Source organism: Nocardia sp. NPDC003726 (assembly GCF_053586955.1).
Map to the genome: position 1 here is coordinate 66,024 of NZ_JBSFNF010000005.1, position 115,343 is coordinate 181,366.

Here is a 115,343-nt window from a genome sequence, read left to right on the forward strand (position 1 = left end):
CACGCCACCGCGTGCACCGCACCGGCATGCTCGCTCCAACACGCCACCTCCGACCCCGCCGCCACATCCCACACCCGCACCACCCCATCCGCGCCGCCACTGGCCAACCACGCGCCGTCGGGCGACCACGCCACCGCGTGCACCGCACCGGCATGCTCGCTCCAACACGCCACCTCCGACCCCGCCGCCACATCCCACACCCGCACCACCCCATCCGCGCCACCGCTGGCCAACCGCGCGCCATCCGCCGACCACGCGACCGCGCAGGCGCCGCTCGCACCCACCGGCCAGGACACCGTCTCCTGGCTGCCCGCGCGGTCGTACAGCATCACGGCGCCGTCGGCCAAAGCGGCGGCGATGAGCTGGCTGCCCGGCGCCCAGGCCACTTGGCGGACGGCCGCCGAGGCGAGACGGGTCACCCGATGCAACCTCGTCGCGCACAGAGCGGCGACGAGCACCTGACGGGTCTCCGGGGTCGGCGCGTAATCCCGTTCGGCGGCGAGCGCCACCATGATCGCGGTATCGGGCTCGCGCATGATCCACTCCGACGCCACCACGGCGCTGGCATCGGCGAGCCGTTCCGCGGTCACCCGGTCCGCGCGGGTCGAGCGCTGCAGGAACTCCTCGACCGTCGGCACCGCCCGCGCGTCCGCTCCCGCATCCGCCCACCACCCCAGAGCGGCTTCCAATCTCGCTCCGGCGAGCAGGAATTCGTCCGCGCGATCGGACTCCGCCCAGTCCCTTGCCCACCGTTCCAGCCGGGAAAGCTGTTCCAGGCCGGCACGTCTGGTCTCGGCCAGCTGCCGCAGGGGCGCCCAGTGCCGGATCAACGCCTCGTGGGTGACCTGGTAGAAGACCCCGTCCGATTGCGGGCCCGAGTCCGCCGAAAGCAGCCGTGCCTGCACGAAAGCCGACACGATGCGGCGATCGTCCGGCGACAGGGTGGCGTCTCGGACCTGTCGGCGGGTGAAGCTGGACCCTTCCAGGTGGAAGAAACGCAGCAGCGTGTCCAGAATGCGGTCCTCGACGGCCCCGCGGCGCACGAGGTCCTCGGTGACGCTGTTCGCGCGGGCGGACAATGCGCCGAGCACGCCGCCGGAGGCTTGGTAATCCGCCTCGGTGATCACCGTGCGGGCCCCTTTGCGTTCCCACAACTCCATCAGCGTCCAGGCCAGCAGCGGCAGCGCCTCCCCGCTGCCGGTCTCGCCGACCATCTGGCGCACCAGGTCCGGCGGATCGAAACGCACACCGGCGGCGTCCGCCGGACGCTCGATGACCTCGTGCAGCGCCGAAGTCGGCAGCACCGCGACCGGCACGGGATGCTCGAACAGCTCGGCATGCGGCCCGGACAGGAAGTGGGTCAGGAACTCCGACCGGAACACCAGGATCACGCACGCCCACGGACACGTGCGGAGCACACGCTCGATCATGGTCAGGTAGCGGCGCTCCTCGTCCTCCGAGCGCGCGGTCACCAATTCCTCGGCCTGGTCGACGATGAGCAGCAGCTGCGGCGAGCGATGCGCCGCCTTCGCGCGCAACCGCTCCAAACAGTCCCGAAGATGATCGGTGTCCAGACTCAGTCCGCGCTCGACCGCACCGACCGACCCGTCCAAACCGCATTCGATCAGCGCGCGGGCGAGCGAACGCAGGGGTTCCGGGCCGGGCACCACCCGGGGCAGCACCACCCACCTCCCCCGGCGGGCCGCCAGGCGGGGCACCAGCCCGGCCTGCACCAGCGACGATTTCCCGGAGCCGCTCGGCCCGACGATCGCGATGCAGCGCAGCTGGTCCGTCTGCTCGCCCTGGACCCGATCGAGCAGCCTGCGGATGTCGCGATCGCGGCCGAAGAACGCACCCGCCTCGCTCTCGGAGAACGCGTCGAGGCCGGGATACGGACTCTCGCCCGCCTTCAAACGCACCCGCTCCCACCGTGATTCGGAGAAATGCCGCCACACGCGGACCCCGATCAACAGCAGGGCCGAGGCGAGCAGCGCGCCGAAAGCCCAGAGCGGAGCCGCTTCATGGACGAAGGTGGGCAGGTTGTCGTCACTGGTGGCGAGGTTCGTCGCCAAACCGAGCAGCGTTCCGACGAGGATCGAGAACAGATCGGGTACCAGATCCGACCGCGGTTTCATTTATTCCACCTTATGGACACACGCGGGCTCGAGTTGTTAACTTTAAGACCTTCGCCATGCACGGAAGCATGGAAAGCTCTGTATGCCATCCGGTTCAGATTACCCAGAGCGGGGGACGGGCCATGATCGTTTCCGAAATGCGAGCAGCAGCCGCCACAGCAGCGCGATCGGCGGTGCCCGACACCGTGCCGGGCACCGCGGGCTGGCTCGCCGAGCCCGTCGCGCGATCGGCGGCGCCCGACGCGCTGCCCGGCGCCGCGAGCTGGCTCGCCGAATCCGCTGTGGAGCACTCGGTTACCGCCGGGCGAGCACAGTCCGTGATGGACGTCATCGACGACATCGTCGGCGACATGCGTCCTTGATCAGCGGCGCCGACAACGTGCCGACGGCCGAGGACGCCGATCTCTATTTGGCCGGCCTCGGATTGAAGCCGTCACATGTGACAGCGGAAACCCGAACAGTTCTGGGCCGAGTTAATCGAATTCTGTACGCCAGCTACGTTCCCGGCACGGCGGAATTTCTCCGTGCACTCTGCCCGGACATAGTCGATACTTCGGAATTCTATGTACACGGTTCCGATCGGCTGCGCACCTATAAAACGATGGCGGCGCGCGCGCTGGAGGCGGCGATCGAGATGCCTCCGGTAGCGCTGGCCTTGTACGGACATCCCTTGCTGTTGTCGCTGCCGTCGGCTATCTGCCTGCGCGCCGGTCCGCGCCTGGGTGTGCGGGTACGCACGCTGCCGGGCATCTCCGCATTGGATTGCCTGATGGCGGATCTCGGGATCGACATCGTCGGCACGGGCGTCCAGATGCACGAGGCCACCGACATCCTGCTGTATCGACGGACGCTGCAGCCGGAGCTGGCCGCGGTCATCTGGCAGGTCGGCTTGCTGGGCACGCGGCTGCACAGCGCCGACACCGGCAACACGCCCGACCGCATCCGGGAGCTGGGCGAGTATCTGTCTCGCTTCTACGCACCGGGCCACCCCGCCACGTTGGTCGTCTCGGCGATCACCGATGAGCCCTCACGCCTCTACCACTCGACGGTGGGGCAGCTCGGTGAGGTCGGTGAACTACTCACCCCCGCGACAACGCTGTATCTGCCGCCGATACCGGTGCCAGAACGAGTGGACAGCGACATCGCCGCCCGGTTGACGAACCCGGACTATCTCGACGCCGTCACCCTGCCCACAGGAAATTCGTGATCCAGTCCCGGATCGCCTCGGAATAGTCCAGCAACGCGGGGAATTCGCGCGGCACGTGGCCGATGTCGGGAAACTCCACCAGCCGAGCGGGCGCGCGACCGTCGGCCCGCAACGCGTCGTGCAACTGGCGCCCCTCTCCCGGCGGAGTGCAGCGGTCGCGCCCGCCGACGATCACCAGCGTCGGAGTGGTGATCTCGCCCGCACGGCGCAGCGGATTGCGGCGAAGCGCGGCCCCCGTGGCGAAGGTCTCGGCGAACCGCCGGATGTTCGACGTCCGCTGAAAGCTCGTCCAGTCGGTGATCGGCGAACTCACCACGGCGGCCTTGAACCGGGTGGTCTCCGTGAGCAGCCACGCGGTCAGATACCCTCCGTAACTCTCTCCGCCCACCGCGGTCGGCAGTGCGCCCAGCACCTGCGCGGACAACCAATCCAGCCCGGACAGGACGTCTTCGGTGTCGACGCCGCCGAGGTCGCCGACCAGCCGCGCCACCGATTCGCGGCCGTCACCCACGCTGCCTCGCGGATTCGGCCGGAAGATGGCGATGCCTTCGGCGAGCAGATAGCTCATCGACGCGGGCCGCCCTTTCCATTGATCCGCCGACACGCTGACCGGCCCGCCGTGCACCCACAGCAGCAATCCGCGCGGCGCACCGGAGGGCAGCGTCAGCAGGCCATGGATTTCCGTGCCGTCCGAAGACTTCCAACTCACCCAGCGCGAGGTGACCCCCCGCAGGCCGGTGTCGTCGGCTGTGCCGCCGACAGACCAGATCCGCCTGCGGCGACCCCGGGTCAGCTCGACGAGTCCGGTGGGCGTGTCGAGGTTCTCGGCGATGGCGAAGATACGCTCGCCACCGACAACCACCTTCGGGAACCGGCGGGCGCCCCCGAGAAAATCCAAACCCTCCCAGAGAGTTTCGGCGCGCTGCGTTGTAGCGTCGATGGTCGCGACGATATTGCACGGCCCCCGCAGGCCTGCCGCCACGAATCGCCCGGAGTGGTCCGACCGAGCCAGCGAGGTCGCGTCGAAACCCGCCCGGAACGACGCGCTGACACCGGAGACGAGATCGAGTACCCGTACATCGCCCGCGACCAGCCCTCGATCACTGCACACCCCCTCGATGAGGCCGACCCATCTTCCATCGAGAGATGCGGCAAGCCAACCGAGTTGCGGCTGCGAGCCGAACCCGGTCATCGGCCGATACAGCAGTTCGGTCGAACGGGATCCCAGCGCCAGCCGGACGACACGGCTGCTGTACCACGAATCCTCGGACGCGTCGTCGGACACCAGTAGCACGAGCGCGTCGGGGCCACACCAGATGGCCTCCCAGACGTTGAGCCCGGGCGAGGTGACTCGCTCCCAGTCCCCGGTGACCGGATCCAGCACGGCCAGCCACCGTGTAGTCACCGGCGCGGCGTCCGAAGCGGGAGCCGCCTTTCCGACCCGGTCGGACCCCAGCGCACCCGCTCGATCGACGCCGTCGGGTGCGACGCCGATCAAGATCCTTCGGCCGTCGGGGGACCACTCCACGTATTCGGCCCAACCGGGCAGCGGAAACTCTGTGCCATTCCGGCTCGCGTCCGGTTCGACGATCCACAGCTGATGGGCGTCGGAGGCATCCGACTCCCGAATCGCCGCCAACCGGCCGCTGTCGGGAGACCATGTCGCCGCCCCGTGGATCTGCCGATCACCGGGTAACTCGCGCAGCGACCGCCGCTCCGGATCGATCAGGTACAAGCGTCTTTCGGGTGGGCGGCCGAGTTCGCGCTGCACCACTCCCGTGCAAGCGACGTGGCGCCCATCCGGGGCCGGGCACGGGTCGGCGAGATCGCCGACCGCGCCGAGCAGGGGTGCGAGCGTTCGGGAAAACCAGTCGGCAAGGCTGTACCGATCCGGCATGGTCGCCCCCGTTCGTCAATTCCGGTCGTGACCGGTCAGCGCGGTGAGTGGCAGGGAGCCGCGGTCCAGCAGCGCCGTATGGGCCGCGGCGAGTGTCAGGCCCGAACCGACCATCTCGCGGATATGGTTCGCGATCGCCCGGGCACCGACCGCGTAGCCCAGCGCTTGGCCGGGCCAGGCCAGGTAACGGACGACTTCCTTGCGGACTTGGCCGACGTCTTGGAGAGTGTGCCGCGCCATGAACTCCACGGCCTGCTCCACGCTCCAGCCCCGCACATGCAAACCCACGTCGGTCACCAGTCGCGCGGCCCGCCAGCGCTGGTGCATCAGCAGACCCAGCCGGTCCAGCTCGCTGAGCTCGAGGCCCATCTCCGCATGGAGGGTCTCGGCGTAAACCGCCCACCCCTCGGTGAACGCGTTGACCGGAAGCAGCCGCAGCACCTCGGGCACCGCGTCGTTCTCGTCGAGGAGCGCGATCTGCAGGTGATGCCCGGGCACGCCCTCGTGCATCGCGAGCGGTAGCACTTCCGACGACCTCGTCGAGGTCGGCAGCATGGCATTGACGAACAGCGACCCGGGGCGCCCGTTGCGATACGACGACGGACCGTAGAACGCGGGCGGACCCGTCGACGCGTTCGTCTCCGGCATCGGTTCGACCTGGCAGGGTGCCATCGGCCACCGCTCGACCAGCACCCGGCTCGCCGAGGTCAACAGCTCGTGCGCGTCGGCGAAGCGCCGCATGATCTCGTCGCCGGGAAGCAGCTCTCGCGCGAAATTCCGGCCGGAGAGGGCGGTGAACTCGGCCTCGGTCGCGCGCAACAGATCCAGGCCGATGGCTTCGAGCCGCTCGGGCGACAGCGGCACGCTCGTTCCGCGAAAGATCGCCTCGCGATAGCGGTCCGGACCCGCCGGCGAGATCGCCGACGGCGCGGCGGGCACGGCCGTCGCGAGTTCCGCGACGGCCACCGAACGCAGCTCCGCCAGCGCCCGGTAGACCCGCTCGACGACCTCCTGTGGGATCTCGGCGACCGAATTCCCCTGCTCGCGAGCGGCGCTCATGCCGTGCAGCAGCGGGTCGGGGCCGCAGGCACGGGTCGCGAAAAGCGTGTCCACCTGGCTGATGAACGCGTGCAGCACCGGCGCCGAACCCCGAACGGTCTCGCTCGCGGCCGCGATCTCCCCGACCAGCTCGGACACATAAGCGGGGAAGGCCCGCAGCCGCTCGACATACGAATCGAACCGCGGATCCTCGCGCTGCGGCCAGGAACGCGACGCCCAGCTCAGCCGAGCCACCGGGCCGGTCATGTGGTTGAGCTCGGAGATGTCGCGCGATGTCGCGAGCGAGGCGGCGGACAGCAGATGGAATCGCATCGCGGCGCGCAGATCCTCGCAGGTGCGGTCACCGCCGAATTGATCGAGTTCCTTCAGCAAGAGTTCGATACGATCACGCACGGCGTCGCGCCCGCCCTGCGTCGGATCCTCCCACAGGACCGGAGGTAGCCTCCCCGCCTCGATCGCGGCGTCGGGGGTGACCGACCACACGGATTCGAGAATGTCCCTCGAGTAGGCCGCAACATCCCGCTCGCGCATCATGCCATGGTATCCCCGGTCCACGTCTCCGTCGCTGGAATCGCGTCCTACCAGGGGTTTCAGGACAAAGCGAGCGAACGTCGCAAGAAGTCGAGCTGATGGAGCAACAGGTTGGCCACCACTCGTTCGTCCGTCGGCTTGTGCGTCGCGCCGGAAAGCGGAAGCACCTCGTGCGGATGTCCCGCGGCGAGCAACGCCGCCGACAGTCGCAAGGTGTGCGCGGCGACGACATTGTCGTCCGCCAACCCGTGGATCAGCAGCAGTGGTCGGGTCGGTTCGGCGGACGGCGCGAGGCCGGACGCCGTGACCAGGGAGTTGGCGGCGTACACCTCCGGTCGCCGATCCGGGTGGCCCAGATATCGTTCGGTGTAGTGCGTGTCGTACAGGCTCCAGTCGGTGACCGGCGCACCCGCGATCGCCGCGTGGAACACATCGGGTCGCCGCAGCACCGCCAGCGCGGCGAGATAGCCGCCGAAGGACCATCCGCGGATCGCGACTCTGCTCAGGTCCAGCGGGTACCGCGCGGCGAGCGCGCCGAGCGCGTCGACCTGATCGTCGAGAGTTCCGGCCAGGTCCGCGGCCACGAGCCGCTGCCGTGCCGGATTCTGGCAGGCCATACCGCGACCGTCGACCACGATCACCGCGAATCCCTTGTCGGCCAGCCATTGCGCTTCCAGGTAGGCGCGCTGGTCGCACAGCACCCGCTGGCCGTGCGGGCCACCGTACGGGTCGAGCAGCACCGGAAGCGGATCGTCGCCGGAATACCCGGTCGGCAGCAGCACCGCGGCCGGATTGTGCTGCGCTCCGGCCAACTGCAGATGAGGCCGGGCGGTCAGCACCGGCGCTGCGGAGAAAGCCGGGATTTCACCGAGGACGTTGCCGCCGCGCAGAATCCGCGTCCGAGTGTCGGTGCTCGCGAGCGTATTGGATCGCACGACGATGACATCGCCACCGCGGGTGGCCGAGTGCACCCCTGGTTCGCTCGTCAGCCGAACCGTTCCGTCACGGCCCCAGCGGTACACGTGGATCTCCCCGATCTCGCGGTGCCGGGGGGACGCGGTTTCGCAGGCGGTGAACAAGATGTCGTCGTCGCGCACGTCCAGCACCGCCCGCACGTGCAGCTCCGGCGCGGTCGCCCGCTCGTCGTCGACGAACAGCGCGCGCGTCGTCGCGTCGTCGCGCACGCGCACGAGCCGCCCCGCCGGTGTGCGGGCCGGCACACCGGCGACCAGTTCGAGCCAGACCTCATCGGCTTCGGCGGCCACGAGATCGGTCCGGCCGGTTTCGACATCGACCGCCAGATGATGCTGCGTCCGTTGATCACGGCTCTGGACCAGCAACAGCGGCGGCCCACCGGCCGTCCAGTCCACCCGCGCCAGATACGGATAGGCGTCGCGATCCCACTCGATGTCGACCCGATTGCCGTCCAGATCCACCACGTGCGCGGTGACATCGGCATTCGCGGTCCCGGCTGCCGGATAGGCGAGTTCGGTGGGTGGCTGCTGCGGATTGCGGCTGTCGGCGATCCACCACCGGTTCACCGGCGCCTCATCGATACCGGCGATCAGCAGATGCTGCGAATCGGGCGACCACCAGAAGCCGCGATCCCGGCCCATCTCCTCGGCCGCGATGAACTCCGCCAGACCGTACTGCCTGGTGTCGTCGACACCGCCGATCACGACGTGGTCTGTGGCGCTATCGATTTCGAACACCCGCACCGTCGGCCCCGACACGTAGGCGACCAAGCGTCCGTCCGGCGAAAGCCGTGGATCGAAAATCGGTCCGTCGAGCTTGTGCTCATCGACCGCACCGGTATCGACGTCGGCCACGTAGAGCGTCTCCGCCAAGACGAAGACCACTTTCGAGACCGCGGCATCGGTGGCGTACCGGACGATTCCGGTAGCGGCCTCGCGCGCCCGCTCGCGCAGCGCGCGTTCGCGCGCCGAACTGGTCTGCGTCCGCGCGCCCAGCAGTTCGGCCGAATCCGCGATCATCCGCTCCACGCCGGTCTCGACGTCGCGTACCCACAGCGACGTCACGGAATCGGTGCCCGACCGCGAACGCAGGAAGACCACATGGCGCCCGTCCGGAGCGACCGCGCAGTTACGCGGCACGCCCAGCGTGAAGCGCTGGGTGCGCGCGGATTGGACGGGAAACTCGGTCACGTCGGTCATGAGACGATGCTAAGCGCAGCGATGCCCTCGCCCTGCCCTCTGCGTCCACGGCGGCGCTTGTTTCGGGCGGTTCACCAGCGAGACGTTCGAGGCCGCGCCCTCGCATAGGCCCCCGATCGGGTCCGCCGATGCGCGGCCATCGGCTTTCGCCGCCGGGGAACACGCACGCGGCTATGGCAGGCGCGGCCGCGATCCCGATTCGTCGAGCGCCGCCGCCATCTCCGTGCGCGGCGCCTGCTGCCCGGTGAACAGCTCGACCTGGCCGTAGGCCTGATTCAGCAGCATCTGCAGACCGCTGACCACCGTGTGCCCGGCCCGGGCCACCGCCTCGGCCAGCGGGGTCGGCCACGGGTTGTAGATCGCGTCGAGCACCACCGGCGCCTCGGCCACCGCCGGGGCGACGACCGCGGCCGCCGTGGCCGGAATGGTGCTCACCACAGCGCCCGCCGCCGCGCAGATCGCGTGCAGCGGCCCGGTGTCGAATCCGGCGAGCGACGCGATCATGCCCAGTCGCTCGGCGAGTTCCAGCGCGCCGCGCGCCCGTCCGGCGTCGCGGGCGACCACGGTCACCGACTTCGCGCCCAGCTCCGACAACGCCAGCAGAGCGGGCCGCGCGGTGCCGCCCGCTCCCAGCACCACGGCATCGGTCAGGTCGGTGACACCGCCGCCGCGCAGCGCGCCGAGCACGCCGTCCACGTCGGTGCAGTCGGCCAGCCAGCCCGCGTCGCCGCGGACCAGGGTGTTGGCCGATCCGACCAGCACGGCCCGGTCGGTGCGCTCGTCCGCGTAGGCCAGCGCCGCTTCCTTGCCGGGCATGGTCACCGACAGCCCGACCCATTCCGGCCCGAGTCCGTCGACCAGTCCGGGCAGCTGTTCTGCCGAGCATTCGATGCGCTCGTAACTCCAGTTCAGTCCGAGCGCGCGATACGCGGCCAGATGCAGCTGTGGCGATCGCGAGTGCGCGATCGGCTTGCCGAGCACCGCCGCCTTGCGATCAGCGCCCACCGCTGTCCTTGGAACTGTCGAGGATGCCGCTGCGCTGTGCCCGCGCGATCAGGCGCAGATGCTCCTGATAATCGTCGGTGAACAGGGTGGTGCCCTGCTTGTCGACGGTGACGAAGTACAGCCACGGCCCCGCCTCCGGATTCTCCATGGCACGCAACGCGTTCAACGACGGCGCGGCGATCGGAGTCTTGGGCAGGCCGCGCATCGCGTAGGTGTTCCAGGCGGTTTCCTGAGCGCGGTCGGCGTCGGTGGTCGCCACCTCGGTGCGATCCAAGGCGTAGTTCACCGTCGAGTCGAACTGCAGCATCTGATCGGCCCGCAGCCGGTTCACGATCACCCGCGCCACTTTGCCCATGTCCTGGGGTTGCGCCTCACGTTCCACCAGCGAGGCGGCCACCAGCGTCTGATACGGCGTCAGTTTCGTGTCGGCGCCGGATTGCAGCAGTCCGGTGGATTCGTAGCTCTTCGCGCTCGCGGTCACCAACTGCCGCAGGATCTCCTGCGGTGTGGCGCTGGGATCGAAATCCCAGGTACCCGCGGCGATGAGGCCTTCCAGCTGCCTCGTCCGGTCCGGGCAGTCCTTGACACCCTGCATCGCCCACGCGGGCACCCCTAGCGCGGCCAGGTCCAGGCTCGCGCCCGCGGCATCGAGCTGTTCGTAGGTCACGCACTTCTGGTTGGCGCCGGTGCCGATGCAGCTGGCTTCCGCGATCTTGCGGTAGATGCCGTCGTAGCGCCCGCCGGTGTTCATGTCGTGCTGGTCGTGCAGCAGCCGCCCCTCGGAGACGACCAGATTGCCGACCCTGGACTGTTTGCTGACCAGCGTCGCCACCGCCTCCGCGGCGGGGCTCTGGCTGGGGATCGCGTAGAAGCCGGGCTGCACCGAGTTCATGTTCGAATTACGCACGGCCGCTTGGAAGAACGCGCCCGTGCTGGCCACGACACCGCGCTCGACCATGGTCGCGGCGATCTGCTGCGAGGTGTCGCCGGGATGCACCTGCACCACCACCAGCGGTCCCCCCGGCCCGGCGAAGTCTTTCGGCGGAGCCAGACTGCCGATGAACTTCATCCCGGCGAAGACGACGGCGCCTGCGAAGAGCAGCACGAAGACGCCCGCCACGACCCAGAGGGTGCGGCGGCGCTTCTTGCGCTCGGCGGCTTTACGCGAGGCGACCCGGGAGCGCTTACCGCGCTGCGAGCGGCCGGAGCGTTCGGGCTTGGCGCGTTTCGACTCCGCGCGTTCGGAGTCAGCGCGCTTCGAGCGGCGCGGCGCTTCCGCACGCGCGGCCCTCGGGCGCTGTCCGCCACGCCGCGGGGGCGGTGGTGGCGGTGCGGGCTCCGGCTCCTCCTCGTCGTCGACGTAACGGGGGATGACGGTGGTGTCGTCGTCGTAGTCGTCGTACCGGTCACCGTCGTACTCGCCCCAGGCCCGGTCGTCTCTCCGGTAACGCCGATCAGCTTCGCGCTGTCGGAACAGTTCCTCGGCCCGCGCCCACCGATCCGTCATGCATCGTCCTCGGGCGACGCAGGACGTCCCGCTTCCACCGACCTCAACACCGCACTCCGTTCGTCCAACCATCCTTGCAGGATCGACACGGCCGCCGCCTGATCGATCACCTGCCGCTGGCCACGCGCGCGAACTCCACTGTCCCGCAATGCACGTGCAGCTGACACCGTAGTCAAACGTTCGTCGGAAAGCCGGACCGGCACCGACCCGACAGCAGCCCGCAATCGCTCAGCGAATGCGCTGGCCAGCGTAGCCGCAGTGCCCTTCTCCCCGCGTAATGTCCGCGGCAATCCGACGATTACCTCGACTGCCTCGTACTCCCGCACAATTTCGGCAATTCTTTCGATATCGGGTGCGGGAGCCGATCGCCGAGACTGTTTCGCGCGCGGCACGGTCTCCACCGGGGTGGCGAGAATCCCGTCGGGATCGCTCGCGGCGACCCCGATCCGGACACTGCCGACGTCGACGCCGATCCGCCTGCCCCGACCGGGGTCGGTGGCCGGATGCGGCCGGTCGGCGCCGCGCTGCGCCGACCGCTCCGGTTCCGTTGGATCGCCCATCACCCGGCGAGTTCGGCCACCCGTGCCCGGACCGCGGCCAGGCCGGCCGGGATGCCGGAGGGGTCCGAGCCGGCGCCCTGCGCCATCTCCGGCTTGCCGCCGCCGCGTCCCGCGATGCTCGGGCCGAAGCTGCCGACCAGATCGCCCGCCTTGATGCCGAGCTCCTGAGCGGGCTTGTTCACCGCGACCACGAACGGCACCTTGCCCTCGGCGTTGCCGAGCAGCACCACCACGGCGGGCTCGCTGCCGAAGCGGCCACGGATGTCGGTGGCCAGGGTGCGCAGATCCCCCGCGGAGACGCCCTCCGGCGCGGCCACGGCGACCAGCAGCAGCCTGCCGATCCGCTCGGCCTCGTCGACGAATCTGCCCGCCGAGGACAGCACGGCGGCCATCTTCGTGCGCTCGAGCTCTTTCTCGGCCACCTTGAGCCGCTCCACCAGCTGCTCGACGCGCGCGGGCACCTCTTCGGAGGGCACCTTCAGCGCGGAGGCGACACCGGCCAGCAGCGCGCGCTCCTTGGCCAGGTACTTGTAGGAGTCCAAGCCGACGAACGCTTCCACGCGACGCACGCCGGAGCCGACCGACGACTCGCCGAGCACCGTGATCGGGCCGATCTGGGAGGAATGTTGCACGTGCGTGCCACCGCACAGCTCCATCGAGAACGGGCCGCCGATCTCCACCACGCGCACCTCGTTGCCGTAGTTCTCGCCGAACAGGGCCAGCGCGCCCATCTGCTTGGCCTTGGGCAGATCGGTGACGAAGGTGTTCACCGGGAAATCGGCGCCCACCGCGTCGTTGGAGACGGCCTCGATGTCGGCCTTCTGCTGCTCGGACAGCTGGCCCTGCCAGTTGAAGTCGAAGCGCAGGTAGCCCGGCTTGTTCAGCGAACCGGCCTGTACGGCGTTCGGACCGAGCACCTGCCGGAGGGCGGCATGCACCATGTGCGTGCCGGAATGGCCCTGCGTGGCGCCGCGCCGCCAGGCCGGGTCGGCCTGCGCGAGCACGACGTCGCCCTCGGTGACCTGGCCGTGCTCCACCGTGGTCTTGTGCACCCACAGCTTCTTGGCGATCTTCTGCACGTCGTTGACGCGCAGCTTCAGACCCGAGGAGGCGGTGATGGAGCCGCGGTCGGCGATCTGGCCGCCGGACTCGGCGTAGAGCGGGCTGCGGTCGAGGATGACCTCGACGTCCTGGCCGGCGGTCGCGGCAGGCACCCGGACGCCGTCGGCGATCAGGGCGAGCACGGTGGCCTCGGAGGTCAGCTCGTCGAAGCCGGTGAACTCGGTGGCGCCCCGGTCGACCAGTTCCTTGTAGATCGTCAGATCGGCGTGGGCGTGCTTGCGCGCCTGGGCGTCCTCCTTGGCGCGCTGGCGCTGCTCGGCCATGAGCGAGCGGAAGCCGTCCTCGTCGACCGACAGGCCGGCCTCGGCGGCCATCTCCAGCGTCAGATCGATCGGGAAGCCGTAGGTGTCGTGCAGGGTGAACGCGTCCGATCCCGCGATCGTGCTGCCGCCCCGCGCCTTCACCGCGGCGGCGGTGTTGTCGAAGAGGGTGGAGCCGGTGTTCAACGTCTTGAGGAACGCCGTCTCCTCGCCGACCGCGACGGTCTCGATGCGGCGGAAGTCGGTGGCCAGCTCCGGGTAGGACGGGGCCATCAGGTCGCTGACCACCTTCATGAACTCGCTCATCACCGGCTTCTCGGCGCCGAGCAGGCGGGCCGAGCGCACGATGCGGCGCAGCAGGCGGCGCAGCACGTACCCGCGGCCGTCGTTGCCCGGGTTCACGCCGTCGGCGATCAGCATGGCGGCGGTGCGGGCATGGTCGGCGATCACGCGGAAGCGCACGTCGTCCTCGTGCTGGACACCGTAGGAGCGTCCGGTCAGTTCTCCGGCCTTGTCGATGATCGGGCGCAGCAGGTCGGTCTCGTAGACGTTGTCCACGCCCTGCAGCAGCAGCGCGATGCGCTCGACGCCCATACCGGTGTCGATGTTCTTCTTCGGCAGCGACCCGACCGGCGGGTGCCCGAGCTTCGGGCTCAGCTCACCGCGGACGTCCTGCATGAACACCAGGTTCCAGATCTCGAGGTAGCGGTCCTCGTCGGCGACCGGTCCGCCGTCGCGGCCGTACTCGGGGCCGCGGTCGTAGTAGATCTCCGAGCAGGGGCCGCCCGGGCCGGGCACGCCCATGTCCCAGTAGTTGTCCTTGCCGTCGCGGAACTGGATGCGCTCCTCGGGGATGCCGGCGACCCGCTTCCAGATCTCGGCGGCCTCCGGGTCGTCCTGGTACACGGTGACCCAGATCCGCTCGGGATCGAACCCGTAACCGCCGTCGTCCTGCGGCTTGGAGATCAGCTCCCAGGCGAGGGTGATCGCCCCCTCCTTGAAGTAGTCACCGAAGGAGAAGTTGCCCGCCATCTGGAAGAACGTGTTGTGCCTCGTGGTGACGCCGACCTCTTCGATGTCGCCGGTCCGCACGCATTTCTGCACGCTGGTCGCCCGCGGGTACGGCGGCGCCTCCTGACCCAGGAAGTACGGCTTGAACTGGACCATGCCCGCGTTGACGAACAGCAGGTTCGGGTCGGCCAGGATCAGCGAGGCACTCGGCACCTCGGTATGGCCGGCACGGAGGAAATGGTCCAGGAAACGCCGTCGAATCTCGTGGGTCTGCACGAATACCCAGCCTACCGGTGCCGCGCACGCGAATTTTCATCGACCGGGCTCCGCGCGCGTCCCCGCGACCGGTCAGCGAACCCAGGCGCGCAGCGGCTCGCTGTCCAGCGTCATGCCCACGGGAGCAGGCAGTTCGACAGTCTTCCCGAACGCCCGCCGCACGGTCTTGCTGTACGCACCGTCTTCCGGCTCGCTGAACACGACCACCTCGCAGCTGTCCCGGTCCACCAGCAGGTAGACCGGGATACCGGTCTCGGCGTACGCGCGCGGCGTCTCGACCCGGTCCCGACGATCGGTGTCGGTGTCGTACGAGGTCACTTCCACAATCATGAGGACTTTCGCCGGGTCGGCCCATTCGCCTCACCTGCGAAACTCCCGTCGGGGGCGAACACCCCATCCGGACGCACCCGCCCCTTCCGGTACGACTCGACCTGCAAACCGCGCTCCGGATACAGCCACATCTCCGGCCGTTGCGGAACGAAATGGCGGGTCAACCAACGGATGACCTTCACCGATACCGACACAGTACGCCTGGTACTGGGCGGATCAGCCGCGGACGATGCGGCGCAGCTTGTCGACCCTGGGGCCGATCTCGCGTTCGTGGCCGTGGTCGGTGGGGTGGTAGTAGTCGACGCCGACCAGTTCGTCGGGCGGGTATTGCTGGGCGAGCACGCCGTCTTTGTCGTCGTGGGGGTATCTGTAGCCCTGCGCGTTGCCCAGCGCCGCCGCGCCGGGGTAGTGGCCGTCGCGCAGGTGGGGCGGGACGGGGCCCGCCTTGCCCGCCGCGACGTCGGCCATGGCGGCGCCGATCGCGGCCACAACGGCGCCGGACTTCGGAGCCGTGGCCAGGTGGATCGTTGCCTGCGCGAGCGCGAGGCGGCCTTCTGGCAGGCCGACCAGCTGCACCACCTGCGCGGCGGCGGTCGCGGTCTGCAACGCCATCGGGTCGGCCATGCCGATGTCCTCGCTCGCGTGGATCATCAGCCGTCGCGCGATGAAGCGCGGGTCCTCCCCCGCGCTCAGCATGCGGGCCAGGTAGTGCAGCGCGGCATCGACGTCCGACCCGCGGATGGACTTGATGAACGCGCTGATCACGTCGTAGTGCTGGTCGCCGGCACGGTCGTAGCGGACCGCGGCCTTGTCGACGCTGGCCTCGACCAGGTCCACGTCGACGGTGCCGTCGAGCGAGGATTCCGCGGATGCTTCCAGGGCGGTCAGCGCGCGGCGGGCGTCGCCGCCCGCGATCCGGACGATGTGGTCGAGCGCGGCGTCGGTCACGGTGTACTCGCCGCCGAGGCCGCGTGGATCGCCGATCGCGCGGCCGAGCACCTCGCGGATGTCGGCTTCGGTCAGCGACCGCAGCTGCAGCACCAGCGAGCGCGACAGCAGCGGCGACACCACCGAGAACGACGGGTTCTCGGTGGTCGCGCCGACGAGCAGCACGATGCGGTTCTCCACCGCGGCGAGCAGGGCGTCCTGCTGGGTCTTGGAGAAGCGGTGCACCTCGTCGATGAACAACACGGTCTGCTCGCCCGCCGACAGCCGCCGCCGCGCCATGTCGATGACCGCGCGCACCTCTTTGACCCCGGCCGAGAGCGCCGAGAGCGCTTCGAATCTACGGCCGGTGGCCTGGGAGATGAGCGAGGCGAGGGTGGTCTTCCCGGTGCCGGGCGGCCCGTACAGCAGCACCGACGCGGCGCCCGAACCCTCGATCAACCTGCGCAGCGGCGAGCCGGGCCCGAGCAGATGCTGCTGGCCGACCACTTCCTCCAGCGTGGCCGGGCGCATGCGCACGGCCAGCGGCGCGCCCGCGTCCCGGCGCACCACAGTGTCGATCGAATGCTCCGGGGGCACCGCGGCTCCGGGCACGTCGAACAAACCATCGCTCACGGCAGGAACGTTACCCAGGCGCACCGACAGCGCGACATGCTGTGGCGCGCCTGCGCGGTCCGCACCGGGAGCGGCACACGGAGTTGCGCGTCGCCGGTACTTCGGATGGGATCGGTACCCGTGACTGAAAACGCATCCGTTTCAGATCCCTCGTCCACTTTGCGCTTCGCTCGGCGCGTGCTTTTCCAGGGCAGCGCCGCCACCGCGACCGTGGTGCTGGCCGCCGGGCGCGCCGACGCCGCGACAACGGTGTTCCGCCACGGCGTCGCCTCGGGGGACCCGCTGCCCGACGGCGTGATCATCTGGACCCGCGTCACCGTCTCCGACGACGCGGCGCCTGGCTCGGGCCTGGGTGACCCGGCGACCGTCCGGTGGGAGATCGCCGCGGACGAGCGGTTCGCCTCGACCGCCGCGTCCGGCACCGTGACGACCTCGGCGGACTCCGACCACACGGTCAAGGTCGACGTTTCCGGCCTGGCTCCCGGCGTCGAGTACTTCTATCGGTTCAGCGCACTCGGCCAGACTTCGCCGGTGGGCCGCACCAGGACCGCTCCCGCCGCGGCCGACACACCGGACCGCCTTCGGTTCGGCGTGGTGTCGTGCGCGAACTGGGAGGCAGGCTACTTCGGCGCCTACCGCCATCTGGCCGCTCGCACCGACCTGGACGCGATCGTGCACCTGGGCGACTACATCTACGAGTACGGCCGCGGCAAGTACGGCGGCCGCGACGGCGCCGTGCGCGCGCACGATCCGGCCAACGAGATCGTCAGCCTGGCGGACTACCGCATCCGCCACGCCCAGTACAAGACCGACCCCGATCTGCTCGCCCTGCACGCCGCGCTGCCGTTCATCTGCACCTGGGACGACCACGAATCCGCGGACAACTCCTGGTCCGGCGGCGCGAACAACCACGATCCCGCCACCGAGGGCAGCTGGGCGGACCGGCGCGCCGTTTCCGCGCGGGCCTACCTGGAGTGGATGCCGGTCCGCGCGTCCGGCTCCGGCGCGGATGTGCGGATCTACCGCAGGCTGCGCTTCGGCACCCTGGCCGAACTCGCCATGCTGGATCTGCGCAGCTACCGCGACCAGGAGGCGAAGCCGGGGGCGAACTGGCGCGAGGCCGACAACCCGGCGCGCACCATCACCGGTAAGGCGCAGATGGAATGGCTCACCGCCGGCTTGGCCTCCGCTCCGGTGCGGTGGAAGCTGGTGGGTAACTCGGTCATGATCGCCCCGCTGGTGTTCCCGCCGCTCGAGCCCGCCACCACGGCGGCGATCACCAGCACCATGGGCCTCCCGCAGGCCGGCCCCTCGTTGAACGGCGACCAGTGGGACGGCTACACCGCCGACCGCACCCGGCTGTTCCGCGCCATCGTCGACCAGCAGATCTCCGACGTGCTGTTCCTGACCGGGGACATCCATTCCTCATGGGCCGCCGACCTGCCTCTGGACGCGGCGGGCTACCCGGGCGGCGCGACGGCGGGCGCCGAGTTCGTGGTGCCGTCGGTGACCTCGACCAGCATCGGCGACATGCTCCGGGCGAACTCCGCTCCGATCGCCGAATCGATCAAGACGGTCAACCGCCATTTGCGGTACGTCGAGTTGGATGCCCACGGCTACGGCGTCCTGGAGATCACCGCGGACCAGGCGCAGATGGACTGGTACTACCTGCTGAACGTGGCGGACCAGAACTCCGGTGTTCGCCATGGCGCATCGTTCGCCGTCCGCTCCGGGGGCCGGATCGAGCCGAGGCAGATCCCGCTCGGCTGAGCGCTGCCGTCGACCACTGGCGTCCTCCCCGGCACGCTACCGGCATTTCGGTGCCGGGACCGCACGACGATGCGCGTCCCGGTGCTGTGCCTGCGGGCGTCGACCACCTGGAGGCCGCCTTACTCGCACGCAGGGCGGGTGTCGCCGAGAGCGGCCTGATGCACGCGAACTCGACGCAGCGGGCTTACTCGCCCCAGCGTTCTTCCAGCCGCGCCGACACGTCCTCGGCGAAATCCCCCACGATGTCGTCTCCCGTGCACCGCGCGTCCTCGGCGAGCGCGGCCCAGCGGTTGATCAGCGCCGCCGAACGCGGCACCGAAAGGCCGTGCTCCCTGGCGGCGGCGATGCGGGCGTGGTCGGCGGGCAGGAACCAGTAGGTGGACAGCCAGACCCAGATCAACCGGGCTTCCAGGATGCGTTCGGCCAGCTGGTCGTCGTCGGCCAGCGCGGGCCACACGCCGACGACCTCCGCACGCCATGCCTCCACCATCTGGCGCGCCCGCTCCCGCGAGAGCTCGAGATCGCACAGGCAGCCGGGGAAGGACACCAGCGCGTAGGCGATGTCCAGGGTGGCGTCGCGGAATCCGCCCCACTCGTAGTCGAGGAAGCGAGCGCCCTCCTCGTTCAGGATCACATTGTCCGGGCAGAGGTCCGACGGGCTGAACGCGCGGAAGCGGCCCGCGGAGTACAGGCGGTTGCCGCGCACGATGCGCTCGGCGATCTCGCCGGGCACCTCGATGCCGAGCTCGCGCTCGAGCAGACCGGGCACCTCGGCGATCGCCGACTCGGCCTGCTGGGCGATGCCGTCGACCCGGTGCACCACATCGACCCGGCGCAGCAACGCGACGAAGTCGGCTTCGCGCCCGACCGTGGCGGCATGCATCCGGCCCAGCGCCTGGGCGAACGCCATCAGGGCGTTGCGGGTGGCGGGCTCGGCGCCGGAGCGGAGCACGGCGGTCAACAGGGAGTTCTCACCGAGGTCGCTGAGGATCAGCAGACGGTCGGGAAGGCTGTGGGCGATCAGGTACGCGCCCGGCCGGTGCTCCCGGCTCAACGCGGTGGTGAACTGATACGACACCGTTTCGCGCAGGAACGCGGAGTCGATGCTGGCGACCCCGGGCGCCAAGCCGCTGGTCCGGCGTTCCTGGGCGGCGCCGCGAACCTGCTTGATGATCAGGGTTCGCGGCAGCGAGAAGGCATTTTCCGCTACACGCACACGTAGGACCGTCGTCCTACCACTACCGCTGAGTTCGATCGGATCGCTCAGCTTTACCGGAGCACCCATTCGCTTTGTGAGCAACTGTTGCGCTGCGGACACGACTTCGGCGGCGCGTTCGGCCAATAGTGCGGTCATCGCCTCTCAAAGTACTCGCTCGGGGTCACTTCTAGCGAGCGGTTACACAACCTTTCCGCGTCGCTCGGCGTGTCCGCGGCACGGCCGGACGGCGCCCGCCGGTCGCTTGACACCTCCGCACCCGTCGGGTTTTGTCATCGTCAACTGCCCTGCGCCACACCGCAAACCAGTTGAGTGGAAAGGTCTACGCATGACCGAAACCCCGCCTCCCGCACCCAAACAATCAGCTGGCGGCGCTCCCTCCCAGAACGACGACGCACGCTCCGCCGCGCGGCCGGGGCAGCACGTGAACCCTGATCCGCAGGCTGCCGGCCCCAGGACAGGGCACGCCCCCCACGAGATGGCAGGCCCGGGCGGATACCCGCAGTACGAGGGGCCCGGCGCGACGCATTACGGCAACGAACCACCGCAGCAGGCCCCACCTGCCGGCATAGGCCACCCCGGTTACGGCCCGCAAGGCACCGGGCCGGGCTGGGCGCCCTCCGGTCCGGCGCCCGCCCAGGAGCCGGTCTACGGCTACCAGCAGGTGCCCACCGGTCCGGCCACCCTGGACGTGGGCCGGGCGCTCAGTTACGGCTGGGCGCGATTCCGGTCCAATCCGGGGCCGTGGGTGGGGGTGACCGCGGCGGGCCTGGTGATCTACCTGGCATTCGTGCTCGTCGTGCAGGTCGCCGACCCTACGACGATGCTGCCGCTGCTGCTCGTCTTCCTGGCGGTCATGGCCGCGATATGGCTGCTGCAGGCGGCGATGGTGCGTGGCGCACTGTATGAGACCGACGGCACGCCACCGCCTTTCGGCGCCTACTTCCGATTCGTCAACGCGGGCAACGTGCTGCTCACCGCACTGCTGGCGTTCACGCTGACCTTCCTCGGGTCGGCGCTGTGCCTGCTTCCCGGGTTGATCGCGGGATTGCTGTGCGTGTTCTCGCTGCACTTCGTCGTCGATCAGGACCAGGGTCCCTTCGAGGCGCTGAAGTCCAGCTTCACGCTGGTGGTCGCCAACGCGTGGCAGGTGCTCCTGCTCGCGCTGGCGGTGCTGGTGATCACGTTCCTGGGGCTGCTGCTGTGCGGGTTGGGGCTGTTGGTCGCGGGCCCGGTCGCCGTGATCGCGGTGACCTACGCCTACCGAGTGCTCACCGGAGGCATCGTCGCCGCGGCGTGACGCAGGGTCACTTCTCGATCAGTGAGCGCATGCCGATCCAGCGCTTGAACCGTTCCACCGGACCGGCCTCGCTGCCCGCGCGCGGCCGGAGCTGGAGCACGATGATCCCGGCCACGATGATGCCTGCCATGTTCACCGCCAACTGCCCCGCGGACAGGAACGCCACCCGCCACTCCCCCAGGGTCGCCGCGACCACGGCGAAGCCGGCCGCGGGCACGGTGGTCACCGAGATGAACACCCCGACCAGCGCGGCCGATTTCGCGGTCACCAGCGACAGCATGCCCGCCGCGCCCGCGAGCAGCGCGACGACCAGGGAGAACGGCCCCACCTGATAGATGAAGTCGACCTGCTCGACGCTGCTCACCCCGTCCATGGTGATCCAGCCGACCTGCTCCCACACCAGCGTCGCGAGCAAGGTCACCATCATCGCCACCGGAAACCCGACGGCGAGCGCGATGGCCGAGCGACGGGCGAGCCCGAAGTCTTTGCGCGCCAGCGCCACCGCGAACGCCGCCAGCGGGCCGAACTCCGGCCCCACCACCATCGCGCCGACGATCGTCACCGGCGAATCGGTCGCGACACCTACGGCCGCGAGCAGGCACGCGATGGTCAAGAACGCCAGAAACGTCGCGTTGAGCCTCGACTCCTCGTGCGTCTGTGCGACCAGTTCCTCCCACACCACCGCGTCGCTCGGATCACCGGGCGCCTCGTGCACCGCGCGCTCGCCCGCCTCCGACAGGACCGTCTCGACCGGCGTGAGCGTCATCCCGCCGGATCGGCAGACGCCGAGAGCGGTCAGGTCCTCGAGCACGTCGTTGGCAGCCTCACGAGCCACGTCCGCTTGCACCAGATCGCCCTTCGGCTCCAGCGCGATGCCGCGGGCCAGGGTCACATGCGTGACCCCCGGATCGGCGGCGAGCACCGCGAGCACCTCGTCGGTGAGTTCGGGCGGGCTGATCAGGCGCAAGTGCAGCAACGGGTTCCTCGCGGTCGGGCAGACGGAGCTGACCAGAAGGTACCGTCCGGGTGAGCGCTCCGCTACGACGCGGCCTCGGCGTGCTCGCCCTTCTTCTGCTCCGGCTTGACGTCCAGACCCGCCTCTTTGCGCTGCAGCTCGCTGATCGGCGCGGGCGCGTCGGTCAGCGGATCGACGCCGCCGCCGGTCTTCGGGAACGCGATGACCTCACGGATCGAGTCCTCGCCCGCCAGCAGTGCGGTGACCCGGTCCCAGCCGAAGGCGATGCCGCCGTGCGGCGGCGCGCCGAAGGCGAAGGCGTCGAGCAGGAAGCCGAACTGCTCCTGGGCTTCCTCCGGCGTGATGCCCATCACGTCGAAGACACGTTCCTGCACGTCACGACGGTGGATACGAATCGAGCCGCCGCCGATCTCGTTGCCGTTGCAGACGATGTCGTAGGCGTAGGCCAGCGCCGAGCCCGGATCGGTGTCGAATGTGTCCAGCGACTCCGGCTTCGGCGAGGTGAACGCGTGATGCACGGCGGTCCAGGCGGAGTGGCCGACCGCCACGTCACCGCTCGCGGTCGCCTCGACGGTCGGCTCGAACAGCGGCGCGTCCACGATCCACACGAACGACCAGGCGTCCTCGTCGATGAGACCGACCTTGCGGGCGATCTCGACCCGCGCCGCGCCGAGCAGCGCGCGCTGCGCCTTCGCGGCGCCCGCCGCGAAGAACACGCAGTCACCCGGCACCGCGCCGACGTGCTTGGCCAAGCCGTCGCGCTCGGCCTCGCTGAGGTTCTTGGCGACCGGGCCGCCCAGAGTGCCGTCCTCGTTCACCAGCACGTACGCCAAGCCCTTGGCGCCGCGCTGCTTGGCCCATTCCTGCCACGCGTCGAGCTGCCGCCGTGGCTGGCCCGCGCCGCCCGGCATCACCACCGCGCCCACGTAGGGCGCCTGGAACACCCGGAACGGGGTGTCCTTGAAGTAATCGGTGCACTCGGTGATCTCCACACCGAAGCGCAAGTCGGGCTTGTCGCTGCCGAAACGGCGCATGGCCTCGGCGTAGGTCATGTGCGGGATCGGGGTCGGGATCTCGTAGCCGATCAGCTTCCACAACGCGACCAGGATCTCCTCGGCCAGCAGGATCACGTCCTCCTGGCGCACGAAGCTCATCTCGATGTCGAGCTGGGTGAACTCGGGCTGCCGGTCGGCACGGAAGTCCTCGTCGCGGTAGCAGCGCGCGATCTGGAAGTAGCGCTCGATGCCGCCGACCATGAGCAGCTGCTTGAACAGCTGCGGGCTCTGCGGAAGGGCGTAGAAGCTACCCGGCTGCAGGCGCGCCGGCACCACGAAGTCGCGCGCGCCCTCGGGGGTGGACCTGGTCAGCGTCGGGGTCTCCACCTCGACGAATTCGTGGCGGGCGAGCACCTCGCGGGCGGCCGCGTTGACCTTGGACCGCAGCCGGATGGCATGCGCGGGGCCTTCGCGGCGCAGATCCAGGTAGCGGTGCTTCAGGCGCGCTTCCTCGCCGGGCTGCTCGTCCAGCTGGAAGGGCAGCGGGGCGCTCTCGTTCAGCACCTCGAGTTCGGCGACGTTCACTTCGATGGCGCCGGTGGGCAGTTCCGGGTTCTCGTTGCCGCTGGGCCGCGGTTCGACGGTGCCGGTGACGCGCACGCAGTACTCCGCGCGCAGCCGGTGGGCCTGCGCGGCGGGTTCGCCCTCGCGGAACACCGCCTGGGCCACGCCGGACGCGTCACGCAGATCGATGAAGATCACCCCACCGTGGTCACGCCGCCGGGCCACCCAGCCGGTGAGAGTGACGGTCTGACCGGCATGCTCGCTTCGCAGCGAACCAGCCAAGTGGGTGCGCAGCACGGGGTTCCTTTCGACGACTCTGGCACCGGCGCGGTGTGACCAGGTGCGAGTCCATCGTAGTGAGACACATTCGGTGAGTGGAAACCGATATCGACGCGCCCGTGCCAAGCTGTATCCGAGGGAGTGTGAACCGGGGGCCCGGACCGCCGCGGGTTGGGTGACCCCGGGGGACGAGCGAGAAAGCGACGACGATGACCTTCAACGAGGGCATGCAGATCGACCCCGACCGGGTTTCGTCCGGCGGTCCCGGCATGGGCGGCAAGCTCGCGCTGGGCGGCGGCGCGGGCGGGCTCATCGTGCTGGTGCTGGCGCTGCTGCTGGGTGGCGACCCCGGATCCATCCTCGGCAGCTTCACCGGCGCGCAGGACCAGAGCCAGACGCAGCCGGGCACGGCAGGCACGCCGAGCCACTGCAAGACCGGCGCGGACGCCAACAGATACGTCGACTGCCGGGTGGCACTCACCGCGCAGAGCCTGGACGCCGTGTGGTCGGCCGAGCTGCCGAAGCAAGCGGGCAAACGCTATTCGCAGCCGAAGGTCGTGCTCTTCTCCGGAGCCACCTCGACCGGATGCGGCAACGCCACCAGCGAGGTGGGACCGTTCTACTGCCCGGCCGACCGGACCGCCTACTTCGACACCAGCTTCTTCCAGGAACTGGTGGATCGCTTCGGTTCCAGTGGCGGCCCGCTGGCGCAGGAATACGTCGTGGCGCACGAGATCGGCCATCACATCCAGAACCTGCTCGGTGACATCGGCCGCGCGCAGCGCGATCCCAGGGGCGCGAACTCCGACGCGGTGCGCACCGAATTGCAGGCCGACTGCTACGCGGGCATCTGGGCGCACTTCGCGGACAAGCAACCCGCGCCGGGCAGCGACCAGCCGTTCCTGAAACCGCTGTCGGACAAGGACGTCAACGACGCGCTGTCGGCGGCCGCCGCGGTCGGCGACGACCGCATCCAGCGCGCCGCGCAGGGCCGGGTGAATCCCGAAGCGTGGACCCACGGTTCGTCCGATCAGCGGCAGAAGTGGTTCCTCACCGGCTACAAGACCGGTCAGGTCCGCGCCTGTGACACGTATTCGGCGCCGGACCTGAACAACCCGTCCGGCCTGCGATAGCAGCGGATCCGAGCGATACAGCGCGCCGACTCCCGCCGAGGGTCGGCGCGCTGTCATGATCTACGGCAGTTCGCCTGTGCCGCAGGTGGACACGGACAGCACCGGAAGATGGGATCGATGCGAGTAACGAAAGCCGTTCTGCTGGTTGTGACGCTGATCGTCGCGGTGGGCTCGGGCGCCGCGACGGCCGACCCGGCACTGGATCGCCCCAGCGCGCTACCGCCGATCGCCGCGCCGCTGGCGCTGTTCACGCTGACCACCATTCCCGACGGTTGGCAGACGCGGACGGATCTGCGCCCGCAGCTGGAGATCTTCGCCGACGGCAGGGCGGTGAGCAGCCCCGACGCGGTGGCCGCCGAGCGTCGTCCCGAGACTCCGCCGAAGCGGATCGACGGGCATATCCCCTCCGACGTGCTCAGCGCGGCGCTGGCCGAGACCAAGGCGCTGGCCACGGCGGACCTGGGCGTGCCGAAGGCCACGGACCAGAGCAGCCGGATCATCGACCTCATGCCGCAGTCGCCGTCGGACGACGTGCACCTGGTGGTGTACTCGCCGGACACCACCGAGGGGCTCGGCGCGGAGCAGCAGGCCGCACGCAAACGCTTCGCCGACCTCTACCGGAAATTGATCGACTCGTTCGTGCAGGACAACTGAGACTCTCGTCGTCACCCGGCCCGGCGGCGGTGATCCGTTCGGGCCGGGTACGGCGCCCGGCCCGCTCGGCGTCGCGTCAGAACTGGTCCTGCTCGTAGTCGGAGCTGATGATCTCGTCCGAGTGCGTGGCACCGATGACATCCGGCGTCGACTCGCCCAGGGGGCCGGTGAGGTCGTCGTTGCCGGTGGGGCTCGAGTAGGGCTGCACCGTGCGCGAGTGTTCCTCGTCGTTGGCGCGCTGCCCCGCCGCGCCGGCCGGGCCGCCCATGAAGCTGCTCGATCCGGCGGGGGTCGTACCGGCCGGTGTGCCGGTACCGAGCGACGTGCCCGGTACACCGGAGACCGGCCGGATCGGCGGGACAGTGGTGCCGGGCAGGCCGCTGGCTTTGGGAACCGACGGCGTGCTCGGGCTGCCGGGACGGCCGGGGCTGCTGCCCAGCAGACTGCTGGGCGTGCCGTGGCTGGTGCTCGGACTGTGCGGGGTGCTGTGCACCGACGACGGCGTGGTCGTGGGCGACGTGGTTCCCGGCGTGGCGGAGTCCAGGCCCGCCGCCTTGGTCGCGGTGTCCGAAGCGGTGGACTGCGCCTGCTCCAGGATCGGTTGGCCGACGTTCTCGGCCAGAGCCTGGGCGACCTCCTGCGGCGCGGGCCCGCCTCCCGGCGCGACCAGCTGCTGCACCATCCCGCTGAGCTCGGCGGTCTTACCCGCCAGGTCACCGCGGGTGGCGTTGACCACGCCGACGGCCTGACCGAGGTGTTCGGTGGCCGACGCCATCAGCGTCGCCTGGGCGGGCGGGGTGAGGATCACCGGCGCGAGCGCGGTGGCCTGGGTGGCGAACGACGACGCGATGCCGAGCAATTGCGCGTTGCCCTGCTGCACCACCGCGGCGGCCCGCTGTGTGAGTTCGGAGATGTCGATGCCCCGCTGGCTGGTCTCCTGCCCCTGCACATTCGCCTGCTGACTCGCCGCCTGGGCGTTGCGCGCGGCCTGGCTCTGCCACAACTGCTCGACCGTGCTCATGCTGCCCTTGCCCACCTGCATGGCCATCTCGATGACCTTGGAGGACTGGCTGAGGATCGCGGTCGGGTCGAACGCGCCGATGACGCCGGTGCCGAAACTGCTCAGCAGGTCCAGGATCGGCTTCATCAACACGTCGACGCCGGGCAGCGCGGGCACCGCGACGCCCTGCAGCAGGGCGGCCACCGGATCGGCGGGCAAAGCGGGCAGCGAGCCGGCCGCGGCCGCCGCCTGATTCACCGTGCTGGCGATCGCGCTCGGCGCGGCGGCGAGCGCGCCGTTCAGCACGCCGTTCGCCTGATCGAGCGCCGTCTCGATCGCGGGTGCCGCGACCTGGTCGAACGCGGTGTTCGTGTCCCCGAGCAGCGCCGAGGCCTGATGCGCGACGCCGTGCGCGTCCTCGGCGCTCGGCGCGCCGTTCAGTCCGGGCAGACCGGCGGGCACGGTGGCCGACTGCTGATCCTCGGAGATCTTGCGCGACAGCACGAACGCGGGCGGCTCGATGGGGGGAAGGTCTTCGGGCAACTGCGGCAGCGGCAGGTCGAGCACCGCCTGGGCCGGTGTCTGCTGCAGCGCGTCGAGCACGGCCTGCTGGCCGATGGCGACGTTCTGCTCGGCCGCGTGCGCGACCGCCTCGTCCTGCGGCGCGATGAGGCCGCTGTCCAGTGGTCTCATACCGCGCCCCCGATCTGGCCCGCGATGGACCCGAGCGCACCGGCGTTGGACCAGTCCACGGCGTCGTACGCGGCGGCGGCGCTGAACGCCGAGTCGGACAGCTTGGCGTACTTGGCGGACAGATCGTTGATGTCCTTGGCCTGCAGCACTTGCGCCGCGGCGAACATCGCCAGGTAGTCCGCCCCGATCAAACCGAAGACCGGCACGAGCGCCGAAACGTTCTTCACCGCGTCGAAATTGCCCGCCCCCGCGAGATCACCGGCGATACCGGCGTTCGTGGCGGCAAACGCCCGGACCGCTTCGGTCTCTACCGAGAGATCACTCATCGAGTTGCCCCCCAAATCGTCGTACAGATCCGCGTCATGCAGTTTTCGAATCCGCCTACCCTGCCGAATCGGCAAGGGCCGCTACGGATGCGCTCAATATAGCGGACCAGACCGGCATGTTTCGAGCCCGAACGCGCCGCAGGACCGGGCGAACCGGACCGAACTGGAACGTGTTGCAAATTAGAACAAGTTCTATATTCTCTGTCCCATGAAGGTCGCAGTGACCGGCGCAGCCGGCTACCTTGGCACGAATCTGCTCCGCCTCCTCACCGAGCGCGGTCACCAGGTCACGGCCGTCGATCGGGCCGTTCCCGCCGAGCCGGCGGCGCCCGGCGTCACCTGGGTGCGCGGCGACGTGCTCGACCCGGCGTCGATGCGCGCCGCGCTGGACGGCGCCGAGGTGGTCTACCACCTGGTCGCGGTGATCACCCTGGCCGAGAAGAACGATCTCGCCTGGCGGGTGAACACCGAGGGGGTGCGCGTTGTCGCCGAAGCGGCGCTGGCGGTCGGCGCGCGCAGGATGGTGCACGCCAGCTCGATCCACGCGTTCGACCAGTACAGCTGCGGCGGCCGGATCGACGAGAACGCGCCGCGCTCGACCGACCCGGCGCTTCCCGTCTACGACCGCTCGAAATGGGCGGGCGAGGTGGCGCTGCGCAAGGTGATCGACCAGGGACTCGACGCCGTGCTGTGCAATCCCACCGGCGTCTTCGGCCCGCTGGACTACGGCAAGCCGCTGTCCCGCATCAACCGGACGCTCAGGGACGCGGCGCTCGGACGCGTGCCCGCCATGATCGGCGGCGGATTCGACCTGGTGGACGTGCGCGATGTCGCCGAGGGCCTGGCACTGGCCTGCGAGCACGGCCGCACGGGCGAGAACTACCTGCTCGGCGGCTCGATGATCTCGATGCTCGAGCTGTGCCGCGTCGCCGCGACCCACGGCGGCAAGCGCGGCCCGAGGTTCGCCATCTCCCCCAAGCTCGTGTCCGGCGTCATCCCGGTGCTCGCGCCGATCGGCAAGCTGTTCAACTCCGACATCGTCTCCAAGGCGGCGCTCGGCGCGCTGATCGCCGCCCCGGTCGTCGACCACGGCAAGGCCGAGCGCGAGCTCGGCTACCGGCCGCGCCCGCTCGACGACACGGTGCGCGACCTGGTCGCCTTCTTCGCCGACCCGGCGGCGCTCACTCCTCCCGGCGCCAAGCAGATCGCTTGACAGTCGCTAGAACACATGTTCGACTGAGGGGGTGCGGTGGCAAAGCCAGACCCTGGACGCCGAGGACGGCGCCTTGCCCGGGTTGTCCCGGGCCGGTCTGGTGCGCACCGTGCGGACACCGGAGTTCGAGGGCATCACGTTCCACGAGGTGCTGTGCAAGAGCGCGCTGAACCGGGTGCCCGAAGGCGCGAACGTGCCGTTCCAGTGGACCGTCAATCCGATGCGGGGCTGTTCGCACGCCTGCCGCTACTGTTTCGCGCGCGGCACGCACGAATACCTGGACCTGGACGCGGGCCGGGACTTCGACTCGCAGATCGTGGTGAAGACCAATGTCGCCGCGGTGCTGCGCAAGGAGCTCGGCAGGCGGTCATGGCGCCGCGAGCCGGTGGCGCTGGGCACCAACACCGATCCCTATCAGCGCGCCGAGGGGCGATATCGGTTGATGCCGGGCATCATTCGCGCGCTGACCGAATCCGGCACCCCCTTCTCCATCCTCACCAAAGGCACCTTGCTGCGCCGGGATCTGCCTTTGCTCACCGCCGCGGCGGGGCAGGTGCGGGTGAGCCTGGCGGTGTCGATCGCGATCCTAGACGAGGATCTGCACCGGAGCCTGGAGCCGGGCACGCCGTCGCCCCGGGCCCGGCTGGAGTTGGTGCGCGCGCTCACCGACGCGGGGTTCGCGGTGAACGTCCTGGTCGCACCGGTCATTCCCTGCCTCACCGACGGCCGCGCCCACTTGGACGCGATCTTCGGCGCGATCGCCGAGGCGGGGGCGGAATCGGCGGTCGCGTTCCCCATGCACCTGCGCGGCAGCACCAGGGGCTGGTTCCTGTCCTGGCTGGCCGAGCACCATCCGGCGCTGCTGCGCCGCTACCGCCAGCTGTACCGGCACGGCGCCTACGTCACCCCGGAGTACTCCGCCTGGCTGCGCTCCCGGGTCACTCCGCTGCTGGCGGAACACGGTTTGACGGCGCGCGGGCGACCCGAACCGGAGACACGAACCGAAACCGCACCCACGAGCGACGCGCAGCTGGCATTGTTCGCCTGACGCGGGCAACCGCCGAATCTCGCCGGTCCGCGCGCTTCACGGGCGCGCACCGCGTTCGACGGAGTAGTTTGGCGATGGCACCTCTCAGCGACGAGGAAGTGAAGCAGGCATATGGTTTCACACCAAAACGATGTCGGCACAGCTAAATTGGAAAAGGTTGTCATTCGGTTCGCCGGGGACTCCGGCGACGGAATGCAGCTGACCGGCGATCGCTTCACCCACGAGGCCGCCGCCTTCGGCAACGACCTGGCCACCCAGCCCAACTTCCCCGCCGAGATCCGCGCGCCCCAGGGCACGCTGCCCGGCGTCTCGTCGTTCCAGATCCAGATCGCCGACTACGACATCCTCACCGCGGGTGACCAGCCCGACGTGCTGGTCGCGATGAACCCCGCCGCGCTCAGGGCGAACCTGGAGGACCTCCCGCGCGGCGCCACCGTCATCGTCAACACCGACGAGTTCACCAAGCGGGCGCTCGCCAAGGTGGGTTACGCCGCCGATCCGCTGGCCGACGAGACGCTGTCGGACTTCGTGGTCCACCGGGTCCCGATGACCTCGCTCACCCTGGGCGCGACCGAGTCCACCGGAGTCGGCAAGAAGGACGCCCAGCGCGCGAAGAACATGTTCGCCCTCGGTCTGCTGTCCTGGATGTACGGGCGCCCGATCGGCGGCACCGAGCAGTTCATGCGGGAGAAGTTCGCGACCAAGCCCGACATCGCCGAAGCCAACATCCTGGCCTTCCGCGCGGGCTGGAACTACGGCGAGACCACCGAGAGCTTCGCCACCACCTACGAGATCGCTCCCGCCAAGCTTCCGCCGGGCACCTATCGGCAGATCACCGGCAACACCGCGCTCGCGTACGGCCTGATCACCGCCGGTCAGCTCGCCGGGCTGCCGGTCTTCCTCGGCACCTACCCCATCACGCCGGCCTCCGACATCCTGCACGAGCTGAGCAAGCACAAGAATTTCGGCGTCACGACCTTCCAGGCCGAGGACGAGATCGCGGGCATCGGCGCGGCGCTGGGCGCGGCGCTCGGCGGTTCGCTCGGCGTCACCAGCACATCCGGCCCCGGGCTCGCGCTCAAGAGCGAGACCATCGGCCTCGCGGTGATGACGGAGCTGCCGTTGGTGGTGATCGATGTGCAGCGCGGCGGTCCGTCGACCGGACTGCCGACCAAGACCGAGCAGGCCGACCTGTTGCAGGCGCTCTACGGTCGCAACGGCGAGTCACCGGTGGTGGTGCTCGCGCCCCGCTCCCCCGCCGACTGCTTCGCCACCGCGGTCGAAGCCGCGCGCATCGCCCTCACCTACCGCACTCCGGTGCTGCTGCTGTCCGACGGTGCGATCGCGAACGGGTCCGAACCGTGGTCCATCCCGCGCGTGGCGGAGCTGGAACCCATCGACCCGGCGTTCGAACCGGAAGGCGACGACAGCGATCCGTTCCAGCCGTACGCACGCGACCCCGACACGCTCGCCCGCCCGCTCGCCGTCCCCGGCACGAAGGGCCGCGCCCACCGCATCGGCGGTCTGGAGAAGGCGGACGGCAGCGGCAACATCTCCTACGACCCGGCCAACCACGAACTCATGGTCCGCCTGCGCCGAGCCAAAATCGACGGCATCGAGGTGCCCGATCTCGTGGTGGACGATCCGGATGGCACGGCCGAGCTGCTGCTGATCGGCTGGGGCAGTTCCTACGGTCCGATCGGCGAGGCGTGCCGGCGCGCGCGGCGGCGCGGTGTGCCGGTCGCCCAAACGCATCTGCGGCATCTGAATCCTCTGCCCGCCAATCTCGGTGACGTGCTGCGCCGCTATCGCGTCGTGGTCGCGCCGGAGATGAACGGCGGCCAGCTGGCCATGCTGCTGCGAGCGAAGTACCTGGTCGACGTGCGGCCGTGGACGAAGATCGCGGGCACGGCGTTCTCCGCCCAGGAACTGGTCGGGGTCATCGACGCGGCGCTGGACGGGTCGATCGAGGAGCTGGAACAGAACAAGGTGTTCGCCGCGAAGGCGAGGGCCACATATCGAACGCTGCCGGACGAAGTCCGTCCACAGCCCTGTGCCGGGCCGAGCGCAGGCGAGGCAGCCACATATCGAACGCTGCCGGACGAAGTCCGTCCACAGCCCTGTGCCGGGCCGAGCGCAGGCGAGGCAGCCACGTATCGAACGCTGCCGGACGAAGTCCGTCCACAGCCCTGTGCCGGGCCGAGCGCAGGCGAGGCAGCCACGTACCGGATGGCTGGGGGTAACGCATGACCATCGTGGAAACCGCACTGGTCGGCACCGACCTGGGACTGACCGGAGTCTCCGGGGTGCCGTCGGCGGACGGACCGCAGAAGGTGAAGGACTTCACCTCCGACCAGGAAGTACGCTGGTGCCCCGGCTGTGGCGACTACGTGATCCTGGCGACGGTGCGCGGCTTCCTCGCCGAACTCGGATTGCGCCGCGAGAACCTGATGTTCGTGTCCGGGATCGGCTGCTCGAGTCGCTTCCCGTACTACTTGGAGGCCTACGGGATCCACTCCATCCACGGTCGCGCGCCCGCGATCGCGACCGGCTTGGCGGTCAGCAGGCCGGACCTGTCGGTGTGGGTGGTGACCGGTGACGGCGACGCGCTGTCCATCGGCGGCAACCACCTCATCCACGCGCTGCGCCGCAACGTGAACATGACCATCCTGCTGTTCAACAACCGCATCTACGGCTTGACCAAGGGCCAGTACTCGCCCACCTCGGAGCAGGGCAAGATCACCAAGTCCACCCCGATGGGCTCGGTGGACCACCCGTTCAACACCCTGTCGGTGGCGCTGGGAGCGGAAGCCACCTTCGCCGCCCGCGCCCTGGACTCCGATCGTGCGGGACTGACCGAAGTGCTGCGCGCCGCCGCCGAGCACCGCGGCACGTCGTTCGTGGAGATCCTGCAGGACTGCCCGATCTTCAACGATGGCTCGTTCGACGTGCTGCGCCGCGACAACGCCGCGGACCATCTCATCCCGCTGCGGCACGGCGAGCCGATCCGCTTCGGGGCCGAGGGGGAATTCGCGGTTGTGCGCCGTGGTTTCGGGCTCGCGGTCGCACGCGCCGACAGCGTCGCGGAGTCCGACATCGTGGTGCACGACGCCTACGCCGACGACCCGGAGTACGCCTACGCGCTGTCGCGGTTGTCCGATCAAGGGCTCGAGCATGTCGTCACGGGCATCTTCCGCAGCGTCAGCCGGCCGACCTACGACGACGCGGTGCGCTACCAGACCGAGACGGCGCGGGAACGGAAACCGGTCGGTCCGGAATCGCTGCAGTCGCTGCTCACCGGCTCCGAGACCTGGACGGTCGAATAGCGGGCCCCGCGCCTGCTCCGCGGGGCCGGTCAAGCTCGCTTGGCGAAACCGAGGTCGATGACGGCGTCGCGCTCCTGCTCCAGCTCGGCGACCGAGGCGTCGATCCGGGCGCGGGCCTGCTCATCGATCGTCAGCCCGGGCACGATGGTGTACTCGCCGTTCGCGCAGGTGACCGGGAACGAGCTGATCAGCCCTTCGGGCACACCGTAGGAGCCGTCCGATGGCACGGCCATGGACACCCAGTCGCCGTCGCGGGTGCCGCGCACCCAGTCGTGGATGTGATCGATCGCGGCGCTGGCCGCACTCGCCGCCGAGGACGCGCCGCGGGCCTGGATGATGGCGGTGCCGCGCTGCTGCACGGTGGGCACGAACTCCTCGGTCAGCCACGCCGGATCGCCGACGAGGTCGAGGGCGGGACGTCCCGCGATGGTGGCGTGCGCGATGTCGGGGTACTGCGTCGCCGAGTGATTGCCCCAGATCGCGACCCGCGCGATGGCGGCGGCGGGCGCACCGGTCCGCTTGGCCAGTTGCGCGATGGCGCGATTGTGATCCAGACGGGTCATGGCGGTGAAACGCTCGGCGGGCACGTCCGGCGCGTTGCTCATGGCGATGAAGGCGTTGGTGTTGGCCGGATTGCCGATCACGAGCACCTTCACGTCGTCGGCGGCGCTGGCGTTGATCGCGGCGCCCTGCTCGGTGAAGATCGCGCCGTTGGCGGCGAGCAGGTCCGCACGTTCCATCCCGGCGGTGCGCGGCCGTGCGCCGACCAGCAGGGCGATGTCGGCGCCCGCGAAACCGATCCACGGATCGTCGCTGATGTCGACGGAATCCAGCAGCCCGAACGCGCCGTCTTCCAGTTCCATCGCCACGCCCTCCAGCGACGCCACCGCGGCGGGAACTTCCAGCAGCCGTAGACGCACGCGCGTGTCGGGGCCGAGCATCGCGCCGGAGGCGATCCGGAACAGCATGCCGTAGGCGATCTGGCCCGCGGCTCCGGTCACGGTGACGGTCACGGTCCCAGCGGCGGTGCTCACGAACGAACTCCTTGCGATCGGCGGACTTCTGCTGCCCACCCTAACCACTCTCACCGCGACCGAACGCCCACGGTGAGCTACGCGACAGTGCCGCGCGCGCGGTCCCCGAGGACAACCGCGGCAAGGTCAGCCGAGCGTGGCGACCTCGCTGTCGGTGAGCACGATCGGCGACACCGCGTCCTTGGCGCGCGCCAGCCGCACGGCGCGATACAGCGGCCGCTCCTCCAGCCCGGCATCTCGTGCCTCGGCCCGCAATTGCTGCACCAGCATCTCCGAAACCGCTACCGCCGCGGCCAATTGACTGGCGGCGAGCGCGTCCGCGAGCCTGCGCAAACCGAGCAGATGCATTTCGCGGCCGCTGCCCGCGTCGGTGTACATGGCCAGCGGAACGACCTGCGACACCTCCCCCGCGGTGACCCGCAGGGCGATCCGGCTCAACCGGGCCGGGAACACCAGGACTTCGACCCCGGTGGCCGCCGACATCTCCACCCGCCGCTCGCCGAACAGCCTGCGCGCGTGAATCACCGTGCCCTTCAACCACATTCGCCGCCGGCGCAGCGCGACGGCGTACAGGACGGTCGGCGCGCCGACGACGACGCCGACGGCGGCCGCGATCGGCCAGCTCACCACGGTCGCGGCCAGCAATGCCGCGCCGAGCCCGATGCCCGACGCGGCCAGCGCGAGGCGGCGCAGCATCGGCGCGTACAACTCGGGCGCGACCAGATCGAGGCCCACCGGCGCGATCGCCTGCTGGTCATCAGAATTCGTGGACACTGCTCCGCCCTCTCGCGACTCCGGCGGCGGTGGTGCGCGCGCCGGTCACGCTACCGCTCCCGTCGCCCGGCCGGCCACGGGTTCGACGCACAGTACCGTGCGGTCGGCGGTCGCGCCGCGAAACCCGGCGCGTACCCGCCACCGCGCTACCCGGCCAGCGACTCCCGGATCACGCCGACCACCTCCGGCAGCGGAATCTGCCGCTGGTCACCGGTCGCCATGTCCTTGAGCCCGATGGTGTTCTCCGCGAGATCGCGATCGCCGAGCACGAGGGTGAACTTCGCCCCGGAGCGGTCGGCCGCCTTCATCGCGCCCTTCACACCGCGTCCGCCGTAGGCCAGATCGACCCGGACGCCCGCCGCGCGCAACTGGGCGGCCACCACCACCAGCCGCTGCTTGGCGGCGTCGCCCAGCGGCACGCCGAACACCTCGCAGCGCGCCGGGTTGCCCGCCGACTTGCCCTCGGCCGTCAGCGCCAGCATGGTCCGGTCCACGCCGAGGCCGAACCCGATACCCGACAGCGGCTGCCCGCCGAGTTCGGCCATGAGACCGTCGTAGCGGCCACCGCCGCCGATGCCGGACTGCGCGCCGAGACCGTCGTGCACGAACTCGAAGGTGGTCTTGGTGTAGTAGTCGAGGCCGCGCACCATGCGGGGGTTCACCACGTACGGCACACCGAGCGCTTCCAGGTGGCCGAGCACCTGCTCGAAGTGCGCCTTGGCCGACTCCGACAGGTGATCGATCATCAGCGGCGCGTTCGCGGTCATCTCCCGCACCTGCGGCCGCTTGTCGTCCAGCACGCGCAGCGGGTTGAGCTGGGCGCGCCGCTTCGTCTCCTCGTCCAGCGGCAGCCCGAACAGGAAATCCTGCAGCAGTTCGCGGTACTGCGGGCGGCAGGTCTCGTCACCGAGCGAGGTGACCTCGAGCCGGAAGCCGTCCAGGCCGAGCCCACGGAACCCGGCATCGGCGATGGCGATGACCTCCGCGTCCAGCGCCGGATCGTCGACGCCGATCGCCTCGATGCCCACCTGCTGCAACTGCCGGTACCGGCCCGCTTGCGGCCGCTCGTAGCGGAAGAACGGACCGGAGTAACACAATTTCACCGGGAGCTGGCCGCGATCGAGACCGTGTTCGATCACCGCGCGCATCACGCCGGCGGTGCCTTCGGGCCGCAGCGTGACGCTACGGTCGCCGCGGTCGGGGAAGGTGTACATCTCCTTGGTGACCACGTCGGTGGACTCGCCGACACCGCGGGCGAACAGGCCGGTGTCCTCGAAGACCGGCAGCTCGATATGCCCGTACCCGGCCAGTCGTGCGGCGCGGAGCAGGCCGTCGCGTACCGCCACGAACTCGGCCGAGCCGGGTGGCACGTAGTCCGGTACCCCCTTCGGGGCGGAGAAGCTGCTGGTCTTGGTCACGATGCTCCAGTTTCCACCACTACGGCCCCGCAAGTCCAACCGGTTGTCCGAACCGCCTCTCGAGGAGGTTGCGGAACAGTCTCAGGGAGAAATGGCACACTCTTATCCCGATGTAACCGGATACGGGAGGAACGTGGTAGTGCCGACCAACGAACAGCGACGAGCAGCGGCGAAACGCAAGCTGGAACGTCAGCTCGCCAACCGGGCCGAGCGGGCGCGCAAGCGCAAGCAACTCACCATCGCCGGATCGGTACTCGGTGTCGTCGTGGTGGTCGCCGCCGTGACCGGGGTGTACTTCTTGACCCGCGGCGACGACAGCAGCAGCTCCGACGCCGCCGACGCCTCGCTGTCCAGCACTCCCGCCGCGGCCGCGCCGCCGTCCGCGAAGGCCAAGCCCGCGACGGTCGACTGCACCTATCGCGACAGCGCCAAGCCCGCCGACAAGCCGGTCGGCAAGCCGAAGGCCGACGGCATCCCCACCACCGGCGTCGATGCCAAGATCAGCGTCAGCGTGGAGACCAGCCAGGGGCCGATCGGGCTGACCCTGGACAACGCCGATTCGCCGTGCACGGTGAACAGCTTCGTCAGCCTGGCGTCGCAGAACTACTTCGACGGCACCAGCTGTCACCGTATGACCGCGGGCGAGGGCCTGAAGGTCTTGCAGTGCGGCGATCCGACGGGTACCGGAATGGGCGGACCCGGTTACGAGTTCGACAACGAATACCCGACCGATCAATACGCTCCGAACGATCCTGCGGCGACCTCGGAGCCGATCGCCTACAAACGCGGCGTGCTGGCCATGGCCAACGCGGGACCGGGCACCAACGGCAGCCAGTTCTTCATCGTGTACGCCGACTCCCAGCTTCCGCCGCAGTACACCATCTTCGGCACCGTGGACGACAACAGCCTCGGCACGCTCGACAAGATCGCCGCGCTGGGCCAGGACGACTCCAACGGCCCCGGCGACGGCAAGCCCAAGCAGCCGGTCACGATCCAGTCGGTGCGTATCGACCGCTGAGTGTGCGCCCTCGGGCCCGCCGCCGTTCTCCGGCAGCGGGCCCGAGTCGTGTCCAGCCCCAGGTCGACGTGAGAAAGTCGAGCCATTCTTCGGTCAGGATGCCCTCAGCTCGAAGATCGTCCGGCTCGCCCGAAGACACGCCGGAAATGTGCGATATATGCCGATGAAGCAGCGCACTCGTTCGTTTGTGCCGACCTTTGTCAGGTAACCTCGAAACAAGAAGTTCTTGCAGCGTAGTGCGGCCTCGGCCGGGCTATCCCCGGGCAGGAAGCGCCACGCCACAAGTTCTTCGGGTGTCCACGTTTGCAGGCGGGACCCGCTGCACGGGACTACAGTTCGCGTGGCGGCGTCCGTAACGAAGCACCACAATCATCCATAGTGATCACTGCAGCATCGGGGAGCAGCCATGTCCGAGGAACTGGACGACATCGGCCGGGAAACCGCGGCCATGATGAGGACAATGTTGCAGCTTGCGACGCTGGTCGCCTTGCGGACCCGCGAGCGTGGTCAGAAGGAAGCCGAAGCGCGCGTCAAGCTCACCGAAGCCCGGCTCAAAGAGGCCAAGGAACTGCAGCTGCGGGAGGCCCGCGACGCGAAGGCCAAGGATCCGCGCAACACCGAGCTGGCCCGGCTCATCGAGAAGCCCATCCCGCAAAAGGGTGTGTCGCTGGAAAAGGACCGGTTCTCCGCGCAGGCGGAGGCTTCCCGAATGGCGGCCACCGCCGCGGGCAACCCGGCTATGCGGTACGACTCCCAGGAACGTCGCATGGCGATCGCGGCCCATCTGGCCAAAATGGGTGTCGCGCCGGAGCTTGCCGCGGTACGGATGCTGATCGAAGTAGGACAGGCACAGCCGCCCGGCGAAGCCGTGCGCACCCGGCCCGGTGAGGCCCCTACGGTCACCAGGGCGGGACGGGAACAGGAGTCCCGCGGCCTGGAACGAAGTCGATAGCCGGAAGACGAACGAGTGCCCGCTGGATCATCCAGCGGGCACTCGGCTGTCGGCGAACCCTTTCGACGGGAAGCGCCCTGACGCCTCGTCGTCACGCAGGAAAGTTACCTATCGTGGGGTCGCTGAACATGCCGTTCTGCGGCGCTTTCGTCGGCAGCGGACTGAGCATGTCCTTGTGTCCGTTGCGCACACTGCAGTACTTGAACGGCCCCTTGGGATCGAACAACTTCGCCATATGCGGATCGGCGTGATCCAGGAACCAGACGCTCAGTCCGGTCGCTCCGTCCTGGCGGTAGTGCTCCCAGGCGCGCCACAGCGCGTCCAGCCGGGCGATGGCCTCCGCGTGTTGCCACCACTCCGGGCACCACACGGTGTCACTGAGATCGGTGACCTGCCGACGGTAGATCACGCTGAGATAGTTCTCGACGAAATCCACCACGTTCGCGTAGTGCATGTTCTGCTGCTGTTCGTTCACAGCGGCCGGACCTCCTCGACTTGGCCGTACTCCGGCGGTGGCGTCGACTTGCTCAGCGACGGCGAACCGATGACGTCCGCGATTCGCGTCTTGTGCTGCGGATCATGGTGCGAGATGGACTGTTTCACGTCCGCAGCGTACTCACCCTCCCACCACGGCACGGTGCGGATGAGCACCGGTGGCGCACCGGAGGGGAACAGGATGGCCCGTCCGCGCGGCAGCGTCGCCAGTCCGTTGACCGAGAAGGTCTTGGACGAGCTCAGCGAGCGCGAGTAGCTCTTGCCGCCCTTGGATTCGGAGACCGACTGCGAGATCGCGTCGTACTCGCCGAGCACGTCCGAACGTTCCTGCAGGAACTTCGTGTCGTCCACGCCGCTGCCGAGCACTTTGATGTTCGCCGCCGACCACAACGCGTTCATGCCGCTCTCGCCCCAGCAGCGGACGCCCTGCGCCCAGGACTGCAGCACGGTCATCACGACGATGCCCCGCGAGCCGAAGTGGCTGTACTGCTTGGGCAGATCCTTCCAGCGCACCACGTTGGCCGCCTCGTCCAGCACCGCCAGCAGCGGGATCGCCAGGCGGCCACCGGCCGACTGCGACGCCTTGCGCATCGCCACGTCCACCACCGCCTCGGTGAGCGCGCTCACCAGCGGCGCGGCCGAACCGCGGCCCTCGAGCGACAAACTGTAGAGCGTTCCGTTCTTCTCCAGGAACTCCAGCTCGTCGAATTCCTGGCGGTCGCCGCCCCGGGAGATCCACGGATGCACGTTCGACAGTTTCAGGCACCGGATCATCTTCTTCGCCGTGCCGAAGATGCCGCTGCGCGTGCGCGGATCGGTGTTGTACTGCGAGGACAGGCCCGAGGCCGTGTAGTGATGGCGGGCGGCGCGCAGCAGCTCGATCGGTTCGGTGTCCTGCGGGTTGGTCACCCACTCCCACACCTGCACGATCGGCCTGCTGCCGTTGCGGTCGCCGACGGCGGCGGCGAGGAACAACCCGGCCAGCAGGTCCTCGGCCTCGGGATCGAAGAACGCGTCGGTCTTGGTGTCGCGGCCGTCGTCACCGTCGGCGAAGTGCCCCGCCAGCCGCGCCGCGCGCATCTCACAGCCCTCGCGCTTGGCGTCCACCCAGGACAGCGGATCCCAGAACCAGGTCGGCTCCTCACCGGCGACGCCCTGCGGATCGAAGACGAAAGTGGGACTTCCCTTCCCCTCGCGCACATCCCGGGTCGCGTCCACCACGTCGCGCTTGTTCGAGGTCGCCAGCACCGGACCGATCGCGGTGAGGATCGCCGGGATCACCCGCGACGTCGACTTGCCCTGGCGCGGACCCCAGATGTCCAGGTGCAGATCCTCGTACGAGCCGTAGAGCATCACCCCGTCGGCCACACCGACGCCGATCGGCACGCCCGGAGCGTCGTTGTAGCCGAGCTTCACCCCGAGCTGCTGGGCCTTCTCCCGGACGCCCGCCTCGGTGAGCATCGAGATCGCGCCGCCGTTGCCCATCACGTCGGCCTTGTCGTCGACCGGCAGCCTGCCCTTGGACCTGCGCTTCTCCAATTCCTTGCGGATCACCAGATACGCGACGACGCTCAGGATCACCAGCAGCACGATCGCCGTGGCCGCGGCGGGCCAGCGCAGCCTGCCCCGGGCCAGATCCGCCAGGATGGCGATCGGGTTGAAGGGGACCTTCTGCGGGCTGCCCTCCAGCATGTTGCCCAGATGCAGTGCCAGCCAGAGGGTTCCGAAGATCGCGAAGCCGGCGTAGGTCAGTAGCAGGCTGACGTCGGGTCCGGGGATGGCCGGATCCGTCACCTTTTTCTTCTTCGCCATGTGTCCCTCCTGGGTAGGCCGTCCGGTACGGAAAGCGGGTGGTCAGCGGAATGCGTCGAGCCGCCAGCCGTCGGGTGTGCGCACAACGGTGGCGATCACCGTCGCGGGCGGCAGCGGCTCCTTGCGTCCGTTCGGGTAGACGACGGTCTGCTCGATCCCGATCTTGAACTGCTGGATGTTCGGATCGCTCAGGGCCGGCGCCTTCTCCCCGGACGCGAACGTGAACGCCTCCACGTGCGCCCCTTCCCTCGCCCAATCCGCCCATTGCAGCGTCGACTTCGGCGTCTCGGCAGCGGTGGGCGTGGCATCAAGCATACGAATCAGGCTGGGGCCGAGAAACTTCCGCGCTCGGCCCAGGGACTCGCCCTGGGCCTCGGTGGCGGGCTGCCAGCTGTAGATCTCCCGCAATGCCGCCACCGCGACACCGTCCGGCGTGACCGGGTCGGGTGCGGGCACGCCCTCCAGCAATCGGGGTGTGGACGTAGCGGGGTGCGCCGCATCGGATCCCGAGTCCGCGCGGTCGGTCCGGCCACAGGCCGCGCCCAGCACCGCGACGCTCACCACCAGCATCACCACCAGTTTCGCGCGTGCATTCGCTCTATCCATCCAGGCTAGCCGCACACCGGGGCGTCGCGGCAGTACCGCCACCGTGTGTTCGCGCCCGTCAACGCTCACAGCACCCTCCTCGCCCGTCCGTCTCCCGGCACCGCGACTTCCGAAACGCCACCGCCAGAGCGGACGTCCGCGCCGGGCACCGACTGGATCATCCGCCCGTTGCCCGCGTAGACGCCGACCTGTGCGGGTCCGCGCGGACCGAAGGAGCTGAACACCAGATCCCCCGGCTGCGCCTTGCTGATCGGCACTTCCGCGCCCGCCTCCCACTGCTGTTCGGCCGTGCGCGGCAACGTCACCGTGCCGGAAGACGCCGCGAACACGGCCGCCGCGGTCAGACCCGGCCCGTCCAGTCCCCCGCCGCTCGGTCCTTGCGGCCCGCCGCCGCCCCAGACGTAGGGCGTGCCGAGCCACTCGTGCGCCGCTTGGACGATCTGGTCGCCGGGCGAACCCTGCCCGGGGGTGAACCGGCCGAGTGAACCCGGCGCCCGGTACTGCGCTTCCATCGTCAGGATGTTGCGCACGTACGGCTGCGTCTCGGCGTAGTGAGCGGCGAGCTGGTTCGGCATACCGCCGGAGGCCAGCACCGCGCCCTCGCCCGCGTTGTACGCCGCCAGCGTCAGCGCGACGACATCGCCCTGCACCCTGCCCTCGGCCTGCCACCGCTGGATCTGGTGCGCGATCGCGCACATGTAGCGCCCTTGACCGATGATCGCGTCCCCGTCGTCCCACACGCTGGCGACGCCGTTGCCGTCGGCGTCGATCACATAGGGCTGACCGTCGTCGGGGTTGATGCTCACGGCGGTGGTGGGCAGGAACTGGGCCAAGCCCTGCGCACCGGCCGGCGACGTCGCGCCGCGGCGGAAACCGGACTCCTGCCTGCCCTGCGCGGCCAGCAGCGAGGGCGTGATCTGCGGGCAGAGGGAACCAGCGCGGCGATACCAGATCTCCAGCTCCTGCGGCACCTTGCCCGGGGCGAGCGCGCCACCGGCGGTGCCGAAGCCGAGGCTGCAGCGGGGATCGCTGGAAAAGGCGCGCGCACCGCCGACATCCGGGGTCGGCGCACCGTCCAGCCATGGCAGCGGGTCGATCTGCCGTCCGCCGGTGAACCGGCCGCCGGGGACGATCTCGAAATGCAGGTGCGGGCCGCTGGACTCACCCGCCGACCCGACCGCGCCGATGTGCTGCCCAGCGGTCACCGTGTCGCCCGCCCGGACCAGGACGCCGGAGTCCCACATGTGGCCGTACACCGCCGAGTACGACCTGCCGTTGGTGTCCACCGAGTCGACCACGATCCAGTTGCCGAATCCGGACGCCGGACCGGCGGCCACGACACGGCCGTCGGAGACCGAGAAGATGGGCGTGCCGTCCGGCGCGGCCAGGTCGACGCCCTTGTGCGCGCCACCCCGCGAGCCGAAGGTGTCCGACACGGTGAAGGTTCCGGTGGCCATCGGCAGCGTGCGGCGCAGCGGGCCCGCTCCCGCGGCGAGCGATGGCGTGGCGGTAGCGGCCGGATTGGTCCGGCTCGCGCCGGGACCGGTGGTCGCGGCGGCGCGCCGATCGCCCGGCGGGTAACCGCCCAGGGGCGCAAGCGCCGACTGCGAGCCGAGCACGGAGCCGCCCTCGCAGGCGTCGTCCACGGCGGGCATGACGATGACCAGCACGATGGTCATCAGGCCGAGCACCGCGCCGAGCGCCGTCCACAACGCCGTTTTGCCGCTCACCGCCGCACTCCGGCATCCTGCCGCGCGCGTGCGGGGTTCACGTGCGGCGCCGAGTCTCGTTGAGCGTGTCGGCCAGCGTGCGGTTCATCTCGGCGGCGGCCGCAAGTTGCTGTTGCAGCAGTGCGACTTTGCGCCGCAGCGCGGTCGCGTCCATCCGCTCCAGGCTGGGGCCTTCGGCCGCGCGCACCCAATTGCGCACCGAGTTCGTGTGCACACCGATCTGTTCGGCGACCACCCGGCAGGCCTCCGACTCGCTGCGCAGTTTGCCGGTCAGCGCGATGACCTGCTCGACCGCCGCTTGGCGCACCTCCGGCGACACGCGTCGGTAGGACCGGTGGGGCATCATGCTGCGCTCCCCGGTGAGTCCGTCCCCCGCGAGATCGATTCGGTGAACTCGCTGAACCGCTGGTTGGTGTCGTGGATCCCGCTTTCCTTCTCCGACAGCGTGAATTCCATGTGGAACGGGATGCCCGGACGGCGATCCTCGCCGATCTTCAGCAGGAACTTGCCGGTACCCGGCGGGGACGGCCGCTGCTGTCCCGGTTTGAGCGCCTCACCGGTCAGCGCTTGCGGCGCGGACCATCCGGTCACCATCTCCTCCTCGGCCGATGTGAACGGAACCGTGCTGTCGAGCCGTTTGATCTCCTCGGCCGGGAGCGCGCCGAAGATCTTGGCGCGCGCCCGCTCGAGGAAACCGAGCGCCTTCGCGATGGCGGCTTCCGATCCGAGCGCCTGCAGGTCCTTGATGGTGTGGCTGATCATGATCAGCGCGGTGGCGATGCCGCGCTGCAATCGGGTGAGCTCGTCGACGCGGTCGACCATGAAGTCACCGAGGCCGAGCACCTGCCACAGCTCGTCCATCACCACCTGGAAATAGCGCTGCGGACCGAGTTTCGCGTCGGCGAGCACGTGCGCGGCCTCCACCGAGGCGAACCCGTCGGCCCAGCAGGCGAGCATGACCGCGGCCTTGAGCTTCTTGTCGCCGGTCGGGATGTGCGAGACGTCCATGCACACCGCGACCGCGCTGGTGTCGATCGGCACGGTGGTCTGCCCGTTGAAGACCGCGCCGAACGGTCCCTGGGTGAGCGCGCGCAGCGAGCGGCGCAGACCCTTGATCGCCTCCTGATACTCCGCGACGTCGTCGGCGCCCGCGTCCAGCATCAATTCCTCGCCGCCGCCGACGATCACCTCGAGCAGGTTCTCCATGATCGGCGGCTGGTCCGGCGTGTACCCGCTGCCCGGCCGGTACAGGATGCGCAGCGCGGTGGAGATCAGCGTCTCCTCGTAGTCGCGGACCCGGTCGCCGCGAACAAGCTCGACGAGGCCGGCGATCAACGTCACCTGCCTGGCCCGCAGGTCCTGCAACACCTGCAGTTGCAGCGCGGGGAACTCCTCCAGCCGCGGGACGACCGCGCCGAGCACGCCGGCAGCGAGCGGGTTGAGCTTGCCGTGCCCGTAACCCAGATCGATCACCTGGCCGCCGACGAGCTCGACCATCTTCCGGTAGTCCGGCTTGACGTCGGCGAGGATCAACGGCGTGATCCCCTGCGCGATGCCGCCGAGCACGATCCGGCGGACCAGCGAGGATTTGCCGAAACCGTTGAGGCCGAGCACGAACAGGCTGGGCGCGGTGATGAAACTGCCGCGCATGAACCAGTTCATCGGGTCGAAGCAGACCGGAGCGCCGGTGTGCAGATGCGACCCGAGCGGCGTGCCGATCAGCGGCGCGCCCGCGCCGACCGACCACGGCCACAGACCGGCGACCTGGGCCGTGGTGGCGCGGTACTCGACCGGGCGGCCGACCACGTTCATCCGGCCGCCGCCAGGGCCCGCGTAGCCGCGGTCGGTGAGTTGCGCCGTGCTGCGGTCGAATCCGTCCTCGATCGTCTGCTCCGCGCGGGCCGCGTAATTGCGGCGGCGGATGTCGTCGGTGCGGACCCGGAACTGCGCCCACGCCGCCCGCAGGCCGTTGCCCTCGCGGGCGATCATCTCCAGCTTGGCACGGGTGGCGTCGTCGAGCAGCGGCGGCCCGGACTGCTTGCGCCGATCGGCTTTCGCCTTCGCGCGGCGGGCCGCCTTGTCCGTGTACGGGCTGCCCATGGCGCGGTCGGCGGTGTAGTCGACCTTCGCAGGCCGTGCCATGCGGCCGTTCCTCGCGCCGTTGCGATCTGGACGCGCGGCGCCGCGCTCGGCGGCCGCGTCACGGGACGTGCGCGAGGTCCGCTCGGCGCGAGAACGTTCGGCGTGGCCGCGTTCGGCGCGCGCGCCGTCGCTGCGGCCCGCGCCCGGTCGCGCGCGCCGTTCGCCCGCGCGCCGGTCGGCCGTGTCGACGCCGAACCGGTCCTCGCCGTTCACCCGCGCCGAGTCCCGTGCGGGGCGCCGCCGCTCCGGCCGCTGTCCCCACTCGTCCCGTCCGGATTGCTCGAGTCGCCTGCGGCGTGCGTCCTCGTCCCGTTCTCGTACGGGTGGCTCGTAGTCCCGTGCCATGAATCGCTCACCCCGCCAGTGCCTTCGGAATTGTCGCGTGTTCCGGCAGGATCACCCCGCAACCGAGCGAGGCCGCGAAGGCCGCCGCCTGGTAGCGGTAGCACCGCCGAATCTTCAGGCGCGCCTGGGTCGACAGGTCGCGCGTGATGGCTTCGATACGCGGCAGGTCACCGCGCAAGGGCTCGGTGATGGTCACCAGCGCCCCGAAGCGGGTCACACCGTGACCCCTGGCCTGCTCTTCGCGGGCCTGCTGAGTCGCGCCGACCCGCAGCGTCGCCGCCGCGGACACGACTCCGCGTTCGCTCTGTTGGGCCACCAACGCGTTCTTGAAATCGTCGTCGACGATCTCGGCGGCGTCGGCGGCTGAATGCGGACGGTACACGATCGCGATACGTTTGCGCGGCACTTCGGGATTCGGTGCGAGCAGCCGCTGCAGCACCCGCTCGTCGACCGCGCCCTCGGGCGCGGCGTCCATCTCCCAGGTGACCGACCGGCCACCGTCGTGCACCAGGTGATCCCACTTCTCGTCGTGGGACACCGGGCCCGCGTCCGCCCAGTCCAGGCCGTGCCCCTCCGGTTCGCCCGCGGCCACCTCGAGGTCGGCCTGGGAGGCGGGATCGTAACTGCGGCGGATGAACGAGATCACCTCGTCCGCCGACATCGGCTGGGCGCGCACACCGGCTTCCGCCAGCGCGGCGCAGATGCCGGGCAGGCGACGGCCGATCTCCACGGCCTCTTCGGCCGGGTTCTTGCGCCGCTCGGCGGTGGTGGCCTTGAACGTGATCGCCACCCGCGGCAGCAATTGCACCCGCTCCTGCGGCAACTCGGTGGCCAGCTCGTACATCACCTGCTGGGCCAGCTCCGGCGCCTCCGGCCTGGTGATCGTGGAAACCTCGGTGAGCAAACGGTTTCCGGTCTCCGGCACGGTGTCGATCACCGGAACCACGGCGACGATGTCGCTGGTCTGGCCGACCGAGGCGAGGAAGGTTCCCCACGCCGACACCCACCGGTCGATCACGGGCTGATCCACCGCCTCGTGACCCTGCGGCCACGCGCGCAGCACCACGGTGTACTGGGCGAACTGGGGCAGGTGGATCATGCCGAAGCTGTAGCCGCCCGCGTCGATGCCCTCGTACAACTTGGAGGGTGCGAGCAGGCCCGGCAAGCGGGTGACGCCGCCCGGGATCCGGGAGAAGCGGCCACCGCGGTACACGTGCTCGCCACGACTGCGCGAGCGCATCCAGTTGAACATCATCAATCCCGTCTCGTAGCCCGAACGACCTCCGGTCCGCCACACCAGCGGGACCATCACGACGACACCCGCGCCGCCGACGATCACACCCCACTGGAAGCCGCCGACCATCGCGGTGATCAGCGCCGTGATCACGACCGCGAAGCCGAGCACGGTTTCCTCCCAGCGCAAGCCGAAAAGGCCCGCGCTGCGCGGCTTCTGCCAGAGTCCGTACGAGCGCCGCTCGTAGGTGTCGCTGATTGTCATCGCGGAATGGTGCTCCTCCCGAGGTCGGGTGAACGGTTCGTCCAGCGATCGCCCGCGACGTCACCCATGGCTTGGTCGGCCCGGCTGAGCCCGCCGCTCGCGGCGCGCGCCGCGCCGATCCGGCCTGCCGTCCTGGCCGCTCCGGACGCTACCCCGGCCGCGCCCGCAGGTCCGGAGGCGCGCGGGGCCGCGCCGCCCTGCGGACCGCCGCCACCACGCGGCGGCGTCGGCCGTGGCGCGCCGCCGCCACCACGCGGTCCGCCCGCGCCGCCCGGACGCGGGCCGGTGCCGCTGCCGCTCACATAGCCGGCCCGGCCCGGCGCCGCCGCGTCCCTGACGCCGACGGCCTTGGTGCCCATGGCGCCGAGCGCAGCCACACCGACCAAGGTGCCGCCCGCCGCGGTGAAACCCGAACCGCCGCTGCCGACGATCGCGACGGCCGGAGTGGCCAGTCGCATCAGCGCGGGCAGCACGAACGCCACGCTGCACAGCAGCACGATCGCGACCAGCATGCGCTGGGCCTGTTCACCGTCGGGCAAACCGCTGGTCGGGGTGAGCGAGTCGACGTGGCCCGCCGTGGTGAACGCGATCATGTAGACGATCGCCGCCACCGGCTTCCACAGCATGAAGGCGATGATCCAGCCGATGAGCTTCTGATAGGACTGCTTGCCGATGTTCATGCCGGAGGCCGCGGCCGCCAGCGGCAGCACACCGGCCGCGATCACCAGCAATCCTTGCCGGACGATGGCGAGCACGATCTGCGCGAGCGCGCCGAGCAGGCCGACGATCGCGATGATCAGCACCAGGCCGGGCGAGAAAGCCTGCAGCTTACTGGTTTTCACCATCAGCTCGGCCAGGTCCTTGGCATTGCCGTTGGTCGAGTCGTCGATGATCCACTCCGCGAAGCGGTCCGACGCCTGCGTGCCCGCGACGATCACCGCGCCGAGCATCCAGGAGCTGAACACGACGCGGGTGAACATCCGGAACGATTCGGCCGCCTCGTTCATCGCGGCCCCGCGTCTGGCTTCGGCCAGTCGCGCCCCGGACAGGATCACCGACGCGATCAACAACAGGATCTGCGCTTGATAGGTGTAGTCGTTGATCTTGGTGAACAGCGACCCGGAATCGCTGGCCGCCTCGTTGGGCACCTTCATCCAGAAGGTCAGCGCCAGGATGATGGCCTCGCCGAGACCGTTCATCAGCGAATCGACCACCTTGCCGAAGGTCGAATCCCAGGCCTTGTCCTTCACCGCCGTCGCCGCCTGGCCGGGATGCGAGGCGGCGTTACCCGCCTTGCACGCGGCCGACGCGGCATCACCGAGGGTGAAGCCGGGCAGTCCGAGGCCGTCGAGGCTGTCGTGGATCTCGTTACACGTGTCGTCGAAGCCGTACGTCTGGCCGTAGGCCACGGTCGGAGTCGCGATCATCACCGTGAAGATGACCGCGAGGATTGTGACTAGCCGCCTCACCATTGTGTCCACCCATCGATCGAGCCGATCGTTTCGAGCGGCTGTGCGTCGCCCGCGGACGACTTCAGTCTCCAGCCACCGTCACGCCATACCACGTTGAGTCTCATGGCCACCCAACTTCGCCCGCCGTGCAGGAACTCACGGGTCTTGCGGGCGACACGAACAACAGCGAAATCGTCACCATAGCTTTCGATTCGGAACGCGTCGGACGCGTACAGCAGCGGTTTGACGCTCTCCGGCAGGACGTCGGGCACTTTGCCCTCGGCGATCTTGCGCTCCCGGTCGGCGAGTTCCTCGGGCGTGAGGATCACCACCTGCTGCCACAGCGTGTGGTCGGTGGGCCGGGCCACGGTCCGCCAGTAGATCTGCTCGGCGGCCAAGGCGGCGCCCTGCGGGGTCTTGGCGAATCCGAAGGGAACGCCGTTGTCGATGCGCGCCGGCCCGTCGGTCGTGGAGAACGGAACGACCGGGCCGCCGTACACCTGTTGCCATCCGCCCGGCTGGTTCGTGCCGCCCGGCGCGCCGGTCAGCCACTCCGGATCGGTCGGCGTCCGCGGCGCGCCCGACTGGGTAAGGGCTTGTCCGGCAGGATCTTTCGGGATGTCGAACCGATGGCCGAACGAGTCCTTTCCCGATCCGGCGAACGAGGGTCCCGAAGCCGGGCCCCCGGCGAGATCGGTCGCCGCCGTCGTCGTCTGCGCCACCTGATCGGGTGCCGCGTCGTGGTCCCGGACGGCGAACACGGTGACGACCGAGGCGACCGCAACGGCCAGTACCGCACCCGCGCCCAGCACAGCGGGCGGCATGCGATCAGAAGACCTCCTCCGGCTCACCATCTCGTCCACCCCTGCAACGACTCGATGTACTCGGTCTGGGCGTTGTTCGTGGTCGTCGGCTTCAGGCGCCAGTCGCCCGCGTCCCACACCATGGCCAGGCGCGTCGCGGCCCACAACTGTTTTCCGTCGATCACCGGCCCCCTGGTGGCCAGCCGGACGATGGCCAGATCGTCGGCGTAGTCGTCGACTTTGAACGCGTCCGAGGCGACGAAGTAGCGGGTCACCTTTTCCGGCTGCTGCCGCGGCAGCCGGTCATCGGCCAGCGCCTTGTCGTAGGCGGCGATCTGCTGGGCGGAGACACGGACCTGGCGCACATACAGGTCGCGGTCGGCGGGACGGGCGTTGAGCCGGTAGGTGATCTGCGCCGCGGCCAGCACCGCACCCTGCGGGGTGTGCGAGTATCCGACGGCCAAGTCGTCCTCGATCCGCGTCGGCCCGTCGGAGGTGGAGAACGGGACGGACGCGCCGTACACCCGCTGCCAGCCGTGCGGTTCGGCGGTGCCCTCCGGCGCGGCGGTCAGCCAGTCCGGATCGGAGGGCTTGCGCTGCCGGGACGGGTCCTGCGGAAGGGGTTGTCCCGCAGGATTGTTCGGGATGTCCACGCGCCTGCCGAGGATGTCCAGCTCGGGGCTCGCGAAGCCGGTGCCGCCGGAGCCTTCGGTGACGGCGGGTGTGCCGTCGACCGGCTCGTCGTCGCGGCTGACGAAGACGAAGATGCCGACCACCACGATGAGCGCGAGCACGGCGGCGGAGGCGACGATCCCGAAGGAGACACGGTCGCGCGTGTACGACTCCCTGTCGCTCACGTCGGTGCCTCCACTTTCACGATGTCGGTAGGTAATGCGTCGATCGAGTCGATCGGCCGGTCGGTCGAATCCGGGTCCGGCAGCCGTAACCTCCAGTCCTCGCCGAACCACTCCACGGCGGTGTGATGCACCGCCTTCGATCTGTCGGAGTACTCGGTGTACACGTCGACGGTGGAGCGCGACTCGGTGTAGCCGGTGATCTTGTAGCCGAGCAGACGAGGCGCGAACTCCGCTCCGGCCGGGCCGGTGATCGAGAGCTGCACCCGGTTGATCGCCCACTCGTCCTTGGCCGGACCCGGAACCACCTCCGCCGCGGCGACTTTCGCCCACTGCGTATCCGCGGCCACCGCCAAGCGCACCGAATGGGTCAGCGCGGCGATGGCCGCGCCGCGCGGCGAGTGCTCGAAACCGGTCGCCGCGCCGTCGGCCGTCGACCTCGGCCCTTGGCCGGTGTGCGGCAGCGGCACCCCTTGGAACGGCTGCCATCGCACATCGGTGGGAGCGGCCGAGAGATCCGGCCCCACCGAGTCCGCGTCGCCGCCGCAGCCGACCGCCGCGAACAGCAGCGCGGCGCCGACGACTCCGGCCGCGGGGCGGCGGATGTCACGCCGCCACGCCGCGGAGTCCGCCGGCCGCAAAACTGTCGAAGTCATTCCCGCGTCGTCCCCGTCCCGCTCCGGCGGCTCACGCGGGCAGGAACGCCAGGGCGATCCCCGACGCCGTGCTCGCCACCACAGCACCAAGCAGGCTCATCAGAACGCCGTGCGAGGCATCGTTCATGGCCAGGTCGCTGCGAAAGACCAGCCACAGTTTCCCCGCGGAGACGATCATCCAGGCCAGGCACACCAGCAGGACGAACCACAGCAGCCAGTTCAGCAGCTGCATCAGCGGTGCGAGCACGTCGGCGGGCATCTGCTTGTAGGCCAGCGTCCCGGCCGCGAGCATGTGTACGGTACCCATGGTCGGCATCAGGTCCCGATGACCGCGTTCATGATGGTGCCCGCGCTGGTGGCGACCACGCCGCCGATCATCGCGCCCGCCACCATCTTCGGCGACTCCAGACCACCGCCGGTCCACTTCTCCCAGGCGAACTTGCCGCCCGCGTAGACGATGCCGCAGATCCCCGACAGCAGGACGAACCACGTGAGATACCGCACCAACTGCAGGATCTTCTCCGAGCCGGGCGGCGCCTCGGGCGTCGGATTACCGACTTGCGCGAGTACGGTGCCGTACGTGTCCTGCACGGCGAGGAGGAGCGTGCTCATCGGGTGCCTTTCTCGAATAGTGGGTGGTGGTCGCCGATGCGATGCGGACGTTCACTCATCGGGCGGCTTGCGCAGATCCGGTGACCCGCGGTCGTAGCTGGCCTCCTCCAGTGCCGTCCGAGCGGCCGCCACGATGTCGGCGCCGAGCTCCCGGACATCGAGCGGGACTTCCTCCAGCAGATCGAGCTTGCGTTTCCTCGGCGGCACCGGGTCGCCGGGCGACCACACCGGCAGCTGCTCCGGTTCGACCAGCGTCCACTCCTCGTACCACGGCACCTGCCATACCTGTCCGGCCAGGGAGCCGACCACGTCGCGGTAGCGCCGGATCTCGGGCGCCATCCGTCCCGGCCTGGCGGCGACGGTGATCAGGCCGAGCACGTCGCAGGGACCGGCGAAACCCGAAAGATGTTGGCGCAGAAGGTCGTGCGCGCGGGACAGACCGGCGATGGTCTCCCTGGCGACCAGGACGACGAACGGACTTTCGCGGTCGAAGACGCCGGGCCAGCGGCGGCCCGAATCCGCCGCGGGCGCAAGCACATGCGCGAGGGTACTGGCTCCGGCCCCGCCGTGCACACCCAGCAGCCAGACCAGCGGCGCACGGCCGACGCCCGGCACGGGGCGGTCCCAGATGGCGGCACGGCGGGACTCCGGCGGAGCGATCACACCGGCGGGCGCTGGGTCGGGCTGACGCGGAAAAATCATGGCGGCGGTCATGATGCCACCCCGGCCAGCAGGCGCCCATACGCCCGGCGCGTCTCGGCGGCCAGCGAGGCGTGCCGCACGAGTTCACCGCGGGCCAGATGCGGATCGTAGGGAATCTCCCTGATATCGCGGACCCACCCGGACAGGTGCTCGCGCAAATGATCCGCTACCCGGGAGTCGTCACCGGGATACTGGTGCGAGACGACGATGGTGGTGTCGCCGACGATGCCGCCGCCATGTCCTTCCTCGGCCTCACCGAACTGGTCGTCGAGCCATTCCAGAGCCACGCGCAGCCGGTTGGCCGCGTCGGTGCGAGCCGGAATGGCAAGTACCAGAGCGACATCCGCGTCATCGAGCAAGGGCAGCAGTTGCCGGGCGGCAATCGGATGTCCCCCGTCGTAGACGGCGGTGTATCCGGCGTCGCGCACGGCACGGGCGACCGTGAGATAGGTCGCACGCCTGCGCAGCGGCGCCGCGTCGCGCCACAGCAGGCCGATGCCGGAGGTCGCCCGTGACAGGCACTCCTTCAACGGCGCGGGCTCGTCGTCGCCGCGTCCGTACAACCAGGACTGCAAACTGATCGGGTGCAGGTGCTCGTCCGCGCCGCGCAGCGCCAGATCGCTGCCCGCCGACGTGGCGTCCACCGCGACTGTCGGCGTTCCCCCCGTGCCCAGCTCACCCGCCAGACCCAGTGCCGTCGTGGTGGTACCCGCACCACCGCACCCGCCGACCACCAGGATCGGCCGCGGCGCCGGACGATCCGCTTCCGAACCGTCGCCCTTGCCGCGCCGTAACCGCACCACCGGAGCCTTGGAACGCACCGGCCGGCTCGACGTGGCGCCCTCCCCGGGCGCCTCGTCGAGCCAGCGGCTCCAGTCCTCTCCCATCGCTTCTGCTCTCCTTTATCCGGCCGTGATACCCGTGATCAGGGTGCGGCCGTCGATCACCGCGGTGGTGACCGTCTGCCTGCTGTAGGTGGCGGGCGCGCCGCCGGGCCGGTATTCGGTGACCTCCACCGAATACCGGTTGTCCGCGACCGTCACGATCCGTACGCAGTGCGTCGTGCCGATCGGGACGGAGTCGATCCCCCGCTGGATGACCCAGGCGGGCTGGACGTCGGCGTCCGGGGCCACGGCCGCGCGGGCGCGTTCCCCCGAGCGCTCGACGTAGTAGGCGTACTGGAACGACAGCACCGCATCGGGGCCGGAGCCCGCGCCGCCCGCCTCCGCGCTGCGCACGATCGCGTCACTGCGCTCGGTCGGGCAGGCGCCCGCGCTCACTGCGCGCGGATCGCCTGCCGCGTGCGCGCCCCCGACGGTGAGCTGCACCGACTCGGACATATGCGTGTCTCTCGGCAGCGCGGCGCGATCGGCGGCGGAGCGCAGCAGGAGCAGCACGCCCACCGCGGCGACGGCGATGATCACCACCGCCGCGATCCCGATGAGCACCAGCCGGGCCCTGCGGACGGCCGGATGGTCACGGGCGGCTTGCCGCAGCGCGCGCGACACCGTGGGGCGCGGCCGCTCGACCGGCTCGTGTTCGTCGTCGCCTGCCCACGGGAACGGCGCCGGACCGGTCCGGCGCGGCGGGACGTAGTCGTCGTCGGGGCCGGGCGCCCGGCCGGTCACCACCCAATCCGACCACCCGCCGGTGAATTCGCTGCGCTGCGCGGGCAGGTCCGACGGGATCTCATCGGGCCTGCGCTGCCACGGCTCGGCGTCGTCGCGGATGTGGTCCGGGTAGCGCGAGGGCGCGTCGTCGTCCGCGGGAGCGATGGTGTTCGCCTCGTCCCGCTCGCCCGCCTCCGGCGCGCCTTCCTCCGGCTCCAGAGCGCCGTACCAGCGGGAAAGCTGTTTGTACGACTTCAACATTCCCCCATTCCCGCAGAGCAGGGCACGCAGTGTCGCATCGTCGGACCCTCTCGGCGATCAGTTCGTGGAGAACGGGTAGGTGCTGGGTGTGCCGGTTCGGTCGGTGGGCGGAATCGATGTCACGCCGCTGGATGAGGCGCCATCGGCTCCTGTCCCGAACGGAAATTGTCCCGTACCGGACGAACTCGGCGTGGGAGACGCGCCGGAGCCGTCCCCGAAGAATCCGGTCGGCTGCCGCTGCGGCACCGCCCTCGGCTCGGCCTCGCCGCCGAAGGCGTCGGCGAGGTCGCGCGCGATCGCGGCGAACCAGTCCGCGACGAACCGGGTGGGAACGGCACCGTTCGCCGAGACGGTGGCGCTGTTGTAGGCGGTGTGGCGCTGCACGGTGTCCCAGTAGCGCACCCAGGTGGTCGTGTTGAGCAGCTCGCTGTTGTCGGTGATGTTCTGCACCACCGCGTCGAACGCCTGGGTGATCAGACGGACGCCGGTGGTCGGCGGGATCAGCTGGGGAACGGCGCCGAGCAGCTTGGCGCCCAGCGACAGCAGGGCGGCGGGCGGGTTCGCCAGTCCAGCGGTGGCCAGCTCGGTGATGTTCGCCGGGGCGAGGACCGTGCGGACCACCGCGATCACGGAGTTCAAGCCGATCATGCCGACTTTCAGCAGCGCCTGCAGCGCGGCGGGCAGATCCAGCGGCGTGCGCGGGTCGGAGGCGTCGGCCAGGCGCTGCGAGATCGACTTCCGCGGCGAGATCGACAGGGTGGCCAGCGAATTGCCTTGGATGTCCCCCTTCACCACTTCGGTCGCGGTCTTGATGGAGGTGAACGCCAACGCCTGCGCGATCGACACCAGCGAGGCGATCGGGTCGCCGCCGCTGAGCTTGGACTGGCCCGCCACGTTGGCGACCGCCTTCAGGATGGGCGCGCCGTCGGGGGCGTCACAGGCGAGATCGCCCGCCGCGCAGAAACTCGCCACCCGGCCGGTGAGCGCTCCGAAGTTCGCGGCCTTGTCTCGTTCCGGGCCGATGCCGCCGCCGGTGGCAGGCGTTTGCGGCAGTGCGGCGATGGACACCAGCCGGTCGCCCGAGGTCCCCGGCGCCGGGTCGGGCGTCGCCTTGCCGGGCGCACCGGGAAACAGCGGCGCACCGGGATTGCGGGTCGGGTCGCCGAACAGCGCGACCGCGGCGATCTTTTCGGCGGGCAGCACACCGCGCCCCTGTCCGATCTCTTGGGCGAACATCGAGGCGACGTGCGCGCCTTGGGAATAGCCGACCACCGCGAAGCGGCTGTTCGGGCAGGCATCGGCGACGGTAGCGGCCATGCCGCGCAGACGTGCGAGGCCGTCGGCCACGGATTCCGAATAGGGTGCCGCGCCACCGGCTGTCGCGCCGCCGAAGCCGGATTCGTAGGGTACATAGGCCCGATCGACGAGCCCGGTGTCCGGGGCTTTCGCCATCATCGGACGGAACACGGTGGAGAGCATGCCGGTGTCGGTGGTGGGCGCCGCGTCCGGCGACGACTCACCGGTGCCCTGAATTCCCAAGGCGTACAAGGCCGGGCAGGTGGTGAGGCGAATCTGCGTGGACGGACCGGCGGGATCCGGCGGCTCCGCCGCGGCGACACCGGCGGTCGCCACAGCCACGGCGAGTGCTACCAGCATCCCCGAGAGTCTTGCCGAGTATCCAGTCATAGCGATCCGCAATCAAGTCGTCTGCCGCAGCTACCTCAACGCCATGAAACGCAATAGACCGTAACAGATTCCGGCTATTACTGCCGCATCGACGGAAAACTTCCAGGACACACCGAGTTGAACGCGACACGCGGTGGCGCGTTCCGGGGAAGGGTCCGACAAGTTTCCGGCACCGCGCCCCGAATGGCAACCCCTGGAGCCGAGTTGGGAGCGAACGAAACCCCTTGCGCTTCCAGTTAATTGACAGCTATTCGCAAGGGGCGTGCGCGTCAGGCCGCGGAGGTGACGCGGTAGACGTCGTAGACGCCTTCCACGTTGCGCACCACATTCAGCAAGTGCCCCAAATGTTTCGGATCGCCCATCTCGAAGGTGAACTTGCTGATCGCCACCCGGTCGCCGTGCGTGGCCACCGAAGCGGACAGGATGTTGACCTTCTCGTCGGCCAGCACCTTGGTCACGTCGGACAGCAGCCGCGTGCGATCGAGCGCCTCGATCTGGATGGCGACCAGGAACACCGAGGACGGCGACGGGGCCCAGGACACATCGATGATCCGTTCGGACTGCTCACGCAGGGAGCCTGCGTTGGTGCAGTCGGTGCGGTGCACGCTCACCGCGCCGCCGCGGGTCACGAAGCCCATGATCTCGTCGCCGGGCACCGGAGTGCAGCACTTCGCCAGCTTGGCGACCGTGCCGGGAGCGCCGGGGATCAGCACGCCCGCGTCACCGGTGACCCGCTGCCTGCTCGGCGTCGTCGACGGGGTGGAGCGCTCGGCCAGCTCGTTCTCCACGTCGCCGATGCCGCCGAGCTGCGCCATCAGCCGCTGCACCACATGGTGCGCGGAGACCTGGTGCTCGCCGACGGCGGTGTAGAGCGTGGAGATGTCGGTGTAGTGCAGTTCGTGGGCGACCGCGGTCATCGCGTCCACGCTCATCAGCCGCTGCAGCGGCAGCCCGACGCGGCGGACCTCCTTGGAGATCTGCTCCTTGCCGCTCTCCAGCGCCTCCTCGCGGCGCTCCTTGGCGAACCACTGGCGAATCTTGGCCTTGGCGCGCGGGGACACCACGAAGTTCTGCCAGTCGCGGCTGGGTCCCGCGTTCTGCGCCTTCGAGGTGAACACCTCGACGACCTCGCCGTTCTCCAGCTGACGCTCCAGGGCGACCAGGCGACCGTTCACCCTGGCGCCGATGCACCGGTGCCCCACCTCGGTGTGCACGGCGTAGGCGAAGTCCACCGGCGTCGACTTCTGCGGCAGCGTGATCACGTCGCCCTTCGGCGTGAACACGAAGATCTCCGGCGATTTCAGGTCGAAGCGCAGCGACTCCAGGAACTCCGCCGGATCTGCGGCCTCCCGCTGCCAGTCCAGCAACTGGCGCATCCAGGCCATGTCGTCGACCTCGGCGGTGTCGGTGGAGTGCTTGCCCCTGGTCTCCTTGTAGCGCCAGTGCGCGGCGATGCCGAACTCCGCGGTGCGGTGCATGTCCTGGGTGCGGATCTGCACCTCCAGCGGCTTGCCGTCCGGCCCGACCACGGTGGTGTGCAGCGACTGGTAGACGCCGTAGCGCGGCTGGGCGATGTAGTCCTTGAACCGGCCCGCCATGGGTTGCCACAGCGAGTGCACCACGCCGACGGCCGCGTAGCAGTCGCGCACCTCGTCGCACAGGATGCGGATGCCGACCAGGTCGTGGATGTCGTCGAAGTCCTTACCCTTGACGATCATCTTCTGGTAGATCGACCAGTAGTGCTTCGGGCGGCCCTCGACGATCGCGTTGATCCGGGAGGCGGCCAGTGTGTTGACGATCTCGGCCCGCACCTTCGCCAGATAGGTGTCGCGCGAGGGCGCGCGATCGGCGACCAGCCGGACGATCTCGTCGTACTTCTTCGGATGCAGGATCGCGAATGCCAGGTCCTCCAGCTCCCACTTCACCGTCGCCATACCGAGGCGATGGGCCAGCGGCGCGATGACCTCCAGCGTCTCCTTGGCCTTCTTGGCCTGCTTCTCCGGCGGCAGGAAACGCATCGTGCGCATGTTGTGCAGCCGGTCGGCCACCTTGATCACCAGCACGCGCGGGTCGCGGGCCATCGCGATGATCATCTTGCGGATGGTCTCCGCCTCCGCGGCCGCGCCCAGGTTGACCTTGTCCAGCTTGGTGACGCCGTCGACGAGGTGGGCGACTTCGGAGCCGAAGTCCTGGGTGAGCTGTTCGAGGCTGTAGCCGGTGTCCTCGACCGTGTCGTGCAGCAGCGCCGCGACCAGCGTGGTGGTGTCCATGCCGAGTTCGGCGAGGATGTTCGCCACCGCGAGCGGATGGGTGATGTACGGGTCGCCCGATTTGCGGAACTGATGCTTGTGCCGCTCGTCGGCCACATCGAACGCGCGCTGCAGCAGCGTCAGGTTCGCCTTCGGGTACAGCTCGCGATGCACGGTGGCCAGCGGCTCGAGCACCGGCTTGACCGCCGCGATGCCGCGCTGCCCGGTCATGCGGCGGGCCAGGCGGGCCCGCACCCGGCGCGACGCGGAGGTCGGAACGGCGGAGGAGGTGCCGGGTTGCCGCGGCGGCGCCGGATTCGCCTGCGCCTGCGGCTTCGGGGACTGCGCGGCGTCGGTGGCGCCCGCACCGTTCGGCCGCGGGCCCGACGTCGATTGCTCGACCTTCGCCTCGCCCAGATGCTGAGTCATGCCACCACCTCTCCGCGCCTCGATCGGACCACCCTATCCGACCGGTGCAACCTCCCGGACCACCAACTTTAGTCCGGGCGGAGCACCGACGTCCGTTCCGCGGACGAAGGATGCCCGCCGGGGTGCCGGTAGCAGCGACCGGCGCGGCTGCGAAGCGGTTCCCGTCATCCTTTTCGAGTGCCGCGTCCGGGACCCGTCCGTGCGTGGGACTCGAAAGCCTCCCTCGCGGCTTCGACGCTGTCGGCGGGTCGCCCAACTTGCTCCTACCAGCTCTTATACCCGTGCGGCGACCCGGCGACGCACGATCCGGCCAGGAATGCGAGTCGATGCGGGACCAGGGGCGGTCAGCGAATCGCGGCGGGTTGTGCGCCGGCGAACGGCGTCCGGCCGGAGCCGGGCTCGGAGCGCAGCGACCGACCGTCGAGATCGGCGGCGGGGGCGACGTCGAGCAGGTCGAGCACGGTCGGGGTGATGTCGACCAGGGTCGCTCGGGTGCTGGTGGCGCCGGGCCGGAAGTCCGGGCCGCGAGCGATGACGAAGTTGGTCGTCTCGTCCGTGGACTGGCCGCCGTGTCCACCTCGGGGAGTGTGGCCGTGGTCGGCGGTGACCAGGACGGTCCACCGCTCGGCGGGGTGGGCGGCGGCGCGAGCGTCCACGGCGGCGACGATGCGCCCGACCAGGACGTCGACGCGCGTCACGGCGTCGAGGTAGGCGCGCGAGGCGCCGCCCGCGTGGTGACCCGCGTGGTCGACCTGGTCCAGATGGGTGAACAACAGGTCGGGCGCGAATCTGCCGATCGCGGTCACCACGGCCGCGGCGGTGGCGGCGTCGGTGCGCGACTCGTCCGGATCGTCCGGTACGGGCGCGGTGGAGACGACGACGTCGGCGCGCGGGTTGCCGCTGCCGGTCATCGTGGCGATCCGGTCCCAGGTGGCGATGGACTGGGTCTTCGCGGTGGGCCGGGCCCGTTCCAGCCGGGTGAACACCGTCGGGTACCGCGCGAACGGCTCGGCGGTGAACTCGTTGTTCGTGATGCCGTGCTTGCGATCCCACACCCCGGTCAGCACGGTGGCCCAGGAGGGGCCGGAGATCGTGATGTGCGGGGCGATGGAGGAACGGCTCAGCAAGCCGGCAGCGCTGAGCCGCAGCAGATTAGGCGCCGGTGCCTGCTCGATCTTGTCGTACATCAGGCCGTCCAGTCCGATCACGACCACTTTGTCCGCGGGAGCATCCCCGTGGGCGACTCCGGCCGCGGCGGACAGCGGCAGGAACGCGGCCGCCGTGACGGCAACGACTTTCGCCAGCAGTTGCGCTCGGCTCATACCGCGACCATGCGGGACCGACCGGCACGTGCGATAGCCTGCCGCGACAGTGTTCATGGACGTTTCATCGCGCACCACATTGCCCGTAGCCTCGCTGAACAGGCCTCGAACACGGAATAGCCGACAGCTATATACCGATTTCACGGGTGGTCGCTTCCAGGTGAACGCGAAGTTTCGCACTGCGGCCGAAGATTCACCTCGGACGAGGCTGCCACGAGGCGGCGGAGGCGGGCGGGGCGGTGCTCGCCGTCCACGGACATGCCTACGCGTGGAGAATATTCGGCCGCACCGAGGGTGGCGTGCCGGTGCGCGACGTCTCCCATCCGGTGCTCGGGCGCGGCTACGCCGTTCCCGAGGTCGGGCCGGGTTCATGTCGCCGCCCGCCCACGCGCCAGTATCGTCCGCGCCATGATCGTCGCCCGTTCGATGCTGCTGTTCGCCCTCGCCGCGCTCGCCGAGATCGGCGGCGCCTGGCTGGTGTGGCAAGGCTGGCGGGAACAGCGCGGCGTCGTCTGGATCGCCGCGGGCGTGCTCGCGCTGGGCGCCTACGGGTTCGTGGCCACCTTCCAGCCGGACCCGAACTTCGGCCGCATCCTGGCCGCCTACGGCGGTGTCTTCGTCGCGGGCTCGCTGGCCTGGGGCGTGCTGGTGGACAAGTTCCGCCCCGATCGCTGGGACTACCTCGGTGCGGCGATCTGCCTCGCCGGCGTGGCGGTCATCATGTACGCGCCCCGCCGCTGACCGGTGCCCTCGGTCGACGCCGGCACGACACCTCGGGAACCCCCACGCGGCATCGCCCGAGCGCCCCACGGTGCGTGCGCGCCATTCACTCCGGCGCGCCGAATGCCCACACCGCGGCAGGCCGGCCGGTTGCTTTGACCCGGCGCCGTTCGGTGGTGCGCGCCAGACCCGGGATGGCCGCCAGCGTCCGGTTCAGATTCGCGGCATCGGGACGGGTCCCGGACAGCGCCGTGACGGCCTCCACCGCCCTGGTCGCGGGGAACTCCGCGCCGAGGAGCGCGCGGGTGAACGTCAGGTCCTTCCACAGCAGCCGCGTCAGAACGCCGCGGGCGACGCCGACGATGCGATTGTGGTCGAACGCCAGCTCGGGCACCTCGTCGAATTCGATCCACCGCGCCGGGCCCTCGTGCGGTCCCACCACCGCCCACATCGCGATCGACAGCGTCGGCCCGCGCGGGTCGCGGTTCGGCTCGTCGAAGGTCACCAACTGCCCCACCGCCCCGATGGCTTCCTCCGGGACGCCCAATTTGGTGTGCACGGCTCGCCGCGCCGCGACGGCCAGCCGCTCGCCTCGCCCGAGCAGCACACCCGGCAGGGCCTGCTGCCCCGCGAACGGCTCCATCGCCCGGGGGGCGATCCCGAACCGGACGCCGCCGTCCTCGTCCCAGAACCGCAACGCCACGACATCCACCGACACAACGGACTGCTCCACGCCGCCCCATCCTGCCCGACCAGCCTCCCGGCATGTGGACCCCTCTCGCGGTGTGCCGCCGTGGACGATTCACGCCGCCGCGCGATACGCCGTCTGCGTGCGGTGACGGCGACCGGGGCCGTCGGCGGTGAGGACGACCGGCACGCCGAGCGTCCGGGCCAGCCACGGCACCGGGTCGTCGGGCAGTTCGGCGAGCACGGGCTCGGCGCGCGTCACCATCCGGGTCAGTTCGCGCTGGTGCTCCAGGTCCTGCCACCGGCCGATGGGCAGCGTATCCAACCTGCCGCCGTCCACGGCGTAACCGGTTGCGGCGTAGCGTCGCCCGGGCACGTCGAGGTGATTGACGGCGAGTCCGTCGATACCGCCGGAGACCTCGATCGCGTAACGCAGCAACACCGTGTCCAGATGCCCGAGACGGAATTCGCCTTGGTAACGCCCGGACGTATTGTGCGGCTCGGGCAGGTCGAGGCCGGGATCCTCCGTGGGGAACGGGCCTGCGCCGTGGCGGGTCTGGTAGGTGCGGGTCACGCCGAGCACGTAGCCGGACGCGCCGATCTCGGCGAGCATCGCGCGCGCGTTGCGTGGCTCGACGGTGGACCAGGTGGTGTGCGGATGGAACCCGCGCCATTCGTCCAGCAGGACGCCTTGCGCGCCTTCGAACACCACCGTGCCCCGGCGCGCGAACCGCGCCAGCTGGTCGGCGCCGACGATCCGCACCGCCGCGGCGAACTCCTGGTACATCTCGACCAGGTCGTCGATCGGTTCGAAGCGATGTTCGCTCGGGGCGACGAGCGGCCCGTAATGTGCCGCCAGCGTGCGCAGTTTGCGCCGCAGCACCATCGGACGCAGGCAATCCGCCACGATGGGAGCCGCGTGCGCGAGGGCGTAGCCCGCGGTCTCGCCGATCCCCCGCCCGCACGAACCGTGCCGCGCGGAACCCCGCGCGTCCTCGCGAGCACGGTTGGCGGCGATGTGGATCGGCGTGGTGAGCAGGGCTCGCCCGTCGATCCGCAGCAAAGACAGCGGGTCGCGGACGCCCAGCGCGGCCAGCCCGCGCGCCTCGGCGGCCAGCGCGATCGGCTCGACGAGCATGTGCCGCGACAGCAGCGTCGGCACGCCCGCGAACGTCCCCGAGCCGAACTGCGCGAACGTGTGATGGCGTCCTTCGGCGATCACGTTGTGGGCCGCCTGCGCCCCGCCGTTGAACCGGACCACGGCGGAGACCTCGAATCCCGACTCCGGTGCGCACAGCCAGTCGACCGTCGCTCCTTTGCCCGCGTCCCCGAAACCGAGATCCACGACGATGATGTGCGCACCGAACATCACACACCTTCAGCCGCGCCCACGCGGCAAGGCTCGTGGCCGCCGGTCGTCGGCGTCCAGCGCTTTGCCGACCGACGCTGCTTCGGCCGCGGAACCGACATCGCGCAGATCCGCCAGTCCACCGGCCAGGTCGACGCGCCCCTCCGCCAATCCGATGGTCAGCGCGATGAGTTCGCATACCGCGGCGGGATCGTCCAAACGCAGGAAGTTCTGGCCGAGCAGCCCGCGCCAGTGCTCGGCGATCTCCGGGTCGTGGAAGTAGCTCGACTGGTTGGGCAGGATGTAGTGCACGTGCCAGCGTTCGGCGAGCTCACGGTAGACGGATTCGACCGAGATGTCCTGGCGCACACCGTCGCCGATGATCGCGCGAATGTGCCGGGAGGCCAGCCGCGGCTTGTTCAGTTCGTCGCCGATCAGGAAGAGGTAACCCTTCTTGCGCCGCTTCTCCCATGCGTCGGTCGCGATGTGCGTCGCGAGGAAATAGGCGGCCAGTTCGTAGCTTTCGGACTTCTGCCCACCGCCACCGCCCTCCAGGAAGACGGCCCGCAACTGCTCGTCCATCCGGTTGTCGGATTCGAACTGCCCCACCTGCAGTGGCACGCGATCGGTGTCCGCGTCACCGATCGCGCCGAACAGGATTTGCGGATCGTCCGCGTAGCCCTTGCGCCGCAGCAGACCGTGCAGGGTGCCCAGCTTGTCCTGCATGATCCGCGGCACCCGGCCCATCGATCCGGTGACGTCGAACAGCACCGCGATCGGCAGCGAGTTGGCGTGGTCGGCGGAATCCCGGCATTCGCGCACGCCGATCCCGAGCGGGTCCAGCATCGGGTGCACCCGCCAGTTCGCGTGCGGCTCGGCCCGCATCTCGGCGGTGTAGCCGAAGTCATCGATGCCACGAGCGGCGCGGAAGGTCTTGGCCGCGCGGTAGGCGGAGTCGTCCCAGTGTCCGTATCCCATTACGATCACGTCCTCTCTTTGTTTTAGTCTATTCGACCAAAACTTAGCCGGTCAAGAGTCGCGAGCCCGGAGGACCGGCACCGGGAGCCGGGCACCACGATCTGGTGCCCGGCCGCCTTCGGCGTGCAAGCCGAACTGGTCGCCGCCGAGCCCGCCCGGTTCTTCGTGCCGCCCTGCGTCGGGCACCGGGCCTGGATCGGCGTGCGCCTGGATGTGGAACCGGACTGGGCCGAGGTCGCCGAGATCGTCCGGGACGGTTACCGGCTCGTCGCCCCGAAGCGGCTCTCGGCACTGCTGGACTGACGGCGGGTCAGGTCAGCAGGGTCTCCGCCAATCCCTCCGCGGTGAGCTCGAGGCGCCGGGTCACCCCGATGTCGTCGAGGAACCGCGCATCGTGACTGACCACGATCAGCGCCCCTTCGAAACCGGCCAGCGCCTGGGTCAGATGCTCCAGGCTGGGCAGGTCGAGGTTGTTGGTCGGCTCGTCCAGCAACAGCAGGCGCGGCGCAGGGTCGGCCAGCAGCAGCATCGCCAGCGCCGCGCGCAACCGTTCACCGCCGGACAACGCCGCCGCCGCGACATCGGCGTCCGCGCCACGGAACAGGAAGCGGGCCAGCTGCGCCCGGATCCGCTCCGCCGACGCGTGCGGCGCGGTGGCGGCGACGTTCTCGAACACCGACCGCCCCTCGTCGAACACGTCCAGCCGCTGCGGCAGCATCCGCCACGGCACTTTCGGCCCCTCCTCGGCGATACGCCGCAGCAGCGTCGTCTTGCCGACGCCGTTGCGGCCGGTCAACGCGATCCGCTCCGGGCCGGACACCCGCAAGGTCACCGTCGGCCCGCACGCCAGCTCGACTCCGTCCAGCTCGATGACGTCCTGACCGGGGTACAGCCGTGTATCGGGCAGCTCGACCCGGATCTCCCGATCGTCGCGCAACAGCTCCTTCGCCTGCTCGAGCTGTTCCTTGGCGGAATCCAGCTTCTCGATGTGGTTGTTGCGCAGCTTGCCCGCGGACACCTGCGCCTGCCGTTTGCGTTCGGCCATCACGATTTTCGGCTCCCGCTTCTGGTCCCACATCTTCTGCCCGTACCGCTGCCTGCGGTCGAGTTTGATGCGCGCTTCGACGAGTTCGCGGGCCTGCTTGCGGACATCGCTGCGCGCGTCCCGGATCGCGGCGCGGGCAGCCTCCTGCTCGGCGGCGACGATCCGCTCGTACTCGCTGAAATTGCCACCGAACAAACGGAGTTCGCCGTGGCGCAGCTCCGCGATGGCCGCCATCCGCTCCAGGAGCTCGCGGTCGTGGCTGACCGTGAGCACCGTGCCGGAGAACTGGCCGATCACCTCGTAGAGCCGTGCCCGAGCCACCCGATCCAGGTTGTTCGTCGGTTCGTCCAGCAGCAGCACGTCCGGCTCGGCGAGCAGCTCGGCGACCAGTCCGAGCAGCACCGTCTCGCCGCCGGAAAGCGTGTCGAGCGTGCGATCGAGATGCGCCACCGAGTCGGCGACGTAGTGCAGGCCGAGCCGCGCCAGCAACGCCAGCGCCCGCTCCTCGACATCCCACTGGTTGCCGACCAGGTCGAAGTCGGCACCGCTTCCCGAACCGGACTCGATGCGGTGCAACGCTTTTCGCACCTCGGCGATGCCGAGCACCGCGTCGACGCGCTGCCCCGCGCCCAGACCGAGATCCTGGCGCAGATACCCGAGCTGCCCGGCGACGGTGACCGACCCGCGAGCAGGCTTCAGCTCCCCCGCGATCAACCGCAGCAAGGTGGATTTGCCCGCACCGTTGCCGCCGACCAGGCCGATGTGGCCGGGGCCGAGAACGGCGTCGATCCCCTCGAAAACGGGGGTGCCGTCCGGCCAGCCGAAAGTGAGATCGGAAAAAGACAGATTGGTCATGCCAGCTCCCAGAGGTTGCGACGAGACACGGCGCGCGAATGCGGGCCGCACTGTGGCTACCTCACATGAGCAACGGCAGAACTCCGATCAACGGGAACAAGACCTGTACAGGTTAACGACAACTCCGACCGATGCGCCAGTGCAATTCGGATCACACTTCGTCAGAACGACGCGCCGATCGCCACCGCCAGGCCCAATTCCCGGCCGGGCTCACTCGTCCAGCCGCAGCGACACCTCATCCACGAGAACGAGGGCTTGGTCCACGTCATTCGTTGCGCGAGTTCCGGCGGCGGGCTCTCGCGCGCCGCCGGTAGCGGCTCAGAGCTGAACGATCGAGGTCAGCGGGTAGTCGCCCTGCCGGGCGCGTCCGCCGAGGAAGCCGAGTTCCAGCACCACCGCGGCGGCGGCCACCTCGGCGCCGGACTGCTTGAACAGCTCCGCCGCCGCGGCGAGCGTGCCGCCGGTGGCGAGGACGTCGTCCAGCAGAAGCACGCGACGGCCGGCCAGATCGATGCCGTCCGCGGGAATCTCCAGCGCGGCGGTGCCGTATTCGAGGCTGTATTCCCGGCTGATCACCGGCGGCGGCAGCTTGCCCGCCTTGCGGACGGCGAGCACGCCGGTGCCGAGGGAGGCGGCGACACCGGCCCCGAGCAGGAAGCCGCGAGCATCGACGCCGGCCACCAGATCGGCGTCGGGTGCGCACGCGGCCAGGCAGTCGACCACGGCGCGGAAGCCCTCGGCGTCGGCGAACACCGGGGTGAGATCCGCGAAACGCACACCGGGCGTGGGGAAGTCGTCGTGCCAACGGGTCAAGCGGTCGACCATCTCGGCGGCTCTTGTGGTCCGTTCGGCGGCTACATCCTCGGACTCGATCGCCGCGTGCTTGCTCATCGACACCTCTCCATGGTCACATCACCCACACCGTCTGTCACCGCTCGAGCACCCACCGGTCCATGTTCCAGCCCGTTCCGGCCTGGTTGGGGGCGGCGATCCCGTTGCGCAGCCCCTTGCCGAAGGCGATCGTGCGCGGGGTGGCGAACAACGGAATGCTCGGCAGCTCCGCCCACAGCAGGTTCTCGGCCTCGGTGAGCAGATTCAGCTGTGCGGCCGCGCTGTCGTCGGCCCCGAGCTGATCGGTGATCGCATCGTAACGGCCGTTGCCGTACCGTCCGAAATTGAGACCGTTTCCGGTGCGCAACGCGCTGGCCGCGGCCACTCCCGCCAGGGAGCCCGCCGGCCCGGGCGCCGACGCGGTGCTGCCGAGGACGGCGTCGACCTTGCCCTCGGTGAGCCGGGTGGGCGTGAAATCGGGCGCTGCGGCGTCCACCACGATGATGCCCGCCGGTTTGCACGCTTCGGCGATCATGGCGACGGTCTGCGCGCGCCGGTCGTCCGGACCCAGGTAGCCGATCCGGACGGTGGGGTTCGGCGCACCGGAGGCGGCGACGGCTCTGGTCGCGTTGGCCACGTCGCCGCCGGAGTAGTTGTTCGACGCGCCGATGACCGCCGGGTAGAGCAGGGCGTCCTGTTGCACCACGTGCGCATTCAGCGGCCCGGAGCCCAGCCCGGTCTTCGGTGCGTCCGGCACCTTGCCGAGCTTGTCGAACAGCGTCTGGCGCGGCAGGCACAGCGCGAACGCCCGGCGCGCCTCGACGGAGGCGAACACTCCCCCGGTGGACAGCGTCAGTTGCTCGGCGCCGCGGCCGGGCAGGGTCTGCACCGAGAAGCCGTTCAGATCCAGGTCTTTCACCGAGTGCGCGCCGATGTCGAGCACACCGACGGCGTTCTCGCCGACCTTCTTCTTCACGTCCACGTTCCTCGGCCACACCACGATTCGCCCGGTCGCCGGTTTGTTGCCCCACCAGCGCTCGTTGGCCACCAGCACCAAACCGTCCTCGCTGCCGAAGGATTCGATGCGGTAGGGCCCCGACGAAGGGAACCGCGACAGGTCCAGCCGTCCGTCGGCCGGGATGGTCCAGCCGGTGTTCCAGAACTCCGCGATCCGGCCCAGCGCGTTCGGATCGCCGGTCTGCAAGGCCGACACCACGTTGGGCACGTTCGCCACGCGAGCCGCGACATGCGCGGGCATCAACTCACCGGCGGCGAACAGGTTGCGCCAGGGCAGATACCGCCTGCCGGGCCGGAACACGACCGTGGCGTCCCGCGAGCCGGGCTGGCAGTCGACCCGTTCGATGGCGTCGTAGCCGCTGGTGCTCGCGGCGTCGAAGAGCGGAACGGGCCCCCGGTCACCCGGCTTGGTGTACCGGCCGCTGCGGGCGGCCCACGCCAGCACCAAGTCGTCGCAGGAGGTCGGCACACCATCGGAGTACACGCCGTCGGGATTGAGGCGGTACTGGATGGTCTGCGACTCGCCCGGCACCTCCTTGGCGGTCCCGAAGTCGGTGTCGGCGACCTGCTGGCCGTCCGGACCGGTGTAGAAGAAGCCGGTCAGCACCCGGGCGAACACCGCGGAGGACCCGGAACTCGCCCCCAGCGTGCTGGCCCCGTTATAGGTGGCGATGGTGGCATCGGTCGCGTAACCGATGGAGGGCACCTGATTCTTGCTGGAGCAGCCGACCATCAGCCCGGCGGCCACCGTCCCCGCAGCGAGCGCTCCGATCAGTCGTACCGCACTGCGTGGCTGTCGCATGAAACCCCTTGCCTGGTGTCAGTTCCGCCTCTTGTGCCGTTTCCCGCTCGGGCGCGCGCCGGGACGCGGCGTCTGCCCGGCCGCGCGCTGCTTGCGCTGCGCCGGTTCGTGCTCTCGACCCGTTGCCATGCTCGCCCGGCGCTCGGCCGCGACGCCCGCACGGGCGCTGGCCGCGCCCGCCCGCTTGGCCATGACCTTCTTCGTGTGCGCCGCCACGGGCCCCCAGCGCTCCTTGATCGACACCAGTAGCGGAGTCGCGAAGAAGATCGAGGAGTACGTGCCGACCAGCAGACCGACCAACTGCACCAGCGCCAGGTCCTTCAGGGTGCCGACGCCCAGCATCCACACCGCGACCACCATCAGCCCGACGATCGGCAGGATGCCGATCAAAGCGGTGTTGATCGAGCGCATGAGCGTCTGGTTCACCGCGAGGTTGGCCTGTTCGCCGTAGGTGCGCCGAGTCAGGTGCAGAATACCGTGGGTGTTCTCCTCGACCTTGTCGAACACGACGACCGAGTCGTAGAGCGAGAAGCCGAGAATGGTCAGGATGCCGATCACGGTCGCCGGAGTGACCTCGAACCCGACCAGCGAATACACACCCGCGGTGACGGTGACGTCGAAGAACAGCGCCGCCAGCGCCGCGATCGCCATGTGCGTCTCGAAGCGGACCGCGATGTAGACCGCGACGAGCACGAGGAACACGGCCAGCGCGATGACCGCCTTGCGCGTGATCTGGCTGCCCCAGGTCTCGCTGACGTCCGAGGTGCTGATCGCGGCCCGGCTGGGATTGCCGGACTTGTCCTTGGGCTGGAACGTGGTGAACAGCGCGCTGTTGAGCGCCTCGACCTGCCTCTGGTCCAGCGCCTCGGAACGGATGAGCATGGTGGCCGAACCGCCGGTGCCGACGGTCTGCACCGAGACCGGATCGGTGCCGATCGCACCGCGGTAGACGTCCTCCACCGCGCTGGTGGTCGCGTTCCCCGCCGGGAACTGGATGCGCGAACCGCCCTCGAAATCGATGCCGAAGTTGAAGCCGCGGAAGAGGATGCTGCCCAGCGAGACCAGCACGATCACGGCGGTGATCAGGTACCACATCCGGCGCTTGCCGATCACGTCGATCGCGCCGGTGCCGGTGTAGAGGCGGTTGAAGAAGCCGTGCTTGGGCGTCTGCGGCTCGCCGACCGCGGCGAACACGTCGGTGATCTCGGTGGCGCTCGTCTTGTCCAGCGAGGGGGTGGTGTGGCTGTTGGTCATCGTCCTCACGCCTTCCCGAGTGCGGCCTCGGCCGCCTTCCGCTCGCGGGCGATCTGCTGGATCGCGCCGAGGCCGTTCACCGAGGGCTTGGACCAGAACGCCGTCCGCGAGGCCAGCAGCACCAGCGGCGAGGTGACCAGGAACACCACGACCACGTCGAGGATGGTGGTGAGGCCGAGGGTGAACGCGAAGCCCTTCACCTGGCCGACCGCCAGGATGTAGAGCACGGCCGCGGCGATGAAGCTGACGGCGTTGCCGGACAGGATGGTCCTGCGGGCGCGCTGCCAGCCGCGCGGAGCGGCGGAGCGGAAGCTGCGCCCCTCGCGCATCTCGTCCTTGATGCGTTCGAAGAACACCACGAAGGAGTCGGCGGTCATGCCGATACCGATGATCAGACCCGCGATACCGGCGAGGTCGAGAGTGAATCCGATCCAGCGTCCGAGCAGCACCATGATGCCGTACACCGCGAATCCCGAGGCCACCAGCGACAAGCCGGTGACGAAACCGAGCATCCGGTAGTAGGTGAGGCAGTACAGCAGCACCACCAGCAAGCCGACCGCTCCGGCGAGCAGGCCCGCCTTCAGCGAGGACAGGCCGAGCGTCGCGGACACGGTCTCGGCTTCCGAGGTCTGGAACGACAGCGGCAGCGAGCCGTACTTCAGCGTGTTCGCCAGTTCCTTCGCCGAGGTAGCGGTGAAGTTGCCGGAGATCTGGGTGCGGCCGCCCTGCTGCGGGCCCTGCTGCACGACGGGGGCGCTGACCACCTTCGAGTCGAGCACGAACGCGACGCGCTTGTAGACGTACTCGCCGGTCAGCGACGCCCATGCGTCGCTGCCGCCGGACTTGAAGTCCAAGTAGACCTCGTGCCTGGCCTGCTGCTGGTTCAGGCCCGAGCTGGCGTCCTTGATCTCCTGGCCGTCGATGCGGCTCTTGTCCAACAGGAACACCTCGTTGCCGTCGGTCGAGCAGGTCACCAGCGGCAGGGCCGGGTCGTCGTTGCCGGCGAGCGGATCGGCCTTGGTGCAGTCCAAGGCGGCCAGCGCGGCCTGCTGCACGGACGGGTCGGTGCTCTGTCGCACCGCTTTGGCCGCCTGGATCTCCTTGCTCGCCTCTTCGGTCGGCTCCAGGCCGGGAGCGGCGGGCGGCTGCGTCGGCTGCTGCGCGGGGAACACGCGCTGCTGCGGAGCGGGCTGGGTCGTCTCCGGCGCGGCGGGCTGCGTCGTCTCCGGCGCCGACGGCTGCGCGGCGGGCGCGGGCTCGGTGCCAGGCGCCGTCTGCGGGGTCGCGCCGCGTCCCGCCGCGGGCACGGCCTGCAGCACCGGTCGGATGTAGAGCTTGGCGGTGGTCGCCAGCGCGCGCGCCTGCTGCCCGTCGTCGCCGGGCACGGTGATCACGATGTTGTCGCCGTCGATGACGACCTCGGAGCCACCGACACCGAGGCCGTTGACCCGGTTCTCGATGATGTCCTGCGCCTTCTTCAGGCTGTCCTGGCTCGGCTTGCTGCCGTCGGGCGTGCGCGCGGACAGCGTGACGCGCGTACCGCCCTGCAGGTCGATACCGAGCTTGGGCGTCGGGGACTTGTCACCGGTGAAGAACACCAGCGCATAGATCACGGCCAGCAGCGCGGCATAGACACCGAGCAGCCGCAGCGGGTGCGCCGATCCCTGGGAAGGTGGCACAGTACGTCATCTCCTAGGCGGGAAGTCGAGGATGGAACATGCGGACGTGCACCAGCGACGCCGGGTGCGCGGACGGACGGCCGCGGCGACATCCGGCGAGCCGGGGCACAACCGCGGCGATCAGTCCTTGGTCAGGCGGGTCTCGGTCTGCTCGGCGGATTCCTCGACGGCGTCGGTGGTGTCCGAGCCGGTGGTCTCCGAGCCGGTCTCCTCGGTGCTCACCTGATCGTCGATGCGCACCTCACGGATGGCCTGGCGCAGCCACGTGGTGACCACGTCCTCGGCGATCTCGAGGTCGACCGTGGTGTCGTCGAGTTCGACCACGGTGCCGTACAGACCCGACGTGGTGACGACCTGATCGCCGATCTTCAGGCTGTCCTGCATCTGGGCGACCTTCTCGGCTTCCCGCTTCTGACGGCGGACACCGAGGAACATCGGCACGAGCAGGGCTACCAGTAGCAGCGGAAACAGCAGTTCCATCGTCGAAGTCAGTCCCTAGTTTCGTGGGTGGGATGGGCAAGTACCCCCACAGTCTGCCAGTTCGCCGCGCGGGCGCCACACCCGCACGCCGCTGGGCAGCCACAACTCCCTCATTGCACAACGGCTCGCCCGCCGGACACGCTCCTCGGGCGAGCCGCGCGACGGCCTCAGGCGGTCTTGCCGTAGACGTAGTCCTCCAGCGGGAAGCTCACCGCTTCGCGATGCGCGTTCAGCGTGCTGGTCGGCCGCAGCAGGGCGGCCTCGCCGTGCTGGTTGAAGTAGTAGCTGCGCGCGGTGGCGCAGTCGCCGCCGTAGAACACCGACGAGCCCAGCTTGTCGGTGACCCGGTCCAGGAACGCCGCGTTGGCCTGCTCGGTGACCTCGAAGGTGGTCTCGCCCCTACGGCGCAACTCGCCGAACAACCTGCCCATGTGCTTCATCTGGGCTTCGATGGTGGTGAAGTAGGACAGGCCGCTGTAGGAGTACGGGCTGTTGAGACTGAGGAAGTTGGGGAACTTCGGCACCGTGATGCCCTCATAGGCTTGGAACCGGTTGTCGCGCCAGAACTTTCCGAGATCCACCCCGTCCCGGCCGATGATCTCGATGGCCGGGAAGTTCACGTCCCACAGATTGAAGCCGGTGGCCAGGATCAGGGTGTCGATCTCGGTCTTGTGCCCGTCGGCGGTGACGATGCCGTCCGGCTCGATGTGATCGATCGAGTTCGTCTCCAGGCGCACGTGCGGCTGGTTGAACGTGGTGAAGTAGTGGTTGGAGAAGGTCGGCCGCTTGCACCCGAAGTCGTAGTGCGGTGTCAGCTGCCTGCGCGTCTGCTTGTCGCGCACCGACGCCCGCAGGTGCGCCTTGGCCAGCGCGCCCGCCCCCTTGTTCAGCAGCCGGGCCTGCTTGAAGTGCAGCACCCCCACCACCATCAGCGCCTCCAGCAGGCTGGTGTTGACCAGTCGCGCGGCCTTCTGCGTGGCGGGAACCCGCTCGAACAGCTCGCGCACCGGCGCGGGAATCGCGGTGTCGATCTTCGGGACCACCCAGATCGGGGTGCGCTGGAAGACCGTGAGCGCCCGCGCCTTCTTGGCCACCTCGGGAACCAGTTGCACGGCGGTGGCGCCGGTGCCGATGATCGCGGCCTTGCGGCCGGTGAGGTCGAAGTCGTCCTCCCACGCGGTGGTGTGGATGATCTTGCCCGCGAACGAGTCGATGCCGGGGAACGGCGGGGTGTAGGGCTGGGACAGGAAGCCGGTCGCCGTGAGCAGGTACCGGCCGGTGACGGTTTCGCCGCCCGCGATCGAGACCGCCCAGTGCTGCTGCTCTTCGTCCCAGCGCGCGCCGTCGACGACGGTGCCGAAGCGCATGCGGCGGCGCAGGCCGTATTTGTCGGCGACGTGCGCGGCGTACTTCTTCAGCTCCTCGCCCGGCGCGAACAGCCGTGACCAGTGCGGATTCGGTTCGAACGAGTAGGAGTAGGTCACCGAGGCGATGTCGACCGCCAGACCGGGATAGTGATTGACGTGCCAGGTGCCGCCGAGATCGTCCTCCCGTTCCAGGATGACGTAATTGCTCAGGCCGAGCCGATCGAGCTGAATGCCAGCTCCCATGCCCCCGAACCCCGCACCGACTACGACCGCGTCGTATTGAGGCGCCACACCGAACCTCCTGCTATCTGAACCACATATCACGGAATGACACATCATTCCGTTTGTGATGACTGTATCATCGGGGAGGTGACGAAGCCATCCACGCGTGCCGAGCGACGCAAAGCCGAACTGCGCCAGGAGATCATCGACACCGCGTTCGTCTGTTTCGCGGAGAAGGGCTATCACGCCACCGGCATCGCCGACATCGCGGCACAGCTCGGCATCGGCCACGGCACCTTCTACCGCTACTTCAGCAACAAGCGCGACATCATCGACCACGTCATCGATGATCTGGCCGCGCGCATCATCGCCGCGCTCGGCACCGAGAACGCCCCGGACGCCGCCGCCTCCCTCGACGAATACCGCGCCCAGATCGACCGCATCGGTGTGGCCCTCACCGAGATCCTGCTCGCCGATCGCCGGGTGGCCCAGCTGCTGCTTTTCCACGCCACCGGCATCGACGACGAGCTCACCCAGCGGCTGTACGGACTGCTCGACACCGCCGACGGGCTCACCGCGGGCTATCTCGACCACGGCGTCGAGCAGGGCTACCTGCGCGCCGACCTGGACACGCTGAACACCGCGCGCGCGGTGACCGGCATGCTGATCGGGGGCATCGTCTACTCGCTGCGCGAACCCGACGAGGCCGCCATCGCCGGGCTGAACCAGGCCATCCGCCGCCTGCTCGTGGACGGCGTGCGCAAGGACTGAGCAACTCGGCAATCCCCCTGACATCGCCACCGGCGCTAGGGTGAGGCGCATTGATCCGACGCTCTCGCCAGGGGGACGGCCCTTGTTCGCAAAAGGCCATGCAATCGCGAAGTATTCCTTCCGAGCGGCCCGGGGCGGCGAGCCTGACAGAATGTCGCTCGTGACTCCGGAGGACGTGCGCAGCACCCGCTTCGCGACCCCGACGCTCGGGCATCGCGGCTACCACGCGGACGAGGTGGACGCCTTCCTCGAACTCATCGCCGCGACGCTGGCCGGACACGGCGATCTCGCCGCCGACGATCTGCGCCAGGTCCGTTTCGAAGCGCCCCGGCTCGGCCAGCGCGGCTACCGCGCCGATCAGGTGGACGAGTATCTCGACCAGCTGCGCGCCGAGCTGGAGTTCCGGCAACGCGGTGTCCGGCCGGTGCCCGCCGCGAACGGCGACGGCCAGGCCATGCTCACGTTCGACGACGTGCGGCGCATGCGATTCAGCCAGGCCCCGGTGGGCAGGCGCGGATACAACGAGGAAGAGGTCGGCGCGTTCCTCGATCTGGTCGCCGCGACCCTCGCGCACGGCGGGCCGGGCAGCCTCACCCTCGCCGATGTCGAGGCCGTTCGATTCACCGAGGCCCGGCGCGGCACTCGCGGATATCAGCGCGACGAAGTCGACGCCTTCCGCGATTTGGTCGCCGCCGCTCTGCGCCATCGCCGCTGACCGCGACCGCGATCCACCCCCGCGCGAATCATTCGAAGAGGTCGAGCGTGGGGTGCGGCTCGCGGCCGCGCACTTCGATGGAGCCGAACACCAGGTCGGGCGGCGGGACGAGACCGAGGTGCTCCCACGCGGCGGCGGTGGCGACCCGGCCGCGCGGTGTGCGCGCGACCATCCCGGCGCGCACCAGGAACGGTTCGCAGACCTCTTCCACGGTCGCGGCCTCCTCCCCGACCGCCACGGCCAAGGTGGACACGCCGACCGGACCACCGCCGAAACCACGGACCAGCGCGCCGAGCACCGCGCGGTCGAGCCGGTCGAGGCCGAGCACGTCCACGTCGTAGACCTCGAGCGCGGCCTGGGCGATGGGGCGAGTGATCCGGCCGTCGGCACGCACCTCCGCGTAGTCGCGGACGCGGCGCAGCAGGCGGTTGGCGATCCGGGGCGTGCCGCGCGAGCGGCCCGCGATCTCGGCCGCCGCCTCCTCCTCGATGACGACGCCGAGGATGTGCGCCGAGCGCTGCAGGATGCGCAGCAGCTCGCCGGGCTCGTAGAAGTCCATGTGGCCGGTGAAACCGAAACGGTCGCGCAGCGGGCCGGTCAGCGCTCCCGACCTGGTAGTGGCTCCGACCAGCGTGAACGGTGCGATGTCCAGGGGGATGGAGGTGGCCCCCGGCCCCTTGCCGACGACCACGTCCACCCGGAAGTCCTCCATCGCCAGGTAGAGCATTTCCTCGGCGGGCCGCGCCATCCGGTGGATCTCGTCGATGAACAGCACATCGCCCTCGACCAGATTGCTGAGCATGGCGGCCAGGTCGCCGGCTCGCTCCAGCGCCGGACCTGAGGTGATCCGCAGCGCAGTGCCGAGTTCGGCCGCGATGATCATCGCCATGCTGGTCTTGCCCAAGCCCGGCGGGCCGGACAGCAGGACGTGATCCGGTGTGCCGCCGCGCTGTTTGGCGCCGCGCAACACCAGCGCGAGCTGTTCGCGCACGCGGGGCTGACCGATGAAATCGTCCAGCGACTTCGGGCGCAGACTCGCCTCGATCTCGCCGTCGGACTTCAGATAGTTGGCGCTGACCTGCGACTCGCCGGGGTCCTCTGAATGATCCATGACGCCTTACCGGTTCTTGCCGAGCAGGCCGAGCGCGGCCCTGAGGGCGGCGGAGGTGTCGGCGGCGGGCTGTTCGGCCAGCACCGCGTCGATCGCCTGTTCGGCTTGTCTGGCCGCGAAGCCGAGGCCGACGAGCGCGTCGGTGACCTGCTCGCGCACGGGCGTGACGGCAGTGGCAGGTGCGGATCCGGGCGGACCGGACGGTACCGCAACCAGATTCACCTTGTCGCGCAGTTCCACCACCATGCGCTCGGCGCCGCGCTTGCCGATGCCGGGGACCCGGGTCAGCGCCGCCACGTTGCTCTCGGCCAGCGCTTTGCGCAGCGCCTCCGGCTCGAGCACGGCCAGCACCGCCATGGCCAGGCGGGGTCCCACGCCCGACACGGTCTGCAACAGGCCGAACAGGTCGCGGGCCTCGGTGTCGGCGAAACCGTAGAGGGTCATCGAGTCCTCGCGGACGATCATCGCGGTGTAGAGCCGGGTTTCCTCGCCCCGGGTGAGCCCGGCCAGGGTGGACGGGGTCGCGTTGAGCCGGTAGCCGACGCCTGCCGCCTCGATCACCGCGTGGTCGAGGGCGATTTCCAGCACTTCACCGCGTACCGACGCGATCACCCGTGCACCGCCTTCCGTTGTTCGGCCAGCCGCTCCTTGTATCGGCGCTGCGCCGCGGCCGCCTTGGCCTCCGCCGCCGCCATCCGCTCCAGCAGCGGCGCCCGCCAACAATGGCAGATCGCCAGCGCCAGCGCATCCGCCGCGTCGGCAGGTTTCGGCGCCGACGCCAGGCCGAGGATGCGCGTGACCATGGCGGTCACCTGCTTCTTGTCCGCGGCGCCGTTGCCGGTGACCGCGGCCTTCACCTCGCTGGGTGTGTGGAACGCGACCGGGATCCCCCGCCGAGCCGCGGCCAGGGCGATCACGCCGCCCGCCTGCGCGGTGCCCATGGCGGTACGGACATTGTGCTGGGCGAAGACGCGTTCGATGGCGACGGCCCCCGGTTCGTGGGTGTCCATCCAGCGTTCGGCGGCGTCGGCGACCGCGAGCAGGCGCTGCGCCAGCTCCATATCGCCGGGCGTGCGGACCACGCCGACGTCCACGGCGGTGACCTTCCGCCCCGATCCGCCGTCGACGATGCTGAGGCCGCATCGGGTGAGTCCGGGGTCGACGCCCATCACCCGCACGACAACCCCTCTCGCAGACACGAACAATTGTTCGAGAGTCTAGCGGAGGCTTCGCCTTTCACCCTCCAGCGACACAGCCCGGGCTATGCGCCGACGACCGTCGCCTCCCGCGCGGCGCCGGGCAATCCCAGCAACTCCGGACGGCTCGCGCGCGCCGCCCAGTGCCGCGCGGGATCGGCCACCATGCGCCGCGCCGTCAGATCCAGCAAGCCGCTGACGGTGGTCACCGTCGCGGCGACCACGCCGTCGGCGCGGGTCAGCACGTGCTCGACCCGGTAGGTCTTGCCCTCCCCCCACTGCCAGGCGCACGACACGTCCACGACGTCGCCACCGCGTAGCTCGCGCTGGAAACGCAGCACGGTCTCGAGGTTGACCGGGCCGAGGCCGGACGCGATCAGGTCCTCGACCGACACACCCGCCGCCTGCACACAGGCGAAACGCGCGTGATCGGCGTATTGGTGATAGGCCGCGCCGGTGACGTGCAACTGGGAATCCAGATCGGACACCCGGACTTCGATGCGGGTACTGAACGACACGCGCCGACTATGCCGGCGGGCACCGACAAGTTTCGCCCGCCGGCGACGCGGCCGCCGGAGCCGAGGTGTCAGAGCCCGGAGACCTGCCGCGCGAACGCACCGTGCGCCCGCTCGTCGAAAAGGACGAACCGCACCTGCGAGACCTCCGTCTCGGTCGCGCGAACGGTTTCCACGGCGATCCGCGCCCCGTCGTCCATCGGCCAGCCGAAGATTCCGGTCGAGATCGCCGGGAACGCGACCGTGCGCGCCCCCAATTCGTCCGCGACACGAAGGGATTCGCGATAACAGGAGGCCAGCAGCGCGGAGCGGTCCTCGGTGTCCGACCACACCGGCCCGACGGTGTGGATCACCCACCGCGCGGGAAGCCGACCCGCCGTGGTCGCCACCGCCGCTCCGGTGGGCAGTCCCCTGCCGTAGTGCGACGCCCGCAATCGCCGGCATTCCGCCAGGATCTCCGGGCCGCCGCGCCGGTGGATCGCTCCGTCGACTCCCCCGCCGCCGAGCAGCGACGAGTTGGCCGCGTTGACCACCGCGTCGACCTCCTGTTCGGTGATGTCACCGCGCACCAGCATGAGTTCGACCATGGTCGCATTCTGCCTCGCACGCCACGACGACGCCGATGACCCCGCGCCGACGTCTCCGGCGCCACCGCAGGTTTCCCCGGCAGGCCCGGGGGCCGAACCAGCAGCACACCTTTCATCACGGGATCTCCCTGCTGCACGGCTGGCTGCCGGTGACCGTCGCGCTCTTGGCCGCGCCGATCATGCTGGTCGCCGTCGCCCGGCGCGGGAGACGATGGTGGCTGATCCAGCTGCCGCTCTGCGTCGCGGTCGGCGTCGCGGCGGCGCCGGCGGCCGAGTGGTACGTGGCCGACGAGGGATTCGCGTGTTCCCTGCCATGGCCGGCCGGTCGCGTGGGCCTGCCCGCGCCGGCCGCCGACTGAACGCCGGCCCGCGAGCGCACCGGCGTTCAGTTCGCCGCCAGGTCGGCTCGCGTGCGGAACGTGCGCCGATAGACCTGCGGTGACACGCCGATCGCGTCGGCCAGGTGTTGACGCAACGAGGTCCCGGTGGCGAACCCGACCTCGCCCGCGATGCGATCGACGGTCAAGTCGGTGGTCTCCAGCAGATGTCTGGCGCGGAAGACGCGCTGCTGGATCAGCCAGCGTCCCGGGCTCATGCCGACCTCGTCGCGGAAACGCCGGGCGAAGGTGCGCTTGCTCATCCGGGCGCGCACGGCCAGTTCGTCGACGGTCAGCGGATGACTGAGGTTCTCCAGTGCCCACTGCCTGGCCGCGGCGGTCCCGGCCGAGGTCTGCGGCGGCACGGGTTGCTCGATGTACTGCGCTTGACCGCCATCGCGCCACGGCGGTACGACGCAGCGGCGCGCGACCGCGTTCGCAACGGCACTGCCGTGATCGCGTCGCACCAGATGCAGGCACAGGTCGAGTCCCGCCGCCGCGCCGGCCGAGGTGAGGACGTCGCCGTCGTCCACATAGAGCACGTCCGGGTCGAGACGCACCCGCGGAAAGGCGCGCCGGAACAAACCGGCCTGATTCCAATGCGTGGTGGCCGGTCTCCCGTCGAGCAGGCCCACGGCCGCGGCGATGAAAGCGCCGGTGCAGATCGCGACGATCCTCGCCTGCTCCGGAATCCGCGCCAACGCGTCGAGCACCGGCTGCGGCAGCGTGCCGGTGACCGCCGTCGTGATGTCGCAGGCGGGCAGCACCACGGTGTCGGCGTCGCACAAGGCGCGGCTGTCGTGGGCCACCGCGATGTCGAAGTCGGCGGCGCTGCGCACCGGACGACCGTCCACCGTGCAGGTGATCACCTCGTATCTACCTGCGGCACTGCCGAACACGCGATTCGGGATACCCAGTTCGAAGGGGTAGACCCCTTCCAACGCCAGCACCACCACCCGATGGGGCGCGGTCGAAGTCATGGCACGATCATATCGAAGAATGGCAATCGTGCCATTTTCTTCGCCGCCGGGTCCCGGCAGGCTGACAGCCGTGACCGAAATCGACAGCACCGCGACCATGCGCGCGATCAGCCAGCAGACCCTTGGCGGACCCGAGGTGCTCACCGAAGTGAAACTGCCGCAGCCGGTGGCAGGCCCCGGCCAGATCCTCGTCCGGGTCCGCGCCGCCGGACTCAACCCGACCGATTGGCGCCACCGCGCCACCGCCGGACTTTTCCTCCCCGAACCGCCGTTCGTCCTCGGCTGGGACGTCTCCGGCGAGGTCGCGGCCACCGGCATCGGCGTGACCCTCTTCCGCCCGGGCGACGAGGTGTTCGGCATGCTCCCGTATCCGCACGGCCACGGCGCCTGCGCCGAATACGTCGTCGGTCCTGCGCGTGCTTTCGCCCCCAAACCGGCCACGCTCGACCACACCCAGGCCGCGGCGATCCCGCTCGCGGCGCTCACCGCATGGCAGGCGCTGGTCGACACCGCCGGGCTCGGCGCAGGACAGCGCGTCCTGATCCACGCGGCGGCGGGCGGCGTCGGCCACTTCGCGGTCCAGATCGCCAAAGCGCGCGGGGCGTACGTCATCGGCACCGCCAGCGCGCCGAACCACGCGTTCCTGCGCGGCATCGGCGCCGACGAGGTGATCGACTATCGCGACACCGACGTCGCCGAGGCCGTGCGCGACGTCGACGTGGTGCTCGACTCGATCGACGACGACAACAGCATCCGGTCGCTGCGCACCCTGCGGCCCGGCGGGCTGCTGGTGACGCTGCGGGCCTTCGGCGCGGTCGACTTGGCCGCCGAGGCGGAGGCGCTGGGCGTGCGTGCGATCCGGATGCTGGTGGAACACGATCACTCCGGCATGCTCGCCCTCGCCGGACTGGTCGAATCCGGCGCGCTGCGCCCGACGATCGCCCGGTCGTTCCCGCTGTCGGCGGCCGCCGAGGCACACGCGCTGGGCGACACCGGGCGAACCGTCGGCAAATTGGTACTCACTGTCCCATGAAATGTGCCACGATCAGGGCGTTCGCGCTTCTACCATCCGAGGATGAGCAAAGGCGCAAAAGCAGTCCTCGAAGGCGGGCCGCAAGATCTGCCCGCGCGCATCGTCCCGATCACCCCGCCGGGGGTGGAATTGAAGGTGCCGTTCCGCGGCGGATACGAGCACTTCAAGGTCACCCAGCGGGAACAGGACACGCCCGAAGGGCGGCTGCGCGTGTACGAGTGGTGCGATCGCACCAGGATCGCGGAGTGAGTCCGGCCCCACCTTCCCGGCGGCGGTGAAGCGCCGACCGGAAGGTGGCGGCGCGATCGCCGAACTACTCGGGGCGGCCCGTGCATGGACCGGCCGCCCCGATTTCGCGCACCCTCATCCCGCGGTGCGGGGATGCCGCGCGAGGTGGATCGCTCAGTCCTCGAGTTGGGCGAGCACGTCGTCCGGGATGTCGACGTTGGTGTAGACGTTCTGCACGTCGTCGCTGTCTTCGAGGGCGTCGACGAGCTTGATCACCTTGCGGGCGCCGTCGAGGTCCACCGCGACCGACACCGACGGCTGGAAACCGGACTCGGCGGAGTCGTAGTCGATGCCCGCGCTCTGCAGGGCGGTGCGCACCGCGATGAGATCGCCGGGCTCGCTGATGATTTCGAACGAATCACCGAGATCGTTGACCTCCTCGGCGCCCGCGTCGAGCACGGCCAGCAACACGTCGTCCTCGGACAGGCCGTTCTTCTCCAGGGTGACGATGCCCTTGCGATGGAACAGGTAGGCCACCGAGCCCGGGTCGGCCATATTGCCGCCGTTGCGCGTCATCGCGACCCTGACCTCGCCCGCGGCCCGGTTGCGATTGTCGGTGAGGCATTCGATCAGCACCGCGACGCCGTTGGGGCCGTAACCCTCGTACATGATCGTCTGCCAGTCGGCGCCGCCGGCTTCCTCGCCGCCGCCGCGCTTGCGGGCGCGCTCGATGTTGTCGTTGGGTACCGACGACTTCTTCGCCTTCTGGATGGCGTCGTACAAGGTCGGGTTGCCATCCGGGTCACCGCCACCGGTCCGGGCCGCCACCTCGATGTTCTTGATCAACTTCGCGAACAGCTTGCCGCGCTTCGCGTCGATCGCAGCCTTCTTGTGCTTGGTGGTGGCCCATTTGGAGTGGCCGCTCATTCCCTACTTCCTTCAGGTCGGTGGCACGTCTGGTCGTGTGTACGGTACCGGCACGGCCGGGCGGACAACTTCCCCAGCCTACTCGGGCCGCCGCCGCGGCCGTGCAGAGCGGCCCCGACTACGCGGCGGCCGAGCGGACCATCTCCACGAACATGTCGTGCACCCGCAGATCACCGGTGACCTCGGGATGGAACGACGTCGCCAGCACGTTGCCCTGCCGCACCGCGACGATCCGGCCCGCGGCGGGACCGTCCGGCACGGTGGCCAGCACGTCGACGCCCGTGCCTGCCCGCTCGACCCAGGGCGCGCGGATGAACACCGCGCGCACCGGCCCTCCGGTCAGCCCGGCGAACGGCAGGTCGGTTTCGAACGAGTCGACCTGACGGCCGAACGCGTTGCGCCGCACCGTCATATCGATGCCGGACAGATGCTCGGCGTCCGGGCGGGTGTCGAGCACCTCCGAGGCGAGCAGGATCATGCCCGCACAGGAACCGAACGCGGGCATGCCGTCGCGCAGGCGCGCGCGCAGCGGCTCCAGCAGTTCGAAGACCTGCAGCAGCTTGCTGATCGCGGTCGACTCGCCGCCGGGCAGTACGAGCGCGTCCACGGCCGCGAGTTCCGCCTCCCGCCGGACCAGCACGGGTTCGGCGCCGCATTGCGCGAGTGCGGCGACGTGCTCCCGGACGTCGCCTTGCAACGCGAGCACGCCGATCGTGGGACGGGACTGCTTCTGTCCGGCGCCCGCGGCGGGTGCGGCGACCGAGGTAGCGTTCACGCCGGAAAGTTTACGAGCCCTGCCGATGTGGGCCCGCTCACGGTCGGCTGCGTGCTGGTTCAGTCCCGCAGCGTGCGGATGAGGCCTTCCTGCACCACGGCCGCGACGAGCGTGCCCTCGCGGGTGAAGATCTTGCCGCCGGTCAGTCCACGGCCGAAGGCGGCCGACGGCGAGGACTGGTCGTAGAGCAGCCATTCGTCGGCGCGGAAGGGGCGCAGAAACCACATCGCGTGGTCGAGCGAGGCGTTCTGGGTCGGCTCGTCGGGATGGATGACCTTCGAGGAACCCAGCAGCGTCATGTCGCTCATGTAGGCGAGGGTGCACACGTGCACCAGCGGGTCGTCGGGTAGCAGGTGCCGGTAGCGGAACCACACCTGCTGCTGGGAGACCACGCCGTCGCGGCGGGAGACGTTCTCCTGCGGGACCATGCGGATGTCCCAGTGCTCCCACTCGCGCATCGCCCACAGGCGTTCGGGGGACATCGTGGTGCTGGCGTCGGGCAGATCGTCCGGCATCGGGACATCGGGCATGACGTCCTGATGCTCGGGGCCCTCGTCACCGACGTGGAACGACGCCGACATGGTGAAGATCGCGGCGCCGTCCTGGATGCCGGTCACCCGCCTGGTGCAGAACGACCGCCCGTCCCGGATGCGTTCGACCTGGTAGACCGTCGGCTCCTGCGGATTGCCCGGACGCAGGAAGTATCCGTGCAGCGAGTGCACCTGGAATCGCGGTTCCACCGTCCGGACCGCGGACACGAGCGCCTGGCCGGCAACCTGGCCGCCGAACGTGCGCTGCAGCTGGGTCTTGGTGGACGCGCCACGGAAGATGTCCCGCTCCAGCCGCTCTATCTCCAGCGCCTCTTCGATTGTCGCCATGCGCTGAGATTATCCCGGCCGCTGCCCGCGGCGCCGCTCGGCCGCCGGTGAACGCCCGGCAACGCCCACGCCGCACCGGCCGTGACGCTTTTGCTGAGATGGACGAGTGCCGCGCTTCCTGCCCATCACCCCCGACGCACTCGTCGAGCAGGTGATCCAGCCTGTGCTGTCCACGACGTCGCACACGGTGATCACCGTCGACGGGGCGGATGCCGCCCAGCCGGTGGCCCTCGCGGAGCGGATCACCGAGGCGCTGCGCGCGGCGGGCCGATCGGCCGACGTGGTCTCCGTGCACGACTACGTGCGGCCTGCGTCCCTGCGCATGGAGTTCGGCCGCACCGACGAGATGTCCTATCGCACCGCGTGGTTCGACTACGCCGCGCTGCGCCGGGAAGTGGTGGACGCGCTGCGCGAGCACGGCCGGTGGCTGCCCGCGCTGTGGGACGAAGCGACCGACCGCTCCGCACGCGCCGCGATCCGCACGGCGCCACCCGCCACCACCATCGTGGTCGCGGGCCCGATGCTCGCAGGCCGCCATATCGACCCCGATCTGAGCCTCCGGCTGGACCTGTCCGAGGCCGCGCTCCGCCGCCGCACCCCGGCCGACGCGCAGTGGACCGTTCCCGCCCTGCTGCGCCACGATGCCGAGAACCCATGTACACCGACATTCTTCGTGCGGTGGGACCATCCCGATCGCCCGGCGCTGCGGGTCGGTGAGGACCGGGCGGACTGAGTTCCGCCCGTCCTTGCCGATTCCCGTTCGTCACGGTGCGGGATGTTTCTCGGGCCTTCTCATGTTTTGATGCGCATAGTCGCGTACCTATATGTGTGTCTCGACCACCGTCGCCCCGCGATCAGACCAACCGATGCCCGCCGTCCACGTGCAGGACCGTGCCGGTGATGAAGGGATTGCGCATCACGCCCAGCATCGCCTGCGCGATGTCGGAAGGGCGGCCGATGCGGCCGACGGGCAGTCGCGCGGCGAGCTGCTGATGACGTTCGGTTTTCGCGGGCCCGGCGATGGCGTCCCAGATCGGTGTGTCGACCCACCCCGGCGAGACCACGTTGACGCGGACCGGGCCGAGTTCGAGGGCCAGCGCGTAGGCCAGCGAGGCGAGGGCGCCGTTGACGGCCGCCACCATGGCGCCGCCCGGGGCGGGGCGATAGGCCGCGATGCCGGAAGTGAACGTCAGCGAGCCGCCGGGGGCCACCCGGGCGTGTTTGGCCAGCAGCATGGGCCCGATCAACTTGGCCGAGACGAGGTTTCGCGCCAGATCGGCGTCGAACCGGTCCAGCTGCTGATAGGCGCCGGTGACGTCGGCGGCGGTGGTGACGACATGATCGGCCGGTTCCGATCCGGCGAACAAGCGCTCGAGGTCGGCTTCGCGGGTGATGTCCGCGACGACCGAGCGCACCGTGCCCGGTCCCCCGGACAGAGTGCGCTCGGCCGCGGCCAGTCGTTCGGCGGAACGGCCCGCGATGGTGACCTGTGCGCCTTCGTCGATCAGCGACGCGGCCAGCGCCAGTCCCATGCCGGAGCCGCCGCCGACGATGACGACGCGTTCGGGTGTTGTACTGCTTGCTGTCATGACTCCACCCGACCATCGCCATGGTCGGGTGTCCATGTCGCGCTGCCGAATACGCCTTAGGCTCGGACTAACATCGCGGGTCCGTGGACCGATTCGGCCCAAGGATCTCGGTGGACGGCCTCCGCGAAGCGACCCGTCAGGCGGCGCAAGCCGGGGATTGCTGGTTCAGGTTGGCCAGCGCCTGGCAGGCCCAGGCCTTCTGGACCTTCCACTTGCCGTCTTCGAGGACGAACGGAACGTCGACCTGGTTCGGCTGCCCGTTGATGGTGAACGTGGCCTGGGCGGTGACAGTGTCACCGAAGGCCGTCACACCCGTTACCACTGCCGTGGCGTTGGCCTGCTGAAACGCCTGGGCCAAGCGGTTGGGCAGGCTCGGGTCGGCCTGGATGCCCTGCACGAGGTCGAGCTTCTCCTCGTTCGGCACCGAGGGGTCGAGCGCGCGCTGCAGGTTGGCGTTGAGTTCCTCTTTGGTGGGCGGGGCGGGTACGTTCGCGGTCGCCGACGCGGCGGCGGTGGTGGTGTGGCTGGAGCTGTGCGAGTCGCTCTTGTCGTCGCTGCCGCAGGCGGCCAGGCTCAGGGCGGCCGCAAGGGCCAGGCCCGCCGCTGCGATGCGTCCGGTCTCGAGAAGCTTCAACTGTTCGTCCTTTGCACTCGGATCGATCCGACGGTGGTGGGGCGCGATGTGGCCGGGGGGCCATCGAATGGCGAAGCTACTGAGCGTGATTGTGAGAACCATGAGACGACCTTCTGGCCGCCGTAAGAAGTGAACCTAGCATCGGAAGCGTCCCCGGCGGGCTCATTCCGGCGACAGTTCGGCCGTCAGTGCCGTGAGCAGCGCCGCCACGGCCGGATCGCGCACCGTGGCGCGCCAGGCGATCGCATAGGTCACCATCAGGGGCGCACCCCGCAACGGCCGCCAAACCAGACCGGGCAGTCCGTCAGCGCGCGCGGAGCTGAGCCCGATCGCGTCGGGGCGCGACGGCAGCACGGCCAGCATCTGGGCATGCCCCATCGCGCTGTCGCTGAGCCGTACCGCGGCGCCGTGGCCCGCGAGCGTCCGCAACAGCGAATCATGCAGCCCCGCAGCGGATTCCCGGGCGAACAAGATCAATTCCTGCCCGCTCAGCTCGGTGGGGTCCAGCGGCATGGCACCGGCGAGGGGATGCCGCTCGGACATCACGACGCCCAGTTCCTCGCGGGCCACCGGACGTTGCGCGAAGCGGTCGGGCAGGTCCACCGGGGCGCGCACCAAGGCGAGATCGACTTCGTCGTCGTCGAGAAAGCGAACCTGGTCGGCGGTGGTCCCCCCGGTGAGCACCATCCGCGCGCCGGGCAGCGCCGCGGCGAGCAGACTACCGATACGGGTGGGCAGCCAGGGCGGGACGCCGTTGAGCAGTCCCAGGCGCAGTACCGGGGCGCCTCCTACGGCGGCACGCCTGGTCGCGCGCATCGCCTCGTCCATCGCGCGCAGAACGTCGCGGCCGGAACGCAGCAGCACCGCGCCCGCGGGCGTCAATTCCACCCGCGGCTCCCGGACCAGCAGGGGACCGCCCACCTCCCGTTCCAGCACCTTGATCTGCTGGCTGAGCGTCGGCGTCGAGATGAACAATCGCTGCGCGGCCCGGCGGAAGTGCAATTCCTCCGCCAGAACCACGAAGTACCGCAACTGCCGCAACTCCACGCGGCAGACGCTACCGGCCGCGGATCACCAGCCGCGCTCGGCCAGGCGATGCGGCTGGGCGATCTCCTCGACGTTGATGCCGACCATGGCCTCACCCAGACCACGCGACACCTTCGCCAGCACATCCGGATCGTCGTAGAAGGTGGTGGCCTTGACGATGGCGGCGGCGCGCTGCGCCGGGTTGCCGGACTTGAAGATGCCCGACCCCACGAACACGCCCTCGGCCCCGAGCTGCATCATCATCGCGGCGTCGGCCGGAGTGGCGATGCCGCCCGCGGTGAACAGCACGACAGGCAGCTTGCCCGTCTCGGCGATCTCACGGACCAGCTCGTAGGGCGCCTGCAGCTCCTTGGCGGCGACGAACAGCTCGTCCTCGGGCAGGGACGACAGCCTGCGGATCTCCTGGCGGATCTTGCGCATATGCGTGGTCGCGTTGGACACGTCACCGGTGCCCGCCTCGCCCTTGGACCGAATCATGGCCGCGCCCTCGGTGATCCGGCGCAGCGCCTCGCCGAGGTTGGTGGCGCCGCAGACGAACGGCACGGTGAAGTTCCACTTGTCGATGTGGTTGGCGTAGTCGGCGGGGGTGAGCACCTCGGACTCATCGATGTAGTCGACGCCGAGGCTCTGCAGGATCTGCGCCTCCACGAAGTGGCCGATGCGAGCCTTCGCCATGACCGGGATGGAGACCGCGTTGATGATGCCGTCGATCATGTCCGGGTCGCTCATCCGGGAGACACCGCCCTGGGCCCGGATGTCGGCGGGGACGCGCTCCAGCGCCATCACCGCGACCGCACCGGCGTCCTCGGCGATCTTGGCCTGCTCCGGCGTGACGACGTCCATGATCACCCCGCCCTTGAGCATCTCGGCCATGCCGCGCTTCACGCGGGCGGTACCGACGGTCTGGGTGGTCTCGGGGGTGGTCACAGCAAACTCCTCCAGGCATCGCGCCAATCGATCACTCGCATTCGAACGCCACGATTCTAGGTGGCCGCAAAAGGCCACCTGATAGCCAGTTGGAGCGCACTGGCCTGGTGCGATCCCGGTACGGACGCTTTACGCCGGGAAGGCTCGGCTGCCCAGCCGTCCCGGCGCCGCACCGGCCTTCCCGGTCCGCGCCCGGCGTCCGATCACAGCGGGCCGACCACCAGCAATTGCGCCCAGTACTCCGCGGCCGCGGGGCCGATCAGCGGCAACAGGAAATCGAACAGCAGGTACGACATGAATCAACTACCTCCACGACCGAACAGGAACAGCACCGCCGACGGCGGGACCACGACACCGAAATCACATGCGTCCCTGACATCGATACCCTCCGGCGCCCTGGATCATCGCGACGCTATCACGATCGTGAAGCACATCACATTCGTTCCCGGACCGGTCAGCGGATGGAGCGGACCTCCGGATCGCCGGTCCCCGACGCCGCCTCGGCCGCTTCGGCCAGCAGCTCGTCCAGGTGATACGGGTAGACCGTTTCGCCGGAGCGGTCCAGCGCGACGATGTCGGCGGCGGTGCACCATTTGTGCCCGGTGATGGAGCGGCGTTCGATGAGGGTCCGATTCGCCGCGTGCGGTTGGAATCCCCGCGTGCGCAGCGCGAAGAACAGCTCTTCGGAGCGGATCAGCTCACCGTCGAACGGAAAGACCGCGACCCGCCGCCAGATCGGGCCACGCAGGTCGGCCGGGTCCGCGCGATACCCGGTCTCTTCGTACAGTTCCCGGACCGCCGCCGCGCGCAGGGTCTCCCCCGGCTCGACGCCGCCGCCGACGGTGAACCAGAACGACACCTCGGGCGTCTTCGGATCGTTCCCGCGCATCAGCAGGGTCCGGTCGTTCTCGTCGAACAGCACGACACGGGCGGTGGTACGGATGGTGTCCACCGCGAGACCCGTGGACGCGGCGGGTGTCGCGCGCTCGGTGATCTCGAAGTAGGACGGCAAGGGGGCGGTACCCCCGAGGTGCAGCATGCGGACCGGGCGGCGCGTGCGCAGCGCCAGCGTGTCGCGCACGGCGTCGTTGTGGAAGCGGCGGGCGATCAGCACCCTGGCCTCGGCGTCGGCCAGCTCGGCGACCAGTTGCGGGCGCAGCGTGCCGATGTCGACCGCCGACAGCGCCGTGGACAACCGGTTCTCCACCGTCTCCCGCTCGGCGCGGCCCGCGCGCTCGGCCCGGTCCGCCAGCGCCGCCAGTTGAGCGGCCTGCTCCGCCATGGCCGGATCGGACACCGGACCCGCGATCGCCATCGCGACCGACCTGGCCACCACCGCGCGCCGCGCCAGCGCCGCGTCGAGCGCCTGCCAGGACTGGTCGGAGCGCACGTGCAGCCGGTCGAGCCGGTTGGCGGTGGAATACGCCCACAAGCCGATCGCGACGACCACAGCGGCGATCAGCGCGAGGACGAGAACGGTGGTCGCGGAGAAGGTGATCATCCTGCGGCCCGCACTCTCGTGTCGCCCACGGTCACCGTCTCGTAGACGCGCAGGATCTGTTCGGCCACCACCGGCCAGTCGTACTCGCCGACGACCTGGGTGGCGGTACGCACCAAAGCCTCTCGGCGCACTTCGTCGGTGAGCACGGTGTGCAGCGCGGAGGCCAGGGCCGCGGAGTCGCCGACCGGGACCAGCATGCCCGCCGTTCCGTCCCGCAGCACCCGGCGGAAGGCGTCCAGTTCGCTGGCCACGACCGCGGTGCCCGCCGCCATCGCCTCGATCAGGATGATGCCGAAGCTCTCGCCGCCCAGGTTCGGCGCGACATACACGTCCGCGCTCCGCATCGCCGAAGCCTTCTCCTCGTCGGACACCTGCCCGAGGAAGCGCAGATGGCCGGCCAGCTCGCCGGCTTCGCGGCGCAACCGGTCCTCCTCGCCGCGGCCGACGATCAGGATCTCGACGTCGGGGTGCTCGCGCACCAGTTCGGGCAGCGCGCCGAGCAGCACCTGCATGCCCTTGCGCGGCTCGTCGTAGCGCCCCAGGAACAGCACCGTCCCGCCGGGCCGCGGATAGCCCGGCAGCATCGGCGCGCGAGCGAAGGCCGGGACGTCGACACCGTTGGGAATCTCGACGGCGTCCGAGCCGAGCGCTTCGACCTGCCAGCGGCGCGCGAGTTCGGACACCGCGATACGACCGAGGATCTTCTCGTGATACGGCCGCAGCACCCCCTGAAAAGTACTGAGCACCAGGGATTTCGTCGTCGAGGTGTGGAAGGTCGCCACGATCGGGCCCTCGGCGATCTTCAGCGCGAGCATGGACAGGCTGGGCGCGTTCGGCTCGTGGATGTGCAGCACGTCGAAGTCGTTGCCGTCGATCCATCGGCGAATCCTGGTGTAGGCCATGGGCCCGAACGACAGTCGCGCCACCGACCCGTTGTACGGGATGGCCACCGCGCGCCCCGCCGACACCACGAATTCCGGCAGTGGAGTGCCCTCCGAGGCGGGCGCCAGAACACTCACCTTGTGCCCGCGTTCGATGAGCACCCGCGCCAGTTCGACCACATGCGCCTGCACCCCACCGGGGACGTCGAACGAATAGGGGCAGACCATGCCGATCTTCATGGCGATACGTCTCCCTGCTCGGCTTTGATGCTCGCCTGCGCGGCGCCGATTCTGGCACGCCGCTGCGGCGAGAGATCGCTCTCCCACAATGGTTGCAGCATGTGCCAATCCGCGGGGTGCTCGGCGATATTCGCCGCGAAACGGTCGGCGAGCGCCTGGGTGGCCGCGGCCACGCCACCGGAAATATCCAGCGGCGCTTCGGTTTTCAGTCCCCAGTTCTCGCGGCCGTCGGCGTCCACCTCGAACCACGCGTGCACCGGCAGCAACGCCGCGCCGGTCTCGATGGCGAGTTTCGCCGCGCCCGCGGGCATCCAGGTGCGCTCACCGAAGAAGTCCACGGGCACACCCTTGCCGGTGAGGTCGCGTTCGCCCATCAGGCACACGATCTTGTTCTGCCGTAGGCGGTCGGCCAACCGGCCGAACGGCGGCTGCTCGCCGCCGGTCAGCGGGAACACCTCGAAGCCGAGGCTCTCCCGGTAGGCGACGAACCGCTCGAACAGCGACTCCGGCTTCAACCGCTCGGCGACGGTGGTGAAGCCGCCGTAGTGCTGCACCAGCCAGACGCCCGCCATGTCCCAGTTGCCGGAGTGCGGCAGCACCAGGATCACGCCCCGGCCGTTCGCGAGCCCGGCATCCAGGTGCTCGAGCCCGCCGACGTAGTAGTCGATCGCGGTGTGGTCCATCGTGGGCAGCCGGAACGCCTCCCGCCAATACCGTGCGTAGGAGCGCATACTGGCGACGATCAGTTCGTCGGGCACATCGGCGGGAAGGACGCCGAGCACGCGCGCCAGATTGCGCCGCAACTGGTCCGGCGCGCCGCCCGCGTGGAATTCCCGATTGGCGCGCCGGGCGATCCGGTCGGCGCCCCACTCGAACAGCCGCCGCGCCGTCGGCTCCGGCAGCGCACGCACCACCCGCCAGCCCGCCGCGTATCCGGCGGCGCCGAGTTGTTCCCCGATCGTCATCCCCGCTCCCGAGCCGCTGGTCCGCACGTGATCGTCGCGAATACCCGGGCGCCACCGTCGATCGGTTCGCGCCCGGCACCGAGTGCGGTCACGACGGAAGTCCCGAAGTGCCTGCGCTGCCCGCGCCGGGTCGCTGCACCTGCGCGGCCGGGATCACGGTGCGCGCCCCGGGCGAGTTGCGCACGGCCAGCACACGCTGCACCACGGTGACGATGCTCAGCACGGCGAGAATCCACATGGCCACATGCACGGCGTAGGTGAGCCACTCGATGCCCCAGTAGCCGCCGATCCCGGTGAGTCCGGCGCCAACCAGCACGATGATCAGCCGGTCCGGCCGCTCGATGATGCCGCCGTCCGCGGACAGGCCGCTGGCCTCGGCACGCGCCTTGGCATAGGAGATCACCTGCGAGGTCACCAGGACGACGAGCGTCGCGGCGAACAACGGCCTGTGCTGCTCGTGGTACACCGCCCACCAGGCCAGCCCGCCGAAGATGGCGCCGTCGGCCAGCCGGTCACAGGTGGCGTCCAGCACCGCGCCGTATTTCGTGCCACCGCCACGCGCCCGCGCCATCGCCCCGTCGAGCATGTCGAACATGACGAACAACCAGATCACCATGGTTCCCCAGAACAGGTGTCCGGTCGGGAAGAGGGTGACGGCGGCGAGGATGGAGGCGGTGGTGCCGATCAGCGTCATGCTGTCCGGTGTCAATCCGGTGGCGACGAGCGCGCGGCCCAGCGGAGCCGTCGCCTTGGCGAACGTCTCGCGGCCGAAGAAACTCAGCACGGCCGATCCGCTCGGTCGCTCATCTACGCCTCCTTCCAGGCCGCCGACAGCAGCGCCCTGGTCTCCCGCAGCAGTTGCGGCATCACCTTCGCCCCGCCGATGACCGTGATGAAGTTCGCGTCGCCGCCCCAGCGCGGGACGATGTGCTGGTGCAGGTGGTCGGCCAGCGATCCGCCTGCCACCCCGCCGAGATTCAGCCCCACGTTGAAGCCGTGCGGTCGGGACACCTTCTTCATCACCCGGATCGCCTGCTGGGTGAACGCCATCAGCTCGGCGCTCTCCGCCTCGGTGAGGTCCTCCAGGTTCGCCACCTTGCGGTACGGCACCACCATCATGTGTCCCGGGTTGTACGGGTACAGGTTCAGCACCGCGTACACCAGCTCACCCCTGGCGACGACCAATCCGTCCTCGTCCGACATCTTCGGGATGTCGGTGAAGGGATGGCCGGTCGAATCCTTGGGACCCGTGGCCGCCTCGGCGATGTAGGACATGCGATACGGCGTCCACAAGCGCAGCAGCCGATCCGGTTCCCCGGCGCCGGTGTCCACGATGCTGCCCGGATCGGCCGAGGCCGCGGTCCCGTCCAGATCCGCGAGCCCCTCCGGCACCGTCCGCTCGGTCATGCCCCACCCTTGTTCGCTGCTCGGATCTCGAAACCATCGGCCGTCGGCGAGGCGTTCTCCCGACGGGAGATCCAGTCGACGACGGTGGCCACCGCGTCATCGACGGGCACGCCGTTGACCTGGGTGCCGTCGCGGAAGCGGAAGCTCACGGCGTTCGCGTTCACGTCGCGCTCACCGGCCAGCAGCATGAACGGCACCTTCTGGGCGGTGTTGTTGAAGATCTTCTTCTGCATCCGGTCGTCGCTGCGGTCCACCTGCGCACGGACGCCCTCGTCGCGCAACCGCTCGATCACCCCGTCCAGATGCGGCGCGAAAGCCTCCGCGACCGGAATGCCGACGACCTGCACCGGCGACAGCCAGGCCGGGAACGCGCCCGCGTAGTGCTCGGTGAGCACACCGAAGAAGCGCTCGATCGAGCCGAACAGCGCGCGGTGGATCATGACCGGCCGCTGCTTGGTGCCGTCGGAGGCGGTGTACTCCAGGTCGAAGCGCTCGGGCAGGTTGAAGTCCAGTTGGATGGTCGACATCTGCCAGGTGCGGCCGAGCGCGTCCTTGGCTTGCACGGAGATCTTCGGGCCGTAGAAGGCGGCGCCGCCCGGATCCGGCACCAGCTCCAGGCCGGAGGCCGAGGCGACCTTGGACAAGGTCTCGGTGGCCTCCTCCCAGATCTCGTCGGAACCGACGAACTTCTTCGGGTCCTTGGTGGACAGCTCGAGGTAGAAGTCGTCGAGGCCGTAGTCCTTCAGCAGGTCGAGCACGAACCGCAGCGTGTCGGTCAGTTCGCCGTGCATCTGCTCTTTGGTGCAGTAGATGTGCGCGTCGTCCTGGGTCATGCCGCGCACTCGGGTCAGGCCGTGCACCACGCCGGACTTCTCGTACCGGTAGACCGAGCCGAACTCGAACAGTCGCAGCGGAAGCTCCCGGTACGACCGGCCGCGGGCGCGGAAGATCAGGTTGTGCATCGGGCAGTTCATCGGCTTGACGTAGTAGTCCTGGCCGGGCTTGCGGACGGTGCCGTCCTCGTTGAACTCCGCGTCCAGGTGCATCGCCGGGAACATGCCGTCGCGATACCAGTCCAGGTGGCCGGAGACTTCGAACAAATGGCCCTTGGTGATGTGCGGGGTGTTGACGAACTCGTAGCCGGCCGCGACATGCCTGCGACGCGAGTACTCCTCCAGCTCCTTGCGGATGATGCCGCCCTTGGGGTGGAACACCGGAAGACCGGAACCGAGCTCGTCGGGGAAGCTGAACAGGTCCAGCTCCAGGCCGAGCTTGCGGTGGTCACGCCGCTCCGCTTCCGCGAGCAGGTGCAGGTGCTCGTCGAGCGCCTCCTGCGACTCCCACGCGGTGCCGTAGATGCGCTGCAAGTCCTCGCGGCTCTGATCGCCGCGCCAGTAGGCGGCCGAGCTGCGGGTCAGTTTGAAGGCCGGGATGAATTTGGTGGTCGGGATGTGCGGGCCGCGGCACAGATCGCCCCAGATCTTCTCGCCGGTGCGCGGATCCAGGTTGTCGTAGATGGTCAGCTCTTTGCCGCCGACCTCCATGACCTCCGGGTCATCGATGCCGGACTTGTCGCTGATCAGCTCCAGTTTGAACGGCTCACCGGCCAGCTCGACCCTGGCCTCGTCCACCTCGACCACCCGGCGGGAGAACCGCTGCGCACCCTTGACGATCTTCTTCATCCGGGATTCCAGCTTGGCCAAGTCCTCCGGGGTGAACGGGCGCTCGACGCGGAAGTCGTAGTAGAACCCGTCCTTGATGTAGGGGCCGATGCCCAGCTTGGCCTCGGGGAATTCCTGCTGCACCGCCTGGGCGAGCACATGCGCGGCGGAGTGCCGGATGACGTTGCGGCCGTCGGGGGTGTTCGCCGCGACCGGCTCCACTTCGACGTCCTTGTCCGGAGTCCAGGACAGGTCTTTGAGCTCGCCGTCGGCCCGGACGACGACCACGGTGTCGGGCCCCTTGGTGGGCAACCCCGCCTCGCGCACCGCGGCGCCCGCCGTCGTCCCGGCCGGCACCCGGACGAGGGCGACTGGGCTGATGGCGGCTGAGGTGGTCACGGCTGCGCTCTCCTTGGCGTTTCGTGTGCGGGCGGAGGCCCGCTGGATGGTGGCCGACCGCATGTTCGTCCGGCGCGACCATGCTACTGTCCCGCCGCTTCGGCCCGTCCCTCCGGGTTTTGCGCCGTAGCGGCCGGGTGGCGATCGGGTTCCCGGTGGGCGCGCCGCGGTGCCGCGCGGCGGGCGGTCAGCCTTCGGCGGCCAGGTCCGCCAGCAGTGCGATGCGTTCGGCGGCCGGGCGTTTCGGGCAGCTGGTGCACATGTCGCAGCCCGGGACCTCGAACACCAGGCAGCAGGAGATGCGCCGCACGAAGGTGCGTCCGCCGATCTCCACGAAACGCGGAACCGGAAGTTTGCCGCCGATCGCGGCGGCCAGCCGCGCGCCCGCCTCCGGCGACCCGGCGTCCAGGGCGCGGTTGCCGATCGCGTCGGCCACGATCGCCCACAACGCGGGGACCCCCGCGCTCGAGACCCGGGCCACCGGTGGGATGACGGTCGCCAGCGTCTCGTGCAGCGCCGCCGCGCTTCCGGCGGCCCGGCCGCCGTCCGCCGGGATGCGCACCCGTTCGATGCCGCCGTCGGGGCGCACTTCGCACTCCAGCCGCTCCAGCGTGGCTTCGGGGGCCTCCTCGTCGTGCGCGTACGCCCGCGCGATCTGCTCCACCAGCGCGGACGCGACCATGCACCACCACAGCGTGCCCGCGATGCGCAGCGACGTGGTCCCCCAGGAATGGCCCATCTCCGCGATGCGCGCGGCCAGCCATTCCGGTCGGGTGAGCATGCGCCCGGGAACGGTGGTCACCGTTACAGGGGGCTGCGCAGCCATTCCCATTCGACTCCGATCCAACTACCCACAAGCCCGAAGGTTCCCAACACCCACAGCGTCGCCACCACCAGCGCGGCGGTGGCGACCGCCCCGGCCACCTGCACGACGCGGCCCTGCCGCGAGTACCAGTCCATCAATTGCCGGTACCGGTCCCGCAGCCAGGTCAAAACTCTGCGCGCCCAAGCGAATTCCGTGGCGAGGATACCCAATCCGGCGAACACGATCGCCCAGCCGGGACCGGGATAGGGGATCGCGAGCACGCCTGCCGCGAGCACGGCCACACCGACCACCGCGACCACGATGCGGTAGCCGAAGTACAGCGTAGGTCGGCGCTCGAGCCCGGCGCGGAAGGCGCGCCAGCGGGTCGGCCGATCGGTCGAACTCGTCTCCGGGTCTGCGGTCACGCCCCCAGGGTACGAGCGTTCGGCCTATCGGAGCCGCTCCCACGTGCCCGGATACGATGATCCCGCCCCGGGCGGGCTGCCCGGGGCGGGATCATCCATCCCCGTCGGTCAGACGAGTTCGCGAGCGGGCCGCTGGCCCGCGTCATCGATGTGCGCGATGCCGTTCTCGGTCACCTCGACCACGCGGGCGCTGGCGATGTCGAAGAACAGGCCCGACACCTTGACGCCGCGTTCGGCGACCGCCTTGCGCACCGCCGGGTGCCGGTGCAGCAGCTCGAGCTGCACCGCCACGTTCACCATGCTCAGCTGATCGACCTCGCCGAAACCGGCCTCCCGCGCCGCACCGGCCACCGGATGCCCGGCGCGGAAGCGCTCCAGGCTGGGTCGGGCATGGGAGAGCCAGGCGTCCACGCCGGGAACCTTCGCGCCGGTGTGCAACGCCGTCATCGCACCGCAGGACGAATGCCCGCAGACCACGATCGAGCGGACGTTCAGCTGTTCGAGCGCGAACACCAGCGCGGCCTCCACCGAGGCGTCACCGTCGGCGGGTGCGAGATTGCCCACGTTGCGCACGGTGAACAGGTCCCCCGGGCCGCTGTTGGTGATGATGTTCGGCACGATCCGCGAGTCCGAGCAGGTCAGGAAGAACGAATCCGGGTCCTGCTTGTCGCGCAGCTCGTCCAGGTGCGGCCGGACGACGTGCGCGTGGCTGCGGTGGTAGGCCGCGACGCCCGCCGCCACCGGGTTCTCGTGCCGCTCGTCATGCCGCCAAGGGCCGAGGATCTCGTCCCAGACCGAGCGCGCAAAGCTACGCGCGGGCGGCTTGGCCGCGGCGTGGGCCATCCTGGCGCCGCCGATCTCCACGAAATCGACGCTGCCGCCGTTGTTCACCTGCTGGCGGGCGAATTCCTCGATGGCCTCGAAAGCGGCGTGATCGAGGAAGTCGACGGTCATCTCCACCGTGACATCGGCTCCCGGCGGGATCTTCGCCAACTGCGCCGACAGCTTCGGCAACGCGAGGAAGGTGGCCGAACCGTCGATGGTGACCAACCAGCGCTGGGTGCCGGGGAGCTGGTCGGCCTTGATCGCCACGCGGACCACCCGCCACAGCAGCAGGCCGAACGCGAGGCCCAGACCGATCAGCACGCCCTCGAGCAGGTTCGCGAACACCACGCCGAGCACCGTCACCGCGTAGATCAGGAGGTCGCCGGTCCGCCGAGCCAGTTTGATGTGGGCCAGCTTCACCAGCTGGATGCCGATGACGATGAGCAGACCGGCCAGCGCGGCCTTCGGGATCTGCTCCACCACCGAGACCAGCGCCACCGAGAACACCAGCACCCAGACGCCGTGCAGGATCGCGGAGGCGCGGCTGTGCGCGCCCGCCTGCACGTTGGTGGCGCTGCGGACGATCACGCCGGTGACCGGCAGGCCGCCGAGCAGGCCCGACAGCACGTTCGCCGAGCCCTGGCCGATCAGCTCCCGGTCGAAGTCGGTGCGCTTGCGCGAGTGCATCTTGTCCACGGCCACCGCCGACAGCAGGCTCTCCACGCTGGCGATCAGCGCGATGGTGAGGATGGCCAGCGCCAGACCCGACCAGTCGCCGCGCGGCAGAGCGGGCAGGCCGATGGCGTCGAACAGCGATCCGTTGAGCACGATGCGCTCGGCGTTCAGCGGCAACACCAGCGACAACATCGTGCCCACCAGCACCGCGACCAACGGGCCCGGCACGACCCTGATGCGCGCGGGCAGGTACTTCCAGCCGAGCATGATCGCGATCACGACCGCGCCGATCAGCGTGCCGCCGCCCTCCAGCGACAGCAGCTGTCCCGGCAGTTCGATGATGTTGCGCCAGGCCGAGCTGTGCGAGGAACCGCCGAGCAGCACATGGATCTGCTGCAGGGCGATGGTGATGCCGATACCGGCGAGCATGGCGTGCACCACCACGGGCGCGACGGCGAGCGCCGCCCTGGCCACGCGGCTGAGGCCGAGCAGGATTTGCAGCACGCCGGCCGCGAAGACGATGAAACACGTGGTACGCCAACCGAATTGGTTGATCGTCTCGGCGACCACGACGGTGAGGCCCGCGGCGGGGCCGCTGACCTGCAGGACCGAGCCGCCGAGCGATCCGACGACGATGCCGCCGATCACGGCGGCGATGAGCCCGGCGGCGACAGGGGCTCCGGAAGCGATCGCGATGCCGAGCGAAAGCGGCAGGGCGACAAGGAAAACCACGATCGAAGAGGGCACGTCGTGGCGGAGGATATCGGTGAAGCGGTCGGACAACTGTCCGGAACTGCGGCCCGATCCCGCCGGTGCGGGCATGGACGGTGGCGGGGCTAAATCTTGATCGATAGCCATGACTCTCCTTCGCCGACTCGGCTGTCTCGCCGAGGTCGGTTGACGATCAACATGTCCAGCAGGGCACAAGACCGCGAACCGGCATCTCGCGGTGAAGCAGTCCCGACGCAGCGATGAGTCGAGATGTAAACGAGTGCAAGTGTATTGGTAAAGACTTAGCAAAGCCTGAGAAGTTCGCGGATTGTGTGTCATTCCCCACTGCCCTGCTGTCGCCGATCATCGTGATCCACCCCACAAGCCCGTTCAGACGGGCTCCGGCGCGATCCGGCGGCGGGGTTCGTCGCCGAACTCCGCGATGCCGTCCACCATGATCTCGATCACCCGCGCCGTGGCGAGGTCGAAGAACAGACCCGACACCGCCACGCCCCGCTGCTCGATGGCCCGGCGCACGACCGGGTGCGCGTGCAACGTCTCCAGCTGCACCGCGACGTTCACCATGCCCAGTTGGTCCACCGGCCCGAATCCCGCCTCGGCCGCCGCGGCGGCCACCGGATGTCCGAGCCGGTAGCGCTCCAGGCTCGGCCGCGCGTGCTCCAGCCAGTCGCCGAGCCCGGCCCCTGCCATGACCTCGCGGTGCAGCGCCTCCATCGCACCGCAGCCGGAGTGACCGCACACCACGACCGCGCGCACGTCCAGCCGCTCGAGCGCGTAGCTCAGCGCCGCCTCCACCGAGACGTCCCCACCGCGCGTCGGCACCAGGTTGCCCACATTGCGCACGGTGAACAGGTCGCCGGGGCCGCTGTTGGTGATGACGTTCGGCACGATCCTGGCGTCCGCGCAGGTGAGGAAGAACGAGTCGGCGGCGTGCCGATGCCGCAACCTGTCCAGATGCGGGCGCAGCAGGTGGGCGTGGCCGCGGTGGTAGGCGGCGATGCCTGCCGCGATGCGGTTGTCCCGGTCGCCCGTGGGCCGCCACGGGCCGATGACCTGCTCGACGACCTGCCTGAAGTGCCCGCGTTCGGGCGGTCCGGCCAATGTGGTGCTCATCCGTTCGCCACCGAGTTCGGCGAATTCGACCGTGCCGCCGCCGGTTTCGCGCTCGCGAGCCCACTCGGTGAGGAGCTCGTGCGTGGCGTGGTCCAGGAAGTCGACGGCCATCTCGACGGTCACATCGGCGTCGGCCGGCACCTTCGCCAGCTCCGCGGTGAGCTTCGGCAAGGCCAGGAAGGTGCAGGTGCCGTCGATGGCGACCACCCAGCGACGCGAACCGGGAACCGGCGCCGCGACGATCATCACGCGCACCACCCGCCACAGCAGCAGCGCGAATGCCAGCACCAGACCGATCAGCATGCCCTGCAGCAGATTCAGGAACACCACGCCCAGCACCGTCGCCAGGTAGACGTACACCTCACCGGCCCGCCGGGCCAGCCGGATGTGCGCCAGCTTGATCAGCTGCACACCGACGAAGATGAGCAATCCGGCCAGCGCGGCGGTCGGGATCTGGCGCACGAGTCCGGCGAGGGCCACCGCGAACAGCAGGATCCACACCCCGTGCAGCACGGTCGCCGCCCGGCTGCGGGCGCCCGCGTTCGCGTTGGTGATGCTGCGCACGATGACGGCCGCGATCGGCAGGCCGCCGAGCAAGCCGGACACGACGTTGGCCGAACCCTGCCCGATCAGCTCCCGGTCGAAATCGGTGCGGTGCCCCGGCCGCATCTTGTCCACCGCGACGGCCGACAGCAGGCTCTCGATGCTGGCGATGAGGGCGATCGTGACCATGGTCGTGGCGATGGCCGTCAGGCCGCCGGAGGGGATGGCGGGCAGGCCCAAGGAGTCCGGCAACGAGCCGTCCAGCACGAGGCGTTCGACGTGCGCGGGCAGCACGAACGCCAGCAGGGTGGCGGTGACCACCGCGACGAGCGGTCCGGGGATCACGCGCATCCGCCCCGGCACGAAGCGCCACGCGATCAAGATGACGATGACGACCAGGCCGGCACACAGGTCGCCTGCGCGCACCGACAGCAGCTGCCTCGGCAGCTCGGCCAGTGCGGCGAACGACGAACTCAGCGAGTTGCCGCCGAGCAGCACGTGTACCTGTTGCAGCGCGATCACCACGCCGATGCCCGCCAGCATCCCGTGCACGACCACCGGTGCGATGGCAAGCGCGGCCCGCGCGACGCGACTGAGCCCGAAGAGGATCTGCAGCACGCCCGCGCCGACGGTGATGAAGCACGTTGCGGCCCAGCCGAATTGGTGCACGCTCGCGGCGACGACCACGGTGAGGCTCGCGGTGGGCCCGCTGACCTGGATCGAGGAACCGCCGAGCAGCCCGGCCACCACACCGCCCACGGCGGCGGCGATCAGGCCGGCGGCCACCGGAGCGCCGGAGGCCACCGCCACACCGAGCGAGAGAGGAAGCGCGACGAGGAAGACCACGATCGAAGCGGGCAGATCGGCACGTCCGATACTGGTCAGACGACCGGCAATGCCTGCGTGCGGCGACGTCCGTGGTGCGGAATCGGTGTCGGTGGACATATTTTCTCCTTCGCCGGGTGGACCCGGTTCATCGGTCAAACATGTTCTTGGCATCGAAAGCGAGCAGCGGGCGAAGCTCGGGCCTTCATTCGGTCGAGTGAAGCGCGACCCGTGAAGCGGTGGTCGAGATGGTTGGTGGAAACGATAGTAAAGAGTTCACAAAGCGTGTGAAAAGGTTTCCGATCCGGCTGACCGCAACCGCTACCATAATGTGACTCAGGTCACAGCGCAACACGGTATGCCGCCAACCGGCCGGAAGGCAGCCCGATCATCGCCGCACGACGTCGAAGAGCAACCCCTCGATAGTGACGCCCGGCGCGAACGAGAACGCCACACCCGTCGAGATCGGCTTGTTCACGGCGGTCTCACCGGCGATGCGTTCCAGCACGAAGATCAGCGAGACGCTCGACATGTTTCCGTACCGGCCGAGAACCTTCCAGCTCGCCGAGGCGGCTTCCGGCGGAAGGCCCAGCGATCGCGCGGATTCGAGCAAGATCTTCGGGCCACCCGGATGGATCGCCCACACATCGATGTCCTGCTGCCGTAATCGGTTGCGGCGCAGCACGTCAGCGACCACAGGAGCGACGCCGTTGTAGATGTATCGAGGGACGTTCTCGGACAGCTCGCACGTGATGCCGTCGTGATTGACGCCGACCGCGATGCCGTCTTCGGTGGCCTCGAACAGGTGGGTGAAGGTGTCCCGCAGGACGATCATCCCGGGTTCGGCCCGTTCCGTGCCGCGTTTCGCTCCGATGACGACCGCGCCGCAACCGTCTCCGAACAAACTGTGGGTCACCGCGTCGCCGATGTCCCGGACGGGGACGGCATGCACCGAGTTGAGCTCGATGCACAGGACCATCGCCTTCTTGCCGGGGTTGGCCCGGACGAAATCGGAGGCGGCGCGGATTCCGTTCATCGCCGCAGCGCAGCCCATGAAGTTGACGACCAGGCGCGCGACCGACCGAGGCAGTCCGAGATTGTCCACGACCGCGACATCGACGCCGGGCGCGATGACGCCGGTGCTCGTCGCGAACACCAGGAGCCCGAGGTCGGCCGGATCGGTTCCGTCGAGCGCGCGCCGCGCCACGTCGACGGCCAGTGGAACGGCGTGGCGGTAGAACAAGCGCATGCGATCCTGGATCGTCGCCGGTTCGCCGTTCGGGGCATGGATCCGAGGGTCCAGCGGGTCGACCGCGAAGCGCCTGCTGCCGATCATGGTCTTGCGAAAGATCCGCCTGACCTGGGCCTGCCGCGCCGGATCGGTGAATTGCCCGGCCATCCACTCCGCCGCGACGGCCTGGTCGAGAACCAGACCGGGCGTACCGGTGGCAATTGCTTCGATGACGGGTACGGCCGGCGGAATCGCGTACTCGCGCGCGTGCGCAGCCCCGTGAATGCGAGGTGCCTGGTCGAGAACGATGGACATAGCCGTTTTTCCTCACTCGAGCGATGGAGAATGGGTCCTCCAATCGTCGAAGAGCTAACACTCGGCAACCAGACACCCCAGGGGTAGGGATCCCCCACCCCACAACTCCGCGACAGGATTCCGTGGCACACGCGGCCGAAGACGGCCCGACTCGAGCCGGAACGACCGGAAAGACAAAAAATCCCCCCGACCAGGTAATTCGTCGAGGGGATGAAGTGGTCCCAGCTGGGATCGAACCAGCGACCTTCCGCGTGTGAGGCGGACGCTCTCCCGCTGAGCTATGAGACCTGACGGGCTTCCGAAGGCTCGCGAGGCGCCCTCCGGACGAGACGAAACATTAGCACGCGGCACCGGCGGTTCACCAAATCGCCCTCCGGACAGGGGTCGTTCAGCGCGGAACCACCGGCCGGGGCAGCCATTCCGCACGGTCGCGCTGTGGCGGTATGTCCGGTCGTTCCCGGTCGCCGACTGGACGCGCTTCGGGGATCGCGGGGACGACCGACGTCTCTGCTCCCCCACCCACCACAGAGGCCACGGGTGTCACAGTCGGCCACCTTCCGGATTTCTGCCGTTCTACCAGCGGATTTGTACCTTTCACCGAGCGTCGGCTAATGTTCTGTCTCGCACCACGGAGGCCGGAAACGAGCCCCGGGGAGGCAGAATGCGGATGTAGCGCAGCTGGTAGCGCATCACCTTGCCAAGGTGAGGGTCGCGGGTTCGAATCCCGTCATCCGCTCGAGAGGTAGGGCCAGGCAACTTTACGCCGTCCCCCTTTGCGCGGTGGAGTGGCCGAGTGGTGAGGCAACGGCCTGCAAAGCCGTGCACACGGGTTCGATTCCCGTCTCCACCTCGCGCGATTAGCTCAGCGGGAGAGCGCTTCCCTGACACGGAAGAGGTCACTGGTTCAATCCCAGTATCGCGCACCACCGTCTCACAACTCGGGCCCGGTTCTCACCGGGCCTTTGTTGTATTCCGGGACGGGGAGCGGGCGTCCCCTTCCCCACCTTCCTGCAGCTGACCGATCGGCGTGCCTGCCGCGCCGCATCGGCGATTTGCCCGAGCTGACCATCGTTGCCGTGGCAAGGACTGCGGCGGGTGTCGGTAGGTGCGGATACGCTGTGGCGCACAGTGCCGGAGCCGAGTCAGGGGGTTGTCGCGTGACGATCAGTGCGGAGGTCGCGCGGGGTGCGGCGCCGGATGACGACGATCCCGAGTCGCTCGACCTGCGCGACGACATCTCGTTCGAACTCGAAGAGGTCAACGAGGTGCTCGGCGAGTTGATTGCGCTGCGCGCCGACCGGAAGGCCAAGGACGGCGACCTGCTGACGGCTCGGCTGGGGGTCGGCGGCGAGAAGCCCGAGACGCTGGCCCGCATCGGCGCTCGCTACGACCTCTCCCGCGACCGGGTGCGCCAACTGCACACCAAAGCGGTCGGGCAGATGATCCGGATGGCGCAGCTGTCCGGGCATCGCGCCGCCGCCGTGCTGTCCGCGCGCTATCCGCTCGACGCCATGGACCGGCAGCTGACGCGGGCGCTGCTGGTGGAGACGTACGCGACCGACACCGATATCGCCGCGACCGAGCTGTCCTACCTCAAGCTGCGGCTGGCCGGGCACGCGGCCGAGGACGCCAAGCGGATCGCCGGTTTCGTCACCCAGCGCATCGCGGCGTGGCAGAAGAAGACCAACCGGCGCCTGGCGAAACTGCACGACGCCGAGCCGCGCGCGACGAGTCAGCTGAATCCCTGGCTGGGCCAGGTCGACTGGCCACGCGCCGGCGCGGCGGCGTCGATCCCGGCCGCCTCAGCGCGCACCGTGGACAGCGACGACGACGGACGCGGACGCTTCTACCTGGACAAAGTCGGTCGCGACGTACCGTTCGACTCCGGTTTGGAAGCCAGGCTGCTGTGGATTCTCAACGCCAGCGACCTGGTCGAGACCTTCCTGGAACAACCCGCGGCGGTCGTCTACGAGCTCGACGGCGCGCAGCGGGTGCACTACCCGAGCATCGTCGCGCGGCTCACCGACGGCCGCACGGTGCTGATCGACGTCGCGCCACTGGGCCATGTCGGCTTTCACGTCAACGTCGTGAAGTCCGCCGCCGCTCGGGCGCACGCGCACGCCAACGGCTGGGGCTGGCTGGTCTGGACGGGCAGCCGCATCGGCATCCCCGATCTCCTCGCACGCCCTGTCGACACCGCCGCCGAACGGATGCTGCGCGACCTCGTCGAGCGCGGCCCCGTGCAGTGGGCCGCGCTCGGCGAGGTACGCGCGAAGACCGGCCTGGAACTGCTGGACTTCCTCGCGCTGGTGCTGCGTCACCGATGGCGGTGGGACCGAGCGCCGTTCCGGCTCAGCGCACCACCATCGCCGCCGCCAGGAACGTGACGATCAGCAGCATCGCGCAGATGGTGATCAGCTGCCAGCGGCCGATGGTCACCTCCAGCTTCGCGATGGTGTTGCGCAGGGCCTTGTCGAGCCGGTCGTGATCGGCGATGGTGCGCTGAGCGGAGGCCAGGGCGTCGGCCCGTTCCTGCGCGGCCTGCTCCGCGCGCTCCAACCGCGTGGTGAGCTTCAGCAGGTGTTTCTGCTTGTCCCGCAGCGCCTTCCGGGTCACCGCCAGCGACGTGCGCTGGTTGACCAGCTCCTGGCGTTGCCGGGCGATGACCGTGGCCTGCGTCTTCGTGTGGTACTCCCAGTCGGTCACCGTGGCCCAGCCTCCCGTCTTCTCATCCCGATAGCCCCAGACGTACTCACCGCGTACCCAGCCCGCGATGAACTCGCGCAATTCGACCGGCTCGCGCCGCGGCGCCGCCATCGCGTGCTCGGTGTCCAGCACGCCGGTGACCGCGCGGTAGTCACAGGCGGCGGGCGCGAAGTCCGCGATGCCCAGAGCATGCAGGTACGGCACCCAGTAGCCGGGCGGGCACAGCCACAACACATCCGTACAGCCCTCGGCGCGTAACCGCTCGGTGTGCTCCTGGGCGAGTCCACGCTCCAGCGGTCCGCTGCGCACCTCGATCGCGTAGACACGGTCGCCTTTGCGCCAGACCACATCCACCGGCAAAGTCCCGATACGCCCATCCACTTCGGCTTCGTCGGCTCCGTAGGCGAGCAGCCTGCCGCACAACCAGTATTTGAGCCGCCGCATATCCCACTGGGCGGCGGAACATTCCGGACACCCACAGGCGTAACCGCGCTTCGATCCACGGACCCGGCCCGGAGCCTCTCCGATACCCAACTCGGCGAGCATCGCTCGGCGCCCGCAGGCGATCTCCGCCCGCTGCTTCGTTCTCACGCGACCACTCCCCTGCACAAACCACCGCAGGCCCGGCGACCTACGCCATAGATCAAGAGTGCGTCAGACTCGGCTACCTCGCCAGCCCCGTTCACCCCGCGCTCGGGTGTGCCACCCAGGTGGCCGGTCCGCGGAATCGGCGTTGTTCTCTGCGGCACAAGGACTTTCATCATGCCACGGATTGATGACCGGCACTGCGGGAACGATGGATTGACAGTTGCCGCCATCCCGCGACGCGCCCGGGGTCCCGGCCGCGCGGCAACCGGCGCGCGCTTCGCGGCGCCGGAGCGTGGACTCGCGGGGGAGGCGATTCCGGCGGATAATGACCGATCAGATGCGCCGGCCCGGTTCCGGACAAACCGGGTCGCCGCGTAATCCGCCCGCAGGGGGCCGATTCCGGGGGCCTAGGCTGCTTCGATCAGGTCATGGGTCGGCGCACCACCGAATCTTCGCGAGCCGCGGATGTCCAACTGGCGGATAGAATCGTCCGGCCGAGTGCGAGCTGGGCCGATACGGGGAAGTGGGTACTGGATGGAGCACGGTCAGCAGACCGGCGAGTCGATCGGCGCGATGTTGGCGAGTATCGCGTCGGCTCTCCGAGAGGTCAGTGAGAAGCTCGACGCGGTGGCGGCCCGGATCGATGGTGCGCAGCCCGTGGCGAGCGAACCGAGCGTCGAGGGGCGGTTGGCCAAGCTCGAGGCGTGGGCTTTCCGTGCCGGACAAGACATCTCGGGCCTCGATGCCAGGGTGGAGCGCCTGGAATCCGAGGACGACCCGGCGCGGGAGGATCGGCGAACGGCCGCCCAACGCCCGCTACCCCGGGCAGCCGCGGGCCGATCGAACGCGCGCCGGGCGGAGCCCGAGGGCGAATCGGCGGCGCAGAAGAGCGATTCCGGTGAACCGGCCGGTGGCAGGAACGGCGCGCGCCTCCAGGGCACACCGCGCGAGCCGGTGCACGCGGCCGCTGAACCGGGTTCGGCCGCGCAGACGAGCTTCACCCCGCCGCGCGAGCCAACGCTCGATCCGAGCGCCACGGCCGCGCAGAGCCTGACCGCGCCCCGCGACCCGGCATCGAGCTTCACCGCCCCGCCCGCGCGTGAGCCGGCTTTCACCGCTCCGGTCCAGCGGGAGCCCACATCGTCGTTCACCGCGCCGACCCCGCGCGACCCGGGCACGGAACGGCAGGAGGGGTTCACCGCCCCGCGCGAACCCGCCACCCCGTACGCCTCCGGTGAGAACGCCGCATACGAGAGCATCGTCGCCTCCGCATCCGCCCACACCGGCTCGGAGAACGGGACGGCTCCCGACGCGGGCGCCGGACCGGCCGGAGCGCATCGCGCCGGGGACGACGACCGCACCCCGGTCGAGAACACGCACGTGGACAAGCTGCAAGCCATGCTGGACGAACTCAAGCGCACGGCGGCGGCTCCGCTGAGCCGCTCCGACGTCTTCGGGCCCACACCGGGTGAATCGACCACGAACGGATATCAGTCCGAGCGCACCGAGGCGCAGCGCAGGCCCGCCGACTACCGGCTGTCCAGCCCGCCCCCGCTGTCCTGAAGCACCTTGGCCGGTCGCCGCTTCGGCGGACCCGCCGCCGCGAACGCACGCAGCAGGGTCTGCTGGACGAGATCGCGCAGCCAGCGATGGCCCCCGTCGGCGGTGTTGCGTGGATGCCACGCCATCCCGATGGCGACCTCGGGCAACGGCAGGGGTATCTCGAACGCGCGCAAGCCGATCGCGGGTAGCGTGGCGGCGCTCAGCAGGGCGGGCGCGGGGCACACCAGATCGCTGCCGCGCACCGCGAACAGCGCGCTGGTCAGCGTCGGCACGGTGGCCACCACCCGCCGGGTGCGGCCGTGCAGGGCGAGGCGGTCGTCGATCGGTCCGTGCGAACGTCCGGCGCGCGAGATGCTCAGGTGCGGCGCGGCGGCGTACGCGGCGACGGTGACGCGATCGGTGACCAGCGGATGGTCGGCGGCGGCGACTCCGATCACGCGATCGGTGAGCACTCGGCGCACGGTGGTCTCCGGATCGGTGTGATCGATCGGGCCGACCTCGAGGTCGACGCGTCCATCCCGCAGTGCGCCGGTGCCCTCGACGTTGTCGGGCAGGAAGCGCAGCGTCACGCCCGGCGCTCGGGCGCGCACCGCGGACAGCAGGGGCCCGGCCAGCTCGGTGAGCACCATGTCGTCCGCCTGCACCGCGAACGTCCGGCGCAGCGCCGCCGGGTCGAGATCCGCGCGCGGCGTCAGCAGCGCGCGTCCCTGCTCGACCAGCGTGCTGACCTCGTAACGCAATTCCAGCGCGCGGGGCGTCGGCACCAGATTGCGACCGGCGCGGACGAGCAGTGGGTCGCCGAGCACGTCGCGGAGTTTCGCGAGCGTCCGGCTCATCGCGGGCGGCGAGGTGTGTAGGCGCTCCGCGGCCAGGGTGACGCTGTTGGTGTCCAGCAGTGCGTCGAGGGCCACGAGGAGATTCATGTCCAGCGCTTCCACCCTTGGATTATCGCCAACGCAAACCGCGGCTCCCCGCATTGCGCACGCGATAACCGGGGCGAGTCCGCGCCGAATGTGCGCCGCCGGGTGATCGTCGACGGAACGGCCCCTGATCGAGGAGGTCCCCCGCCGCGGGTGGGTCACCGTCGCGAGCACCCGACCCGCTGGTGAGCAGGGGAAACGGCCTTGGACACGTCGGCTGCGGAGCCGCCGGACGGTCGTTGTCGAGACATCAGGCATCGCCGGGGACAGGACGGCCGACGGACGGCCCGGCACGATTTGCCGAACGTCATCCGCCGATTCGGCAGTCGATGCAAGTGTGCGCAGACAGTCGCCGAGCCGCGCCCGGCCGGGCCGCGCAAGCCGATCTCGCGGTGGCCCGCCGTGGGTTGCCGCTCCATGACGCGGATCTGACGCCGGTATCGGAGAGATCGCCACCCGGCGGGTCCTCGGCGCGCGAGACTCCAGCAGCCCGTTCCGAACCAGCCCATCCGGAAGCGGCCGGGCCGCCATCGGAACGGCCCGGAAGTCCTCAGTGGCTGACCCGGCCGCTGTCACCCTCGTACGGAAGCAGCTCCGCTTCGATCGGCTCCGGCGGGGTTGCCACCGGCCTTTGCCCTGATTTGCGACGACCGGCCAATCCCCGGTAGGACTCCGGTCTGATCCGGCGGAACACCTGGGCCGCGCGCGTGTGCAGCGGCAGCCGCCACTTCAGGTCGGCGAGCATCTCATCGATGTTCTGGATGGAGAACGGGACGACCGACGTGCCGTGCGCATGGTGGCCGTGCGTGCGTTCCTCCATCCAGCGCAGGCGGGCGTCGATCTCCTCCCGCATTTCGTCGGTGGGCGGCAGAACGAGCCCGCCGGTGAGCAGTGCAACGGTCCAATGTGCGGCGACCTCGGCGTTCAGTGTGCTGATCGCCGAGGAGTTGTAGCCGGCGAAGGTCAGATTGGGGACCTCCAACGGCAGGATGTTGCGGTGCAGGCGGAAGTTGCCGCGCTCGTCGGTCAGCCTGCGCTGGATGTACGGCGTGAGGAAGGGCACCCGCTGCTGGAAACCGGTCGCGCAGATCACGACGTCGGCCTGCAGCACCTGTCCGGTGGACAGCCGGACCCCGGGCGCCGACTTCTGGCCGCCGCCCAGCTCGGAGATCGTGGTGTCCCGGTGCACCGTGATGCGCCCGTTGGCGACCTGCTCGTAGAAGCCTTCGCTGACCAGGCTGACGGTGCTCTCGGCGATCTGCTCGAACCGCCCGCCGGGCACCAGGCCGAGGTCGCGCAGGTTCGAGTGCTTGGTGACAAGTTCCTGGATCAGATCGAAGTTGCTGATCCGCACCGACTCGCCGGGGCCGTCCAGGAACCGGTCCATCCAGCGCGCCCGCGGATGGTGGAAGTGGGCCTCGCCGAAGCGGGTCAGCATCAGCCGCTCGTAGTCGATCACCCGCGCCAGCTTGCGCGGCATCTTCCACAACAGCCTCCGGGCCACCACGGAGGTGGACGCCGCGACCTCGCTCACCGCGGTGGCGATGTCACAGGCGGACTTGCCGTAGCCGACCACGACGACCGACTTGCCGCGCACCGACTCCAGATCGGTGAACTCCGAGGAATGGCACAACTGCCCGCCCGCGGCGCGGAACCAGTCGGCGCCGTGGTACTCCGGCATCGCCGGGTCGCTGAAGACACCGTTGGCGATCACCAGGTGGTCGTAGGAGGCCCGATGGATTCCGCTCTCATCGCGAATTTCCAGCAACCAGCCGCTGTCCACCGGGTCGGCGGCGACCACCTCGGTGCGCAACCGCAGGTGCTCGGTCAGCCCGAAGTGTTCGGCGTAGGCGGCCAGATAGGCCTGCATGTGCTGTCCGTCGAGGACCCGCGGGTAGTCGGCGGGCATCGGGAAGTCGGAGAAGTGATACGTGTCCTTGGAGTTCTGCGTCTGCAGTCCCGGGTATCGCCGGGTCGCGCTCCACACACCACCGACATCGGGTGCACGGTCGAATACCTCGACCGGAAAACCCGCCTGTTTCAGCACTTTCGCGCAGGCGAGACCTGCGATACCCGCACCGACGATCCCGACGCGGCTTCCGCTTGTCATGCGCAGGAGATTACGTCGCCAGCGGCGCACAGCAAAGTCGGTCGACCGAATCCGCTCTTCAGCGCACCGCGGGCGTACCCACCGCAACGACGGGGAGCTCGAGCAGCCCGCGGATCAGGATGCTCTCTCGCCAGCGCAGGTCCGCGTCGTCGAACGCGGGGCGCAGCAGCGGATAGCGCCCGACCAGCCGGGTCAGCGCGATCCTGGCCTCCAGCCTGGCCAGGGCCGCCCCCAGGCAGTAGTGGATGCCGTGGCCGAAGGCCAGATGGCCGTTCGCGCCGCGGTCCGGGTCGAACGCCGCGGGCGCGGCGAAGTGCCGTTCGTCACGGTTGGCCGACGCCACCGAGACCAGCACCAGCTCCCCTGCCGGAATGACGTCGCCGCCCAGGTGGACCGGCGCGGTGGTGTAGCGCAGCGTCGCCACGTTGACCGGGCCGTTGTGGCGCAGCGTCTCCTCCACCAGCGGTGTGACGCCGGCCGGGTCCTCGCGCAGGGCCTGGTAGCGGTCCGGATCGGCCAGCAGTGCCAGCACGGCGTTGCCGATCAGGTTCACCGTGGTCTCGTGGCCCGCGACCAGGATCAGGAAGGCCATGGAGATCAGCTCGTCATGGCTGAGCCGGTCTCCGTCCTCGGTGGCGGGCAGCAGCTGGGAGATCAGATCCTCGCCCGGTGTCTCCGCGCGCCGCCGCGCGATCAGTTCGTCGAAGTAGGCGACGATGGCGTCGGTCGCGGCGCGCATGCCCTCCGGGGTGGACAGGGGGGAGTCGACCACGGCCGCCGACCACTCCCGGAAGCGGGCGCGGTCCTCGACCGGCACGCCGAGCAGTTCGCAGATCACCGTGATCGGCAGCGGGAACGCGTACTCCGCGAGCAGGTCGACCGGACCCGCACCCGCCGCACGGTCGATCGCGTCGAGCAGATCGTCCGCGATCGCCACGATCCGGGGGGCGATGGCCTCCATCCGGGCGGGCGCGAACGCCGGGGTGACGAGTTTGCGCAGCCGCGCGTGCCGCGGCGGGTCCGAGTTCAGCAGATGGTGGCTCAGGCGCTGGTTGACCGCGGTGAGGCCGCTGTCGCCCGCCGCTGAGCGCCGGGCATCGACGCCCAGGGGAGCGTGCGGATCCTTGCGGACATCGGGATGGCGAAGCACCTCCTTGGCGGCGTCGTAGTCGACGACCAGCCAGGCGCGAACACCGGTGCGCAACCGGATCCGATGCACCGGCCCCTCGGCCCGCAACTGCTGGTAGAAGGCATACGGCGTGCGAAAGAAATCCGCGGGCAGCTCTCTCATCCGTTCGATTCCCCCTTGGTTCGCGAGTGTCGTTGCGGCCCTTCGATGGTGACACCGATCACGGATGGCGGCCAGCCGCGCGACCGAACCCGTTCGCGCGATAGGCGTTCGCCCCGCCGTCGCGGCCCGGCACGCATCGTCGTCCGCTTCGGGCTACCCTGCACCGATGAGTTCGATCGCGCCGGTCCTGCGGCGTGCCCGGATCGCCAACTCGTTCGCGTTCGGCGCACAGGGTTTCTTCCTCGCCGTCGTGCTGACCGAATTGCCTCAGCAGAAGCAGCGTTTCGGGCTCTCGGACGGGATGATCGCGGTCTCGGTGGTGCTGATCTCGTTGCTGGCCGGTGGCGGCAGCGTCCTGGCGGAACGGCTGGCGCTGCGCTGGTCCAGCCGCGCGGCGGTGCGGATCGGGCTGCTGCTCGTGGCCGTCACCGGCTCGGCGGCGGCGTTCGCGCCGGACACGCCGCTGCTGGTGGCCGCGCTCGGCTGCTATGGGATCGCGGTCGGCATCGTGGACGCGAGCACCAACATGCAGGCGGTCTTCATCCAGCACGGGTACGGGACGTTCATCCTGTCGTCGTTCTATGCCGTGTGGAGCGCCGGAACGATAGCCGGGGCACTGTTCGTCTCCGGGTGTGAGGCGCTGGAGGTGACGCTGCGCGAATCGCTGCTCGCGGCCGCGGCGATCGTGTTGCTGCTCGGCTGGGCGCTCGGACGTGGGCTGCTCGGCGTGCGGGACGCGGAGACCGGTCCCGCCGAGACCACCGCGCCCGGCTCCATCGTCGCGCTGCGCGCGTATCTCGGGATCGGGATCGCGATGGCGTTCGTCTTCGCCGTCGACCTCGCGGTGGGCAACTGGTCGGCCCTGTACCTCACCGACGACCTGCTCGCCGGTTCGGCGACCGCGGCGCTCGCCTACGCCGCCTACCAGGGGGCGTCGCTGGCCGCTCGGATGGCCGGTGATTCGCTGGTGCGCCGTTTCGGTCCGCGTGGTGTGGTGCGGGCGGCGGCGGGCACGGGCGTCCTCGGCCTGGCGCTGGTGGTGGTCGCGCCGAGTCCGGCGGTCGCGATCGCCGGCTTCCTGGTCGCGGGCGCGGGCCTGCCCGTGATCGCGCCGCTGTGTTTCAGCGCGGCCGGACAACTCGCGACCGGACGGGAACTGGACGCGCTCATCGCCCGTCTCAACCTGTTCAACTACGCGGGGACGCTGCTCGGCGGCGGTGTGGTCGGCGTGGTCGCGGCGAGCGCCGGGCACCGTGTGGGCTTCGTGGTCCCGCTGCTCTTCGCCGGAGCCCTGATCGCGCTCTCCCACGTCTTCCGCTCCCATCGGGTCGCGAGCGCGCCCGCCTCACTCCGTCCACAGAAGCAGCCGACGGAGTTCGGCCCCGCCGACGGGTAGGTCACGCCCGGCATCGCCCGTTGCGGTCGGTGTCCCGGCACGGCGATCAGCGGAGAGGTCCGTCCAGCGGATGGGCCAGGAAGAACTCCCACATGATCCGGTCGGCGCTGATGGAGGTTGTGGTGGCGCCGACCAGAGGCGCGGGCGATACCACGGACGGATTGCCGGGCCAGGTGTGCCCACCGTCGATGATCGAGTAGAACTCGACGGCGCCCGTGGCCGGGCACGGGTAGCTCGACAGCGTCACGTCGGCAGCGATCTGCCGCTGCACCGGCTCGCCAGCGCAACCGTTGCGGCGCGCCCAGGCCGCCGCCTGCGCCGGGATGCTCTCCGGGCCCGGCCCCTGGATCACCGGTCGGCCGGTACCTGCGTCCGGCTGCACCACCGAACCCGAGCCGTCCGGGGACGGCAGGAACCGAGCGTTCGGCCCCGCGCCGCCGGTGTAGGCGATGATCGGGTCCGCGGTGCCGTGGAAGGCGATCACGGGCACGGGACGTTCGGTGCGGCACCACGGGAAATCCTGCAGGCCGGCCACCGGGGCTATCGCCGCGATCCGGTCCGACAGCTGACATGCCAGCGAGGACGTGGTGAAGGCGCCCATCGACAGGCCGGTGACGTAGATCCGGCGCCGGTCGACGCACAGCGAAGACTCGACGTGCGAGATCAGGTCGGACAGATAGGCGATGTCGGCGCTGCCCTCGCCGAAATCCCACCGGGGCAAGCCCGGTTGCTCGAGCTGCGGGGTGATCGTCACGAAGCGCTCGGCGGCGCCGAGCGAACTGATCCCGCTGCCGGCCCGCTCGAGTTCCGCCGGCTCGAGGTAACCGTGCAGATCGAACACCACGGGTATCGGCCTCCCCGTCTCGGTGACGGGGAGGTCTTGGATGTACGTGCCCGCTCTGTCTCCGGCGGCGAATCGCAGGGTCGATCGCCCCGGTCCGGCGGCGGGCGCCGCGCAGCCGGCGGAGGCGACGGGGTCGGACGATGCCGCCTGTTCGTCCGCCCCTGCCGTGCCCGCGCTAGACGCGAGCGTGGAGGCTGTCGCGACAGCAGCCGCGATGGCGCGCACGCCGATCCTCCGCCGAGACGCACCGGGAGCGCGCCCCGCCCGTGCGACGAAGTAGATAACCATGTTCCGAAGCATGAGAAGCATATTTACATCCGATTGAAGACCGTGTCGGCCTTTCGGATCGATCCGCTGGTGACGCCTGCGCGAGTTCCGCCGTCGGCGTCCGCGCGAAGTCCTCGGCATGCGGAGCATGACATTCTCCGTCGCTCGTATGCTCTGATGGAGCCATGAGCGACCTCCCAGTCATCGTCGAGCGGGCCGGGCTCTGGGACGCGGAAGCGCTCAGTGACGTCGCGGCGGCAACCTTTCCGCTCGCGTGCCCGCCCGGGGCGACGCCCGACGACATCGAAATCTTCATCGGCGAGATGCTGTCGAGCGAGCGGTTCGGCGAATACCTGAGCGATCCGGACCGGATCGTGCTCAAGGCGGTCGTGGACGGCGACATCGTCGGCTACGCGATGCTGGTCACGGGCGTCCCTGCGCCGGTAGAGCCGGCCGAGCCGAGCCCGATGGCGGAGATCAGCAAGATGTACGTTTTGCCCGGCCGGCACGGCAGCGGAGTGTCCACCGCACTGATGAACGCCGCGCTGGACCGGGCGCGCGCCGCGGGCTGTCAGGGCGTCTGGCTGGGGGTCAACCAGGAGAACGTCCGCGCTCGGCGCTTCTACGCCAAACACGGCTTCACCGAGGTCGGCACCCGGACGTTCACCGTCGGCAACCAGGTGCATCACGACTACGTGCTGCGCCTGGTCTTCTAGCGCAGGAAGTCGACGAGCGCGGTGTGGAACGCCGGATTCACCACCGCCATCAGGTGATCGCCCGGCACGACGGCGAGCGCGCCGTTCGGCAGGGCGGCGGCGAGTCGCTCCGGTTCGGCGGCGAAGGGGTCGTCCTCGCCGGCCAGCACCAGCGCGGGCACGGTGATGTCCGCCAGCGTCTCGATGGGACGATCGTCCAGGCCGGTCGCCACGGCGTGGATGGCAGCCACGTCGGCATGGACCGCGTCGGCGAGCACCCGGAACATCTTCGCGGTCGGCGACGCTCCCGCGCCGTCTCCGGTCATCGCGGCCTGCAGATCGGGTAGGTCGATCACGCGGCGATCGACGCCGCCGCAGTCCAGCACCCCCGATCCGATGCCGCCGACGGCCAGCCGACGCACCCGCTGGTCGGCGGCGGCCACCAGCAGCGAGATCACCCCGCCCATCGAGTACCCCACCTGCACGACTTCCTCGAAACCCAGCTCGTCGTAGAGCGCGCGCACATCGCGCGCCATGGCCTGCCACGAGTACTTCGCCGGGTCGTGCGGCTTGCCGGAACGACCGTGGCCGCGCGCGTCCAGCGACACCACGGTGTGCCCGGCGGCCTGCAAGGCGGCGACCACCCCGGTGCTCATCCAGTTCGCGTTGGTGTCCGCGACCACCCCGTGCTGCAGGACGACCGGGACGCCCTCGCCCTCCCACACCCGGTAATTGAGTTCCAGGCCGTCCCATGTCTCAAACTTCGCCATGCCGGGATCGTAATGCACGGCGCGGCCCCGGACCGCCGAAGCGGACATTCGGTGCGGACGCCGCGCTCAGCCCAGCAGGCGTGCCCGCAAGGCGGCGATATCGCCGTCGGTGAGCCCCAGGCCGTCCCGGACATAGGCGTCGAAACTTCCGTAGCTCCGGTCGACCTGGTCGAAGGCGGCGTCGAGCCAGGCTCCCTGGACGCCGTTGAGCGGGTCGTGCTCGCTCGCGTGGCGAAAACGGTTGGACAGCAGATAGTCCTCGGTGACCGTGGCTCGATCGACGCCGAGCAGCGTGAGCAGCACCGCGGCCGTCCAGCCGGTGCGGTCCTTGCCCGCGGTGCAGTGGAACAGCACCGCGCCGTCGGCGCCGATGATGTCGCGCAGCACGGAAGCGAACGCCTCGTCGGCGCCCGGTGCGGTGATGAACGCCCGGTAGAGCCCGTCGCCTCCGGTGAGGGTGGTGGCGACGACCTCCGGCGAAGCCTGGCC

102 protein-coding genes, 4 tRNA genes and 1 pseudogene (1 of these 107 only partly in view) are annotated in these 115,343 nt (G+C 69.6%); 27 read left to right on the top strand and 80 right to left on the bottom strand.

All coding sequences use genetic code 11. The features are described from left to right. The coding region (locus ACWDMM_RS08520) for an NACHT and WD repeat domain-containing protein (protein WP_449936716.1) at positions 1-2,135 on the bottom strand (2,135 nt) is incomplete at its 3' end. 137 nt (positions 2,136-2,272) lie between these two features. Here ACWDMM_RS08520 and ACWDMM_RS08525 point away from each other — a divergent pair. Together ACWDMM_RS08525 and ACWDMM_RS08530 are read left to right on the top strand one after the other, a co-directional pair. Further along, complete coding sequence (locus ACWDMM_RS08525) at positions 2,273-2,497, top strand: hypothetical protein (protein WP_195082329.1); 225 nt, start codon at positions 2,273-2,275, stop codon at positions 2,495-2,497. Continuing rightward, positions 2,494-3,342, top strand: a complete 849-nt coding sequence (locus ACWDMM_RS08530; RefSeq protein WP_195082328.1) for an SAM-dependent methyltransferase — start codon at positions 2,494-2,496, stop codon at positions 3,340-3,342. The genes ACWDMM_RS08525 and ACWDMM_RS08530 overlap by 4 nt, the downstream gene beginning before the upstream one ends. Here the strand turns inward: ACWDMM_RS08530 and ACWDMM_RS08535 are convergent. The 9 genes and pseudogenes from ACWDMM_RS08535 to ACWDMM_RS08575 all read right to left on the bottom strand — a co-directional run bounded on the left by ACWDMM_RS08535 (position 3,317) and on the right by ACWDMM_RS08575 (position 16,634). After that, positions 3,317-5,239 (bottom strand): S9 family peptidase, encoded by a 1,923-nt coding sequence (locus tag ACWDMM_RS08535; protein WP_449936718.1) that lies wholly within the window; start codon positions 5,237-5,239, stop codon positions 3,317-3,319. The genes ACWDMM_RS08530 and ACWDMM_RS08535 overlap by 26 nt on opposite strands. A 15-nt stretch (positions 5,240-5,254) precedes the next feature. Next, positions 5,255-6,829, bottom strand: coding sequence for a DUF885 domain-containing protein (locus ACWDMM_RS08540; protein ID WP_357110330.1), 1,575 nt, complete (start codon positions 6,827-6,829; stop codon positions 5,255-5,257). Positions 6,830-6,888: 59 nt separating this feature from the next. Then, positions 6,889-9,003, bottom strand: a complete 2,115-nt coding sequence (locus tag ACWDMM_RS08545; RefSeq protein WP_449936721.1) for a prolyl oligopeptidase family serine peptidase — start codon at positions 9,001-9,003, stop codon at positions 6,889-6,891. 171 nt (positions 9,004-9,174) lie between these two features. Further along, positions 9,175-10,008, bottom strand: coding sequence for a shikimate dehydrogenase (locus tag ACWDMM_RS08550; RefSeq protein WP_357206706.1), 834 nt, complete (start codon positions 10,006-10,008; stop codon positions 9,175-9,177). Then, positions 9,998-11,515 (bottom strand): endolytic transglycosylase MltG, encoded by a 1,518-nt coding sequence (mltG, locus tag ACWDMM_RS08555; RefSeq protein ID WP_195082323.1) that lies wholly within the window; start codon positions 11,513-11,515, stop codon positions 9,998-10,000. Before mltG ends, ACWDMM_RS08550 begins: the two co-directional genes overlap by 11 nt. After that, positions 11,512-12,075 (bottom strand): Holliday junction resolvase RuvX, encoded by a 564-nt coding sequence (gene ruvX / locus ACWDMM_RS08560; RefSeq protein ID WP_449936725.1) that lies wholly within the window; start codon positions 12,073-12,075, stop codon positions 11,512-11,514. Before ruvX ends, mltG begins: the two co-directional genes overlap by 4 nt. After that, positions 12,075-14,744: an alanine--tRNA ligase gene (gene alaS, locus ACWDMM_RS08565; protein ID WP_195082321.1), complete on the bottom strand. Its 2,670-nt coding sequence runs from the start codon at positions 14,742-14,744 to the stop codon at positions 12,075-12,077. Before alaS ends, ruvX begins: the two co-directional genes overlap by 1 nt. A 72-nt stretch (positions 14,745-14,816) precedes the next feature. Beyond that, a pseudogene (locus tag ACWDMM_RS08570) lies at positions 14,817-15,083 on the bottom strand (Uma2 family endonuclease); the annotation flags it as partial. A 207-nt stretch (positions 15,084-15,290) separates the two neighbouring features. After that, complete coding sequence (locus tag ACWDMM_RS08575; RefSeq protein WP_397068706.1) at positions 15,291-16,634, bottom strand: replication-associated recombination protein A; 1,344 nt, start codon at positions 16,632-16,634, stop codon at positions 15,291-15,293. A gap of 105 nt (positions 16,635-16,739) precedes the next feature. Between ACWDMM_RS08575 and ACWDMM_RS08580 the strand changes: the two genes are divergently transcribed. Then, positions 16,740-18,404: an alkaline phosphatase D family protein gene (locus ACWDMM_RS08580; protein WP_357110320.1), complete on the top strand. Its 1,665-nt coding sequence runs from the start codon at positions 16,740-16,742 to the stop codon at positions 18,402-18,404. Positions 18,405-18,588: 184 nt separating this feature from the next. On the opposite strand, the gene ACWDMM_RS08585 is transcribed toward ACWDMM_RS08580, so the two are convergent. Next, complete coding sequence (locus ACWDMM_RS08585) at positions 18,589-19,758, bottom strand: phosphotransferase family protein (RefSeq protein ID WP_195082318.1); 1,170 nt, start codon at positions 19,756-19,758, stop codon at positions 18,589-18,591. A gap of 190 nt (positions 19,759-19,948) precedes the next feature. On the opposite strand from ACWDMM_RS08585, the gene ACWDMM_RS08590 reads away from it, so the two are divergent. Beyond that, entirely contained in the window at positions 19,949-20,920 is a 972-nt protein-coding gene (locus tag ACWDMM_RS08590) for a hypothetical protein (protein WP_449936730.1), read from the top strand. Between the two features lie 7 nt (positions 20,921-20,927). Here ACWDMM_RS08590 and ACWDMM_RS08595 read toward each other — a convergent pair whose 3' ends face one another. Continuing rightward, positions 20,928-21,896 carry a DUF389 domain-containing protein gene (locus ACWDMM_RS08595; RefSeq protein WP_195082317.1) on the bottom strand — a complete coding sequence of 323 codons (969 nt, stop codon included), beginning with the start codon at positions 21,894-21,896 and terminating at the stop codon, positions 20,928-20,930. A 62-nt stretch (positions 21,897-21,958) separates the two neighbouring features. Then, positions 21,959-23,752 carry an aspartate--tRNA ligase gene (aspS, locus tag ACWDMM_RS08600; protein ID WP_449936733.1) on the bottom strand — a complete coding sequence of 598 codons (1,794 nt, stop codon included), beginning with the start codon at positions 23,750-23,752 and terminating at the stop codon, positions 21,959-21,961. A 191-nt stretch (positions 23,753-23,943) separates the two neighbouring features. Between aspS and ypfJ the strand changes: the two genes are divergently transcribed. Next, positions 23,944-24,867 (top strand): KPN_02809 family neutral zinc metallopeptidase, encoded by a 924-nt coding sequence (ypfJ, locus tag ACWDMM_RS08605; RefSeq protein WP_195082315.1) that lies wholly within the window; start codon positions 23,944-23,946, stop codon positions 24,865-24,867. 117 nt (positions 24,868-24,984) lie between these two features. Next, positions 24,985-25,521 carry a hypothetical protein gene (locus tag ACWDMM_RS08610; protein ID WP_195082314.1) on the top strand — a complete coding sequence of 179 codons (537 nt, stop codon included), beginning with the start codon at positions 24,985-24,987 and terminating at the stop codon, positions 25,519-25,521. Positions 25,522-25,597: 76 nt separating this feature from the next. Here the strand turns inward: ACWDMM_RS08610 and ACWDMM_RS08615 are convergent, their stop codons facing one another. Continuing rightward, complete coding sequence (locus tag ACWDMM_RS08615) at positions 25,598-27,214, bottom strand: hypothetical protein (protein WP_357110304.1); 1,617 nt, start codon at positions 27,212-27,214, stop codon at positions 25,598-25,600. Next, positions 27,211-27,540, bottom strand: coding sequence for a type VII secretion target (locus ACWDMM_RS08620; protein ID WP_040867626.1), 330 nt, complete (start codon positions 27,538-27,540; stop codon positions 27,211-27,213). The genes ACWDMM_RS08615 and ACWDMM_RS08620 overlap by 4 nt, the downstream gene beginning before the upstream one ends. A gap of 208 nt (positions 27,541-27,748) precedes the next feature. Between ACWDMM_RS08620 and ACWDMM_RS08625 the strand changes: the two genes are divergently transcribed. From ACWDMM_RS08625 to ACWDMM_RS08640, 4 genes are all read left to right on the top strand, one after another. Then, the gene (locus ACWDMM_RS08625) at positions 27,749-28,753 is read left to right on the top strand and encodes an NAD-dependent epimerase/dehydratase family protein (protein WP_449936737.1); all 1,005 of its coding nucleotides are present in this window, start codon (positions 27,749-27,751) and stop codon (positions 28,751-28,753) included. A 31-nt stretch (positions 28,754-28,784) separates the two neighbouring features. Next, positions 28,785-29,801, top strand: a complete 1,017-nt coding sequence (locus ACWDMM_RS08630; protein ID WP_357110298.1) for an Rv2578c family radical SAM protein — start codon at positions 28,785-28,787, stop codon at positions 29,799-29,801. 111 nt (positions 29,802-29,912) lie between these two features. Then, the gene (locus ACWDMM_RS08635; RefSeq protein WP_449936740.1) at positions 29,913-32,051 is read left to right on the top strand and encodes a 2-oxoacid:acceptor oxidoreductase subunit alpha; all 2,139 of its coding nucleotides are present in this window, start codon (positions 29,913-29,915) and stop codon (positions 32,049-32,051) included. After that, positions 32,048-33,127 carry a 2-oxoacid:ferredoxin oxidoreductase subunit beta gene (locus ACWDMM_RS08640; protein WP_357110295.1) on the top strand — a complete coding sequence of 360 codons (1,080 nt, stop codon included), beginning with the start codon at positions 32,048-32,050 and terminating at the stop codon, positions 33,125-33,127. Before ACWDMM_RS08635 ends, ACWDMM_RS08640 begins: the two co-directional genes overlap by 4 nt. Before the next feature lie 29 nt (positions 33,128-33,156). Here ACWDMM_RS08640 and ACWDMM_RS08645 read toward each other — a convergent pair whose 3' ends face one another. The 3 genes from ACWDMM_RS08645 to hisS all read right to left on the bottom strand — a co-directional run bounded on the left by ACWDMM_RS08645 (position 33,157) and on the right by hisS (position 36,353). Continuing rightward, positions 33,157-34,161 (bottom strand): malate dehydrogenase, encoded by a 1,005-nt coding sequence (locus tag ACWDMM_RS08645; protein ID WP_357206718.1) that lies wholly within the window; start codon positions 34,159-34,161, stop codon positions 33,157-33,159. A gap of 126 nt (positions 34,162-34,287) precedes the next feature. After that, positions 34,288-34,935, bottom strand: a complete 648-nt coding sequence (locus ACWDMM_RS08650; protein ID WP_449936745.1) for a hypothetical protein — start codon at positions 34,933-34,935, stop codon at positions 34,288-34,290. A 146-nt stretch (positions 34,936-35,081) separates the two neighbouring features. Then, entirely contained in the window at positions 35,082-36,353 is a 1,272-nt protein-coding gene (hisS, locus tag ACWDMM_RS08655; RefSeq protein WP_195082306.1) for a histidine--tRNA ligase, read from the bottom strand. A gap of 139 nt (positions 36,354-36,492) precedes the next feature. On the opposite strand from hisS, the gene ACWDMM_RS08660 reads away from it, so the two are divergent. Both ACWDMM_RS08660 and ACWDMM_RS08665 read left to right on the top strand, forming a co-directional pair. Next, positions 36,493-37,371: a peptidylprolyl isomerase gene (locus ACWDMM_RS08660; RefSeq protein WP_195082305.1), complete on the top strand. Its 879-nt coding sequence runs from the start codon at positions 36,493-36,495 to the stop codon at positions 37,369-37,371. 406 nt (positions 37,372-37,777) lie between these two features. Continuing rightward, positions 37,778-38,323 carry a hypothetical protein gene (locus tag ACWDMM_RS08665; RefSeq protein ID WP_195082304.1) on the top strand — a complete coding sequence of 182 codons (546 nt, stop codon included), beginning with the start codon at positions 37,778-37,780 and terminating at the stop codon, positions 38,321-38,323. 91 nt (positions 38,324-38,414) lie between these two features. Here ACWDMM_RS08665 and ACWDMM_RS08670 read toward each other — a convergent pair whose 3' ends face one another. The 19 genes from ACWDMM_RS08670 to ACWDMM_RS08760 all read right to left on the bottom strand — a co-directional run bounded on the left by ACWDMM_RS08670 (position 38,415) and on the right by ACWDMM_RS08760 (position 59,586). Beyond that, a complete protein-coding gene (locus ACWDMM_RS08670) occupies positions 38,415-38,798 on the bottom strand; it encodes a DUF4913 domain-containing protein (protein WP_323124419.1) in 384 nt (127 codons plus the stop codon). Next, a complete protein-coding gene (locus tag ACWDMM_RS08675) occupies positions 38,795-40,630 on the bottom strand; it encodes a type IV secretory system conjugative DNA transfer family protein (RefSeq protein ID WP_195082303.1) in 1,836 nt (611 codons plus the stop codon). Before ACWDMM_RS08675 ends, ACWDMM_RS08670 begins: the two co-directional genes overlap by 4 nt. A gap of 42 nt (positions 40,631-40,672) precedes the next feature. Continuing rightward, complete coding sequence (locus ACWDMM_RS08680; protein ID WP_195082302.1) at positions 40,673-41,236, bottom strand: hypothetical protein; 564 nt, start codon at positions 41,234-41,236, stop codon at positions 40,673-40,675. A 65-nt stretch (positions 41,237-41,301) separates the two neighbouring features. After that, entirely contained in the window at positions 41,302-42,966 is a 1,665-nt protein-coding gene (locus ACWDMM_RS08685; protein ID WP_357110286.1) for a peptidoglycan DD-metalloendopeptidase family protein, read from the bottom strand. A 37-nt stretch (positions 42,967-43,003) separates the two neighbouring features. Then, positions 43,004-43,312 (bottom strand): transposase, encoded by a 309-nt coding sequence (locus tag ACWDMM_RS08690; protein WP_067802237.1) that lies wholly within the window; start codon positions 43,310-43,312, stop codon positions 43,004-43,006. Beyond that, positions 43,309-45,453 (bottom strand): hypothetical protein, encoded by a 2,145-nt coding sequence (locus tag ACWDMM_RS08695; protein ID WP_357206723.1) that lies wholly within the window; start codon positions 45,451-45,453, stop codon positions 43,309-43,311. Before ACWDMM_RS08695 ends, ACWDMM_RS08690 begins: the two co-directional genes overlap by 4 nt. Before the next feature lie 7 nt (positions 45,454-45,460). After that, positions 45,461-46,951 carry an SCO6880 family protein gene (locus tag ACWDMM_RS08700; RefSeq protein ID WP_195082299.1) on the bottom strand — a complete coding sequence of 497 codons (1,491 nt, stop codon included), beginning with the start codon at positions 46,949-46,951 and terminating at the stop codon, positions 45,461-45,463. Then, positions 46,948-48,423, bottom strand: coding sequence for a hypothetical protein (locus tag ACWDMM_RS08705; RefSeq protein WP_195082298.1), 1,476 nt, complete (start codon positions 48,421-48,423; stop codon positions 46,948-46,950). Before ACWDMM_RS08705 ends, ACWDMM_RS08700 begins: the two co-directional genes overlap by 4 nt. Further along, positions 48,417-49,226 (bottom strand): hypothetical protein, encoded by an 810-nt coding sequence (locus tag ACWDMM_RS08710; protein ID WP_195082297.1) that lies wholly within the window; start codon positions 49,224-49,226, stop codon positions 48,417-48,419. Before ACWDMM_RS08710 ends, ACWDMM_RS08705 begins: the two co-directional genes overlap by 7 nt. 23 nt (positions 49,227-49,249) lie before the next feature. Next, a complete protein-coding gene (locus ACWDMM_RS08715) occupies positions 49,250-50,062 on the bottom strand; it encodes a hypothetical protein (protein ID WP_357206725.1) in 813 nt (270 codons plus the stop codon). After that, positions 50,059-50,715 (bottom strand): hypothetical protein, encoded by a 657-nt coding sequence (locus ACWDMM_RS08720; RefSeq protein WP_323124420.1) that lies wholly within the window; start codon positions 50,713-50,715, stop codon positions 50,059-50,061. The genes ACWDMM_RS08715 and ACWDMM_RS08720 overlap by 4 nt, the downstream gene beginning before the upstream one ends. A 31-nt stretch (positions 50,716-50,746) precedes the next feature. Next, positions 50,747-51,022 carry a hypothetical protein gene (locus ACWDMM_RS08725; protein ID WP_228826988.1) on the bottom strand — a complete coding sequence of 92 codons (276 nt, stop codon included), beginning with the start codon at positions 51,020-51,022 and terminating at the stop codon, positions 50,747-50,749. Positions 51,023-51,030: 8 nt separating this feature from the next. Then, positions 51,031-51,327, bottom strand: coding sequence for a hypothetical protein (locus ACWDMM_RS08730; protein ID WP_039799032.1), 297 nt, complete (start codon positions 51,325-51,327; stop codon positions 51,031-51,033). A gap of 51 nt (positions 51,328-51,378) precedes the next feature. Further along, positions 51,379-52,041 (bottom strand): DUF6668 family protein, encoded by a 663-nt coding sequence (locus ACWDMM_RS08735; protein ID WP_067811318.1) that lies wholly within the window; start codon positions 52,039-52,041, stop codon positions 51,379-51,381. Then, a complete protein-coding gene (locus ACWDMM_RS08740) occupies positions 52,038-52,916 on the bottom strand; it encodes a MinD/ParA family ATP-binding protein (protein ID WP_195082294.1) in 879 nt (292 codons plus the stop codon). Before ACWDMM_RS08740 ends, ACWDMM_RS08735 begins: the two co-directional genes overlap by 4 nt. Before the next feature lie 15 nt (positions 52,917-52,931). Further along, a complete protein-coding gene (locus ACWDMM_RS08745) occupies positions 52,932-53,900 on the bottom strand; it encodes a hypothetical protein (protein WP_195082293.1) in 969 nt (322 codons plus the stop codon). 57 nt (positions 53,901-53,957) lie between these two features. Beyond that, positions 53,958-55,556 (bottom strand): cutinase family protein, encoded by a 1,599-nt coding sequence (locus tag ACWDMM_RS08750; protein WP_195082292.1) that lies wholly within the window; start codon positions 55,554-55,556, stop codon positions 53,958-53,960. A 299-nt stretch (positions 55,557-55,855) separates the two neighbouring features. Next, positions 55,856-58,264 carry a RelA/SpoT family protein gene (locus tag ACWDMM_RS08755; RefSeq protein ID WP_195082291.1) on the bottom strand — a complete coding sequence of 803 codons (2,409 nt, stop codon included), beginning with the start codon at positions 58,262-58,264 and terminating at the stop codon, positions 55,856-55,858. A 344-nt stretch (positions 58,265-58,608) separates the two neighbouring features. Next, positions 58,609-59,586, bottom strand: coding sequence for an alkaline phosphatase family protein (locus ACWDMM_RS08760; protein WP_195082290.1), 978 nt, complete (start codon positions 59,584-59,586; stop codon positions 58,609-58,611). 411 nt (positions 59,587-59,997) lie between these two features. Here ACWDMM_RS08760 and ACWDMM_RS08765 point away from each other — a divergent pair, with 411 nt between their 5' ends. Beyond that, entirely contained in the window at positions 59,998-60,327 is a 330-nt protein-coding gene (locus tag ACWDMM_RS08765; protein WP_323124443.1) for a YnfA family protein, read from the top strand. An 85-nt stretch (positions 60,328-60,412) separates the two neighbouring features. Here ACWDMM_RS08765 and ACWDMM_RS08770 read toward each other — a convergent pair whose 3' ends face one another. The 3 genes from ACWDMM_RS08770 to ACWDMM_RS08780 form a co-directional block, all read right to left on the bottom strand. Next, positions 60,413-61,039: an NUDIX hydrolase gene (locus ACWDMM_RS08770; RefSeq protein ID WP_195082288.1), complete on the bottom strand. Its 627-nt coding sequence runs from the start codon at positions 61,037-61,039 to the stop codon at positions 60,413-60,415. Positions 61,040-61,108: 69 nt separating this feature from the next. Then, positions 61,109-62,362, bottom strand: a complete 1,254-nt coding sequence (locus ACWDMM_RS08775) for an adenylosuccinate synthetase (RefSeq protein ID WP_449936758.1) — start codon at positions 62,360-62,362, stop codon at positions 61,109-61,111. Positions 62,363-62,371: 9 nt separating this feature from the next. After that, on the bottom strand, positions 62,372-63,319 hold the full coding sequence (locus tag ACWDMM_RS08780; protein WP_195082406.1) for a hypothetical protein: 948 nt from the start codon (positions 63,317-63,319) through the stop codon (positions 62,372-62,374). Between the two features lie 123 nt (positions 63,320-63,442). Here ACWDMM_RS08780 and ACWDMM_RS08785 point away from each other — a divergent pair, with 123 nt between their 5' ends. Next, positions 63,443-63,622, top strand: coding sequence for a hypothetical protein (locus ACWDMM_RS08785; RefSeq protein WP_449936760.1), 180 nt, complete (start codon positions 63,443-63,445; stop codon positions 63,620-63,622). Between the two features lie 7 nt (positions 63,623-63,629). Here the strand turns inward: ACWDMM_RS08785 and ACWDMM_RS08790 are convergent, their stop codons facing one another. The 8 genes from ACWDMM_RS08790 to ACWDMM_RS08825 form a co-directional block, all read right to left on the bottom strand. Beyond that, positions 63,630-65,219 (bottom strand): ABC-F family ATP-binding cassette domain-containing protein, encoded by a 1,590-nt coding sequence (locus ACWDMM_RS08790; protein WP_449936762.1) that lies wholly within the window; start codon positions 65,217-65,219, stop codon positions 63,630-63,632. 161 nt (positions 65,220-65,380) lie between these two features. Beyond that, entirely contained in the window at positions 65,381-65,488 is a 108-nt protein-coding gene (locus ACWDMM_RS08795; protein WP_195082405.1) for a DUF4291 family protein, read from the bottom strand. A 49-nt stretch (positions 65,489-65,537) separates the two neighbouring features. Further along, on the bottom strand, positions 65,538-66,110 hold the full coding sequence (locus ACWDMM_RS08800) for an adenine phosphoribosyltransferase (RefSeq protein WP_067811329.1): 573 nt from the start codon (positions 66,108-66,110) through the stop codon (positions 65,538-65,540). A 37-nt stretch (positions 66,111-66,147) separates the two neighbouring features. Continuing rightward, the gene (locus ACWDMM_RS08805; protein WP_357107887.1) at positions 66,148-67,869 is read right to left on the bottom strand and encodes an ABC transporter substrate-binding protein; all 1,722 of its coding nucleotides are present in this window, start codon (positions 67,867-67,869) and stop codon (positions 66,148-66,150) included. Between the two features lie 18 nt (positions 67,870-67,887). After that, positions 67,888-69,123 carry a protein translocase subunit SecF gene (gene secF / locus ACWDMM_RS08810; protein ID WP_357107890.1) on the bottom strand — a complete coding sequence of 412 codons (1,236 nt, stop codon included), beginning with the start codon at positions 69,121-69,123 and terminating at the stop codon, positions 67,888-67,890. Positions 69,124-69,128: 5 nt separating this feature from the next. Beyond that, positions 69,129-70,802, bottom strand: coding sequence for a protein translocase subunit SecD (gene secD, locus ACWDMM_RS08815; RefSeq protein ID WP_195082283.1), 1,674 nt, complete (start codon positions 70,800-70,802; stop codon positions 69,129-69,131). 120 nt (positions 70,803-70,922) lie between these two features. Further along, the gene (gene yajC, locus ACWDMM_RS08820; RefSeq protein ID WP_195082282.1) at positions 70,923-71,282 is read right to left on the bottom strand and encodes a preprotein translocase subunit YajC; all 360 of its coding nucleotides are present in this window, start codon (positions 71,280-71,282) and stop codon (positions 70,923-70,925) included. Positions 71,283-71,449: 167 nt separating this feature from the next. Further along, positions 71,450-72,940, bottom strand: coding sequence for a flavin-containing monooxygenase (locus tag ACWDMM_RS08825; RefSeq protein WP_449936766.1), 1,491 nt, complete (start codon positions 72,938-72,940; stop codon positions 71,450-71,452). A 36-nt stretch (positions 72,941-72,976) separates the two neighbouring features. On the opposite strand from ACWDMM_RS08825, the gene ACWDMM_RS08830 reads away from it, so the two are divergent. After that, positions 72,977-73,642 carry a TetR/AcrR family transcriptional regulator gene (locus tag ACWDMM_RS08830; RefSeq protein WP_449936768.1) on the top strand — a complete coding sequence of 222 codons (666 nt, stop codon included), beginning with the start codon at positions 72,977-72,979 and terminating at the stop codon, positions 73,640-73,642. 151 nt (positions 73,643-73,793) lie between these two features. Continuing rightward, complete coding sequence (locus ACWDMM_RS08835) at positions 73,794-74,357, top strand: DivIVA domain-containing protein (RefSeq protein WP_195082279.1); 564 nt, start codon at positions 73,794-73,796, stop codon at positions 74,355-74,357. Between the two features lie 28 nt (positions 74,358-74,385). On the opposite strand, the gene ruvB is transcribed toward ACWDMM_RS08835, so the two are convergent. From ruvB to ACWDMM_RS08860, 5 genes are all read right to left on the bottom strand, one after another. Beyond that, positions 74,386-75,468: a Holliday junction branch migration DNA helicase RuvB gene (gene ruvB, locus ACWDMM_RS08840; RefSeq protein WP_195082278.1), complete on the bottom strand. Its 1,083-nt coding sequence runs from the start codon at positions 75,466-75,468 to the stop codon at positions 74,386-74,388. A 6-nt stretch (positions 75,469-75,474) separates the two neighbouring features. Next, positions 75,475-76,080 carry a Holliday junction branch migration protein RuvA gene (gene ruvA, locus ACWDMM_RS08845; RefSeq protein ID WP_357107901.1) on the bottom strand — a complete coding sequence of 202 codons (606 nt, stop codon included), beginning with the start codon at positions 76,078-76,080 and terminating at the stop codon, positions 75,475-75,477. Continuing rightward, positions 76,077-76,646, bottom strand: a complete 570-nt coding sequence (ruvC, locus tag ACWDMM_RS08850) for a crossover junction endodeoxyribonuclease RuvC (protein WP_195082404.1) — start codon at positions 76,644-76,646, stop codon at positions 76,077-76,079. Before ruvC ends, ruvA begins: the two co-directional genes overlap by 4 nt. Before the next feature lie 83 nt (positions 76,647-76,729). Continuing rightward, a complete protein-coding gene (locus tag ACWDMM_RS08855; protein ID WP_195082276.1) occupies positions 76,730-77,182 on the bottom strand; it encodes an acyl-CoA thioesterase in 453 nt (150 codons plus the stop codon). Between the two features lie 68 nt (positions 77,183-77,250). After that, entirely contained in the window at positions 77,251-77,766 is a 516-nt protein-coding gene (locus ACWDMM_RS08860; RefSeq protein ID WP_357107904.1) for an O-acetyl-ADP-ribose deacetylase, read from the bottom strand. A 35-nt stretch (positions 77,767-77,801) separates the two neighbouring features. Between ACWDMM_RS08860 and ACWDMM_RS08865 the strand changes: the two genes are divergently transcribed. Next, the gene (locus ACWDMM_RS08865; protein ID WP_449936774.1) at positions 77,802-78,125 is read left to right on the top strand and encodes a hypothetical protein; all 324 of its coding nucleotides are present in this window, start codon (positions 77,802-77,804) and stop codon (positions 78,123-78,125) included. 26 nt (positions 78,126-78,151) lie between these two features. On the opposite strand, the gene ACWDMM_RS08870 is transcribed toward ACWDMM_RS08865, so the two are convergent. Then, positions 78,152-79,123: a GlxA family transcriptional regulator gene (locus ACWDMM_RS08870; protein WP_195082273.1), complete on the bottom strand. Its 972-nt coding sequence runs from the start codon at positions 79,121-79,123 to the stop codon at positions 78,152-78,154. 97 nt (positions 79,124-79,220) lie between these two features. Between ACWDMM_RS08870 and ACWDMM_RS08875 the strand changes: the two genes are divergently transcribed. After that, entirely contained in the window at positions 79,221-80,156 is a 936-nt protein-coding gene (locus tag ACWDMM_RS08875) for an NADP-dependent oxidoreductase (RefSeq protein ID WP_357108122.1), read from the top strand. A gap of 42 nt (positions 80,157-80,198) precedes the next feature. Beyond that, a complete protein-coding gene (locus ACWDMM_RS08880; protein ID WP_195082272.1) occupies positions 80,199-80,405 on the top strand; it encodes a DUF5988 family protein in 207 nt (68 codons plus the stop codon). Positions 80,406-80,558: 153 nt separating this feature from the next. Here ACWDMM_RS08880 and ACWDMM_RS08885 read toward each other — a convergent pair whose 3' ends face one another. The 3 genes from ACWDMM_RS08885 to ACWDMM_RS08895 all read right to left on the bottom strand — a co-directional run bounded on the left by ACWDMM_RS08885 (position 80,559) and on the right by ACWDMM_RS08895 (position 82,964). After that, positions 80,559-81,311 carry a YebC/PmpR family DNA-binding transcriptional regulator gene (locus tag ACWDMM_RS08885; RefSeq protein WP_195082271.1) on the bottom strand — a complete coding sequence of 251 codons (753 nt, stop codon included), beginning with the start codon at positions 81,309-81,311 and terminating at the stop codon, positions 80,559-80,561. Positions 81,312-81,429: 118 nt separating this feature from the next. Further along, the gene (gene pdxT, locus ACWDMM_RS08890) at positions 81,430-82,086 is read right to left on the bottom strand and encodes a pyridoxal 5'-phosphate synthase glutaminase subunit PdxT (RefSeq protein WP_449936778.1); all 657 of its coding nucleotides are present in this window, start codon (positions 82,084-82,086) and stop codon (positions 81,430-81,432) included. Between the two features lie 59 nt (positions 82,087-82,145). Continuing rightward, entirely contained in the window at positions 82,146-82,964 is an 819-nt protein-coding gene (locus ACWDMM_RS08895) for an acyl-CoA thioesterase (protein WP_195082269.1), read from the bottom strand. A gap of 106 nt (positions 82,965-83,070) precedes the next feature. On the opposite strand from ACWDMM_RS08895, the gene ACWDMM_RS08900 reads away from it, so the two are divergent. Further along, complete coding sequence (locus ACWDMM_RS08900; protein ID WP_195082268.1) at positions 83,071-83,697, top strand: nucleoside/nucleotide kinase family protein; 627 nt, start codon at positions 83,071-83,073, stop codon at positions 83,695-83,697. A 121-nt stretch (positions 83,698-83,818) separates the two neighbouring features. Here the strand turns inward: ACWDMM_RS08900 and ACWDMM_RS08905 are convergent, their stop codons facing one another. The 16 genes from ACWDMM_RS08905 to ACWDMM_RS08980 form a co-directional block, all read right to left on the bottom strand. Further along, entirely contained in the window at positions 83,819-84,553 is a 735-nt protein-coding gene (locus ACWDMM_RS08905) for an SDR family oxidoreductase (RefSeq protein ID WP_357107916.1), read from the bottom strand. Between the two features lie 136 nt (positions 84,554-84,689). Next, entirely contained in the window at positions 84,690-85,187 is a 498-nt protein-coding gene (locus ACWDMM_RS08910; protein WP_357107919.1) for a hypothetical protein, read from the bottom strand. Positions 85,188-85,349: 162 nt separating this feature from the next. Continuing rightward, complete coding sequence (locus ACWDMM_RS08915) at positions 85,350-86,234, bottom strand: LysR family transcriptional regulator (RefSeq protein WP_195082265.1); 885 nt, start codon at positions 86,232-86,234, stop codon at positions 85,350-85,352. A gap of 24 nt (positions 86,235-86,258) precedes the next feature. Beyond that, positions 86,259-87,161, bottom strand: a complete 903-nt coding sequence (gene pdxS, locus ACWDMM_RS08920; RefSeq protein WP_195042546.1) for a pyridoxal 5'-phosphate synthase lyase subunit PdxS — start codon at positions 87,159-87,161, stop codon at positions 86,259-86,261. A gap of 454 nt (positions 87,162-87,615) precedes the next feature. After that, positions 87,616-88,659, bottom strand: coding sequence for an NUDIX hydrolase (locus ACWDMM_RS08925; RefSeq protein ID WP_449936931.1), 1,044 nt, complete (start codon positions 88,657-88,659; stop codon positions 87,616-87,618). Then, a complete protein-coding gene (locus tag ACWDMM_RS08930; protein WP_195082264.1) occupies positions 88,659-89,783 on the bottom strand; it encodes a glycosyltransferase family 4 protein in 1,125 nt (374 codons plus the stop codon). Before ACWDMM_RS08930 ends, ACWDMM_RS08925 begins: the two co-directional genes overlap by 1 nt. Next, positions 89,780-90,748 (bottom strand): phosphatidylinositol mannoside acyltransferase, encoded by a 969-nt coding sequence (locus tag ACWDMM_RS08935; RefSeq protein WP_195082263.1) that lies wholly within the window; start codon positions 90,746-90,748, stop codon positions 89,780-89,782. The genes ACWDMM_RS08930 and ACWDMM_RS08935 overlap by 4 nt, the downstream gene beginning before the upstream one ends. An 88-nt stretch (positions 90,749-90,836) precedes the next feature. Beyond that, the gene (gene pgsA / locus ACWDMM_RS08940; protein ID WP_195082262.1) at positions 90,837-91,532 is read right to left on the bottom strand and encodes a phosphatidylinositol phosphate synthase; all 696 of its coding nucleotides are present in this window, start codon (positions 91,530-91,532) and stop codon (positions 90,837-90,839) included. 23 nt (positions 91,533-91,555) lie between these two features. Continuing rightward, a complete protein-coding gene (locus ACWDMM_RS08945) occupies positions 91,556-92,155 on the bottom strand; it encodes an HIT family protein (protein WP_067809841.1) in 600 nt (199 codons plus the stop codon). Then, complete coding sequence (gene thrS / locus ACWDMM_RS08950; protein WP_449936785.1) at positions 92,152-94,215, bottom strand: threonine--tRNA ligase; 2,064 nt, start codon at positions 94,213-94,215, stop codon at positions 92,152-92,154. The genes ACWDMM_RS08945 and thrS overlap by 4 nt, the downstream gene beginning before the upstream one ends. Positions 94,216-94,402: 187 nt before the next feature. After that, positions 94,403-95,017: a (2Fe-2S)-binding protein gene (locus ACWDMM_RS08955; protein WP_323124421.1), complete on the bottom strand. Its 615-nt coding sequence runs from the start codon at positions 95,015-95,017 to the stop codon at positions 94,403-94,405. A 2-nt stretch (positions 95,018-95,019) separates the two neighbouring features. Further along, entirely contained in the window at positions 95,020-95,445 is a 426-nt protein-coding gene (locus ACWDMM_RS08960; protein WP_195082259.1) for a TIGR02611 family protein, read from the bottom strand. A 108-nt stretch (positions 95,446-95,553) separates the two neighbouring features. Further along, positions 95,554-97,803: a solute carrier family 23 protein gene (locus tag ACWDMM_RS08965; RefSeq protein WP_449936789.1), complete on the bottom strand. Its 2,250-nt coding sequence runs from the start codon at positions 97,801-97,803 to the stop codon at positions 95,554-95,556. A 243-nt stretch (positions 97,804-98,046) separates the two neighbouring features. After that, a complete protein-coding gene (locus tag ACWDMM_RS08970; RefSeq protein WP_449936792.1) occupies positions 98,047-100,278 on the bottom strand; it encodes a SulP family inorganic anion transporter in 2,232 nt (743 codons plus the stop codon). A gap of 268 nt (positions 100,279-100,546) precedes the next feature. Further along, positions 100,547-101,704 (bottom strand): type III polyketide synthase, encoded by a 1,158-nt coding sequence (locus tag ACWDMM_RS08975; protein WP_357107926.1) that lies wholly within the window; start codon positions 101,702-101,704, stop codon positions 100,547-100,549. Positions 101,705-101,920: 216 nt separating this feature from the next. Next, positions 101,921-101,992 (bottom strand) — tRNA-Val (locus ACWDMM_RS08980). A gap of 375 nt (positions 101,993-102,367) precedes the next feature. On the opposite strand from ACWDMM_RS08980, the gene ACWDMM_RS08985 reads away from it, so the two are divergent. The 4 genes from ACWDMM_RS08985 (at position 102,368) to ACWDMM_RS09000 (ending at position 104,091) form a co-directional block, all read left to right on the top strand. Next, positions 102,368-102,440: transfer RNA gene (locus tag ACWDMM_RS08985), tRNA-Gly, on the top strand. A gap of 43 nt (positions 102,441-102,483) precedes the next feature. Then, positions 102,484-102,554, top strand: a tRNA-Cys gene (locus ACWDMM_RS08990). Position 102,555: 1 nt separating this feature from the next. Then, a tRNA-Val gene (locus tag ACWDMM_RS08995) sits at positions 102,556-102,630 on the top strand. A 231-nt stretch (positions 102,631-102,861) separates the two neighbouring features. After that, positions 102,862-104,091, top strand: coding sequence for a sigma factor-like helix-turn-helix DNA-binding protein (locus tag ACWDMM_RS09000; protein ID WP_449936794.1), 1,230 nt, complete (start codon positions 102,862-102,864; stop codon positions 104,089-104,091). On the opposite strand, the gene ACWDMM_RS09005 is transcribed toward ACWDMM_RS09000, so the two are convergent. Beyond that, positions 104,057-105,001 carry a hypothetical protein gene (locus ACWDMM_RS09005; protein ID WP_323124423.1) on the bottom strand — a complete coding sequence of 315 codons (945 nt, stop codon included), beginning with the start codon at positions 104,999-105,001 and terminating at the stop codon, positions 104,057-104,059. The two genes, ACWDMM_RS09000 and ACWDMM_RS09005, sit on opposite strands and share 35 nt — an antisense overlap. 531 nt (positions 105,002-105,532) lie before the next feature. On the opposite strand from ACWDMM_RS09005, the gene ACWDMM_RS09010 reads away from it, so the two are divergent. Next, on the top strand, positions 105,533-106,561 hold the full coding sequence (locus tag ACWDMM_RS09010) for a hypothetical protein (RefSeq protein ID WP_195082255.1): 1,029 nt from the start codon (positions 105,533-105,535) through the stop codon (positions 106,559-106,561). Here ACWDMM_RS09010 and ACWDMM_RS09015 read toward each other — a convergent pair. The 3 genes from ACWDMM_RS09015 to ACWDMM_RS09025 form a co-directional block, all read right to left on the bottom strand. Further along, a complete protein-coding gene (locus ACWDMM_RS09015) occupies positions 106,528-107,490 on the bottom strand; it encodes a LysR family transcriptional regulator (protein ID WP_323124445.1) in 963 nt (320 codons plus the stop codon). The two genes, ACWDMM_RS09010 and ACWDMM_RS09015, sit on opposite strands and share 34 nt — an antisense overlap. 541 nt (positions 107,491-108,031) lie before the next feature. Next, positions 108,032-109,591, bottom strand: a complete 1,560-nt coding sequence (locus tag ACWDMM_RS09020; protein WP_449936799.1) for a flavin-containing monooxygenase — start codon at positions 109,589-109,591, stop codon at positions 108,032-108,034. A 58-nt stretch (positions 109,592-109,649) separates the two neighbouring features. Continuing rightward, positions 109,650-110,882, bottom strand: a complete 1,233-nt coding sequence (locus ACWDMM_RS09025; protein WP_195082252.1) for a cytochrome P450 family protein — start codon at positions 110,880-110,882, stop codon at positions 109,650-109,652. A 166-nt stretch (positions 110,883-111,048) separates the two neighbouring features. Here ACWDMM_RS09025 and ACWDMM_RS09030 point away from each other — a divergent pair, with 166 nt between their 5' ends. Further along, on the top strand, positions 111,049-112,278 hold the full coding sequence (locus ACWDMM_RS09030; protein ID WP_357107946.1) for an MFS transporter: 1,230 nt from the start codon (positions 111,049-111,051) through the stop codon (positions 112,276-112,278). A 46-nt stretch (positions 112,279-112,324) separates the two neighbouring features. On the opposite strand, the gene ACWDMM_RS09035 is transcribed toward ACWDMM_RS09030, so the two are convergent. Beyond that, positions 112,325-113,122 carry an alpha/beta hydrolase family esterase gene (locus tag ACWDMM_RS09035; protein WP_449936803.1) on the bottom strand — a complete coding sequence of 266 codons (798 nt, stop codon included), beginning with the start codon at positions 113,120-113,122 and terminating at the stop codon, positions 112,325-112,327. Positions 113,123-113,574: 452 nt separating this feature from the next. Here ACWDMM_RS09035 and ACWDMM_RS09040 point away from each other — a divergent pair, with 452 nt between their 5' ends. After that, on the top strand, positions 113,575-114,105 hold the full coding sequence (locus tag ACWDMM_RS09040; RefSeq protein WP_357107952.1) for a GNAT family N-acetyltransferase: 531 nt from the start codon (positions 113,575-113,577) through the stop codon (positions 114,103-114,105). On the opposite strand, the gene ACWDMM_RS09045 is transcribed toward ACWDMM_RS09040, so the two are convergent. Continuing rightward, positions 114,102-114,854: an alpha/beta fold hydrolase gene (locus ACWDMM_RS09045; protein ID WP_195082247.1), complete on the bottom strand. Its 753-nt coding sequence runs from the start codon at positions 114,852-114,854 to the stop codon at positions 114,102-114,104. The genes ACWDMM_RS09040 and ACWDMM_RS09045 overlap by 4 nt on opposite strands. Before the next feature lie 66 nt (positions 114,855-114,920). Continuing rightward, positions 114,921-115,343, bottom strand: the 3' portion of a protein-coding gene (locus ACWDMM_RS09050; RefSeq protein ID WP_357107955.1) for a tyrosine-protein phosphatase. Its footprint extends 360 nt past the window's final position; only the last 423 of its 783 coding nucleotides appear in the window; the start codon falls outside the window, past its right edge; its stop codon occupies positions 114,921-114,923.

What these genes read in the sequence shown, in the direction of transcription:
- ACWDMM_RS08525 (WP_195082329.1), top strand. Translation starts at nt 2,273, where the DNA reads ATGCGAGCAGCAGCCGCCACAGCAGCGCGATCGGCGGTGCCCGACACC.
- ACWDMM_RS08535 (WP_449936718.1), bottom strand. Translation starts at nt 5,239, where the DNA reads ATGCCGGATCGGTACAGCCTTGCCGACTGGTTTTCCCGAACGCTCGCA.
- ACWDMM_RS08540 (WP_357110330.1), bottom strand. Translation starts at nt 6,829, where the DNA reads ATGCGCGAGCGGGATGTTGCGGCCTACTCGAGGGACATTCTCGAATCC.
- ACWDMM_RS08545 (WP_449936721.1), bottom strand. Translation starts at nt 9,003, where the DNA reads ATGACCGACGTGACCGAGTTTCCCGTCCAATCCGCGCGCACCCAGCGC.
- mltG (WP_195082323.1), bottom strand. Translation starts at nt 11,515, where the DNA reads ATGACGGATCGGTGGGCGCGGGCCGAGGAACTGTTCCGACAGCGCGAA.
- ruvX (WP_449936725.1), bottom strand. Translation starts at nt 12,075, where the DNA reads ATGGGCGATCCAACGGAACCGGAGCGGTCGGCGCAGCGCGGCGCCGAC.
- ACWDMM_RS08580 (WP_357110320.1), top strand. Translation starts at nt 16,740, where the DNA reads ATGGGATCGGTACCCGTGACTGAAAACGCATCCGTTTCAGATCCCTCG.
- ACWDMM_RS08585 (WP_195082318.1), bottom strand. Translation starts at nt 19,758, where the DNA reads ATGACCGCACTATTGGCCGAACGCGCCGCCGAAGTCGTGTCCGCAGCG.
- ACWDMM_RS08590 (WP_449936730.1), top strand. Translation starts at nt 19,949, where the DNA reads ATGACCGAAACCCCGCCTCCCGCACCCAAACAATCAGCTGGCGGCGCT.
- ypfJ (WP_195082315.1), top strand. Translation starts at nt 23,944, where the DNA reads ATGACCTTCAACGAGGGCATGCAGATCGACCCCGACCGGGTTTCGTCC.
- ACWDMM_RS08610 (WP_195082314.1), top strand. Translation starts at nt 24,985, where the DNA reads ATGCGAGTAACGAAAGCCGTTCTGCTGGTTGTGACGCTGATCGTCGCG.
- ACWDMM_RS08615 (WP_357110304.1), bottom strand. Translation starts at nt 27,214, where the DNA reads ATGAGACCACTGGACAGCGGCCTCATCGCGCCGCAGGACGAGGCGGTC.
- ACWDMM_RS08620 (WP_040867626.1), bottom strand. Translation starts at nt 27,540, where the DNA reads ATGAGTGATCTCTCGGTAGAGACCGAAGCGGTCCGGGCGTTTGCCGCC.
- ACWDMM_RS08625 (WP_449936737.1), top strand. Translation starts at nt 27,749, where the DNA reads ATGAAGGTCGCAGTGACCGGCGCAGCCGGCTACCTTGGCACGAATCTG.
- ACWDMM_RS08635 (WP_449936740.1), top strand. Translation starts at nt 29,913, where the DNA reads ATGGTTTCACACCAAAACGATGTCGGCACAGCTAAATTGGAAAAGGTT.
- ACWDMM_RS08640 (WP_357110295.1), top strand. Translation starts at nt 32,048, where the DNA reads ATGACCATCGTGGAAACCGCACTGGTCGGCACCGACCTGGGACTGACC.
- ACWDMM_RS08665 (WP_195082304.1), top strand. Translation starts at nt 37,778, where the DNA reads ATGTCCGAGGAACTGGACGACATCGGCCGGGAAACCGCGGCCATGATG.
- ACWDMM_RS08675 (WP_195082303.1), bottom strand. Translation starts at nt 40,630, where the DNA reads ATGGCGAAGAAGAAAAAGGTGACGGATCCGGCCATCCCCGGACCCGAC.
- ACWDMM_RS08680 (WP_195082302.1), bottom strand. Translation starts at nt 41,236, where the DNA reads ATGGATAGAGCGAATGCACGCGCGAAACTGGTGGTGATGCTGGTGGTG.
- ACWDMM_RS08690 (WP_067802237.1), bottom strand. Translation starts at nt 43,312, where the DNA reads ATGATGCCCCACCGGTCCTACCGACGCGTGTCGCCGGAGGTGCGCCAA.
- ACWDMM_RS08695 (WP_357206723.1), bottom strand. Translation starts at nt 45,453, where the DNA reads ATGGCACGGGACTACGAGCCACCCGTACGAGAACGGGACGAGGACGCA.
- ACWDMM_RS08700 (WP_195082299.1), bottom strand. Translation starts at nt 46,951, where the DNA reads ATGACAATCAGCGACACCTACGAGCGGCGCTCGTACGGACTCTGGCAG.
- ACWDMM_RS08705 (WP_195082298.1), bottom strand. Translation starts at nt 48,423, where the DNA reads ATGGTGAGGCGGCTAGTCACAATCCTCGCGGTCATCTTCACGGTGATG.
- ACWDMM_RS08710 (WP_195082297.1), bottom strand. Translation starts at nt 49,226, where the DNA reads ATGCCGCCCGCTGTGCTGGGCGCGGGTGCGGTACTGGCCGTTGCGGTC.
- ACWDMM_RS08720 (WP_323124420.1), bottom strand. Translation starts at nt 50,715, where the DNA reads ATGACTTCGACAGTTTTGCGGCCGGCGGACTCCGCGGCGTGGCGGCGT.
- ACWDMM_RS08725 (WP_228826988.1), bottom strand. Translation starts at nt 51,022, where the DNA reads ATGGGTACCGTACACATGCTCGCGGCCGGGACGCTGGCCTACAAGCAG.
- ACWDMM_RS08730 (WP_039799032.1), bottom strand. Translation starts at nt 51,327, where the DNA reads ATGAGCACGCTCCTCCTCGCCGTGCAGGACACGTACGGCACCGTACTC.
- ACWDMM_RS08735 (WP_067811318.1), bottom strand. Translation starts at nt 52,041, where the DNA reads ATGACCGCCGCCATGATTTTTCCGCGTCAGCCCGACCCAGCGCCCGCC.
- ACWDMM_RS08740 (WP_195082294.1), bottom strand. Translation starts at nt 52,916, where the DNA reads ATGGGAGAGGACTGGAGCCGCTGGCTCGACGAGGCGCCCGGGGAGGGC.
- ACWDMM_RS08745 (WP_195082293.1), bottom strand. Translation starts at nt 53,900, where the DNA reads ATGTTGAAGTCGTACAAACAGCTTTCCCGCTGGTACGGCGCTCTGGAG.
- ACWDMM_RS08750 (WP_195082292.1), bottom strand. Translation starts at nt 55,556, where the DNA reads ATGCTGGTAGCACTCGCCGTGGCTGTGGCGACCGCCGGTGTCGCCGCG.
- ACWDMM_RS08755 (WP_195082291.1), bottom strand. Translation starts at nt 58,264, where the DNA reads ATGACTCAGCATCTGGGCGAGGCGAAGGTCGAGCAATCGACGTCGGGC.
- ACWDMM_RS08760 (WP_195082290.1), bottom strand. Translation starts at nt 59,586, where the DNA reads ATGAGCCGAGCGCAACTGCTGGCGAAAGTCGTTGCCGTCACGGCGGCC.
- ACWDMM_RS08775 (WP_449936758.1), bottom strand. Translation starts at nt 62,362, where the DNA reads ATGTTCGGTGCGCACATCATCGTCGTGGATCTCGGTTTCGGGGACGCG.
- ACWDMM_RS08780 (WP_195082406.1), bottom strand. Translation starts at nt 63,319, where the DNA reads ATGGGATACGGACACTGGGACGACTCCGCCTACCGCGCGGCCAAGACC.
- ACWDMM_RS08790 (WP_449936762.1), bottom strand. Translation starts at nt 65,219, where the DNA reads ATGACCAATCTGTCTTTTTCCGATCTCACTTTCGGCTGGCCGGACGGC.
- ACWDMM_RS08795 (WP_195082405.1), bottom strand. Translation starts at nt 65,488, where the DNA reads ATGACGTGGACCAAGCCCTCGTTCTCGTGGATGAGGTGTCGCTGCGGC.
- ACWDMM_RS08800 (WP_067811329.1), bottom strand. Translation starts at nt 66,110, where the DNA reads ATGAGCAAGCACGCGGCGATCGAGTCCGAGGATGTAGCCGCCGAACGG.
- ACWDMM_RS08805 (WP_357107887.1), bottom strand. Translation starts at nt 67,869, where the DNA reads ATGCGACAGCCACGCAGTGCGGTACGACTGATCGGAGCGCTCGCTGCG.
- secF (WP_357107890.1), bottom strand. Translation starts at nt 69,123, where the DNA reads ATGACCAACAGCCACACCACCCCCTCGCTGGACAAGACGAGCGCCACC.
- yajC (WP_195082282.1), bottom strand. Translation starts at nt 71,282, where the DNA reads ATGGAACTGCTGTTTCCGCTGCTACTGGTAGCCCTGCTCGTGCCGATG.
- ACWDMM_RS08830 (WP_449936768.1), top strand. Translation starts at nt 72,977, where the DNA reads ATGACACATCATTCCGTTTGTGATGACTGTATCATCGGGGAGGTGACG.
- ACWDMM_RS08835 (WP_195082279.1), top strand. Translation starts at nt 73,794, where the DNA reads ATGTCGCTCGTGACTCCGGAGGACGTGCGCAGCACCCGCTTCGCGACC.
- ruvB (WP_195082278.1), bottom strand. Translation starts at nt 75,468, where the DNA reads ATGGATCATTCAGAGGACCCCGGCGAGTCGCAGGTCAGCGCCAACTAT.
- ACWDMM_RS08860 (WP_357107904.1), bottom strand. Translation starts at nt 77,766, where the DNA reads ATGGTCGAACTCATGCTGGTGCGCGGTGACATCACCGAACAGGAGGTC.
- ACWDMM_RS08865 (WP_449936774.1), top strand. Translation starts at nt 77,802, where the DNA reads ATGACCCCGCGCCGACGTCTCCGGCGCCACCGCAGGTTTCCCCGGCAG.
- ACWDMM_RS08870 (WP_195082273.1), bottom strand. Translation starts at nt 79,123, where the DNA reads ATGACTTCGACCGCGCCCCATCGGGTGGTGGTGCTGGCGTTGGAAGGG.
- ACWDMM_RS08875 (WP_357108122.1), top strand. Translation starts at nt 79,221, where the DNA reads ATGCGCGCGATCAGCCAGCAGACCCTTGGCGGACCCGAGGTGCTCACC.
- ACWDMM_RS08880 (WP_195082272.1), top strand. Translation starts at nt 80,199, where the DNA reads ATGAGCAAAGGCGCAAAAGCAGTCCTCGAAGGCGGGCCGCAAGATCTG.
- ACWDMM_RS08885 (WP_195082271.1), bottom strand. Translation starts at nt 81,311, where the DNA reads ATGAGCGGCCACTCCAAATGGGCCACCACCAAGCACAAGAAGGCTGCG.
- ACWDMM_RS08895 (WP_195082269.1), bottom strand. Translation starts at nt 82,964, where the DNA reads ATGGCGACAATCGAAGAGGCGCTGGAGATAGAGCGGCTGGAGCGGGAC.
- ACWDMM_RS08905 (WP_357107916.1), bottom strand. Translation starts at nt 84,553, where the DNA reads ATGACAGCAAGCAGTACAACACCCGAACGCGTCGTCATCGTCGGCGGC.
- ACWDMM_RS08930 (WP_195082264.1), bottom strand. Translation starts at nt 89,783, where the DNA reads ATGAAGATCGGCATGGTCTGCCCCTATTCGTTCGACGTCCCCGGTGGG.
- ACWDMM_RS08935 (WP_195082263.1), bottom strand. Translation starts at nt 90,748, where the DNA reads ATGACGATCGGGGAACAACTCGGCGCCGCCGGATACGCGGCGGGCTGG.
- ACWDMM_RS08945 (WP_067809841.1), bottom strand. Translation starts at nt 92,155, where the DNA reads ATGACCGAGCGGACGGTGCCGGAGGGGCTCGCGGATCTGGACGGGACC.
- ACWDMM_RS08965 (WP_449936789.1), bottom strand. Translation starts at nt 97,803, where the DNA reads ATGGCTATCGATCAAGATTTAGCCCCGCCACCGTCCATGCCCGCACCG.
- ACWDMM_RS08970 (WP_449936792.1), bottom strand. Translation starts at nt 100,278, where the DNA reads ATGTCCACCGACACCGATTCCGCACCACGGACGTCGCCGCACGCAGGC.
- ACWDMM_RS08975 (WP_357107926.1), bottom strand. Translation starts at nt 101,704, where the DNA reads ATGTCCATCGTTCTCGACCAGGCACCTCGCATTCACGGGGCTGCGCAC.
- ACWDMM_RS09010 (WP_195082255.1), top strand. Translation starts at nt 105,533, where the DNA reads ATGGAGCACGGTCAGCAGACCGGCGAGTCGATCGGCGCGATGTTGGCG.
- ACWDMM_RS09020 (WP_449936799.1), bottom strand. Translation starts at nt 109,591, where the DNA reads ATGACAAGCGGAAGCCGCGTCGGGATCGTCGGTGCGGGTATCGCAGGT.
- ACWDMM_RS09025 (WP_195082252.1), bottom strand. Translation starts at nt 110,882, where the DNA reads ATGAGAGAGCTGCCCGCGGATTTCTTTCGCACGCCGTATGCCTTCTAC.
- ACWDMM_RS09030 (WP_357107946.1), top strand. Translation starts at nt 111,049, where the DNA reads ATGAGTTCGATCGCGCCGGTCCTGCGGCGTGCCCGGATCGCCAACTCG.
- ACWDMM_RS09040 (WP_357107952.1), top strand. Translation starts at nt 113,575, where the DNA reads ATGAGCGACCTCCCAGTCATCGTCGAGCGGGCCGGGCTCTGGGACGCG.
- ACWDMM_RS09045 (WP_195082247.1), bottom strand. Translation starts at nt 114,854, where the DNA reads ATGGCGAAGTTTGAGACATGGGACGGCCTGGAACTCAATTACCGGGTG.